Raw genomic sequence first — 108965 nt, forward strand, 5'->3', positions numbered from 1 at the left:
CAGTCATCGACAATCACCACCTCAACATCACCGAACGACTGATCCAGCACCGACTGCACCGCAGCAGGCAACCGCTCGGCATCGTTGTAGACGATGACAACTACAGATATCTCAGTCACAGAACACCATCTCTGAAGTAAACAGATCCCCGGGGCCGCGTGGACGCCTCACCGAAGGGGCGGACGCGAGGGCCGTGCCGAAAGGGCGCCGCGCACGGACGCGAGCGGCCCGTGCGCAGGTCGACCGCCGCGTCGGGCGCACCCGGTCAAAAGGTCACAAGGTCAGAACAGCTGGTTACGGGTGGACCAGCCCCCTCCGGACGGTACGGAGCCGCCGGGTGGGACGGCACCCCGGGCACACGCCCGCCCGCGCGGCACCGCGGCGCTCCGCAGCGGCCCGCCGGGCGCCGCGTGGCGGTCGGCGTGAGACGTGCGTGACGACGTGCGCGAGGCGTTCGCAACCCGGTTCCCCCCTGTGAAGAGCGCCACCCGCCCCGCATGTCCGGAAGACGGACGGCATCAGCCGCTTTCCGGGACGATACCGCCAGTCGGCCGATTGCCGGGTATGAGGTGAATACCTGTGACGGAACGATCGGATAACAGGACCGTCCGTCACCGCACGGCCACGCAGTGCGTACACATGGCCAGGTGGCGGATATCGGCCAGAAGATCATCGATCATCCGACTGTCCGCCAAAATGATCTTCTTCGGTCATGTCCGGACCCGGACGGGTGGTTACGGACTGCCCGTGTCCGCACTTACACTATTCCTTCTCGCACCTCGCCTGACCTGCGAAAACAATGCAACCAAGCGACGACGGCGAGCCGGTTCCGGAGCGTGAGGGGGAAGCCCTGTGTTCTACCAGGTTCTCAAGTATGTGTTTCTGGGGCCGTTGCTGAGACTGCTCTTCCGGCCGCATGTGGAAGGGCTGGACAATGTGCCGCCGGCCGGGGCGGCCATCATCGCGGGAAATCATTTGTCGTTCTCGGACCACTTCGTGATGCCGGTGATCGTGCCGCGCCGGGTCACTTTTCTGGCGAAGGCCGAGTATTTCACCGGCCCTGGGCTGCGGGGCCGGTTGACGGCCGCGTTCTTCCGGGGCATCGGGCAGATTCCGGTGGACCGCTCCGGCGGAAAGGCGGCGCAGGCCGCCTTGAAATCCGGGCTGGCGGTGCTGCGAAAAGGCAGGGTGCTGGGAATCTACCCGGAGGGGACGCGGTCGCACGACGGCCGACTGTACAAGGGCCGCACGGGCGTGGCGGCAATGGCGATCAGGGCCCAGGTGCCGGTGGTGCCGTGCGCGATGATCGGCACGTTCGAGGCGCAGCCCACCGGGCGGCGGCTGCCGCGCGCGATGCGCATCACGATCCGTTTCGGCAAGCCCCTGGAATTCGGACGGTTCGCCGGGCTGGACGGCGAGCACGCCGCGCTGCGCGCCGTCACCGACGAGATCATGTACGAGATTCTGCGGCTCTCCGGGCAGGAGTACGTGGACATGTACGCGAACGAGGCGAAGGCGCAGCAGCAGGCGCCACGCGGTCTCGGCCGGCGCCTGCGCCCCGACCGGGGTGTCAGGTCTTCGGATTGAGCTTCAAACCGAAGTGGTTGAGGATGTCCGTCGCCTCGGTCCAGTACAGATAGTTGCCCGCGTTGGTCTGGTACGACCCCGACAGCGCCGAGACAATCCCGCGCGCCTGGCGGACGGAGCCTTTCGGGGTGAACACCAGGGCGCCGCTGTCTCCGTGCGCGGCGGCCCACGGTTTGCCCGGCAGCCTGGTTCCTTCGACGCCCCGGACCTTCCAGCCGGTGTCCAGCTTGTAGGTGATGTCGTCGTGAGTGACCTTGATACCGCAGACGGTTTCCCGCTTCATGAAGAACGAGGCGGCGCCGTTGTGGCAGACGAAGTCGCCGTTGTGCGAATAGGCGACGCTGGTGAGGGGCCGGTAACTGGTCGTCTCGCTCACATCGGCGTTGTTGTCGGCCCCGATGAGCAGTTCGGCGTCCCAGCCGGTCGCCATGCCGTTCACCGTACCGGTGTAGTTGCCCGTCAGCCCGTTGAGCCCGTCGTAGAACCTGCCGAACGCGGGAGCGGTGCCGGAACCGGTGTATATCTTGGTGCCGTTGGCGAAACAGTGCGCGGCCGTCACCATGACGGGTTTGTTGTCCTTCTTACGTACGGCCGGCAGGCCCGCCGAGCAGTACTGCCCGCCGTCGGTCAGCACATCCCCCGCGATGAACGGCGTACCGTCCTTCCACTTCACGTCGGCCCAGGTTTTCGCGGCGGAGGATATGCGCTGCCCCTGTTTGAAGACGAGAGGCACATCGTGCGCCGGTGCGGCACTGCGCGCGCCCGGATGCCGACGCGCCATCGCCTCCGCCTTGGCCGCCTTGGCCGCCGCATCGGGGTTGTCCACGGCTATTTCCAAGGACGACGCATCGGCCGCAACAGCCACCGTGCGGATGGTGTAGGGCAGTTCACCGGCCTTCTCCCGGGCGAACAGCCGGTCGCGCGCCTCGTGCAGCGCCCGGCGGGTGTGGCTCGCCTGCACCGCGACGAGTTTTCCGGCGTCGGCGCGGCGGTCCGCCGCCGATACGGCTGCGCGGAATGCGGCGGCCCGGGAAAGATCGGTCAGTTGGACCTGCACGGTGCCGCGAGGCGCGTCGATGCGTACTCCCGCGTAAATGTCCGCCGCCTTGCCGCCCGAACCCACACGTTCCACAGCGTCCGCCAGGGCGCGGAGCGGCGCGAGCAGTCTCTCCTGCTTCTCCGGAGCCATCGCCGCTGTCTCGGCTTCGGTGTGCTGCGTGTGCGGCTGCGGCGCGACCGGCCCGGCATGGGCACCGGGCGCCATGGCGGTGAGCAGCGCGAGTCCGGCCGCCCCCAGCACCGATGCGGTCTTCGCGGTCGTCTGCACGGGTATCTGCACTGGCCCCCCAGTTGGTTGACGTGATCTGACCGACGCACCGCGCGGCCCGGCGTCAGTGGTGTCACGGCTGGGGCCAAAATGATCGCGTGTGGCAGCGGGAGCATATAGCAGCGACGAGAACACACGTTCGGCGCCCTGGGGCCGACAACGGAAAGCCGCTGTGACGTCGACCGCCGGTCGACCTGTCGATGTGCTGTCGGCATGAACGGTGTCCAAAGCCCGGCTGTGGTGACGTCGGATACGTGCGGACCGGACCAGACGGTCTCGCCGTACGCCGTCAGCGACGGGACGCGGGGCTGTCTGCGGCTGGCTGAGGGGGCCGGCCGGTGGACGACGGTCTGGCGGGTCGGTGGCGCCGAGTCGGTCTGGACTGTCAAAGATCTTGAGACAGTCCCCTTGCCGGCGCCTGAGCCGGTGCGGCGGTTCACCTGACGGTGAGGTCGGATGGAGGCCGGTGGCTCCTTGCTGTCCGCTCCCGATCCCGGGACAGCGAGGACGACCTGGTCCGCTTCCGAGAGGGCGACGTGTCGACAGAGCAACGGCGTCCCGGCGCTGTCGGCCGACCTCCTCTCCTGGCGTTTGAGGACCGTGAGGCGCCCTTCGTCAGCTCCCGAGCTCTGAGCGAAGAGCGCACCGCCGCCTGCGCACAGGGCCTCGTCGAAGGTGGCAAGCTCTTCCTCGCGTCCGACGAAGGCACGGCCCCGCACGCCCCGGAGACGCCCTTTCAGGCGCCCGGCCTTCTGCCCCCGTCAACGCGCGTGCACAGCATCACGGATCTCCTGGGGCGTTGACGGCACTCCGGTGTGCGGGTGGTACTCAAAATGCCACCACTCGTTGTCGTAGATGCGATAGAGGCCGTAGCGGGCACCGCGCTCCTCCAGCCAGCGCGCGCCTTCGAACGGGCGCACATCCAGCGCGGTGCCCTTGACGTGCCTGGATTCCGCCGGCGGCAGCACCAGTCTCCGGGCCGCGGCAGGCGAGCCGACGCGCCGCACCTCCGCGTCGAACAACCGCTGCTGCACGAAAGGGTCGCGGTATCCCGAGGTGAGGCCGATGAGCTGCCCGTGGCGCCACAGCGCCTCAGTGCGTGCCGCGTTGAACGCCGTCCTGGCACCGTCGGTGAGCCCGCTGAGGTCCTCGGCAGGAAACCGCAACCCCAACGCCCAGCAGCAGGCCAGCTCGCGGGCGCGGCCGGGACGGCAGACGAACGCAACGGGCAGCAGGAGCACGGCGAGCACCACCGCCAGGACGGCGAACACCCGGTCCCGGGGCCCGGTGGGGATGACGTGAGGTTCGTTCATGCCCCCAGACAAGAGGGCGGTGTGTTGCCGGCGCGTATCCGCTTTTCGATACACCGGCGATATGCCCCGGCTCGTAGGATCTGTCCATGCGTGTGTTAGTCGTCGAGGACGAGCCCTACATGGCCGCGGCCATCCGCGACGGGCTGCGCCTGGAAGCCATCGCGGCCGACATCGCCGGAGACGGTGATACCGCCCTGGAACTGCTGAGCACCAACGCCTACGCCATCGCCGTCCTGGACCGGGACGTCCCCGGACCGACCGGTGACGAGATCGCCCGGCACATCGTCGCCTGCGGCGGCGGCATGCCGATCCTCATGCTGACCGCGGCCGACCGGCTGGAGGACAAGGCCAGCGGGTTCGAACTCGGCGCCGACGACTACCTCACCAAACCCTTCGACATGCGAGAACTCGTGCTGAGGCTCAGAGCACTCGACCGCCGACGCGCCCACAGCAGGCCGCCGGTGCGCGAGCTCGCGGGCCTGCGCGTGGATCCCTTCCGCCGCGAGGTCTACCGCGAGGGCCGCTACATCGCTCTGACCCGCAAGCAGTTCGCCGTGCTCGAAGTCCTCGCCGCCGCCGAAGGCGGGGTGGTCAGCGCGGAAGAGCTGCTGGAGCGGGCGTGGGACGAGAACGCCGACCCGTTCACCAACGCCGTGCGTATCACGGTCTCGGCCCTGCGCAAACGCCTCGGTGAGCCCTGGCTGATCGCCACCGTGCCCGGCGTCGGTTACCGCATCGACACCGGAGCAGACGCCGAGGGACGGGCAGCGCGGCGTGGATAGGCGTCAAGGGCTCAGCGTGCGCCTCAAGCTCACCCTCAGCTACGCCGGGTTCCTCGTGATCGCGGGCGCCCTGCTGCTCGCCGCCGTGTGGGCCTTCCTCCTGCGAGGACGCTCGACAAGCCCGAAGATCCCCGAACCGTCCGACTTCCTGCGCGTCTTCGACCCCAGCAATTTCGGTCCCGTCGTCTTCGTCCCGGCGGGCATCCTGGTGCTGGCGTTCCTGCTGGTGTTCGGTCTCGTGGGCGGGTGGATCCTGGCCGGCCGGATGCTCACCCCGCTGATCCGCATCACCGACGTCACCCGCAAGGTGGCGAACGGACCGCTCTCCCACCGGATCCGCCTGCCGGGCCGCCGAGACGAATTCCGCGAACTCGCCGACTCCTTCGACACCATGCTCGCCCAGCTCGAAGCCCACGTCGCCCAGCAGCAGCGCTTCGCGGCCAACGCCTCCCACGAACTGCGCACCCCGCTGGCGGTCACCCAGGCGCTTCTCGACGTGGCCCGCAACGACCCCGACCGCGACACCAGTGAGCTGGTCGAGCGCCTGCGCGTGGTCAACACCCGCGCCATCGACCTCACTGAAGCACTGCTGTTGCTCAGCCGCGCCAACCAGCGGTCCTTCACCAGAGAACGCGTCGATCTGTCCCTCATGGCAGAAGAAGCCACGGAAACGCTCCTGCCCCTGGCAGAACAGCACGGCGTCACCCTCGAAACCTCCGGCGGGACGAGCACCACCCTCGGCTCACCGGCCCTCCTGCTGCAACTGACCACGAACCTGGTGCACAACGCGATCGGCCACAACCTGCCGGAAGCGGGCACCGTATGGGTGACCACCAGCGCCCGCCCGGACACTGTGGCGCTCACCGTCGAGAACACCGGCGAGCAGCTCACCGCACAGTCGGTCTCGACCCTCACCGAGCCGTTCCAGCGCGGCACCGAACGCCTGCACACCGGCCACGCCGGCGTCGGCCTCGGCCTGGCCATCGTCAACAGCATCACCCAGGCCCACGACGGAACCCTCACCCTGACCCCCCGCCCCGCCGGCGGGCTCCGCGTCACGGTGCGGCTCCCCGCCGCGCCGGCGCACACACCACCAGACCGGACGGGCCCGGCCAACGCCCGCACCGCACCGGGCCACCCCGCTGCCCGCTCACGGCCGGAGCGACCACGCGGGATCCGGCGGCCGGCCGGCTCCAGGGGCGAGGCGAACGAGCGGCCCGATACGGCCGTCGACCGGCCTGCGGAGCGTTGAGCCCCCGTGCAACCGGCCGGCACGCTCCCGAACGACGCGCGTGGCCGCTTCCTGCCCCGTCACCTCGCACCCACCGAGGCCCGCCACCGGCAGGCTGCCTCAGCCCCGACGGGACATGTAGACGTCGAAGGCCTTGTACAGCAGGCGATTGAGCGGCAGATCCCATTCACCGAGATACTCCACGGCTTCGCCACCGGTACCGACCTTGAACTGGATCAGGCCCAGGTGCGGGTCGTTCTCGTCCACCGTGTCGGTGATACCGCGCAGGTTGTAGACCGTGCACCCGGCAGCCAGCGCGTCGGTGGCCATCTTCCACTGCACGGCGTTCGACCCGCGCACCTCCCGCTTGGCCGTGGCCGAGGCGCCGTAGCTGTACCAGGCGTGTTCTCCGACCCGGATCCAGATGGTGGCGGCCACGAGATCACCCTCGTGATGGGCCAGGTAGAGCCGGATCCGGTCCTTGTCCTCGGCCAGCAGCGCCTCGAACATGACCGGGAAGTAACCGAACGGCCGCGGGATGAAGTGATCACGCTTAGCGGTTTCGAGGTAGACCCGGTAGAAGTCGGGCAGGTCCCCGACACCGCCCTGGGTCACCACGACGCCCGCCTTGTCGGCCTTCTTGATGTTGCGCCGCCACATCTGGTTCATCCCCTGGAGCAGTTGCTGCTCGTCCTTGCCGACCAACAGCACCTGGAAGACCCGGCGCGGCTGCCCGGCGGAGAACCCGTCGTCCTCCTTCGGCGGGCGCCAGCCCAGCCGCCGTAGCTGGACGCGCGCCCGGACAGCAATGTCGTTGACCGTGTCCGGCGGCACCTCGCTGAGCCTGGTGGCCCCCGGGTCGGCCATCGCGGCCTTGACCGTCGCCGCGCTCCAGGTGCGGGCCGCCACCGTCGTCCCGATGCGGATGGCGAAGGCACCGGAGCGCTTGAGGTGCTCCACCAACGGGCCGAGCCAGCCGGCCAGATCATCCGAGGCCCAGTCGATCACCGGCCCCTCGGGCAGGTACGCCAGCGACGCCTTGGCCCCGGGTAGCCGCCGATACAGCACCAGGCCCGCGCCGACCAGCCGACCGCGGTCGTCGAACCAGCCCAGAGACTCCGATACCCACTCGCTCTTCACCGACGCCCAGGCCGGGGTCTGCAGGAAACTCACCGCAGGTTGCGACGCGTTGAACGCGGCATGATCGTCCGTCGTGATGGTCCGTACCCGAAAAGCCACAACCGCTCCTACCTGTCGTCCATGAGCCGGTCCGCCGACCCGTCGGGAGGCCCGCAGGCGAGCGCGGCGGCGACCTCGTCCAGGCGCGCCCCGCGGGAGGCCTTGACGAGCACGACGTCGCCGACCGTGAGCCGGCCGCGCAGCCACTGGACGGCCGCGGCGTTGTCGGCCAGCGCCACCGCCCGCGGCCCGGCACCGTCGGCGAGCGACCGGGCGCCGACCGCGAGCACCACGTCGGCCCGGGCAGCGGCGTACGCCCCGACGGCGCGGTGCTCGGCCTCACTGCCGTCGCCAAGTTCGAGCATCTGGCCGAGGACGGCGATGCGGCGTTTGCCCTCGATGGCCGCCAGCGCGTCCAGGGCGGCTCGGGCCGAGTCGGGATCGGCGTTGAAGGAATCGTCGAGCAGCGTCGCGCCGCCGGCGAGGTCACGCAGCTCCAAGCGCCACTTCGACAGCGAGACGGTGGGCAGCGCCGCCGCGGCAGCATCGAGACGGACGCCGGCCGCCAGCCCCGCCGCCGCGGCAGCCGAGGCGTTGAGCGCCTGGTGAGCGCCAACGAGCGGCAGCGCGACCGTGGCCCGGGCGGCGGCGGTCCGCAGGGTGAAGGACGGCCGGGCGAGCCGGTCCAGCACCACGTCGAGGATGCGGACGTCGGCGTGTTCGGCCCGGCCGAAGGTCAGCACCGCTCGGTCGGTGAGCGAGCGCATCGCGGCCACCCGCGGATCGTCGGCGCCCAGAACCGCGGTGCCGCCGGGCGCCAGACCCTGCACCAGCTCCCCCTTGGCCCGGGCGATCGCCGCGCGCGACTTGAGATGGCAGAGGTGGGCCTGGCCGACGTTGAGGACGACCCCGACATCGGGCGCGACCAGGCTGGTGAGCTCGGCGATGTCGCCGATGCGGCGCACTCCCATCTCCAGGACGAGGAAGCGGGTGGCCTCGGTGCATCGGAGCATGGTCAGCGGCACGCCGAGCTCGTTGTTGAGCGAGCCGGTCGTCGCGATCGTCGGCGCGGCGCTCGACAGCACGGCCGCCAGCAGGTCCTTGGTGCTGGTCTTGCCGCGGGACCCGGTCACCGCGAGGACGGTCAGCCCCTCGCGCAGCCGTGCCACGACGTGGGCGGCGAGCGCCTGCAACGCGGCCTCGGCGTCCTCGACGACGACGGTCGGCAGCGCCGTGGGCCGGGAGCCGAGCACGGCCACCGCGCCGGCCCGGCCGGCCTGGACGGCGAAGTCGTGGCCGTCGACGTGCTCGCCGGTGAAGGCCACGAAGAGACCACCCGGCTCGGCCCGCCGGCCGTCGAGCACGGCCGGCGCGCTCACCGTCACGGCGCCGTCGCCCTCGACCCGCCCGCCGACCACTGCGGCGAGCTCGCCGAGGCTGAGGGGGATCACGCCTCGACCGCGCAAGGAGCGGCGCTGCGCAGCAGTGACCGGCCCGTCGTGGTGAGGGCGGGCGCAGGCGGGCTGACAAGGCAGAGGACGGCACAGGCCGGTTCGCTGAAACTCATGTCCTTCAGTCAAGTAAGCGCGGTGTTGCCGGCGCGTATGCAGTTTTCGATACGCCGACGATATGGTGCCCGCCACCACCCCGCGCGAGCGTGGCGGCGGTCGGTCGGCCGCGTCGGCTTCGTCCGTGGGACCGGCCGGAGGACCCGACAGGTTGAGCCCCCGGTTCGCCCGCGGCGTCGCCGGCCCGCCCGAGCGCCGCTTCGGGGCGGCCGGAGCTGCGAAGGCGACACGGCACCGGGTAGCGTAGGCGCCCCGGCAGCATCCCCTCGGGCCGGGACCCGCCCGTGACGATCAAGGCGGACATCGCCCTGCGCGGCAGCGGCCGGCACCATATCGTCGGCGTATCGAAAAACGCATACGCGTCGGCAACACCATGCCCTCTTGACTGACGGGCATGAATTCCAGCGGACCCACACGAGCGGCGGCGTGCCGCACCCGAGCGCCGGTGCCACCCTCACGGGCTGATTCGACCACGGGAATCACGGTCTACGGGTGCGAGCCGGACGAGGCCCGTCTCTTCCGGGAAATGGCGCCTCGCCTGGGTGTGGTGCCGACCATCACGAAGGCAGCGGTCTGCGAAGCCAACAGCGTTCTGGCCGCCGGGAACCGGTGCGTCAGCATCGGCCACAAGACGCGCGTCACCCGTGCCACCCTCAAGGCGCTGGGCCGCGCCGGGGTGGAGTATCTCTCCACACGAAGCGTCGGCCGCGACCACATCGACGTGAGCTACGCGCAGAGCATCGGTATCTCCGTCGGAAACGTGGCGTATTCGCCCGACAGCGTTGCCGACTACACGCTGATGCTGATGCTGATGGCCGTGCGTCACGCGAAGGCCACTCTCCGCCGTGCCGATGCCCATGACTACCGGCTGAGTGAGACACGCGGCAAAGAGCTGCGCGATCTGACGGTCGGAGTGGTCGGCACGGGGCGTATCGGCTCAGCGGTCATCGATCGGTTGCAGGGCTTCGGCTGTCGCGTGCTGGCCTGCGACAACCGCCCCGGGACCGGCGCCGATCACGTGCCGCTCGACGAGCTGCTCCGGCACAGCGACATCGTCACGCTCCACACCCCGCTCACCGCGGAAACACACCATCTCCTCGATCGCCGGCGTATCGGGCAGATGAAACCTGGCGCGTTCGTCGTCAACACCGGACGCGGGCCACTCATCGACACTGAAGCCCTTCTTCCGGCGTTGGAGAGCGGCCGTTTGGGCGGCGCGGCGCTGGACGTCCTCGACGGCGAGGAAGGCATCTTCTACACCGACTGCCGGAACAAGCCCCTCGACCACCACTCGCTGTTGCGACTGCAAGAGCTGCCGAATGTGTTCATCAGCCCGCACACGGCCTACTACACCGACCACGCGCTGCGGGACACCGTCACCCACAGCCTCGTCAACTGCCTCGACTTCGAAAGCGGGAAAACATGGACCGGTTGAAGGTCGGCGTCATCTTCGGGGGCTCTTCCGAAGAACACCCCGTCTCCGTCAAGTCCGCCCAGGAGGTCGCGAAGAACCTCAACACCGATACCTACGAACCGTACTGGATCGGCATTACGCAGTCCGGCGTCTGGAAGCTCTGTGACGCCCCCGGCGCAGACTGGGAGAACGACAGCGCCCGTCCGGTCGTACTGTCACCCGACCGAAGCGTCCATGGACTGCTCGTCCTGGAACGGGAACGCTTCGAAGTGGTCCGCCTGGATGTCGTGCTGCCCGTGGTGCACGGCACATTCGGCGAAGACGGTGTGCTCCAGGGCCTGCTGGAACTTTCCGGCATCCCCTATGCCGGCTGCGACGTTCAGAGCTCTGCCCTCTGCATGGACAAATCCTTGACCTACACCGTCGCCAGGAGCGCGGGTGTCGCCACGCCCGATTTCCGGGTGGTCGCGGACAACGAGAAGGTCGACGCCGACCGGCTTCCTTACCCTGTCTTCGTGAAGCCGGCCCGTTCGGGCTCGTCCTTCGGAGTCAGCAAAGTCGCGGGGAAAGAGGCCTTGCCCGGCGCACTGGACGCGGCACGACAGTACGACGCGAAGATCCTGATCGAGGAGGCCGTGGCCGGCAGCGAGGTCGGCTGCGCCCTCCTGGGCGACCCCGCCGATCCGATCGCGGGCGAGGTGGACCGTGTAGCCCTCTCACACGGATTCTTCAGAATCCACCAGGAGGACGCGCCCGAGACCGGCTCGGAGAACTCGGCGTTCATCGTCCCCGCCGACATCCCCGAAGCTTCGCGCCGGCTCGTCCAGGAGACCGCCAAGACCATCTACCGCGCACTGGGCTGCCAGGGCCTTGCCCGCGTGGACCTGTTCCTCAAGGAGGACGGCCAGGTGGTGCTCAACGAAGTCAACACCCTGCCCGGCATGACCTCCTACAGCCGCTATCCCCGGATGATGGCCGCCGCGGGACTGCCGCTCTCCGACGTGATCGACCGACTCGTGTCCGTGACGCTGCGCCAGGAAAAGCGGTGAACGGCGACTTCGTGCACCTCGACGAGCTGGTCCCCGGCATCCGTTGGGACGCCAAGTACGCCACCGGGGACAACTTCACCGGAGCGCCGGTCGACGGATACCTGGTCAACCGGATCGTCGGCACCAGAGCTATGTGCACGGCCCTGGGACGAGCGCACGAAGAAGCCGCGTCTCTCGGCTTCGGCCTGCTGGTCTGGGACGGATACCGTCCGCAACGCGCCGTCGACTGCTTCAAACGCTGGGCAGAACAGCCGGAGGACGGCCGAACCAAGCAGCGCCACTATCCCAATATCGACAGGTCCGAGCTTTTCGACAAGGGATACGTGGCCGCCAAGTCCCACCACAGTCGCGGCAGTACCGTCGACTTGACGCTCTACGCCCTCGGCACCGGAGAAAAGGTCCGCATGGGCGGCGACCACGACCTCATGGATCCGGTCTCCCATCATGGAGCAAGCGGAATAACACCCACCGAAGCGGAAAACCGCGAGCGCCTCTGCTCCCTCATGGAGAACTGCGGATTTGTCCCCTACGCCTGCGAGTGGTGGCACTACACGCTGAAGAGCGAGCCTTATGCAGATGTCTATTTCGACTTTCCCCTCACATGACGGAAGGCTCCCGTACGTCTCCCAGTGGGGCAGCCTGGACCGCAACGACGAGGTCGTCATGCGGCGTGCCGCTCCCTCGGGCCTCGACGTCTTCCTGCGGCGCACCGATCCGACGCACCTGCACGACTGGGCCTCCGACGGCTACCACTCGCGCGAGGAGTACCTGTTCTGGTCCCGCAAAGTCTGCGGCCTGGCCTGCTTGCAGTCCCTGCTTCATGGCTGGACGGACATCCGCCTGTCGATGCGTGAACTCGTCGCGCTGGCCCTCGACCGGGGCTGCTACGTGGTGGAGCCCCGGGGCAAGGTCCGAGGACTGATCTACCGGCCCTTCATGGCCTGGGTCGGCGCACAATTCGGATTCACCTGCCAACTGGTCGAGAACACACCGATTCACGCCTCCGCCCCAGCGGTGCGCCCCGGGCAAGTCCTGATCGCGTCGGTCTCTCCTGAGATCCGTGATCCGGGAACCTGTGCACCGAGCCGGGGAGGGCACTTGGTGCTGATCCATGCGGCCCAGGGCGGGATGGTGCGGTTCCACGATCCGTCGGGCTACTCCCACAACGCAGACTCCGCAGCGCTGCCCATGCGCGTCTTCGAGCGGTTCCATGCGGGACGGGGGATCCTGGTCAGCGCGACAGCGCTGACTTCCCCGGCCGCCTGTGCCGGTCAGCGGACCCAGCCCGTATAACTCTGCCGGCCCCCGTGCCGCTGGTGGCCGGACGGGCGGTTTCGCTCGCCGGGTTCCAGTGCCGAGGCGACGGCCCGTACGAGCCAGGCGTTGACCGACAGTCCCTCCTGGCCCGCCGCGTCCTCGACCCGGGCCTTGAGGTGGGCGGGCAGCCGGAAGTTGATCCGCGCCGTGCCGCCGTCACCCCCGTCGAGGGAGGCGGGGGCTGGGGCAGGGGCGGCCGGCGCGGAGGTCCAGGCGCCGCCCGGTGTGCTCCCGGGCTCGTCCTGCTCGTACGGCTGCGGGGCCGGCGGCGCCGTCACCACGAACTCGGGATCGAGTCCGCGCAGCCGTACGTCGACGGACCCCGGCGCCAGGTCCCGGGTGACCTCCCCCATCGCGGCGGACAGCGCGTTCAGCAGGGTGAGGCGGGCGGCCGACTCCAGCGGCGCGGTGAGCCGCTCGGCGAGGGCACGCGCTTCGTCTCCCCCCGCGTCCGCGGCCACCGCGAGCTCGTGCCGGAGGTTGTCGACGTAGGGCGTGAGGTCCATAACGCCATGGTGGCACACGTGTGGCACCACTTTTCCCCGGGCGGCACCACATTCCCCCTGACCAGTGTCGGCGGGGCCGGTTACGCCGTGCCCGGCTCCGGGGCCGCGTGCGGTGCGCACGTCACGTCCCTGAAGTCGGTCTTCCCGGTCAGGAAGTAGGTGTCGACCCGGTTGTTGATGCAGGGGTTGACCAGACCGGCGACACGCCGTGGGAGCCGGCCCCCTGCTCGGTGATCAGACGCGAGCCCTGAGACGCCGGTGCAGCTCGACGGCACCGCCGTACGGAGTCGCCGCGTCCCGGGTGCTCTGCACGATCAGGACGCTGGGCAGGCCCTTGCCGGTCCGCGCCTCGACCGGGGTCCGCTGCTGCTCCGGCCAGGTCGCGCAGGGCAGGTTCGTCCAGGCGTTGGCCCAGGTCATGAAGGGGGCCTTCGCATGGGTGCGGGTGCTGTCCCGGTCCCACTCGCGCCAGTCGGCGGGCCACGTAGCGTCGCTGCACTCCACGGCCGTGCAGACCGCGTTGCTGTTCTCGGAGGCGGCGTTGCCCGCCTTGTCGTCCAGGTCCGGGCCCGCGTTCTGGATCAGCGGCTTCGCGTCACCCGAGAGGTACGCGCTCCACACCTGGGCGGTCGAGGCCCACGCGGAGTCGTAGTAGGGCGTGTTCTGGAAGAAGCCGGTCAGCTCGGCCGGACCGACGACGCCACCGATCGGGGCCTTCTTGGCGGTGGCGCGCAGCTCCTCCCACTTCACCTGGACCTCGGCCTCGGTGGTGCCGATGTGGTAGACGGCGTCGTGCCGGGCGACCCACTTCTTCCAGTCGCTCCAGCGCGTCTCGAAGGCGAGGTCCTGGTCGAGGTTGGCCTGGTACCGGACCTTCTCGCGCGACGGGTCGACGAGCATCCGGCGGACATGGTCCGGGAAGGGCGTGGCGTACACGGCGCCGAGGTAGGTGCCGTAGAAGACGCCCAGGTAGGTGAGCTTCTTCTCGCCGGGAGCGGCCCGGATGACGTCCAGGTCCCGGGCCGTGTTCGGCGTCGTCAGGTGCGGCAGCAGAGCGCCGCCGCGCTCCTCGCAGCCCTGCGCGTACTCCTTGGCCAGTCTGCGCCGGGCGCGCTTGTCGGCCTCGCTGTCCGGCACCGGGTCGGCCTTGGGTGCCTTGACGAACTCCTGCGGGTCGGCGCAGGAGACGGGGGGCGGAGTGGCCGACGCCGCGCGGGTCGAAACCGACGAAGTCGTACGCCTTCGCGGTCTTCGCCCACACCGCGTTCTTGCCGGTGGCACGGGTCGGGAACGTCATGCCCGAGCCGCCGGGGCCGCCGGGGTTGTAGAGGAGGGAGCCCTGCCGCTCGCTCTTGCCGCCGGTGTTGCCGATCCGGTCCACGGCAATCTTGATGGTGCGGCCGTCGGGCTTGGCGTAGTCGACCGGGACGGTCACGTAGCCGCACTGGACGGGAACCTTCAGGTCCCAGTCGGCGGGACAGGCCTGCCAGTCGATGCCCCGCTCGGCCGCGCGGGCGGCGGCCGACACGCCGCGGCCCTCGGCCGAACCACGGTGGAGCTGCTGGCCCGCACCGGCGGGCGTGGCGGATATCGCTCCGGCCATGAGCGTGCCGGCCGCCAGGGTGCCGGCGGCGCCGAGCGCTGCTGTTCGTCTCATGTGGGGTCCCCCTGTACAAAGCGCCGCGCGAGGCGGCGGTGATCACAGAGCTGCACGGGGTTCCTGTCTCCTGCCCCCCTCTGTGAACAGGGCTCACCTCCATCTCTTTACCAAACCGCAGGATTCGCTCGGCGATCTGTGGTATCGACGGGCGCACCATGGCTTACGACCCGGTTTGTGGCCGGATGTACGGCTTGACATACGGCTCGGCCCGGGAGGCCGCCCGGCTCGGGCGGCGCGTCGGCGAAGGGATGATGCGGTGCACGTCTGGTACGTGTCGTACGGCTCCAACATGCACGGCGCACGGCTGCGCCACTATCTGACGGGCGGGCGCCCGCCGGGCGGCCTGCGGACGTGTCCGGGATGCCGTGACCCCAGGCCGCCCGCCCGTTCCGTGCCGGTCGTGCTGCCGGGGACCATGTACTTCGCGCTGGAGTCGCTGAACTGGACGGGCGGCGTGGCGTTCTACGACCCGGAAGGGCCCGGCGAGGTGTGGGCCCGCGCCCACCTGGTGACGCGGGGCCAGTTCTCCGACATCGCCGCACAGGAGATGCACCGTGACCCGGCGGCGGACCTGGATCTGACCGAAGTGCTGGACCGGGGGCGGGCGCAGTTCGGCCCCGGCCGCTACGAGACGCTGGTGCATCCCGGCACGCTGGACGGGCTGCCGCTGCTCACCTTCACGGCGCCGTGGGGCGCGGGCGAGATCCCGCGTACGCAGCCGACCGACGCCTACCTGGCGCACCTGTCGTCAGGGCTGCGGGAGGCGGGCGGGTGGGACGACGAGCAGATCACGGAGTACCTGGACCGGTGCCGGCTGGGCCTGACCGTGCACCCCGGGACGGGCAGGCGGCGCGGGCGTTCCGGGCGCGGCACGGGGCCGGCCTGCCGGGCCCTGGAGGTGGACCGCCGGGTGCCGGAGCCGGAGGCCGGCGGCGCGCGGACACGCTGGGTTCACGGCTCGTAACACATTTCGCCCCGTCCGTCAGCAGTCCTTACGGTTTCTGAACACACCCAGCCGCACTAACCGGACATTCGCTCGACGGCCGAAAAAATGGTCGCCGAGTGAACGTTTGGTGAGGATGTAGCAGGTCACCTCAGGGCAGGGTGGACCGGAGAGAACGGACGGTTTACGACAAAACATTCGTACAGCGTCCGGAATGCGGATCAAGCTGTCCGGAAAACCTACGGTCGTTTTGACCCGCCCCCTCTTCATCACCAAATGTCAGCCATGTGACCACCTCACGAGCCTCCGGCAGCCGCGCCGGTGACGGGCTCCTCCGCCATCGCGACTTCCGGCTGCTGCTCGCCGGGGCCGCGGCCAGCCAGGCAGGCACCCAAGTGGCCCTCGTGGCCCTGCCCCTGGTGGCCGTCGTCGGGCTGCACGCCTCGGCTTTCGAAGTGGGCCTGCTCACCGCGGCCGAGACCGCCGCGTTCCTGCTCATCGGGCTGCCGGCGGGCGCCTGGGTGGACCGGGTCCGGCGGCTGCCGCTGCTGATCCGTACGGATGTGGTGCGCGCGGTGGCGATGGGCAGTGTGCCGCTCGCCGCGGCGTGCCACGCTCTGACGATGGCCCAGCTGTACGTGGTGGCCTTCGTCACCGGCGTCGCCACCGTGTTCTTCGACGTCGCCCACCAGAGCTACCTGCCGAGGGTACTGCCGGGCCCCCGGCTGGTGGCGGGCAACGGGGCGCTGGAGACCGCGCGTTCGGCGGCGCAGGTGGCCGGGCCCGGACTGGGCGGCGGCATCGTCCAACTGCTCGGACCGCCGGTGGCCGTACTGGCCAACGCGGCCGGATACCTCGCGTCCGCCCTGTTCCTGCGCGGCATCCGCGTCCGGGAGCCGGAGCCCGAGGTCACGCCGGGGGTGTCGCTGTCGGCGCAGGTCAAGGAGGGCCTGGCCTTCGTACTGCGGCACCCTGTACTGCGCATGATCGCGCTGACGACCGGGGTGGCGAACTTCTTCTCGGCGATGCTCGTCGCCGTACAGACCGTGTTCCTGACCCGCGAACTGGGCCTGCCGCCCGGCGTGCTCGGGCTGATGCTGTCCGCCTCCGCCGTCGGCGGCCTGAGCGGGGCCCTGTGCGCCGGAACGGTGGCCCGGCGGCTGGGGCAGGCCCGCATCATCTGGCTCGCGCCCCTGGTCACCGGACCGTTCGCCCTGCTGTGGCCGCTGTCCGGGCACGGGGCCGCCGCCGGCTGGTTCGCGCTCGGCTCGGGCGCCGTCTTCTTCGGCGCGGTCGTCTACAACGTGGCCCAGGTGAGCTTCCGGCAACTGCTCTGTCCCGACGCGCTGCTGGGCCGGATGAACGCCACGCTGCGGTTCATGGTCTGGGGGACCATGCCGCTCGGCGCGCTGGCCGGCGGTTCCATCGCCGGAGCGGCCGGTCCACTGGCCGCCGTATGGGTGTGCGCGGTCGGGTTCCTGCTCGTACCGATCCCCCTGCTGCTGTCCCCGCTGCGCAAGCTGCGGGACCTGCCGGCCGCCGGAGAGGCGCACGGCGAGGCGGCGCACGGAGCGGGAACCGGGGCGGCTTCCGAGGCAGTTGATGCGCCCGGAGCGGCCGGCTGACCCACCCGCCGACGTGGGTCAGCCGGCCGGTGGGCCGGTGCCTGCGATCCGGCCGCCGTGTTGCCGCGTGGTTCCCGCGTGCACGGCTGCGGCCGCACGCCTCACGCCACCCATCCGCCTCGTACGTCGCGACCGGCTCATATGCCTCGTACGCGGCCGCTACGTCTCGTACGTCTTACACGTCTCGTACGTCCTGCACGTCTCGTACGCAACGCCCCGTCCGCGGCGGCGCGAAGGAGGTCATCGTGGACCCCAGCACGACAGTCGGTCTCAGCACCGGCCAACCGGCCGGCACCGGCATCCGTACCCGCTTCACCACCGGCACCGGTGCCCACCGGGCCACCGTCAACATCACGGAGCAGTACCTCGCCCGCTACGAGAAGGCCGCCGCCGGGGTGAGCGACCCGGCGGCGCTGCTGCCCGTCACCGGTGCGCAGCGGCGGTTCCTGCTCGCCCGGCGGCTGGCGCCCGGTGGCCGGCCCGACGTGGTACCGCTGTTCTTCGCCTTCCCGCGCGGCACGATCGACCTGGAGCGGCTGCGTGCGGCCGCCGGCTACCTGGCCGCGGCGCACCCCGCGCTGCGTACCCGGCCCGACGTCCTGCGCGGGGCGCCCGTCCAGCGGCTCGGTGCGCCCGAGGCGCAGGTGAACAGGGTGACTCCGCGCCCCGGGGAAAGCGCGGCGGGGGCCCTGCGCCGGACGCTGTCGGCCTGGTCGGCCGAAGGCCCGCCGCTGCGGCTGTTCCTGGCCGACGCCCACGCTGATGCCCAGGCAGACAGCGGCACCGACACCGACGGCGCCGACGGCGCCACGGGCCCCGTGGAGATTCTCGCCCTCGCCCTGGACCACGCCGTGTGCGACGAGCAGTCGCTCGGCCGGATCTCCGCCGACCTCGGCGAGGCGTACGGGCACGGGCTCGGTCCCGGCGATGTGCCGCAGGACCGAGCCACGGTGGAGGTGGCCGGGTACCGGGAGGCCGTACGCCTGCAACTCGACGCGGAACAACGGGCGTCGGGGCCGGGCGCGCTCGCGTACTGGGCCCGCAGGATCGCCCCGGCGCTCGCGGGCAGCGGCACGAGCGCGGCTCCCGGGCAGCCCACCGCCCGACAGGCGTCCGTACCGGATGCGCCGCGGCCCACCGGTGCACTCCAGGCGCGCCTGCCGGTCCGCGGCGGTGACGGGCGGGCCACGGCCTTCCCCGTGCTGCTCGGGGCGTGCGGCGGTGTCGCGCGCGCTCTGGTCGAGGCGGGCGCGCCTGGCCGTACGCCGCTGCTCGGTTACCCCTGGGGCGGCCGCCCCGCCGCAGCGCCGCCCGTCCTCGGCTGCTTCCTCAACACCGTCGTGCACCCGGCCTTCGCCTGCGGCCCGGACGACCTGACCACCACCTGGTGGGACGACCTCGACCACGCCGACGCCCCGTTCGACGAGGTGGTCCGGGCGGCCCGGACGGCCACCGTCCCCTGGACGGGGCAGTTGGACGGTCTGCTGACCTTCGAGGACCTGCACCGCCGCCCGCCGCTGGAACTGGACGGCGTCGCGGGCCGGGAGGTGCACATCGACGGGCGGCCGCTCCAGGCGCCGTTCGCGGTCTCCGTCTCGTACGGGAGCAATCTGCTCGTACGGCTGGCCTGGGACCGGGACGCCTTCCCGGACGGCCTCGTGCACGACGCCTTCGCCGCCCTGACCGCCGAGCTGTCCGGCGGACCCGCCGAGCCGTCCGGCACGGCGCGCACCACTGCCGCCACGCCGGGGGCCTGACCCGCACGCCAGGCCCCCGGCCCCCACCCAGGGCCGGCCCCGGCTCCGCGTACCGCACCACCCCACCCGCCCCCGCGTCCGACCGACAGCGGGCGCCGGGCCGTGCCCACCCTCATCCACCACCCGAAGGATGGACCATGTTCGGACTCTCACCGTCCCAGGACGTCGTCTGGCTGCACGAGCAGATGCTGCCGGGCAGCCGTGCCTACAACTTCACGGCGTCGATCGACCTCTGGGGCCGACTCGACGAGGCGGCCCTGCGCGCCGCGCTCGGCGCCGCGCTCGACCGGCACGCCGGCCTGCGCCTCGAACTCGTCGAGCGGCCGGGCGAGGTGCCCGAACAGCGGGTACGCGAACGATGTGCGCCACGGATACGCACCGTGGACCTCTCCCAGGAGGCCGACCCGGAGGCCGCGTTCCAGGAGTTGCTGCGGACCGAGGCCGAGACGCCGCTCGACACCACCGAGGCACCGCTGCTGCGCTGGTGCCTGGCCCGGCTGGGCGAGCGGCACCACCGTGTCGTGCACGTCGAACACCACTTGATCCACGACGGTCACTCCTTCGCGATCCTGCTGCACGACGTGTTCACCGTGTACCGGGGTCAGGTGCTGGGCGAGCCGGTGGAGCTGTCGGCGGCACGCTCGTACGAGGAGCACGCGCGCGCCGCGGCCGTCGCCGACCGGCAGGCGAGCCTGGCGCACTGGACGGGGGAGCTGTCGGACGCCACCTTCGACCTGCCGCTGCCCGGCCTCGCCCGGCCCGGTGCGCAGCGCCGCCACGCGGGCGGGCAACTGCGCCAGGCCATCGGTGCCGACCTGGCCGAGCGGCTGCGGGAGAGCAGCCGCGCCCAGGGGCACACGCCGTTCTCCACGCTGCTGAGCCTGTTCGCGGAGCTGTTGCGTCGGCACAGCGGACGGACCGACATCGTTGTCGGTACCGCGGTGGGCAACCGTCCGGTGGGCTTCGAGGGCACCGTCGGCATGTTCGTCAACACCATCCCGCTGCGCCTGCGGCCGGACCCGGCCGCCGCGGCGCTGGAGACCGTGGACGAGGTCACCGACACGCTGATCCGGGCCCTGCCGCACCAGGAGGTGCCGGTGCAGGAGCTGACGCGAGCGCTCGGCCGGCACACCTCCGGCGCGGACAACCCGCTGTTCAGCGTGATGTTCAGCGCGCACGACGCGGCGCTGCCGGAGATCGAGGTGCCGGAGCTGGAGGTGGCGCTGTACGAGGGCTTCAACACCGGCACCACGCGCTTCGACCTGGACCTGGTGCTGATGCCGGACGACCGGCGGACGGTCGGCCCGCGGCAGGGCGCCGCGGGGATGACGCTGGTGTGGGACTACGACCGTGACCTGTTCGGCGAGGACGTGGTCCGGCTCCTGTCGGAACGTTTCCTCGACGTACTGCGCGCCTATCTGGAGACCCCGGACGCACCGCTGGCCTCGCTGGGAGCCGCCGCGGTGACCGCGGACCGCGCCACCGGCCCGGAGGAGGCGGACGCCCTCGCGTCCCTCCCCACCGACGAGGTGCTCGACCCGGTCGCCCGCCAGGACGCCGCCCGCCCCGCCCTCGTCGGCGGCGCCCAGAGCCTGACGTACGGTCAGCTCGGCGCCCGGGTCGACGACCTGGCACGCCGGCTCCGCGCGGCCGGAGTGACAGCGGGCCGCCCGGTGGCCGCCGTCCTCCCGCGCGGTACGGACTCGGTCGTCACGCTGCTCGCCTGCCTGCGCACCGGCGCCGTGTACTGCCCCCTCTCCCCCAACGACCCGGCCACGCGCCTGACGACGCTGCTGGAGCGGCTGAACCCCGCGCTGGTGCTGGCCACCCGGGAGAGCGCGCTGTCCCTCCCGGCCGAAGGGCTGCCGGTGGCGCTGCTGGACGGCCCCGCGTTCCCGGAGGCGGCGGCCCCGGCCCAGGACCTGGGCCCGGACGCCTTCAAGGACGCCGCCTACGTGATCCACACCTCCGGCTCCACCGGCCTGCCCAAGCCGGTCGTGGTGAGCCGGGCCGCGCTGGCGCAGCACGCCCGCGCCACGGCGGACCGGTACGGCCTGACGGAACGGGACCGGGTGCTGCTCTTCGCCCAGCCCTCCTTCGACGTGGCGCTGGAAGAGGTGCTGCCGTCGCTGCTGGCCGGTGCCTGCCTGGTGCTGCCGCAACGCGAGGTGCCCACCCCGGACGAGCTGACCGCGGTCCTCGCGGCCCGTCGGGTCACCGTCGCCAACCTGCCGACCAGCTACTTCCTCGCCGTACGGCAGGAGCTGGGCGAGGCGCTGCGGGACGGCCGCTGGGCCCCGCGCACGATCGTCCTGGGCGGTGAGCGGCTGCCGGTCGGTGCGCTGCGCGAGCTGTTCGACGCCGTGGACGCCGCCGCCGGGTCGCCGTCGGTCGCCGTGCTCAACGCGTACGGCGTGACCGAGGCGGCGATCACCAGCACCGTGCACGAGGTGACCCGCGCGGACCTGCGGGACGGCGCCGAGGTGCCGCTCGGCGCGGAACTCCCGGGCACCCGGGTGCACGTGCTCGACGCCGGGCTGCGGCCGCTGCCCGCGGGCGCGGTCGGTGAACTGGCCGTCGCGGGCGCCGGGCTGGCCGACGGGTACTTCGGCAACGCGCGGGCCACCGCCGAGCGCTTCGTGACGCCTAACGCCCTGGGCGGCGAGCGGGTGTACCGCACCGGTGACCTCGGCTACCGGGACCTGACCGGGCGGCTCTGCTTCCTGGGACGCCGCGACAACCAGGTCAAGCTGCGGGGTTACCGCATCGAGCTGGAGGAGGTGGAGGCCGCCGCCTCCGCCGAGCTGGGCGGCCGGTCGTCCGCCGTCGTGCTCGACCCGGGCGGGCCCGCCGGGCCGCGGCTGATCGGCTTCCTGGAGTCCCGCGCCGGGGACGGTGCCGGCCCGGACGAGCAGGAACTGCACGCCGCGCTGTCCCGCCGGCTGCCCACCGCGCTCGTGCCGGCCCGCTGGATACGGCTGGACGCCATGCCGACGCTCCAGGGCGGCAAGCCCGACCGCGCGGCCCTGGCCCGCCGGGTGGCCGAGCTGCCGCCCGAGGAGGCGGCCGGGCACGCCGCGGCCGGGACGTCCGGCGAGCCCGCCGACCCGCAGGTGGCGCTGCTCGCCGAGGCCTGGCGCGAGGTGCTGGGCCACGACGACTTCACCCCGGCGTCGCACTTCTTCCAGATCGGCGGCCACTCCCTGCTGGCCGCGCAGCTCGCCGCCTGGCTGGAGCCCCGGCTCGGCAGCCGGCCGCCGCTGCGGCTGTTCTTCCAGAACCCGGTGCTGGCCGACCAGGCGCGTGCGGTGCGGGAGGTGGCGGCGTGAACAGCTACCCCTCGTCGGTCCTGGAGGCCGACCACCGGGAACTGACCGCCTCCTTCGAAGCGTTCATCCGCAAGGAGCTGGTGCCGCTGGCGGCGGACCTGCCGGAGGACGCCGACCTGCCCCCGGCCGAGCTGCGCGACTACGTACGCCGTCGCTCGGCGGCCCTCGGCTTCTACGCGGGTGACTATCCCGAGGAGCTGGGCGGCTCGGGTATGCCGTTCACCGCCGTGGTGCTGCTGCACCACGCGGCGGGCCGCAGCGGCTGCCCGCTGGCGCCGTACGCCCTCGCGGGTTCCGACGGTCCGAGTCCGCTGCTGCGGCACGGCACGAAGGAGCAGATCGAGCGCTATCTCAAGCCGCTGGTGCGCGGCGAGGCGGTGCGCTGTCTGGCGCTGACCGAACCGCACGCGGGCTCGGACGCGTTCCAGCTCACCACCACGGCCGTGCGGGACGAGGCGACCGGGGAGTGGGTCCTCAAGGGCCGCAAGACCTTCGTGAGCAACGCCGACCGGGCGGACTTCACCCTGGTCGTCGCCTCGGCCGGGGGTGAGCCGACGGCCTTCGTGGTGGAGGCGGGCAACCCGGGGCTGCGGATCGGGCAGCGGTACGACGGGATGTCGGGCGAGCCGCTGTACGAACTGCTGCTGGAGGACGCGCGGGTGCCGGCGGACGCGGTGATCGGCGGCCCCGACGGGGTCGGCCAGGCGCTCGGCAACGGCATGGACAGCCTGTCCCGGGGCCGCCTGGTGGTGGCCGCGATGTGCGACGGTATCGCCGAGTACGCGCTGGAGCAGGGCATCGCGTACGCCCGTGAACGGCGGGCCTTCGGCGAGCGCATCGGCGCGTACCAGCATGTGCAGGAGCACCTGGTGACCAGCCGCGCGGAGATCGAGGCGGCCAAGCTGCTGACGCTGGCCTGCGCGCGGCTGGTGGACGGCGGCACGGAGGCGCCGGAGAACGCCGCGCTGGCCAAGCTGACCTCGTCGGAGACGGCGGTGCGGGTGGTGGACCGGGCCCTTCAGGTGCACGGCGCCACGGGGTGGGTGCGCGGGCATCCGCTGGAGTTCCTGTACCGCTATGTCCGGATGATGACGATCATCGAGGGAACCTCGGAGATCCAGAAGGTGATCGTCGCCCGGTCCATGGGTCTCGGCTGAGCCGTCCGCCCTCCGGGGCCCGGGGGCCGGACCACCGCCCCCGGCCCCGCCCCTTACGAATGCGTGAACTCGCGAACCGCAGAGGAATCATGAGTATTTCAGTCCACGAGCGTCCCGGCAGCAGTGCGCAGGACGACCGGCTCAGCATCGCGTACGGCAGCACGCCGACCGCCGCGTCGGAGGCCGCCGACCGGTCCGACATCCTCGCCCGGTACGAGCACTGGGTGCGCAGCACCCCCGACGCGCCCGCCGTCGAGGACGGCGAACTGTCCTGGAGCTACGCCGAGGTGGACTCCCTGGCGCACGTCGTGGCCGAGTCGCTGCGCGGCCGGGTGTCCCCCGGTGACCTGGTCGGCGTGTGCCTCGACCGCTCCGCCGCGCTGGTCGCGGTGGCGGTCGGGCTCGCCCGGCTCGGCGCCGTCTACCTGCCGCTGGGGCCGCGCCCCGGCGAGCACCGGCTGACGGCGGTGACCGAGCGCCTGGGCGTGGCCTGCCTCGTCGGCGACCCCGCGCTGCTGCCCGCGGCGTACCGTACGGGTACCGGGACGAGCGCCGTGTCCCTGCCGCTGCCCGCCGCGGGCGCCAACGCGGCCGGCAGCGTCGTGGCCGCGTTCCGCGCCGGGCCCGCCACCGCCACCGCGCCGACCGCTCCGCCCGGTACCTTCTACGCCGTACTCACGTCGGGCTCCACCGGCACCCCCAAGGCCGTCGCGGTGGGCCGCTCGTCGCTCGGCTCGCTGCTGGACTGGTACCACGCGTACACCGGGGCCCGGCCCGGGGACCGGCACAGCCTGCTGATCGGTGTCTCCTTCGACCCGCACCTCAAGGAGCTGTGGGCGGCGCTCACTTCCGGTGGCACGCTGAGCGTGCCGCCCGAGGAGGTGCGCTGGGACCCGGACGCCCTCACCGGCTGGTGGCGGCGGGCCAAGGTGTCCGTCGCCATTCTGCCCACGCCGCTCGCCGAGACCGTCCTCGAACGGCCCTGGCCCGCCCTTCCGGACCTGCGCCACCTGGTGGTGGGCGGCGACCGGCTGCGCCGCCGTCCCGCGCCGCAGGTCACGGCCCGGGTGCACAACGCGTACGGCCCCGCCGAGGCCACCGTCGTCACCACGGTGCACCATGTCGAGGCGGACGGCGGCGACACCGCTCCCCCGCCGATCGGCACGCCCGTCGACGGCGCCGTCGTCTGCGTCACCGACGAGGCGGGCCGGGTGGTCCCGCGCGGCGAGGCCGGGGAACTGCGCGTCGGCGGCGACGTGCTGTCCCTCGGCTACCTGGACGCGGACCTGACGGCGGCCCGTTTCGTGGCTCCGCCGGACGGTGTCACCGGGACCGCAAGGGTCTACCGCACCGGCGACCGGGTACGGATGCGGCCCGACGGGGTGCTGGACTTTCTCGGGCGGCTGGACGACCAGGTCAAGGTGAGCGGCGTCCGCGTCGAACTCGCCGAGGTGGAGGCCGCGTTCGAGCACCACCCGGGCGTACGGCGGTCGGCGGTCGCCGTTCGGACCGCCGCGGGTGAAGTCACCCGGCTCGTCGCCTTCGTCCTGCCCGTCCCCGGTGAGCCGGTGCCCGCTGCGGACGAGCTGATCCGCGAAGCCCGCGGCTGGCTGCCCGAACAGGCCGTACCGGCCGTCGTACGGTTCCTCGACAGCTTCCCGCTGGACGCCAACGGCAAAGTCGACCGGGCCGCGCTCCTGGCGGCCGAAGAGGCGGCGGCCGGCGGCGCCACGGCCCCGGAGGGCGACGGCGCACCGCAGTCGCCGACCGAGGAACTGGTCCTGCGGCTCTGCCGCGACCTGCTCGGCAGCCGGACCCTCGGCACCGGCGACAACTTCGCCGCGGCCGGCGGCAACTCCCTGTCCACCGCCCGGCTGCTCACCGGCATCGAGGAGCACTGCGGCGTCCGGCTGCGGGCGCCCGAAGTGCTGCGGCAGCCCGACCTGCGGGCGCTGGCGGCCCTGGTGGACACCCGGCGCGCCGCCGCCGACCTGGCGGGGGTGTGAGATGACCGCCCTCACGACCGGCCTGCCCGGACGCGTCGCGCACTTCGCCCGCACCACCCCCGACGCGCTCGCCGTGACCGACGGCGAAACGTTTCTGACGTACGCGGAACTCGCCGCGGCGGCCGGCGGCTTCGCCCGGGTGCTGCGGGACCGGGGCGTGCGCCCCGGTGCCGCCGTCGGCGTCCTGCTGCCGCACTCGGTGCCCACCGTGGTCACCCAGCTCGCCGTCTGGTGGGCGGGCGGGCACTACGTACCGCTGGACGCCGACTATCCCGCGCCGCGCATCGCGACGATGCTGGAGACGGCCGGAGCGGTGCTGACGGTCGGTGACAAGGACCTGGTGGAGGCGGCGGGCATCCCCGGTGACCGGGCGCTGCCGCCACCCGCCCGCGCGGCGGAGCACACCGGGGACGGCACACCAGCGCCCGCCGAGGGGACCTACGACCCGGACGCCGTCGCCTACGTCATGTTCACCTCCGGCTCGACCGGGCAGCCCAAGGGGGTGGCCGTCACCCACCAGGGCATCGCGGGCCTGGCGCACCGGCCGGAGTACGTGACCCTCACGCCCCGCGACCGGGTGCTGTTCCACTCCCCCGTCACGTTCGACGCCGCCGCCTTCGAGGTGTGGGCCGCGCTGGCCAACGGCGCCGCGGTCGCGGTGTCCACCGCCGACCGGCTCTCGCCGACCGGGCTGGCGCGGGACGCGGAGCGCCTCGGCGCGACCGTCACCGTGCTGACCACCGCGCTCTTCCACCACCTGGCCGCCCGGCGGTCCCCGCTCTTCGGGGTGCTGCGCGGCGTGCTGGTGGGCGGCGAGGCGCTGTCCGCGCAGCACGCGCGCTCCGTGCTGCGCGCCCACCCCTGGCTGGAACTGGTCAACGGCTACGGACCGACCGAGGCGACCACCTTCGCCACCGCGCACCGTGTGACGGACGCCGACTGCGACGCCCCGCCGCCCATCGGCCGCCCGATCGCCGGGACGACCGCGTACGTCATGGACGAGCACGGTGCGCCGGTGGCGCCGGGCGTGCGCGGCGAGCTGTGGCTCGGCGGCCCCCGGCTGGCACTCGGCTACGTCGGACAGCCGGAGCGTACGGCGGAACGCTTCGTCGGCCACCCGACGGCCGGCCGGCTCTACCGCACCGGCGACGTGGTCTCGGCGCGCCCCGACGGCACGCTGGACTTCCACGGCCGGACCGACGACCAGATCAAGGTCCGCGGCTTCCGGATCGAGCCGGGCGAGATCGAGCACGCGCTGCGTGAGCACACCGAGGTCGCCGACGCGGCCGTGGTCGTCCAGCGTCCGGCCCCGGACGACGCGCGGCTGGTGGCCTTCGTCGTACAGGAGGACGGCGAGGACGGTGCGGCCGCCGGAGCGGCGGCGCTGCGCGCCCACCTGGAGGGCCGTCTGCCGTCCTACCTCGTACCCAACGCGTGGGCGTTCGTGGACGCGCTCCCGATGACCGGTGTCGGCAAGGTGGACCGGCGGGCGCTGGCCGAACAGGTGGTGGAGGGGGGCGGGGCCGGTCCGGTGGGCGGCATCGGCACCGGTGCGGTGAACGGTTCCGCGACCGGCCCGGACGGCGGCCCCCAGGCCGCTCGGGACGGCGGGCCCGAGCCCGCTCCGGACGGCGGCCCCCAGGCCGCTCGGGACAGCGGGCCCGGCCATCTCTCGCCCCTCCAGCAGGTCGTCGCCGACCTGTGGAGCCAGGCCCTGGGCCACCCGGTGGACGACCCCGAGGCGGACTTCATCGCGCTCGGCGGGCACTCGCTGCTGGCGCTGTGCGTCGTGGAGGACCTTCGCGAGGACCTCGGCGTGGAGATGTCGCTCGCCGACTTCTTCGCCGCCCCCACCGTCGCCGCCCAGGCGGCACACGTCGAGCGGGCCCTGCTGCATCTGCACGAGGGTCCGGGCGCGCCCGGCGACGAACCGGCCACCTCAACCGCTCTGGAGGATCTGCGATGACCACCGCTCCGGACACTGCCCGCGAGGCGGCGCTGCTGCGGATCGCCCGGCAACGGCAGGCCGCCAAGCGCGGAAGCACGCCCCGTGCGGCCGCCGTCGGCGCGAAGACCACGGAAGGTCCGGCACCGCTCTCCGCGGCTCAGCGCCGCATGTGGCTGATGGACCGTCTCGGCGGCAGCGGCGCCGCGTACCACGTACCGTTCGCGACCCGGGTGCGCGGGCCGTTCGACCCGCAGGCGCTGGGCCGGGCGCTGACCGCCCTCGTACGCCGTCATGCGGTGCTGCGTACGCGGTACGGGCAACGTGACGGCGAGCCCTACCAGGAGGCGCTGGACGCTGTGCCGGTGCCGGTCGAGGTGGTGTCCGCGGACGGTGACGTGGACGTGGCGGAACTGCTGCGGGAGGCCGCGGCACGGCCCTTCGACCTGGCGAGCGGCCCGGTGCTGCGCGCACTGGCCGTACGGCATGCCGCCGAGGACCACACCGTGCTGCTGACGCTGCATCACATCGCCGTCGACGGCGGCTCACTGGCCATCGTCGCGCGCGAGCTGGGCGCGCTGTACGGGGCGGCGCGCGACGGTGACGACGCACTGACCGGGGAGTTGCCCGGAGCGCTCGCCTCCCCTGCGCCGCAGTACGCGGACTACGCGCGCCATGAGCACGCCGCCGTGGACGCCTTGGAGAACGGTCTGGAATTCTGGCTCGGGCGCCTCGCGGGCGCCCGGCCGGTACCGCTGCCCGCCCCGGCCGCGGACTCCGGCGCCCCGGCCCGGCGCGGACAGGCCGCACTGCTCGCCGAGCCGCTGCCGCCCGCCGTCCTCGAAGGGCTGCGCGCGGTGGGCCGGGAACACCGGAGCACCCTGTTCACCGTCGTCCTGGCCGCCGCGTACGCCGCCCTGCTGGAGCGGACGGGCCGGACGGACCTGGTGCTCGGCTGCGCGGGCAGCCACCGTGACCGCGCGGAGATCCGGGAGCTGGTCGGCCTGTGCGTGAACACCCTGCCCGTCCGGGTGGACGCGCGGAGCACGGGCACCTTCGGCGCTCTGCTGGACCGGGTACGGGACGCGCTGCTGGAGGCGCAGCAGCACCGGGACGTGCCGTTCGACCTGATCGTCGAGCGGCTGGGAGCTGCGGCCCGTGGGGCGGACGGCCAACCCCTGGTGGACGTCACGGCCGACGTGCTGCGGGCGCCCGCCGCCCTGGACCTGCCCGGGCTGGTGAGCGAACCGGTCGAGGTCGATCTGGGGACGGCCAAGTTCGGTCTCGGCTTCTACGTGGAGGAGGACCGGAGCGACGGCGCGCCGCCGCGCTGCCTGGTGCAGTACGACCGGGCGCGGCTCGACGAGCGGACGGCTCGGCAGTTGCTGCGCGGCTTCGCCGACCTGCTGGCGGCGGTGGCCGCCGACCCCGGCCGTCCGCTGACCCGGCCGCAGTCCGGAACCGGCGCACCGGACGGTGCGGAGCCGGTCCACCCGGCAGAACGGTTCCTCCGCGACCGACCGGAAGTGGCGGAAGCCTTTCTGCTGGAGATCGACGGCCGGTCGCCCCTCGCGTACGTCGTGCCGAGCCGCACGGGCTCCCTCGACCCCATGGGCCTGCGGGCCGCGTTGCGTACGCGGTTGGCGACCGAGCTGGTCCCGGCCGCGGTGACGGTCCTGGACGTACTGCCGCGTACGGCCGACGGTGCCGTGGACCGCGGCCGCCTGCCGGGCGCACCGGCGACGGCCGCGCCCGCAGACACCGTGGGGGCACGCGGGCAGGCCGTACTGGACGCTTTCACCGAGCAGTTGGGCCGGCGGCCCGCACTGGACGACGACTTCTTCCTGCTCGGCGGACACTCGCTGCTGGCGGTACAACTGGCCGACCGGCTGCGCGAACGGCTGGGCCTGCCGCTGACCGGCCTGGACGTGATGGAGCACCGCAGCCCGCGCGCCATCGCCGCCCTGCTGGACGGGCGGGGCGAGGAGCGCGCGGCGGCACTGGCCGCCGTCCGGAGCGCGGCCCGGCCCGCGGGCGCGGCCCCCGGCGGCTCCCGCCCCTCTGCGGCGCGCACCGGAACGGTCCTGGTCACCGGTGCCACCGGCGGCGTGGGCGCCTTCGTCCTGCGGGAGCTGGCGGCACGCGGTCGTCCCGTGAGGGCGCTGGTACGGCCCGAATCGGCGCACCTGCTCGCGGCGGACGGCGTCGAGGTGTGCGAAGGGGACCTCGGCGACCCGGACAGCCTGCGGCCGGCGGCCGCCGGTGCGGACGCGGTGATCCATGCCGCCTGCACCTTCACCTCCCCCGAGGTGGACCTCGCGGCCATGCGCGCCGCGCTGGACGGGTGGCGGCGGGGCACCTTCGTCTTCGTCAGCAGCGTGGACGCGTACGGGCAGCCGCCGGTCACCGAGGTGACCGAGGAGACCGCGCCGGCCGGGCCGTTCACCGCGTACGGCCGGGCCAAGCTCGACTGCGAACGGATGCTGCTGGCGGCCGCCGGGAGCGGCGGGCGGGGCGCGGCCGGTGTGGTGCGGGTGCCCATCGTGTGGGGTCCGCACGCCAGGCTGCGCGACCAGTTGCGCTGGGGCGCCACCGGCCAGTTCTTCCAGGCCGCGCGGAACGGCGAGCCGATCGAGCTGCCCGCGCGGGAGCGCGGCTGGTACGGCGCGCCCTGGGTGCACGGCGCGGCGCTGGCCCGTGCGCTGGTCAGCTGCGTGGAACGGCCGACCGGCGGCGTGGTGAACGCGGTCGGCGGCCACGTCGACTGGCGTGACTTCGCCGCCGAGCTGATCCGGCTGCTCGGCAGCTCCAGCGAGATCCACGGCACCCACGCGGGTCCGGGCGCGGACACCGCGACGGAGAACGGAACCGGCGAGGCGGCCGGGCCGGACTTCCTGCTGCACCACCGCCGCCGCTACCGTCCCGCCCGAGCTTTTGCGGACGAACTGACGGAGCGTCCGGGCGAGGACTGGCGGTCGGTGCTCGCCGCGATGCTGGAGGCCTGACAGGCCGGCGGGGCTGTCGGGGCTGGTGGGCTGACGGGTTGTCGGGAGGGCGGGCTTTCCCCGCTTTTCACAGATTCCTGTCTCCCCGACGGCACCGATGCCGTGCATCGGCCGTCTTCTCGGGTGCGGCGCTGCTCTCTCCCCCAGGAGCAGCGCCGTGCCCTTCCCGGACAGCACCGTCCGCGCCCGCCCCACCTGAGGAGATACCGTCCTATGCGCGTGGCTCCGGCCCTCCCCCGTACGCTCGCCGCCCTGGCCCTGGCCGTAGCCCCGGCCCTCGGTACGGCGCTCCCCGCGACGGCCGCCACACCCGACGTCACCGACACGGTCACCTACACGGCGCAGGAACGCCGGGCGGCCCTGGCCCACTGGACCCCGGCCCGTATGAAGGAGGTCGGCAGCGCCGTCGGTCTCGGGCCGACCGGCCCACTGACCGAGAAGTGGGCCGGCGCGCCGGTGAGGACCGTCGGCCGGCTCTTCTTCGTCAACCAGAAGGGCGACGACACGTACTGCACCGCCACCGCCGTCAGGAGCGGCAACCACTCGGTGGTCATGGCCGCCGGCCACTGCGCGCGGCTGCCCGCCTCCCCCGACAACACCTACACCGACCTGGTGTTCGTCCCGGGGTACGACCAGGGAGCCCGCCCGTACGGCGTCTTCCCGGTACGTGCCTCCGTCACCCCGCACTCATGGGCACAGGACGGGGAGAACGACATCGCCGCGTTCACCGTGGACCCGGTGGGCGGACGTTCGCTCACCGACACGGTCGGCGGCCAGCCGGTGGCCTTCGGCCGTCCGGCGGGCGGCCGGATCACCGCGTTCGGCTACCCGGCCACCCGTCCGCAGCGCGGCGAGGAACTGCTGTACTGCGCGGGCCCCTCGAAGGCCGCGCCGCGACAGGAACTGAGCATCCCCTGTGACATGAGCGGCGGTGCCAGCGGCGGTCCCTGGCTCGCGGACTTCGACCCGCGCACCGGCCTGGGCACGCTCGTCTCGGTCAACAGCCACGGCGACGCGCTGGACCACAGCACCACGCTGTACGGACCCGTCCTCGGCGTCACCGCGCAGCAGGTCCACGACCGGGCCCAGCACGCCTGACACCACGACGGGCCTGCCGGGCACCTCACTCCGAAGCCGCCAGGCGGGCCGCTCCTCACGGAGCCGTACCCGCCGCGTCCAGGAGGCGCCGCACCCGCAACGCATCCGGTGCGACAGCGGTCGTCAGGGCGGCGGGCCCGGCCAGCGGGCTGCGAACGCCCTGCCCTTCCCCGGGCCCCGTGCCGAGCAGCAGCACCTCGGCCGGCCGGTCGTCGTACGCCGGGTCCACGACGAGGAGCTGGCCCGTGGCCCGGTTGCCGCCGAGGACCGCGGCGGTGTCCCAGCCCGGGGCGCCGGGCCCGTACGCCGTCTCCTGGTCGAGCAGCGTACGCCCGGCGCGGCGGACCGTGAGGCGGCTGCTCAGCCGTCCGGTCCGTTCCCCGCTGCGCCCCAGCACCTGCTCCTCCCGCAGCACGAGCCGCGCGGTCGGCGCGAGATGCACGGTCGTCGTCATCCGCAGGTCGCTGCCCTCGGCGGAGATGAGCGGTTCGGGCAGCCACTCCAGCCGGGCCCCTTCGCCGACGGTCAGCTCCACGTCGTACGTGGCGTGTCCGCCGGTACGGCCCGGCAGCGCGACGGTCGCCGCGGCCGCCGTGACGCACAGGTCGGCGCCGTCCTCGGCGGTCGCCTCGATGCGCAGCCGGTCACCGCCGAGCGGGGCGCTCATGGCGCCGACGACGCACACCCGGGCCTGCTTCCCGTGCGCGCGGACGCGGCGCAGCGCGAGCGGCCCCTCGCCGTCCAGTACGGGCAGGCGGGTCGTGCCGTCCGTGCCGGTCCGCGCGGTGACGCGGGCCGTGGCGCGCAGACCGTGCGCCGCCGGAGCGGGGTCGGGCACGCGGAGCGGCCCGGGGTCCAGGGGCCGGGTCCGCTCGGGAGGCGCGAGGGTCATGCGGGGCCCGCGGTCCAGTCGGCCAGGCGCGCGCGGACCCAGTCCGTCACCGGCTTGACGCCGTTCTCGCCCTTGAGCGAGGTGAAGGTGACGGGCAGGTCGCCGCGTTGGGCCTTGGCGTCACGGGCCATGCCCTCCAGGTCGACGCCGACGTACGGGGCGAGGTCGGTCTTGTTGATCACGAGGAGGTCGGCGGTGGTGACCCCCGGGCCGCCCTTGCGGGGGATGTCGTCGCCGCCCGCCACGTCGATGACGAAGATCTGGGCGTCCACCAGGCCCTTGGAGAAGGTGGCGGTGAGGTTGTCGCCGCCGGACTCCACCAGGATCAGGTCCAGCGGACCGACCGCGTCCTCCAGGTCCTCGACGGCTTCGAGGTTGGCGGAGATGTCGTCGCGGATGGCGGTGTGCGGGCAGGCACCGGTCTCCACGGCCGTGATGCGCTCGGCCGGCAGCACCGCCTCGCGCAGCAGGAACTCGGCGTCCTCGCGGGTGTAGATGTCGTTGGTCACCACCGCCAGGGACAGCTCGTCGCGCAGCGCGCGGCACAGCGCGGCGACGGTGGCGGTCTTGCCGGTGCCCACCGGACCGCCCAGTCCGATCCGCAGCGCACGCCGGGTGCCGTCGGGACGCTCGGGGGACGCGGCGCTGTAGCTGTGCCGGTGCGGGAAGCGTTCGTCGAGGTCGTGGTCGAGATGCATGTCGGCTCCGTGAATCGTTTCGGTACGGGTTGAGCGGGACGAGTGGCGGGAGGACGAGCGGTGGGGCGACGGGGGCGGGCGTTACGAGGGACGGGGTTACGTGGTGCGGGAGTTACGAGGGGCAGGGTTACGAGGCGAAGAGCCGTACCGGCCACGCCGCGTGCTGCTCGGCGGTGATGTCGAGCAGCGGCGCGGACGCCGCCGGGAGTACACCGGTGCCGTCCAGGGGCACCCGGCGTGCTGCTTCGACGGCCCGTTCGGCGACCTGGTCGAGCGGCGCCGCCAGCCGGGCCAGGACCGCCGTCGCGTCGAACGGGTCCAGACTCAGCAGCCGTACGGCGGCGGTGGCCGGGCCGCTGACGTTCTCGTAGGCGGCGGCACCGGCCGCGTCCAGCGGGTCCAGCCCGGCCGACCGGGCCGCCAGCCCCAGCACCACGGGCTGGTGCGCGCCGCGCGGCCGGGCGGCCGCCAGCGCGTCCAGCTCGGCCGAGGGCCAGGTGGCCCGGGCCGCCCGCATCATCTGCCGCCCGAGCCGGCGCGCCGTGTTCCGCAACGCCGGTACGGGCGTGCGGGCGTCGGCCGCCTCGTCCAGCGCGAGCGGGTCGCACCCGGCCGCCGCGGCGGCGGCCAGCGCGGCCGCGACCAGCCCCGCGGTGTGCAGCCGGCCGCGGCAGAACGCCTCCAGACCCGCCGCGTCCCGGATGCGCCCCGCCTCGACGGCCGCCTCGGCACCGCCGGAGTGCGCGTGCCCGCCGGCCGGGAACCGGCCGTCCGCCAGGACCAGCAGCGCCGCCCTGCTCATCGCCGTACCTCCTGCTCCGGCCGTTCGCTCATGCCCGGCCCGCTCAGAAGAGGAAGTAACGCTGGGCCATGGGCAGTTCGGCGGCCGGAGCGGGCTCGACCACGTCGCCGTCGATGGTGACCGTGAAGGTGTCGGGATCGACGTGGACGCGGGGCAGCGCGTCGTTGTTGCGCATGTCCGCCTTGGTCACGCCGCGGGTGCTGCGGATGGCCCGGAAGGTCTTCGTCAGCCCGAGCCGTTCCGGCAGCCCGTCCGCGACGGCCTGCTCGGACACGAAGTTGACGGAGTTGCTGCCCGGTGCCCTGCCGATGGCCCCGAACATCGGGCGGGGCAGCACCGGCTGCGGGGTGGGGATGGAGGCGTTGGCGTCGCCCATCTGCGCGTACGCGATCTGGCCGCCCTTGAGGACGAGCTGCGGCTTGACGCCGAAGAACGCCGGGTCCCACAGCACCAGGTCGGCCAGCTTGCCCTCCTCGACCGAGCCGACCTCGTGGTCGATGCCCTGGGCGACGGCCGGGTTGATGGTGTACTTGGCGACGTAACGGCGGGCCCGGGCGTTGTCCGCGAGCAGGTCGCCGGGCAGGGCGCCGCGCCGCTTCTTCATCACGTGCGCGGTCTGCCAGGTCCGCAGGACGACCTCGCCGATGCGGCCCATCGCCTGGGCGTCGGACGACATGATCGAGATGGCGCCGAGGTCGTGCAGGATGTCCTCGGCCGCGATGGTGGAGGGCCGGATACGGGACTCGGCGAACGCCAGGTCCTCGGGCACGGCCGGGTTGAGGTGGTGGCAGACCATCAGCATGTCGAGGTGTTCCTCGACGGTGTTGACGGTGTGCGGCCGCGTCGGGTTGGTGGAGGCGGGCAGTACGTTCGGCTCGGAGACCATGGCGATCATGTCGGGCGCGTGCCCGCCGCCGGCCCCCTCCACGTGGTACGCGTGGATGCCGCGGCCCCCGATGGCGGCCAGGGTGTCCTGGAGGAAGCCGGCCTCGTTCAGGGTGTCGGTGTGGATGGCCAGTTGCGCGCCGCTCTCCTCGCAGACGCGCAGACAGGCGTCGAGCACGGCGGGGGTGGCGCCCCAGTCCTCGTGGATCTTGAAGCCGAGGACGCCCGCGCGCAGTTGGTCGCGCATCGAGGCGGCGGACATGGTGTTGCCCTTGCCCAGCAGCCCCACGTTGACGGGCAGCCCGTCCATCGACTCGAACATCCGGGCCACGTGCCAGGCACCCGGCGTGACGGTGGTGGCCTTGCTGCCCTCGGCCGGGCCCGTCCCGCCGCCGACCAGGGTGGTCACGCCGGAGGCGAGGGCCTCGTCCACCTGCTGGGGGCAGATGAAGTGCACATGGGTGTCGATGGCACCGGCGGTGAGGATCTTGCCGTTGCCCGCGATGACCTCGGTCTCCGGGCCGATCACCAGATCGGGGTGGACGCCGTCCATGGTGTCGGGGTTGCCGGCCTTGCCCAGCGCGGTGATCCGGCCGTCCCGTATACCGACGTCCGTCTTGACCACGCCCCAGTGGTCCAGGACGACCGCGCCGGTGATCACGGTGTCGGGCGCGCCCTCGGCGCGGGTGGCGCGGGACTGGCCCATCGATTCGCGGATCACCTTGCCGCCGCCGAAGACCGCCTCGTCACCGGCCCGGCCGGGGCCGCCCGCCCGGTCCTCGGTGATCTCTACGAGGAGGTCGGTGTCGGCCAGCCGCACCCGGTCGCCCACGGTCGGGCCGTACAGGTCGGTGTAGGCGGGGCGGGTCAGGTCAGCCATCGAGCGAGCCTCCGGTCTCGCCGCGCAGGCCCGCGACGATCCGCTTGCCCCCGACGGGGACGAGTTCGACCTCGGTGGGGATGCCGGGCTCGAAGCGCACGGCGGAGCCGGCGGGAACGTTCAGCCGCTTGCCGTGCGCGGCCGCACGGTCGAAGTCGAGGCCCGGGTTGGCCTCGGCGAAGTGATAGTGGGAGCCGACCTGGACGGGGCGGTCGGCGGCGTTCAGGACGGTCAGCCGGGTGACGGGGAGCCCGGGGTTCAGGCGTACCGGGTCGTCGGCGTGCAGGATCTGGCCGGGAATCATGGTCGTTGCCCCCGTGCTCAGTTGATGGGCTCGTGGACGGTGACCAGCTTGGTGCCGTCGGGGAAGGTGGCCTCGACCTGTACGTCGTGGATCATCTCCGGGACGCCCTCCATGACCTCTTCCCTGGTGAGCACCTTGCGCCCGGTCGACATCAGCTCGGCGACCGTACGGCCGTCCCGCGCGCCTTCGAGGATGTGGACGGTCAGCAGCGCGACGGCCTCCGGGTGGTTGAGCCGTACCCCGCGGGAGCGCCGTTTCTCGGCCACGTCGGCCGCCACGTGGATCATCAGGCGTTCCTGCTCGTGCGGGGTCAGTTGCATACCTTCACCTCACCGTCTTCGAGCTGGGCGCATCCGCCCAGGTCACGGGTGGCGATACACCCGCAAAAGCAGATGTATCACACAGTAATTAAAGGCGGAGCAAACTGCTCTCCAGCTCCGCTCCATCAATGACCCGTCGGCCGCAGGTTAGTTCGGCGCCGTTTCACCGGCGTTAACGCGGCGGGTCGGCCGCGGAACTTCAACAGATGGACCCCGCGGGCACCGCAGGGCGGGCCCGCCCGTACCGCACGATCCTCATGTTCATGTCAAAAAAGAAGGGCCGCCGCCCCCGGCCGGCCGCCCCCGTCCACCCGGCAGCGGGCAACAGCGGCCGACCCGCGCAGAGCTGTCAGCGCCGCACGGTCAGCGCTCCGTGGCGCCTGGGCCGCCGCGCTCGCCCACCATGCCGTGCCCGCCGGCCGCCCCGTGCTCGCCCGCCGTACCACGGTGTTCCGCCGCGATGCCGAAGCGGCCCCACTCACCGGACGGGGCCGGGAACGGCCGTACCGAGGAGACCGTACTGATCACCTGCTCCTCCGCCGCGGCCTCCTCCGCCTCCCGGCACGCGTCGAGGCGCTCCAGGTCGGCGGCGGACACCAGCCCCACCAGCGGCTTGCCGTGGCGCGTGACGACCACCCGCTCGCCGCCGTAGACGACGCGGTTGATCAGGTCCGCCAACTCCGCCCGGGCCTGCGTCACCGGAATCTCATAAGCCATGGTCCTAGCTTAGGTCGCGTCCACGACATCCCGGCCAGGGCCGCGACCGGCCGGACGCGATGGGCGCCCCTGGCGCACGGGGCCGACGCCCCTGCGCCCGACGGCCCGGCGCAGACCCGCCCCCACGCACAGCGATGGCCCGGCAGCACGCCGGGCCATCGCTGCACTCCGGGACGCTCAGGTGGTGGTGTGGTCGGTGGGTTCGCGGCTGCCGCACTTGGCCAGGCCGCGACTGATCATGTATCCGATGGTCAGCAGCGTGACATAGAGCCACGCCTGATCGGCGGGGAAGACATCCACGCCGGTGTCGCCGCCGCCGACGACGGCGGAGGCGACCAGGACCGCCACGACGGCGGCGACGTAGACGAAGAACTCGGTGCTCTTGAACGCGGGCTTGGTCTCCGCGCTCGTGTGCCGCTCGGCGCCGGCCGCCCGGGAGCGGCCGGATTCCGGATATCCGGCGGATGAAGCGGTAGCCATCGCGTCCTCCTGGACTCGATTCGGCCCGAGGAGCTCGGGTCCGCCCGGCGGGTACCCGGGCGCTCCGGGGCGGAACGGCGCTTTCCGTACGGGCGGATTCCGCAAGGGCCCCTTTGGCCAGGGACCCGCGCGCCAGGTGTCGCCTCGTGCTGCCCGATGGGGCTGCGGCAGCGGACGCGTGGGGCGGCGGAGGAGGTCCGGCACACCGCACGCCGGGCCGATACCGGAGCGCCCGGGGAACTTCGGCCGGAACGCTGCACCGGCGGCGCGCCCCCGGGCGCGCCCCGGAGACGCGGCCTTACGTCCTGTCACCTTGCGGGTCCGCGGGGGTATCTGACGCCTCATGGGGTTTTCGCTCTCAGCGAGCGACCCGATCCGTACCCACCGAAGGCATTGCTTTCACCCGGCGGAACGTGCTCCCATCTAGCCCTACGTACGTCCTGTACATTTTTTACAGACGCTCAGGGAAGAGGAGCTCCCCATGAACGGCCCCCAGGCCCGATACGTCCTCCCGGAGTTCACCGAACGCACCTCCTACGGGGCCCGGACCATGGACCCGTACTCCAAGCTGCTCGGCGAGCGGATCGTCTTCCTGGGCACCCCGGTCGACGACGCCGCGGCCAACGACGTGATCGCCCAGCTCATGCACCTGGATCACGATGCGCCCGACCGGGACATCTCGCTCTACATCAACTCCCCCGGCGGCTCGTTCACCGCGATGTCCGCGATCTACGACACGATGCAGTTCGTCGGCTGCGACGTCGAGACGGTCTGCCTGGGCCAGGCCGCCTCCGTCGCCGCGGTCCTGCTGGCGGCCGGCGCGCCCGGCAAGCGCCTCGCCCTGCCGGGCGCCCGTGTCCTCGTCCACCAGCCCTCGTTCGACGAGCCGGTGCAGGGGCAGGCCGACGACCTCCGCATCCAGGCGGACGAACTGCTGCGCACCCGGGCGCTGCTGGAGGAACTGCTCGTACGGCACACCGGCCAGTCCCCCGAGCGGATCACCGAAGACCTCGAACGCGAGAAGGTCTTCAGCGCCGAGGCCGCCATGGAGTACGGCCTCATCGACGGGCTGACCCGCAGCCGCAAGCAGCACCCCGCGACACCGGGCGCGAGGTGAGCCCGGTATGTGGCCACCCGAACTGCCGCCGCTGCCCGCGCTGACGCGCGCCGAGGGCGAGGTCGTCGACAGTTACCTGGCGGTCCTGGACCTGCTGGGCCGCATCAACCCCGCCCGCGGCACGGACACGTACGGCAGCCTCCGTGCCGCACAGGCCCTGGTCGGCAAGACCACCGCACTGCGGGACGCGTTGGCGCTGATGCACGACCGGGGCGAGAGCGAACTGCACGCGGGAACCCTGGCGCAGGCCCTGCGCGTACTGGACGGCGAGCGCCGCGCGCGGCTGATCTCCGTACCTCCGCCGCGAAGTTGACGCGCCGTGCCCCCGCCCGGGCGGGGGCACGAGTGCTCTCCCCTCGCACCTCCGGCGCACCAGCACCCCCACCCGCCCCGCGCGACACGCGCCGGGCAAGGGTGACAGGGCGGCCAGGAGGTGCCGGAGCACCGCAAGGGCCCACCCGTTCGGCGACACGAAGCCCGATCGGGCTCGCCCGAACGGCGTAGCCACGGGGCCGCGTGCTGCGCCACACGGCTTGCGCGGCGTACGTACGTGTCGCCCGGAACGTGACGTTCCGGGGCTGGTACGCGGGTCCTCACCCGTCGCGGGCCTCCCACGGAACGACGCCCGTCCACCCGAATGGCGCAGGCGTGACCAACGTCACATACAGCCGTTTCTGCTCGGAATCCGGGCGTGAGGTGCGCAACGATCGCTTCGACGACAAGCCCCCGCCACAGCGGTGGGGCGGTCCGGGCGGACGCCCAATCCTGCCGCCGTACCGGATGTCTGGTCGATGCGCCTGGACCGGCAGGAGCGGAGGACCCGAGCACGACGGGACCGCCGGCCACCACGGCCGGACGGCCCCTTGGGGTGAAGTCGTCGACACGACCGGGCATCTTCGCCTGCCCGAACCCGACAGGCACTCCTTCGCAGGCGGCTGACGAAGGGTTGCGCATGACTGCGCGTACCACCGCTTCCCCTCTGCTGGCGCGGGCCGGAGTGATCTCCTTCATCGCCCTCGCCACGGTCGGCGGGACACTGGTCGTACCAGGAGCCACCGAGGACGCGGCCGCCGCGTCCACCTCGGCCTCGGCACTGCGGATCGCCGCTTCCAAGAAGGGGGCGCCCTACAAGTTCGGAGCCAGCGGTCCACACCGTTTCGACTGCTCAGGGCTGACGCTGTACTCGTTCAAGCGGGCCGGGAAGCGGCTGCCGCGCACCGCGGCGGCCCAGTACAACCGCACCCGGCACCTGTCGGCGTCCTCGCGCCGCGCCGGTGACCTGGTCTTCTTCCACTCCCGCCGGGGCATCTACCACGTGGGCATCTACGCGGGGAAGGGCAAGATCTGGCACGCGCCCAAGCCCGGCACCGTGGTGCGGCTGGAACGCATCTGGTCACGCAGCGTCTCGTACGGGCGGGTGCGCTGACCGCGCGCGAGGGGCCCCCGTGCGGCCACGAGCCCCGCACCGTCCGCGCGCGGGCGCGAACGCGGGCGCGAACTCGCGCACACGCGTGCGCCTTCGAGGAGTGATCAACGCGTCGGCGGATACCCGCACGCAATGGCCCCCCTCACCGACGACCACCGCGACGAACTGCCAGGCCACCCCGAACTGCCGGGAACGAGCGAAACGTCCGAGCCGCCCCGGCCGCGCGGTTCCGCCCGGTACACCGGGTACGCGGACCGCAACGAGACGCCTCTGGAACGCTACGACCGCAACTTCGGCGAACTGCTCCAGGAGCTGCGCGTCCTGCAGACCGGTGTGCAGATCCTGTTCGCCTTCCTGCTCACCCTGGCGTTCACCCCGCGATTTGTGTCCCTGGACACCACGCAACGCGGCTTCTACGTGGGCACGTTACTGCTGGCGGTACTGGCGACGCTGCTGCTCACCGCGCCCGCCGCGGTGCACCGGGTGCTGTTCCGGCGGCGCGCGAAGGGGCTGATCGTGGAGGTCTCCGCGCGGCTGACGGCAGCCGGGATGGCGGTCCTCGCACTGGCGCTGGCCGGTGCCGTGCTCCTCGTCGTCGACGTCGTACTGGGGCGCGGGGCGGGGGTGGTGGCGGGTTCGGTGACGCTGGTGACGTGCGGCGGCCTGTGGGCACTGCTGCCCCGCGTACTGGGTCACCGGAACGGGCACCTCAAGCCGCCGGATCGCGACGCGTCCTCCTGAACACCGGGAGGCCCGGGGGTGGCCTCCCGGTGCGGCGCTCCGGGGGCGGCGCCGTCGGGATCTTTTGTGACCTGGTCGTCCTTGCTTTGACGACGGAGAACCGATGGAGTCTCCTCAGCACGTGAGGAGACCCATGCACAGGCACCTGCCCCAGCACACGCACACCAGGACCGACTCGTGAACCTGCGCGGACTTCTGCGCCGCCGCTCCCCCGCCACCCCCTGCCCGGCCTGCGGCAGCACGGACGTGCTGTGGGAGGACGAGGGTGTCTACGGCGCCGGCGAACTGCTGTGGTGGTGCGCCGCCTGCCTGCATCAGTGGCACCCCGGCGACCTCGGCGCCGGGGCGGGCGGGGGTTCGGTGGCTACCCCTGGCCCGGCCGCCCCCATGGGCACGATCATCCCCGCGGGACCGCAGGCCCCCGCGACCGCAGGCCCGGCATCCCCCGCCAACGGCGCAGTATCGGTACCTCCCCCGACCCCCGCAGCACCGGCACCTCCCACGCCTCCCGCAGCATCCCTGCCCCCGGCCGTCCCGCCGCCGCCGCTCCAGCCGCCACCGAACGCCCCTGGCCCGGCCACCGTCGCCGAACGCGTGATGCACGCCGCGGGGCTGACCCCGCTGGGCCCCTGTCCCGGCGCCTACGAGCCGTGGCCGTGCCACTGTGCCCGCTGCGGCCGTACGACCAGCCCCACCTACCGGCAGGTGCGGGACGAGGGCGTGGGCTGCGCCTGCAGTACGGGCCGCCGCCGCAGACCGCGCTTCCTCACCAAGCCCTGACGAACCCGACGCCGACCGATTCCTTCTTCAGGGCAGGAACGGCTTCCACGGCAACGTGAGCCAAACGGTCTTCCCCCCGGCCGCGGTGGGTTCGACCGTCACCTGCCCACCGGACTCGGCGGCGAGGAAGCGGACGATCACCATGCCCCGGCCGTTGTCCTGCTGCACGGCGGCCGGCAGCCGTTTCGGCCAGCGCGGATGATCGTCGGTGACGCCGATCCACAGCCGCTCGTCGCGGTCCAGCCGGACGTCGACGGTGAAGGCCGGTGACTGCCCGAACGTGTGCTGCACGGCGTTGGTGGCGAGTTCGGAGACGATCAGCCGTACGGTGTCGGCCGGCTCCGTCCCGTCCGGCAGGCCCCATTCGGCCAGGACGTCCATGACGTACCTGCGGGCCTCCGCCACCGACACCGGTGCGCTGGGCAGAGTGAGTGAGGATTCCTGGTGGTCTGCCATCGCGACGCCGTCCCTTTCCCACCGAGGCTCGACTCCGGCCCGCCGCCGGAGGAAGCCGCCATCGCGTGCGGCCTCCCGGGCCCTTTCCGGTCCCTTCGGCTCCGGCCTCGGACTGCTGCTCTGCGCCAGCCTGCCACTCTTGCTGCGACGGTGACGCGTCATCCACCAAGAAGTGCATATATCTGTCGCCCGAAGCGGTGAACTCTGCTACGCGAGACCGTATTTGCGCGGCACACTGTCGGATCGGAACCGGCCATCTGGGAGCGGGCGCATCCGCGGCGCACCCGGGGAGAAGTACGGAGGGAGCGGTATGCGGTACGGGCCCGCGGTGCGCCGCCGCAAGCTGGGCGCGGAATTGCGGCGTCAGCGGACACTGGCCGGATTCACCAGCGGCGAGGCGGCGCGGCTGGTCGGCTGGCACCAGTCCAAGGTCAGCCGCATCGAGACCGGGCGCAGCGGTGCCCGGCCGGCCGACGTCGAACTGCTGCTGGACGCGTACGGCGTGCGGGACACCGAGCTGCGCGCGCTGCTGGCGGCGCTGTGCGGGAACGGCGGACAGGACGGCGACGGCGACAGCGGGCGGCACGGCTGGTGGCACACCTATCGCGACCTGCTGCCGCCGGAGTACCGGGACTTCATCAGTCTGGAGTACGGGGCGTCCCGGGCGCGCACGCTGGAGACGACGGTGGTGCCGGGCCTGCTGCAGACGCCGGATTATGCGCGGGCGGTGACCCGCGCCACGCTGTCGGACCTGCCGGCGCAGCAGGTCGAGGAGCTGGTGGAGGTGCGCGTCGCCCGCCAGGAGGTGCTGCGCGGTGAGCGGCCGCTGGAGTTGTGCGCGGTGCTGGACGAGGCGGTACTGCGCCGGGAGGTCGGCCCGCCCGGGGTGATGGCCGCGCAGCTCCGGCACATTCTGGACGTGGGGCAATTGCCGCATGTGCGACTCCAGGTACTGCCCTTCGCATCCGGTGTGCACATCGGCATCACCGGCCCTTTCGTTATCTTCTCATTTCCGCTCACTTCTGACTTAGATGTGGTTGTTCTCGACCATTTGACGAGTAGCCTCTACTTGGAGCAGAAAGCAGACCTCAGGGCGTACAGCGATGCGTTCGACATGCTGCGGGGGCGCGCCCTCTCGTGCGACAAGTCAGCGCAATTCATCGCCCGGATCGCCGAGACCTCATGGGCCGGCTCCGGCGTCTGAGGAGGCACCATGTCACTTCCACCCGGGCACGACCCGGTCCGCACCGTGCCGCGCGGCGCGCTATGGCGACGCAGCAGCCACAGCACCGCGATGAACAACTGCGTCGAAACGGCACGCGTCGGCTCCGGCCTGCTCGCCGTACGCGACTCCAAGAACACCGCGGGCCCGGCGCTGCTGTTCACCACGGCGGCCTGGAGGTCCTTCGTCGACGGACTGGCCGACAGCGGCTTCGCCAAGGTCGGACGAGCCGGACCCGAATGACCCGCCCCAGCCGGTGACCGACCCTAGCCGGTGGCCGGCGCCGTCCGTACGACGGTCCGGACCGCTTCCCTCGCCTGCCGGGGGGACAGGTCGGCGCGGGCGGTCAGGCGCAGCCGGGAGATGCCGTCGGGTACGGACGGCGGCCGGAAGCAGCCGACCACGAGGCCCGCGTCCCGGCAGTCGGCGGCCCACCGGACGGCCAGTTCCGGCGAGGGCGCCCGTACGGACACCACCGCGGCGTCCGGGCGGACGACCGTCAGCCCCGCGGCGCTGAGCCGCTGGTGCAGTTCCGCCGCCACCGCGCGGACCTGGGTGGCGCGTTCCGGCTCGCGCCGCAGCAGGCGCAGCGCCGTCCGGGCGCCGCCGGCCGCCGCCGGGGCGAGGCCGGTGTCGAAGATGAACGTCCGTGCGGTGTTGACCAGGTGCTCGATCACCCGGGCCGGGCCGAGGACCACACCTCCCTGGCTGCCGAGCGACTTCGACAGGGTGGCGGTGGCGACCACGTCCGGGTCCCCGGCCAGCCCGGCCGCGTGCACCGCGCCGCGCCCTCCGTCGCCGAGGACGCCCAGCCCGTGCGCGTCGTCGACGAGCAGGGCCGCGCCGTGCGCACGGCAGGCGTCGGCGAGGGACCGCAGGGGCGCGGCGTCACCGTCCACGGAGAAGACGGAGTCGGTGACGGCGAGCGCCGGGCCGGCGTGCCCGTCCAGGGACTTGCGTACCGCGTCCGGTTCGGAGTGCGGGACCACGACGGTCCTGGCCCTGGCGAGCCGGCAGCCGTCGATGAGCGACGCGTGGTTGCCCGCGTCCGAGACGATCAGGCCGCCCGGGCCGCCGAGCGCGGTGACGGCGGCGAGGTTGGCCGCGTAGCCGGAGGACAGCACCAGGGCGGCCTCGAAGCCGCAGAACTCGGCGAGTTCGGCCTCCAGCCGGGCGTGCAGCTCGGTGCTGCCGGACACCAGCCGGGAACCGGTGGCGCCGGCGCCCCAGCGGTGCGCGGCCTGCGCGGCACCGCGGGTGACCTCGGGGTGCCGGGCCAGGCCGAGGTAGTCGTTGCTCGCCAGGTCCAGCAGCGGCGACTCGACGGGCCGGGGCCGCAGCGTACGGACGAGTCCCGCCCGGCGGCGCTGTTCGCGGGCCGCATCGATCCAGCCGAAAGCGGCGGTGCGCGCGTCGGCGCCCGGCCCGGAGCCGCGCCCCGGTGCGGGTGTCCCGGCGGGCCCGTCGTGGGGCGGCGCCGGCACGTCGCGGAGCAGGGGCGGCGCGGGGTCGTCCTGATGCATCAGCTTCCTTGGTGTTTGTGGGCTGTCGATAGACGTTAGCGGTCGTTACACCGTCCTACGGTGTGGCCATGCACACACCCCGGATCGGCGCCCTTGTTGGGTTCCTCCATGGTCGCGGGCCGTGGGCGTACGCCAGGATCGTCGCCATGGATCTGCTGACAACGCTGGTGGACAAGGGGCTGCGGCGCGAAACGCCGACCCGCGAAGAGGCGCTCGCCGTGCTGGCGACGTCCGACGACGACCTGCTCGACGTGGTGGCCGCGGCCGGAAAGGTACGCCGCCGGTGGTTCGGGCGGCGGGTGAAGCTGAACTATCTGGTCAACCTGAAGTCGGGGCTGTGCCCCGAGGACTGCTCGTACTGTTCCCAGCGGCTCGGTTCCAAGGCCGAGATCCTCAAGTACACCTGGCTCAAGCCGGAACAGGCGTCCGAGGCGGCCGCGGCCGGGGTGGCCGGCGGCGCCAAGCGGGTCTGCATCGTGGCCAGCGGCCGCGGGCCGACGGACCGGGACGTGGACCGGGTGTCGCAGACCATCGCCGCCATCAAGAAGCAGAACGAGGGCGTCGAGGTGTGCGCGTGCCTCGGCCTGCTCTCGGACGGCCAGGCGGCCCGGCTGCGGGCCGCGGGCGCGGACGCCTACAACCACAACCTCAACACCTCCGAGGCCACCTACGGGGACATCACCACCACCCACACCTACGCCGACCGGGTCGAAACGGTCCAACAGGCACAGGCGGCGGGGCTGTCCGCCTGCTCCGGTCTGATCGCGGGCATGGGCGAGAGCGACGCGGACCTGGTCGACGTGGTCTTCGCGCTGCGCGCGCTGGACCCCGACTCGGTGCCGGTGAACTTCCTGATCCCCTTCGAGGGCACCCCACTGGCCAAGGAGTGGAACCTCACGCCCCAGCGCGCGCTGCGCATCCTGGCGATGGTCCGCTTCGTCTGCCCGGACGTGGAGGTACGGCTGGCCGGCGGGCGCGAGGTGCACCTGCGGTCGATGCAGCCGCTGGCGCTGCACCTGGCCAACTCCATCTTCCTCGGTGACTATCTGACCAGCGAGGGCCAGGCGGGCAAGGACGACCTGGCGATGATCGCCGACGCGGGCTTCGAGGTGGAGGGTACGGACACCACCACGCTGCCGGAGCACCGCGCGGGGGCGCTCACGGGCGGCGGTTGCGGCGGCCACGGAGGGGGCGGCTGCGGGCCGTGCGGGGACGGCGACGCGGCGGCGGAACCGGCCGAGCGGGCCGGTGCGGACGCCGGGACCGCCCCGTCGCAGCCCGAAGAGGCGCGGGCCGAAGGGGCACAGGCCGTAGAGGCACGGACCGAGGAGGCACCGGCCGGCGTCCCCTCCGCCGCTCCCGCCACGGCTGCCGCCCCGGCCGGTGAGGCCCGTACGGACCTGGTCTCCGTACGCCGTCGCGGCGCGGGTACGGAGCTGCCGCCGAATGCCTGAGGCCGCGCAGCTCTCCGTCCCCGAACTGCTGGCCCTCGACCGGCAGCACGTCTGGCACCCGTACGGCCCGATGCCCGGCCGGGACGATCCGCTGGTCGTCGCGTCGGCATCCGGCGTACGACTGCGGCTGGCCGAACCGGTCGAAGGCCGGACCGAATTGGTCGACGGAATGTCGTCCTGGTGGTCGGCGGTGCACGGTTATCACCACCCCGTGCTCAACGAGGCCGCCCGCGGCCAGTTGGACCGGATGAGCCATGTGATGTTCGGCGGGCTCACCCACGAGCCGGCCGTCCGGCTCGCCGCCCGGCTGGCGGAGATCACCCCGGACGGCCTGGAGCACGTCTTCCTCGCCGACTCCGGCTCGGTGTCGGTCGAGGTCGCCGTGAAGATGTGCCTCCAGTACTGGCGCTCGGTCGGAAAACCGCGCAAACAGCGGCTGATGACCTGGCGCGGCGGCTACCACGGCGACACCTGGCAGCCGATGTCGGTGTGCGACCCGGACGGCGGGATGCACGAGCTCTGGCAGGGTGCCCTGCCCCGGCAGTTGTTCGCGGACGCGCCGCCTCCGGGGTTCGACGCCCCGCCGGACCCCGCGTACGAGACGCACCTGCGCGAGCTGGTCGCACGGCACGCCGGCGAACTGGCGGCGGTCGTCGTGGAGCCGGTGGTCCAGGGAGCGGGCGGCATGGTCTTCCACTCCCCCGGCTACCTGCGGGTGCTCCGCGAGGCGTGCGACGAGCACGGCGTCCTGCTGGTCTTCGACGAGATCGCCACCGGCTTCGGCCGTACGGGATCACTGTTCGCCGCCGGGCACGCGGGCGTCACACCGGATGTGATGTGCGTCGGCAAGGCCCTGACCGGCGGGTACATGACCATGGCGGCGACCTTGTGCACGCCGGCCGTGGCGGACGGGATCTCCCGGGGCGAGGTGCCGGTGCTCGCGCACGGGCCGACCTTCATGGGCAATCCGCTGGCCGCCGCTGTCGCCAACGCCTCGCTGGACCTGCTGCTGTCCCAGGACTGGGCACAGGAGGTCAAGCGGATCGAGGCCGGACTGCGGGACGGCCTCGCCGACGCCACCGCCGTCGAAGGGGTGCGGGACGTACGGGTCCTGGGCGCGATCGGTGTCCTTCAGCTCGACCGTGAGGTGGACATGGCGGCCGCCACACGCGCGGCCGTACGGGAGGGCGTGTGGCTGCGCCCGTTCCGCGACCTCGTGTACGCGATGCCGCCGTACATCACCGGGGACGAGGACGTGGCACGGATCTGCGCCGCGATGCGCGCGGTGGCGCGCGAAGGCTGAGCGGCCCCGGCTCGGCCCCGTATCCCTCAGGCCCCGGGGGGCTCCGTACGCGGAGCCCCCCGGGATGGCAACCATGCTCTACGACAGGAGAACCCGACGTGTCGGTGCTGTTCGTGACCGGAACGTGCACAGAGATCGGCAAGACCGTGACCACGGCGGCCCTCGCCGCGACGGCGCTCGCCCAGGGCCGGAGCGTCGCGGTGCTCAAACCGGCGCAGACCGGAGTCAGCACCAACGAACCGGGCGACGCGGCGGAAGTCACCCGGCTCGCGGGCCCCCGGGTCACCACCGCCGAACTGGCGCGCTACCCCGAGCCGCTGGCTCCCGAGACCGCCGCGCGCCGCGCCGGCCTGCCGCCCGTACGGCCCGAGGAGATCGCGGAGAAGGCGGCCGAGTTGGCGGCCTCGCACGACCTCGTCCTGGTCGAGGGCGCGGGCGGCCTGCTCGTACGGTTCGACGAGCGGGGCGCGACGCTCGCCGACGCGGCGCGCCTGGCCGGAGCGCCCGTACTGGTGGTGGCCCAGGCGGGCCTGGGGGCGCTCAACGCGGTGGCGCTCACCGCGCTGGCCCTGCGCACCCACGGGATCGACTCCCCCGGGGTGGTGGTGGGCAGTTGGCCCTCGGCTCCCGGACTCGCCGCCCGCTGCAACCTCGACGACTTCCCTCGGGCGGCCGGCGCGCCGCTGCTGGGCCGCGTGCCGGAGGGCGCCGGGAGCCTGCCGCCGGAGCGGTTCCGCGCGCAGGCTCCGGGCTGGCTGGCTCCCGCCCTGGGCGGCACCGCCGCGCTTTGACAGTGGTGTCCCGGCGCGGCACGGCGGACACTCGAACCGGCGGACGTCGTACGGCGAAGGGATCCAGCCATGTCACAGCGCACGAGGGTCGAGCGGGGAGTCGTGCACCATCCGGTCTTCGCCCGGTGGTACGCGCGGATCGCGGACCACCGCACGGGGCTCACGGGCCTGCGGCGCGACATGCTGGCCGGACTCTCGGGCCGGGTGATCGAGATCGGTGCCGGTACCGGCGCGAACTTCGCCCACTATCCCCGGACCGTCGCGGAGGTCGTGGCCGTCGAGCCCGAACGCACCCTGCGGCAGCGGGCCTTGACCGAGGCGGCCCGGGCCGGCATCCCGGTGGACGTCGTGCCCGCCACGGCGGAGGCCCTGCCGGTCAAGAGCGAAGCCTTCGACGCCGCGGTGCTGTCGCTGGTCCTCTGCTCGGTCCGTGACGTGCAGCGCTCCCTGTCGGAACTGCGGCGGGTGCTGCGGCCGGGCGGCGAACTGCGGTTCTTCGAACACGGACGCTCCCTGCGCCACGGCCCCGCCACCGTGCAGCGCGCCCTGGACCGTACGGTCTGGCCCCTGCTGATGGGCAACTGCCACCTGGCCCGCGACCCGCTGGCCGAACTGCGCGCCGCCGGCTTCACCGTCAGCACCTACCGCCGCAGCCGCATCCTGGGCCCCGGTCCCGCGCTGCCGTGGACGGTGCTGGGCGTGGCACGACCGGCCGAGGAGGGCCCACAGGATGAGGACGGCGGCTGACGACCAGACCTGAGGCTGACGCGCCGGGCCGGTGCCGGTCCCTAACGTCTGGCACATGATCAGACATTTCCGGGCGGCCGGAGTCGCCGCCGTGTCCCTGTTAATCGCCCTCCCCCTGCTCCCCCAGCCGCTCGCCGCGGCAGCGGACACGTCCCGGGCCGCGTCCCCGTCCGCCACGGGCAGCAGGGACGCCAGGGACGTCACGGCCCCGAAGGCCGCCACCCGGCCGCGCCTGCCCGCCCCCACCGGGCCGTACGCGGTCGGCCGCGCCACACTGCCGCTCACCGACCACAGCCGCCGCGACCCCTGGGTCCCCACCGCGACGTCCCGCGAACTGATGGTCGGCCTCCACTACCCGGCGCGCCGCGGCACGGGCACGTCCGCGCGGTACGCCACCGTCGAGGAGAGCCGGCACCTGATCAAGGCCCAGGGCTGGGAGAACGCGCTCACTCCCGAAGCCTTGAGCGCCACGGCCGTACACAGCCGCACGGACGCCCGCCCCGTGTCCGGCACGTACCCGCTGCTGATCGTCTCGCCCGGCTTCTCCGCGCCCGGTTACTCCCTCACCGGCCTCGCCGAGGATCTGGCCTCCCGGGGCTACGTCGTCGCGACGGTCGACCACGCCTACGAGAGCACCGGCACGGCCTTCCCCGGCGGCCGGACACTGACCTGCGCCGCCTGTGAGCAGGTGTACGGCACCGAGGACGGTTTCCGGCGGGCAGCGGCAGGCCGGGGCCAGGACGTCTCGTTCGTGCTGGACCGGCTCACCGGGCACGCTTCCGCCTGGCGCTACTCCCGCCTGATCGACACACGGCACATCGGCATGGCCGGACACTCGCTCGGCGGCGCGAGCGCCGTCTCCGCCATGGCGCGCGACAGCCGCATACGGGCCGGCGTCAACATGGACGGGGCGTTCCAGGACCCGGTACCCGCCGACGGCCTCGGTCCCCGCCCCTTCCTGATGCTCGGTGCCGACAACGAGGTGCACCGGCCGGGCGGCCGGGACCGTACCTGGGACCAGGCCTGGAGCCGTCTGGACGGATGGAAGCGCTGGCTGACCGTGGCCGGTGCCGACCATCTCACCTTCAGTGACGCCCCCGTCATCACCGACGCGCTCACCCCGCCCACCACGGACACCACCGACATGACCGACACCACGGCTCCCACAGCCTCCACGCCCCAACAGCCCCCGCTGTCCGGACAGCGCTCGGTCGCCCTCACCCGCACCTACGTGGCGGCGTTCTTCGACCGGCATCTGCGGCACATACCGCAGCGCCTCCTCCAAGGCCCCACGACGGACAACCCGGAGGTGAAGTTCCACCGTCCGGCACCGTCCACCCCGCCCGCCCGCTGACCGTCGACCCGTCCGCCGGTTCCCGGCCCGGGCAGCGGCGTCCGGAAGCGGCCCCACGGGGGATGCCAGGACGAGGCAAGCTGTCCTACTGTCGTGGGCCATGGGGGAGTTGCCGCCCCGTACGGCACGGGGCCGACGGCGGGAGGCTGACGTGTTCACACCGGTCCCGGGTACGGCGGAGGGTGCCGCGGGCGGCGGCGAGGCGGCCGCGCGGGCGGTGTCGCTGGTCAAGACGTACGGGACGGGCGAGGCCCAGGTCGTGGCGCTGGACGGCGTCGACGTGTCGATCGGGCGGGGGCGGTTCACGGCGGTGATGGGGCCCTCCGGCTCGGGGAAGTCCACCCTGATGCACTGCCTGGCAGGGCTGGACACGGTGTCCTCGGGCCGGGTGTGGCTGGGCGGCCGGGAGATCACCGGCCTGGACGACCGGCAGTTGACGCGGCTGCGCAGGGACCATGTCGGCTTCGTGTTCCAGTCGTTCAACCTGCTGCCCACCCTGACGGCCGAGGAGAACATCACCCTGCCGATGGACATCGCGGGCCGCAAGCCGGACCGGGAGTGGCTGCGCGAGGTGATCAGCACCCTCCGGCTCGGTGACCGCCTGCGGCACCGGCCCTCCCAGCTCTCCGGCGGGCAGCAGCAGCGGGTGGCGTGCGCCCGGGCCCTGGCCGCCCGCCCCGCGCTGATCTTCGCGGACGAGCCGACCGGCAACCTGGACTCCCGCTCGGGGCGGGAGGTGCTCCAGACCCTGCGGGAGGCGGTGGACGACCTCGGGCAGACGGTCGTGCTGGTGACCCACGACCCGAACGCGGCGGCCCACGCCGACCTCGCGCTCTACCTGGCGGACGGCCGGATCGTGGACGAGATGGCGCAACCCACCGCGGAGTCCGTGCTGGCGCGGATGCAGGTCTTCGCGGCGGGCCCGGGTCCGGCCCCCGGCCCCGGCCCCGGCTCCGGCTCCGGCCCGCTCCCGAACGGCTGACCCGCCGTGTTGCGGGCCACGCTGCGGAGCTTCTTCGCGCACAAGGGCCGGCTGCTGCTCTCCGCCCTCGCCGTGGTGCTCTCGGTGGCGTTCGTGGTGGGCAGCCTGATCTTCTCGGACACCACCGGGGCCACCTTCGACCGGCTCTTCGCCTCGACCGCCTCGGACGTCCAGATCACGCCGCGGCAGGACTTCGACGCACCGGGCGGCATCGGTTCGGCCGCGACCCCGACCGTGCCGGCCGCCCTGCGGAACCGGGTCGCCGGGGTGCGGGGAGTGGCGGACGCACAGCTCGACGTACAGGTGGACCGGGTCACCGTCACCGACGCCCGCAGCACACCGGTGGGGCCGACCCGGAACGCGCCGTCCACCGCCACCAACTGGGCCCCGGGCGAGCACAGTCCGGTACGGGTGGCCGAGGGCCGCCCGCCGCGCGGCCCGGGCGAAGCGATGGTCGACCAGGACACCGCGGACCGGGCAGGCGTACGGATCGGTGACACGCTGCACGTCATCGCCCCGCCGGGCACCTTCCCCGTACGGGTCGTCGGCATCGCCGCCTTCACCACCACCAACCCGGGCTCCTCCCTGGTCTTCCTGGAGACCCGGACGGCCCAGCGCGGCCTGCTGGGCAGCACGCACCAGGCGACCGGAGTGTCCGTGGACGCCGCGCCCGGTGTGCCGGACCGCGTGCTCGAACGGCGGATCGGCGCCGCGCTGGGGGCCGAGGCCGCCGCGTACGACATCCGGACGCGGGCCGAGCAGAAGAAGACGCAGGCCGAGCAGTTGGGCGACTTCCTCAGCGTGCTGAAGTACATGATGGTGAGCTTCGCGGGGGTCGCCGTCCTGGTCGGCGTCTTCCTGATCGTCAACACCTTCTCGATGCTGATCGCGCAGCGCACCCGGGAGCTGGGCCTGCTGCGGGCGCTCGGCGCCGACCGCCGCCAAGTGCGCCGCTCGGTGCTGCTGGAGGCGTTGCTGCTGGGTGTCACCGGTGCCACGGCCGGGCTCGCGGCGGGCGTCGGTCTGGCGGTCCTGCTGGTCGTCGCGATGGGCTGGTTCGGGCTGCGGCTGGACGCCGCCGACCTGGTGCTGGACTGGCCGACGGTGGTCGTCGCGTACGCCGTCGGGGTGGGCGTGACCTTCGTCGCGGCGCTGCTCCCCGCGCTGCGGGCGGGCCGGATCTCCCCGATGGCCGCCCTCGCCGACCTGGAACTCTCCGGCTCCGGACGGCCGTTGCGCCTGCGCGCAGCCGCCGGGTCGCTGGTGGGCGCGGCGGGGCTGGCCGCGCTGGCGGGCTGTGTGCTGAGTGACCGTACGGCGGTGGCCGGGTCGCTGCTGGCGCTCGGGGTCCTGCTGACGCTGGTGGCCGGGGTGATCGCGGGGCCGTTGCTGGTGCGTCCGGTGATCCGCCTGCTCGGGCGGGGCCTGGAGCCGGCGTTCGGCGCGGTGGGGCGGATGAGCCGCCGCAACGCGCTGCGCAATCCCCGCCGTACGGGGGCGACGGCGGCGGCCCTGATGGTGGGGCTGGCGCTGGTGGCCGGGCTGTCGGTCGCCGGGGCGTCGGCGGCCGCTTCGATCGCCCGGCAGATCGACCGGACGCTGGGCGCCGACTTCGTCGTGCAGAACGCGTCGTTCGCGCCGTTCTCCGACGAGGTCACCGACCGGGTGCGCGCGGCCCCGGGAGCCGGCACGGTCGTACGCCAGCGGATCGTCCCCCTGAAGCTGCGGCTGCCGGGCGGCCGGTCGGTCACGACGGTGGCCGGGGCCTTCGACCGGAACTTCGACGCCGTGGCGAAGGTGACGTACACGGTGGGCAACACCGCGGCGGCGCTGGCGCCCGGACGGGTCGGCATCCAGGCGGATTTCGCGCTGGAACACGGCCTGCGGGTGGGCAGCCGGCTGGACGCGGTGCTGCCGTCCGGGAAGTCCGCCCGGTTCACGGTCGGTGCGCTGACCGAGAACTCCGGTTCCGCGCCCGGCATCCGGGGCGGTGTCTTCATGGGGACGGCCACCCTGGAGAAGTACGAGCCGGGCGGGCAGAATTCCGTCCTGTACGTGAACGCCGCGGGCGGCACCGACCCGACGCGGCTGCGGGCTGCCCTGGAGCGGACGCTCAAACCGTTCCCGCAGGTCCAGGTGCACGACCGAGCCGACTACAAGGAGCTGGTCAGTGGTCAGATCCAGGGACTGCTCAACCTGCTGTACGGGCTGCTGGGGCTGGCCGTCGTGATCGCGGTGCTGGGCGTCGTCAACACGCTGGCGCTGGCTGTCGTGGAGCGCACCCGTGAGATCGGGCTGCTGCGCGCCGTCGGCCTGTCCCGGAAGCAGTTGCGCCGGATGATCCGGCTGGAGTCGGTGGTGATCGCCCTGTTCGGCGCGGTCCTCGGGCTCGGCCTCGGGCTGGTCTGGGGTGTCGCCACGCAGCGGGTGCTGGCGCTGGAGGGGCTGACGGCGTTCGCGGTGCCGTGGTCCACGGTGGCCGCAGTGGTGGTCGGGTCCGTCCTGGTCGGGCTGCTGGCCGCCCTGCTGCCCGCGCTCCGCGCGTCCCGGCTCGACGTACTGGCCGCCATCGCCCATGAGTGACCGGCCGCGCCCGCACTCCGTCCGGCTCCGTCCCGCTCCCCACATCCCGCATCCCGCATCCCGAGGGGGCCCCGTGCCACGCCCGTTCCGCTTCGGCGTCAACATGCTCACCATCGAGTCGGGGCCCGCCTGGCGGCAGAAGTGCCGCCGGGCCGAGAACCTCGGCTACGACGTGCTGCTCGTACCGGACCACCTGGACCGGCCCGCGCCCTTTCCCGCACTGGTCGCCGCCGCCGAGGCCACCGAGCGCCCTCGCCTGGGCACCTTCGTCCTCAACGCGGGCTTCTGGAACCCGGCCCTGCTCGCCCGCGAGGTGGCCACCACCGATCTGCTCACCGACGGCCGACTCGAACTGGGCCTGGGAACCGGCTACGTACGTGCCGAGCACGACCAGGCGGGCCTGCCCTGGGGCACCCCCGGCGAGCGGGTGGACCACCTCGTCCGTACGGTCGAGGAGTTGGACCGGCTGCTGGGCGACCCCGAGCACGCGCCGAAGACGGCCCAGCGGCCCCGGCCACCCCTGCTGATCGGTGGCAACGGCCCGCGCGTGCTGCGCCTCGCCGCCCGGCACGCCGACATCGCGGCCTTCACCGGCGGCCGGGCCGCACCCGGCAAACCGGAGGGCACCCTCGAACTCCTGACGCCGGACGGGCTCGACGCCGCGCTCACCGTGTACCACCAGGCCGCCGCGGACCGTCCGGCACCGGCCGAACTGAACATCCTGGTCCAGCGGGTCACGGTCACCGGCGACCGGCGCGCCTCCGCACGCGAGATCGCCGCGCACGGCATCGGTGTGGACGAGGAACAGGCGCTGCGGATCCCGACGTTCCTGTTCGGCACGGCCGCGCAGATGGCCGAACAGCTCCGCGAGCACCGTGAGCGCTACGGCTTCTCGTACATCACCGTGCTGGATCCCTCCATGGAGGCGTTCGCGCCGGTCATCGAGGAACTGAAGGGCAGTCAGCGCGGCCGGTGAGAGCCGTCGGTACGGCCGCGGCCCGCCGTACGGACCGGGACGCGCGGCCTCCGGTCCGTACGGGTACGGCGTCTCGGAGTCCGGAAGCCGATGGCGGCGTCCCGCTGTTCCGTGCTTGGCTCACGCACATGATCGATCTACAGCTCCGGACGGCCGTACCCGAGGACGCGGAGGCCGTGCTCGCCTTCTGGCGCGAGGCCGCGGAGGGCACCTCCGTCACGGACGACGTGGACGGGGTGACCCGGCTGATCGGGCGGGACCCGCAGGCCCTGATCCTCGCGGAGTCCGGCGGCACCCTGGTGGGCTCCGTCATCGCCGGGTACGACGGCTGGCGGTGTTCGCTGTACCGGCTCGCGGTGCTGCCCCCGTACCGTCGGCAGGGGGTCGCGACGGCGTTGCTCGAAGCGGCCGAGCGGCGTTTCCTGGCGGTGCGGGGCAGGCGCGGGGACGCCATGGTCCTGGAATCGAACGAGCGGGCCCAGCGAGCGTGGTCGGCCGCCGGCTACCGGCGCGAGGACCACTGGCGACGCTGGGTGAAGCCGCTGGCACGGCCCTGATCCGCCCCGTCACCCCCGGCTCCGCCCCCTCCGCGCCGGAGTCCGCCACCTGTTTTGCGCATCCTTTACCATGGATGCTTCCCGTTTCCCGATGAAAGGAGTGAGCGTCCAGCCATGGGCGAGCCTCCCAGTTGTCATTCCGTCCGCGTCCGAGGCGCGAACCTCCCGGTCCTGTTCGATCATGGGACGGAGGTGACCCGATGACCGAGCTGCTCCTCCTGGCCGTGGCCCTGCTCCTGACCCTGGCCTGCGGCGTCTTCGTCGCGGCCGAGTTCTCGCTGACGACCGTCGAGCGCAGCGACCTCGAACGCGCCGCGGAGCGCGGCGAACGCGGCGCGGACAGCGCGCTCGCGGCCGTCCGCAGCCTGACGTTCCAGCTGTCCGGCGCCCAGCTCGGCATCACCGTGACCGGTCTGGTCATCGGCATGCTCGCCAAACCGTCGATCGCCGCCCTGCTGGCCGGCCCGCTCGACGCCCTCGGTCTGCCGCCCGCCGCCGGTGACTCCGTGGCCCTGGTCCTCGGTACGGCCGTCTCCACGGTCCTCCTGATGGTCATCGGCGAGCTGGTGCCCAAGAACTGGGCCATCTCCAGCCCGCTGCCCGTCGCCCGCCGGGTCGCCACCGCCCAGCGCGGCTTCAGCGCCGCCTTCAAGCCGCTCATCGGGCACCTGAACAACACCGCGAACCGGATGATCCGCCGGATGGGCATGGAGCCCGCCGAGGAACTGGCCTCCGCCCGCGGCCCGCAGGAACTGGTCGCGCTGGCCAGGCACTCCGCCAGGGAAGGCGCCCTGGAGCCGGACACCGCCGAGCTGTTCGTCCGCACCCTCGCCCTGGCCGACCTGACCGCGGAGAACGTGATGACACCGCGCGTGCAGGTCACCGCCCTGGACGTGCAGTCCACGGCCGAGGACGTGGCCGTCGCGACGCGCGCCACCGGCCTGTCCCGCTTCCCCGTCTACCGCGGCAGCCTGGACACCGTGGTGGGCGTCGCGCACATCAAGGACGTGCTGGCCCTGCCCGCCGAGCGGCGCTTCCGCCACCCGGTCGCCGAGCTGCTGCGCGAGCCGCTGCTCGTACCGGAGACGCTGACCGTCGACCGGCTCCTGGACCGGCTGTCCGGCCGGCAGACGATGGCCGTGGTCATCGACGAGTACGGCGGTACGGCGGGCGTCGTCACCCTGGAAGACATCGTCGAGGAGGTCGTCGGCGAGGTACGCGACGAGCACGACCCGATGGAGACACCGGACCTGGCCCCGGCGGGTGAGGACGCGGACGGCCGGGCCCGCTACGAGGCGGACGGCGCGGTCCGCACCGACCAGCTTGAGCAGATCGGCCTGAAGCTGCCGGAGGGCCCGTACGAGACCCTGGCCGGCCTGATCGCCACCGAGCTGGGCCGGATCCCGGCCGCCGGGGACAGCCTGGAGGCCGCGGGCTGGCGGATGGACGTCCTGGACGCCTCCGGCCACCGCGCGGCGCTGGTACTGCTGCACGCGCCACTGCCGGACAGCGATGACGACGAGAACGGGGAGGAGACCCGATGACCGCGCTCCAGTTGTTCATCGGCCTGCTCACGCTGGTCGTCAACGCGTTCTTCGTGGGCGCCGAATTCGCGATGATCTCGGTGCGCCGCAGCCAGATCGAGCCGTACGCCGAGGACGGCGACCGCCGGGCGGACCGGGTCCTGTGGGGGCTCCAGCACGTCTCCGGCGTGATGGCGGCCGCGCAACTGGGCATCACCCTGTGCACCCTGGTGCTCGGTGCCGTCGCCGAGCCCGCCATCGCCCACCTCCTGGAACCGGTCTTCGACGCGGTCGGCATGCCGGACGCCCTGGTCCACCCCGTCTCCTTCGTGCTCGCGCTGGCCGTGGCGACGTATCTGCACATGCTCTTCGGCGAGATGGTGCCGAAGAACGTGGCACTGGCCGAGCCGGTGCGTACCGCGCTGCTGCTGGGGCCGCCGCTGGTCGCGCTGACCCGCGCGCTGCGGCCGGTGATCTTCGCGATCAACACGTTCGCCAACACGCTGCTGCGCCTGCTGCGGGTGGAGGCGAAGGGCGAGGTGGCCGCGACGTTCTCGGACGACCAGCTCGCGAAGATGGTCGAGGACTCGCAGGCCGCCGGGCTGCTGGACGACCGGGCGAAGGAGCGCCTGCGGGACGCCCTGGAGCTGGGCCGCCGTCCGGTCGCCGACGTGGTGGTGCCGGTGGAGAAGGTCGTCACGGCCCGGCTGGGCATCACGCCGGAAGGCGTGGAGGAGCTGACCGCGACGTCCGGTTTCTCGCGCTTCCCGGTCGTCGACAGCACCCGGCGCATCCTGGGCTACCTGCACGTCAAGGACGCGCTGGACGCCTCGCCGCGGGACCTGCCGTTCCCGCTCTCCGCGCTGCGGCCGATCGCCCGGGTACGGGCCGGGACGCCCCTGGACGACGTACTGTCGGCGATGCGCGCCTCCCGTACGCATCTGGCGGCGGTCATCGGCACCGACGGCCGCCTGGCGGGCCTGGTCACGATGGAGGACGTGCTGCGCGAGCTGGTGCTCCAGCAGCAGCCCCAGAAGACCGCACCGGCCGCGGGGGCGTCCCGGAGGTAGGATTCCTCCGCCATGGAGATCAATGCCACCTACACCAGTTTCGTCGCGGTGGGCGACAGCTTCACCGAGGGCATGTCCGACGCCCTGCCGGACGGCTCGTACCGGGGCTGGGCGGATCTGCTGGCCGCCCGGCTCGCGGCCCGTACCCCCGGCTTCCGCTACGCCAACCTCGCGGTGCGCGGCAAGCTGATGGGGCAGATCCTCGACGAGCAGACCGGTCCGGCGGCCGCGACCGGCGCCGACCTGGTCACACTGGTGGGCGGGCTGAACGACGTACTGCGGCCCAAGTGCGACGTGGACCGGGTCTGCGGCCTCCTGGAGGAGGCCGCGGGACGGCTGGCCAAGGACTGCGGACAGCTCGTCCTGATGCGCAGCCCCGGCCGGCAGGGGCCGGTCCTGGAGCGGTTCCGGCCCCGGATGGAACAGCTCTTCGCCCACATCGACGCGCTGGCCGTGCAGCACGGCGCGATCGTGGTGGACCTCTTCTCCTCCCGGGCGCTGGCCGACCCCCGGATGTGGGCCGAGGACCGGCTCCATCTGAACGCGGCGGGGCACGAGCGGGTGGCCGAGGCCGTCTGGCAGGCGCTCGGCCTCCCCGCCGAGTCCGACTGGGACGCGCCGCTGCCCGCCTTTGTCCCGCCGGGGTGGACGGCCCGGCGCACCTCGGACGTGCGCTTCGCGCGGCAGCATCTGGTGCCGTGGATCGGCCGGCGCCTGACCGGCCGGTCCAGCGGGGACGGCCGCGCGCCGAAGCGTCCCGACCTGCTGCCGTACGAGGACGTGCGGCAGCGGGAGGACTGAGCCGCCGCGTCAGGAGTCCGGCCCGAGCGCCCTCACTCCCCCGCGCGGGCCGTCGTCCGTGCGTAGTGCTCGGCGATCTCGTCGCTGGTCGTCAGCCACACGCCGGGGTGGTTCGCGATGTGTTCGAGCGCCTGGTCCAGGTACTTGTGCCGGAACGGCTGGTTGATCACGAAGGGGTGCAGGACCAGGGACATGACCCGGCCGCTCGTCGCGGAGTCGGCGTACAACTGGTCGAGCTGGTCCTTGACGATCCGGACGAAGTCCGGCCCGCTGAGGCTCTTGCCGACGAACAGGCTGATGTCGTTGACCTCGATGGAGTACGGCACGCTCAGCATGCCCGGTACGTTCAGCCGGTACGGCTGGTCGTCGTTGGCCCAGTCGAGCACGTAGTCCAGGCCGAGTTCGGCGAGCAGTCCCGGTGTACGGAAGGTCTCGGTGAGCGCCGGGCCGAGCCAGCCGCGGGGGCGCCGGCCGGTGGCCTTCTCGATGGTGTGCACGACCTCCGTCAGGTAGGCGCGCTCGTCCTCGACGCTCATGTCGGCCTGGAAGGTGGAGTTGTCCCGGCCGTGTGCGATCCACGTCCAGCCGCGCGCCCGGCCCGCCTCGACGATCTGCGGGTAATGGCGGGTGACGTCGGAGTTGAGCATCACACTGGCGCGCAGGCCGTACCGGTCGAGGCTCTCGATCAGCCGCCAGATGCCCACCCGGGGGCCGTAGTCGCGCCAGCCGTAGTTGAGCGGGTCGGGCGCCAGGGCCGCGGTACCCGGGAAGATGCTGGTGGAGGGGCGATCGATCCGGTAGTGCTCGACGTTCAGCCCCACGTAGAAGGCGACGCGGGCGCCGCCCGGCCAGTGGATCGGCTCCCGCTCGACGATCGGGCTGTAGTCGAAGAGTTCGTTGTCCATCGTCCCCCGCCTCGGGCTGGTCCGGTGTCCGCGCGGGGCGTCCGTACGGGGCACCCGCGCTCGATGTTCACGCTATCGCGAACATGATCCGGCCGCGCCGTGACCCCCGTCACACCCACGCCTCCGGCGGCGGCTCCGGTCGCCCGGCGAACCTCCCCTTCCCCCGCACTCACGACGGGTGGCAGGCACCCCCCGCACGCACCGCCGCGGTGGCGGTGGCGATAAGGCCGTCGAGCCGCTCCCGGGATCGCACCAGGCCACCGATCTGCCGGTCGATGCGGTCCCGCTCGCCGGAGAACCAGGTGAGCAGTTCCGGGGTGGCGACGCCGCTCTCGCACGCCAGCAGCGTCCGGATCGACTTGCTGGGCAGCCCGGCGGCGTAGAGCTGACGGATCAGTTGGACGCGGTCCACCGCGGAATCCTGGTAGAGCCGCTGACCACTGGGGCTGCGCTCCGAGGCGAGCAGTTGCTGCTCCTCGTAGTAGCGCAGAGCGCGCACGCTCACGCCCGTCTTCGTGGCGAGTTCACCGATCCGCATCGTGTCCCCCAGGTGTTCCGGCTCACACAGCTTGCCTCTGACGTCAACGTCAGCTCTTAACGTGGCGAACGCACGCCCCATTCCCCCTGTGAGAGCAAAGGACACCCCTGTGACCAGCTTCTTCGACAGTTTCCCGCTCGGCGCCCTCCGGCTGCCCAACCGTCTGGTGATGGCCCCGATGACGCGGGCCCGCGCCTCCGCCGACGGCATACCGAACAGCACGGCGGCGGCCTATTACGCACAGCGGGCGACCGCCGGACTGATCGTCAGCGAAGGTGTGCAGCCCAGCGCGCAGGGTCAGTCCAACCCGTACACCCCCGGCCTCCACAACGACGCACAGGTCGCCGCCTGGCAGCCCGTGACCCAGGCGGTGCACGCCAACGGCGGCCGGATCTTCGCGCAGCTCATGCACGGCGGCCGGGTCGGGCACCCGGAGGTCGTCGGGCACCACCCCGTGGCACCGTCCGCGGTCGCCCTGAAGGCCGAGCTGTTCACCGGCCCCAAGGGGCGGCTGCCCGCCCCCGTCCCCCGCGCGTTGTCGACGGCCGAGGTCCAGGGCGAGGTACGGGTCTTCGCCGACGCGGCGCGGCGAGCGGTCGACGCCGGCTTCGACGGTGTCGAGCTGCACGGCGCGAACGGCTATCTCATCCAGCAGTTCCTCTCCTCGAACGCGAACCGGCGCACCGACGCCTACGGCGGTTCCGTCACCGGCCGCATCCGTTTCGCCGTCGAGGCCGCGGAGGCCGCCGCCGACGCCATCGGCGCCGACCGCGTCGGTATCCGCCTCTCCCCCGGCGGCACCGTCTGGGACATGACCGAGGACGACGTTCCGCGACTGTACGGCGCCCTGTTCGACGCCCTCGCCCCGCTCGGCCTCGCTTACGTACATCTCCTGGCCACGGCGGAGGAAGAGCTGCTCGTCGCGCTGCGCAAGGCGTGGCCGAACGCGTTCATCCTCAACCCCGGCGGTCAGATCGGTCCGCGGCCGGGCGACCAGGAGAGCGGCGAACACTGGCTCGGCCTCGGAGCGGACCTGATCAGCTACGGCCGTCCCTATCTCGCCAACCCCGACCTGGTGGAACGCTTCCGTGCCGGACTGCCGTTGCGCGACACCGACCCGGACACCTGGTACACGGGTGGCGACACCGGGTACCTCGACTTCCCGAGCCACCAGTACTGACCCACGGACGGCGCAACCGGCTCACGCGGCCCCGGACTTCAGGCCCGGGGCCGCTGACCGGTACGACGCCCGGCCCTCCACGGGGGCGCACATCGTCACTCCTGCGCCCCTTTTGCCAACCACCGGATGTTTACGCCTCGCGGACGCAAGGGCGCCCCCATTCACGCCGTACCGGCGGCACACTTCCACCTGTTTCGCTTATTGCCGCACACGGCCCCCCTTGTTCACCAACGGCCGTTCGCCTCACTCTTGTTCACCTCCGGAGGAAATGTGGCCGTACCGGACCGCGTCCCCGACCGTGTCCCCGGGTCCGCAGTCGAAGACAGCGCTCCCGCCCCGTCCGCGGACGGCGTGCTCACCAGCCTCAGCACCCGGGCCGCGCGCCAACTGGCGACCACCACCAAGACCCGGCCCCAGATGCAGGCCATCACCTCCCGATGGCTGCTGAAGATGCTGCCGTGGGTGGACGTCAAAGGCGGCACCTACCGGGTCAACCGGCGCCTGCGACTCCGTACCGGCCGTGGCCGCGTCCAGTTCGAGCACAACGGCGCGGACGACATCAAGGTGATCCCGCAGACCCTCACCGAGCTGCCCGTCCTGCGCGGCTACTCCGATGCCGAGGTGCTCAAGGAACTCGCCGGACGCTTCCGGGTCCAGGAGGTCCGGCCCGGTCAGGTCCTCTGCGAGGCGGGGCAGCCCGCCGCCGAGACGTACCTCGTCGTCCACGGGCGGTTCGCCCGCTACGCGCCCGGCAAGTACGACGAGGAGGAGGTCGTCGGTGTCGTCACGGACGGCGACCAGATCGGGGACGAGGCGATCGGCCGCCCCGACCCGCGGTGGCCGACATCGGTGCGGGCCGAGACCGCGGGCGTCCTACTGGCACTGCCCGGGGACACGATCCGGGAGGTCACCGACCGCGCGCCCTCCCTGGCCGCGCACCTGGCCGCGTACGCGGAGCGGCAGCGGCGGCCGATGAACCGCCGGGGCGAGGCGGACGTACCGGTGCAGGCGGGACATGTCGGCGAACCGACGCTGCCCGGCGGATTCGTCGACTACGACCTCACCCCGCGGGAGTACGAACTCTCGCTGACCCAGAGCGTGCTGCGCGTGCACTCCCGGGTCGCCGATCTCTACAACGGGCCGATGGACCAGACGCAGCAGCAACTCCGGCTCACCGTGGAGGAGATCCGCGAGCGCCAGGAGTGGGAGCTGGTGAACAACCGGGAGTTCGGGCTGCTGCACAACACCGACCACGGACAGCGCATCAGTACCCACACCGGCCCGCCCACCCCCGACGACATGGACGAGCTGCTGTCCATGCGCCGTAAGACGCGGCTGTTCCTGGCCCACCCGAAGGCGATCGCCGCCTTCTTCCGGCAGTGCAACAAACGCGGGCTGGTACCGGGCTCGGCAGACGTCGACGGACATCAGGTCCCGGCCTGGCGCGGGGTCCCGATCTTCCCGTGCGGCAAGATCCCCGTCAGCGACACGCACACCAGCAGCATCATCGCGCTGCGGACCGGCGAGGACGACCAGGGTGTCGTCGGCCTGTACCGGACCGGTCTTCCCGAGGAGCACCAGCCCGGCCTGAACGTCCGCTTCATGGGCATCGACCAGGCCGCCGTCACCAACTACCTCGTCACCGCCTACTACTCGCTGGCCGTCCTCGTGCCGGACGCGGCCGGTGTCCTGGAGAACGTCCAGCTCGGCCGGACCGCCGACTGACCAGTGGAGTACGGACCATGAGCACATCCAGTACGGCCACCACCACCGCCGCGTTCCGGATGCCCGGCCCGCCGAGCCTCGCCCGTACCCGGCCGGCCCGGCGCGGCGGCGCCGTCCCCGGGCTGAGGTACCGGCCGGCCGCCCCGGCCGACCCGGAGAAGGCCGCGGAGATCGACCGCAGACTGGAGGACTGGGCCCGCGGGCTGGACCTGTTCCCCGCGCAGTGGTCCGGCGACTTCACCGGCTTCCAGTTCGGCCGGGCCGTCGTCCTGCAGCACCCCGCGGCAGCCGACCTCGAACGCCTCACCGCCGCGGGCAAACTGCTGCTGGCCGAGAACATCGTCGACACCTGCTACTGCGAGGAGGACGAGGGCAAGGGTGGCGCACGCCGCGGTCTGGGCGGCCGGCTGATCATCGCCCAGTCGGCCCTGGACCCGTTCCACGGAACTCCGGAGACGGAGGAGGAGTGGCGCCAGGGCGTGCAGGCCGACGGGCCCCTGCGCTCGTACTACTGGGCCCTGAAGGACTACGCGGCGCTGGCGACCCCCAGCCAGGCCGACCGGTTCGTCCAGGACATGGCCCGGCTGCACCTCGGCTATCTCGCCGAGGCGTCCTGGGCGGAGGCACGGCACATGCCGCGTGTCTGGGAGTACCTGGTCATGCGGCAGTTCAACAACTTCCGCCCCTGCCTGTCGATCGTCGACGCCGTGGACGGCTACGAGCTGCCCGAGGCCGTGTACGCCCGTCCGGAGATCCAGCGGATCACCGCCCTGGCCTGCAACGCCACCACCATCGTCAACGACCTGTACTCCTTCACCAAGGAGCTGGCGAGCGATCCGGACCACCTGAACCTGCCCCAGGTGGTGGCCGCCAACGACCGGCGCGGCCTGAAGGCCGCCTATCTGAAGAGCGTCGACATCCACAACCAGATCATGGAGGCGTACGAGACGGAGGCGGCCGAGCTGGCCGGGACCTCCCCCCTCGTGGAGCGCTACACCCGGAGCCTGTCCGACTGGGTGTCCGGCAACCACGCATGGCACGCCACCAACAGCGACCGCTACCACCTGCCCAACTACTGGTAGGCCGATCCAGTGCACCACGGCAAGGAGTCTCCGTTGACCACTGCGCACGTCCCCACCGCACGCCCGCTCATGCCGACCCAGACCACGTACCAGGCCCGCGTCGCGGACTACTGGAACACCGAGGAGAACCCGGTCAACCTGGAGCTCGGCAAGATCGACGACCTGTACCACCACCACTACGGCATCGGGGAGGCCGACCGGTCCGTACTGGACGAGCCGGACCCCGTCCGGCGCCGCGAACGCCTCACCGGCGAACTGCACCGCCTCGAACACGCCCAGGCCGAGCTGCTCGCCTCCCACCTCGGCGCCCTGACACCCGGCGACCGCGTCTTCGACGCCGGGTGCGGACGCGGCGGCGGCAGCGTGGTCGCGCACCTGCGCCACGGCTGCCGCGCCGACGGGGCCACCATCTCCGCCAAGCAGGCCGACTTCGCCAACGAGCAGGCCCGCAGGCGCGGCATCGACGACAAGGTGCGCTACCACCACCGCAACATGCTCGACACCGGCTTCACCACCGGCGCGTACGCCGCGTCCTGGAACAACGAGTCGACCATGTACGTCGAGCTGGACCTGCTGTTCGCCGAGCACGCGCGGCTGCTGCGGCGCGGCGGGCGCTATGTGGTGATCACCGGCTGTTACAACGACGCCTACGGGCGCGCCTCCCGCGAGGTGTCCCTCATCAACGCCCACTACATCTGCGACATCCATCCGCGGTCGGCGTATTTCCGCGCGATGGCCCGCCACCGGCTGGTCCCCGTGCACGTCGAGGACCTCACCGAGGCCACGCTGCCGTACTGGGAACTGCGCAGCCAGGCCGACCACCTGGTCACGGGCATTGAGGAAACCTTTCTGACCGCGTACCGCAACGGCAGCTTCCAGTACCTGCTGATCGCCGCCGACCGGATCTGAGGAGCGCCCCGGAGCCCGCCGACCCGGCCTTGAGCCGCCCGGCGGGACCGCCGCGTCTCCCGGGACCGGACCGCGGGGGACCTCTGGCTGCCCCCGGTTCCCGCCCTCCCACCCATTCGATCAAGAAAAAGAGCGGTTTTCCCAGGTCAGAGGGTTGGCATTCGGGGCTGTCGGGTGACCAGTAGACTCTCGTCACTGTTCTACGTGCTTCACCAACTGCCCTGGTCAGGTGCCGTATGAGGCATCTCCAGAGAGATCATCTCTCACAATTTCTCACACACCGGCTTTTGGATCTCCGCCGTGGAAGGTGTCCCACGCCGCCGCAGCGGCCCGCATGTCCTCGGGCGCCACGTGCACGTACTTACGCTTGGTGAAGTTCGCGTTCGTGTGCCCCGCCCACGCGGCCAGCACGATGTCCGGCACGCCGTTCACCGCGAGGTAGGTCAGGCACGAGTGCCGGGCGTCGTACAGCCGCACGCGGCGCAGCCCCAGCTCCTCCATGAGCCGGTAGGCGTGCTCCCGCAGATGCCGCGTGTTCAGTGCCAGCCCGAGTTCATCGACCACGACGTACCCGGTGTCGGTGTACCCCGAGCCCGCGGCCAGCTTCTCCCGCGCCTGCTGGGCGCGGAACCTCTTCAGCGCCTCCCACGGCCACTTCGGCAGCGGCAGCGCACGCTCGCCGGACACCGTCTTACGAGTTGGTGCGTGATAGCGGGTGGGCATGCTCTGGTCGTGAGGGGCATGGTCGATCGGGCGGTCCTGGCGCATCCGGTGTTCATGGGCATCTCGGCGGGGCATCTGGCGCGTTTGGTTGAGGAACTGGCCCAGCCGTGGACGGCGTCGGCTGAGGGACGACGGTTCCAGGCACGGGGTGGGTCGAGGAAGCGTGCACCGGGGGCTGGTGCCCGGTATCGGATGGTGTTCGTGGACCGGCTGGTGGTCACGTTGATTCATCTGCGGCACGATTTGCCACACGCGGTCTTGGGTGTCCTGTCCGGCGTCGACCGCTCGACTGTCACGCGCGCCGTCGGTGAGGTCCGTCGGCTGCTGGCCGAGCGGGGGTGCGCGATTCCCGAGCGTCCGGGTCTGCGGCTTCGGACGCTGGAGGACGTCTTCGCCTGCGCGCAGGCCGAGGGTGTCGAACTCAGGCTGGACGCCACCGAGGTGCAGGTCCGCCGGCCCGCTGCCGGCCGCGGGGGCAGGCGAGCGTTCGTGTCGGGCAAGAAGAAACAGAACACGATGAAGGCCACGGTCATCGCCGACGGCAAAGGCCGCACCCTGTGGACCGACACGCTGCGGCCGGGACGGATGCACGACGCTACCGCCGCTCGCGCGGCGGGTGCCACCGGCTGCTTCGACCATTTCGATCAGGTGGAAGTCCTCCTCGATGACGGCTACCTGGGCCTGGGCCGCGACCATCCCGGTCAGGCCGTGACACCACCGAGAAAGCCCCGTCCCGGAGCCCTTCCAGGGCGGTTCGAACAGTGGGAACTTGACGGGCACGGCCACTCCAGCGACCGCATCACCGTCGAGCATTCCCTGGCCGACCACAAACGCTGGAAACAACTGATGCGCTGGACCCACCGCCGCGATCGGCTGCCCGACACCTACCGCGCCATCGCCGGCCTCGTATCCGACCGCAGCGTCCCCCTCTGATACCAGCGACCGCGCGGCCCGGCACGTCCCACCCGCTATCACGCACCAACTCGTTAATGCGCTGCGTACAAGCGTTACCCACGAGCGTCATGAGTGCCGACAGTCTGAGAGAAGCAAGCAGGCGTTCCGAAGACGGCGATGCTCAGCGGAACACAGCCTGGGATGCCATGGTCGCCCAGTTTGGAGATATTTGTGCCGCCTGCGACGAGATCTACATCTTCGGATCAAGGCCCGTGGCCGAGGCTGCTATTGATCTCCGACGAGCTTGCGAGACGCTTGTGAAAACCGCCTTGAAGGCCGGAAGGCTTCGACTCAACGAAGAAGAACTCACGCAGGCCCGAGACGACCGCGAAAGGGCTCGGGAAACCCAGGCTGCTAAGTTCGGCGCCTTCCTCCGGGCCTGTCACTTCGAACTCGTCGGCGAGACGATAGACCCCTCCAGGTGATCGCCAGGCAGCCCCTCTGCAGCCTCGACATACGTGTAGCGGCAAGCTGTCATGCGGGCCCTCTCCAGAGCGGTGAAGCGCGCGTTGCTCGGGCAGACATCCCGGGCTCCAACCTGCTGCTCCCAGAGCCGGCACGCGCCCGTCACGAACGCCTCGACGGCACGCGGGTCCGCGCCCGTCCAGCTCGGGAACTGACCCGTCCACTCCAGCGCCTCGCTCGCCGTGATCAGCGGGGGGAGCGGGTCGTCCGTGTCGAGGAGGAGTCGCAGGGCGGTGAGATCGTCAGGATTCACGGTTTATGAACTGCTGGGTGACCTGCGGGTTACGACCTGAGCCGCTTCTCGTTTAGCTGGTACGTACGCAACAGGTAACGCTAGGGTGGTGTCACATCCCAACCTGGAGGACGGCATGAGTGACCAGCCGTGGACCATCGAAAGCATCCGCGACGCCCTCGCCGACCCTGACCTCGTACAGCGCTTCCTGAGCGAGATAAACCGGGCGCCGGCGCACCAGCTCCTCACCGTCTTTGCCAAGTGGGAGCGCATTGCCAAGGACACCCTCGCCGCCCTCGAACAAGCCGACGAGGTCATCGCCCACGAGGCCCGAGGAGAAGAGCCGCCCGGGCAGTGGGTGGACGGCACCGAGCGCCTGCAGCAGATCTCTTCCAGGATTCGGGCCCAAGGCGCCGCCTGACCTGCCACCCTGTACCGGGTGTACAAGCTGCGCTACGAAGAGTCCGTCCAAGCGGTCTGGGACTCCCTCCCCGACGAGGCCCGGAACGAGCTCGACCACGCCGTACTCAAGATCTGCGAGAACCCCTACGAAGGCACCCGGGAGATCCCCGGCAGCGGAGGCGTCAAGCGAAGCCGCACCCTTCGCCACACCCGCGTGATCTTCGTGGTCTTCGAAGCACCTATCGGGCGCGTCCGCATCCTGCGCATCGAATCCCTCAACAGCTGAACACGGCGGAGCCCCCGCCCAGTTTCCGGGCGGGGCTCGTTGCTGTGCGCTCAGCCGGTGTCCGGCAAGCCTTCCTCTCTGGTGGACAGGGGCGGGCTCTCAGCCTGCCGCAGCGCCTTGCGGGCGTTCTCCTGCCGCAGCGCCGTCAGCCATGGCCATAGGTCCGGCAGCTGCTGCTCGGGGCACGCGAGCGCGTGCTCGATCCGGCACCGCTGGGTCGGCTCGGGCGGGCAAACCCCATACACGGTGACCCGGCCGTCCGACAGTTCGATCCAGCGGCGCTCCGCCGGCACCTTATGTGCAGGGACCCGCATCCGCGGCTCCAGCAGAACCGGGTCATGATCGAGCGTTGCCACCTGCTCTTGCGGCAGGCCGCAGTACGGGCACGTCAGCAAGCCGCTGCCCAAGTTCCGCGAAGGCTTCCTCGAATCCCCCATAGCGTGAGCGTGCGGTTTCCGCGGGCATCGCGCACGCCGCCATCAAGACGGGGCCCCCGAGCCCCCGGCCGCCGCCCGGCACCGCGCGAGGCGCGATCCGGGCGCACCAGCCCCATGCGACCCCGTGGAGGCGGCGAACGGGCGCTCTAGACAACGATGCCCCCGGCAGGACGGCCCGGCCGGGGGCATGTCGTGCGGTCAATGCGCCAGCGCCTCGTCGAGGTACTCCTGCACGGGTCCGTACACGCCATAGGGCACGTACTGGGGAATCTCCGCGTGCGTGATCCATGCGATCTCGGCCAGCTCTTCGGCGTCCGCCACGTGCGCCTCGCCGGAGACGATCGAGCAGGCCGTGTACGACATCAGCCGTCCGGTCTTCGGGGGGGACGCGCTCACCGAGCAGCTTCACCGCCTCGACGGCCAGCCCCGTCTCCTCCAACGTCTCCCGCACGGGCGGCCTGCTCAGCCGACTCGCCCGACTCGATGGCGCCCGCGGGGAACTGCCAGGACAGCTCGCCCTCGGGCACCCGGCGACGGATCAGCAACACCCGGCCACCGTGGACGATAACCGCGGCAGCAACGGCGTCCTAGCCGGTCACGCGGCCCGCTCCAGGACGCCGAAACGGCCGTTACTCGGCCGGGCGTCCCGGGCTCCAACCTGCCGCTCCCAGAGTCGGCAGGTGCCCGTCACGAACGCCTCGACGGCGCGCGGGTACGCGCTCGTCCAGCTCGGGAACTGCGCCGCCCACTCCAGCGCCCGACTCGGCGGGCAGTCGGCCTCCATGAGCCGCACGGTCGTGTACGCCACGTCCACCCACGCCGGGCCAGTTGCGGACATCGCCCAGTCCACGATCCACGCCCGGTCGTCGCCGACGAGCAGGTTGTGCGGGTTGGTGTCGGTGTGCAGCAGGGTGTCGCCACGCAGCAGGTGGAGCTGCTCGCGGGGCAGCACCTCGGCGAATCGGTCGGCGAACGACGGCACACTCGTGGGCGCCCGGACGGCCTGAGCCGTCTGCAGCACGTCGGCCACCAGCTTCAGGTCCGCCGAGCCGGCCGACAGGTTCGCGTGTCGGCCGTCGACGTACTCGAAGCCGAGCAGGTCCCAGCCGCCGGCCCGGACCTGCCACAGCATCCGCGGCCCCACCTCGCGTGTCGCCGCGTTCACTGCGGCCTCCATCGCCTGCGCGGCCCGAGCCCGCGCGTCACCGACTGGCGCGCCCTTCACGAACACGGGGTCTGAGGCCGTCGTCAGCACCGCCGCCATGCTGCACGTCAAACCGTCCGCGACCGGCCGAGCGTCGGCCACCGGACCGGTGTGCTCCTCTATGACTGCGCGAGTCTCCGACGGCAGATCTTCCCAAGCAGTACGTGACACCTGACCCCCTCGCGACGAGAAGAGGGGCCGCAGGCGCGACCCCTCACCAGCACAACGAGCAACCTAGCGCTTCGTCTCCCCGCACTTCCGGCACCGCTGCTCACCGCTCCACGGCACGAATTCGTGATCACAATCCGCCATGGTCAGCCCCTTCCGTCCCCTTCGACTGTGCTCCTGCGTGGCCGGATTGGCGACGGCGCACACCCCGCGCAGGGGAACGTCAGGCAGTGCCGCCCGACCAGGCCGCGCTCGCATCCCGGGAGATGCCCGGCTAGCACACTGATCCACTTCACCGCTGGAGTTCGGCAGGAGATCGTCTGAGCGTTGTGACGCGGGGCTAGCTTCCTCCCCATCTACCCGGTCAGGAAGGACTGCGAATGCCCAGCCAGAAACAAGCGTCACGTGACGTAATGGCCCGCGGCGATCACGTCAGGGGCATTCCGGCAACCAGCCCCGGCCGCCTGCCAAAGCCCCCGCCGACGGCCGACCACGAGATGCGCTTTCCGCCGGTGCCCAACGCCATCGACTACCTGCGGTCGGTCTCGAACGACCTGCGCTGCGGCCCACCGAGTCCGCGAAAGCTGAAATACGTGGTACTGCATCTGCACGCCGCCGCCGAGGTCCTGCTCAAGGCCCGCCTCACCCGAGTGCACTGGACCCAGGCCTTCCGGGACCCCGGCGCCGCCAGCCGCCCACGCTATGAGTCCGGCAACTTCGAGAGCTGCACCCTCACCGCAACCCTCGAGCGCCTGAAGAAGATCGCCGACGTCACCGTCGACGCCCGAGCGGCCAAGAGCCTGACCATCCTCGCCGCCTGGCGCAACAAACTGCTGCACCACGGCCTGATTAAGATCTCGACCCACGAGATCGAGAGCCGCGTCGGCCAGGTGCTCGACTTCCTCGTCGACTTCATCCGCGCCGAGCTCCTTCCCGCTGTCCCCGAGCGCGAGGTGGACTTCGCCAACTGCAAGCTGCGGCTGACCTCGTATATGGCCCTGCAGGTGCCCGTCTGCCGCGCCACCCGCCTCGCCCGTCTGCACGGCGAACTGTCCCTCGTTATGGACCGCACCCTCGCCTGCCCCGTCTGCGGCGAGTGGGCCCTGGTCGTCGGCGACGGCGACCGCCCTCTGGCCTGCCGTTTCTGTCATGCCTGGTGGTCCCGTCCGACGACCGCCCTCGTCTCCTGGATGAAGACCAACTGGGGCAACGCCGATCGGCGGCCCTTGATCACCTGTCCGCAGTGCGGCACCGACGATGCGCTGCTGGAGGTCGGGGTGCTGCTGGCCGATGCGCCCAGCTTGTCCCGGTCGCTGTGCGGAAGCTGCGGCGTCACCCGCGCTCGCACCGTTTGTGACGGATGCGGCACCTGGTATACGTCCGCAGAAGCCCGTCTCGCCCTGTTCGGGGACCAGTGTGTGGCCTGCCGCCCCGCTGATCACGCCCGATCCTGACGGTCGCAAGCGGCGGCACCATTCGGGAGCCCCGTGCACACGAACGCCCTTACCAGAGGACGGCGGGGGCGTAGCCGTTTTCGCATCAGCGCCAGATACCGACCCCACTGCGCCAAGGCGACGAGCGTGTCCGAGACGAAAAGGGCGGCCCCGCGAGAGGCCCCGGTAGGCGACTCGGACAAGGGCCCCGCCCTGCGTTCAAACGGGCATGTGCTGGGGGCGGGCGATGATGACCAGTCCGTAATGCGTTGCCCCTGGTACCTGACCTCCCAGTACCTCTCGGCATATTTCTAGAGCGGTCCGCTGCCTGCCCCCCTCCGGCAGCGGACCGTGCGAATGCTTCACAGCCGCCATGTCCACCAGACGCTGCGCGATCGAACGAGAATTTCGATATCCGCGCCGGACTCTGACCGCCGAGCATCGCCTTCTCATCAGAGAGGAACCCCCAGTGCCCTCCACTAGTGCGGAGGACGCATCGCGCGCGGCGTCCCCAGAGCTACGATTCGGACCCTCATCGACACAGACAGTGACGCCGCTCCGCTTCCGCGCGGCGAGCAGCCGGTCCGTCTCACATTCGTCTCACATACGCGGCGCTAAGCCGTCCCTGACCAAGCTCTGACCTGGCTTGCAGGCGCCCCACCTGAGCGCCATGGAGACCACAGACGACAGGTAAGCTCTCGTCACGTGACTGCCAAGCCCCGCATTCCGAATGTCCTGGCCGGCCGCTACGCCTCCGCGGAGCTCGCCGTCCTGTGGTCCCCCGAGTACAAGGTCAAGCTGGAGCGCAAGCTGTGGCTCGCGGTGCTCCGTGCGCAGAAGGACCTCGGGGTCGAGGTGCCGGAGCAGGCGCTCGCCGACTACGAGCGGGTGCTGGACGACGTCGACCTGGCCTCGATCGCCGAGCGGGAGAAGGTCACCCGGCACGACGTGAAGGCCCGCATCGAGGAGTTCAACGCCCTCGCCGGGCACGAGCAGGTCCACAAGGGCATGACCTCCCGTGATCTGACCGAGAACGTCGAGCAGCTGCAGGTCCGGCTGTCGCTGGAGCTGATGCGCGACCGTACGGTCGCCGTCCTGGCGCGGCTGGGCCGGCTCGCCGGTGAGCACGCCGAGCTGGTCATGGCGGGGCGTTCGCACAACGTCGCGGCGCAGGCCACCACGCTGGGCAAGCGCTTCGCGACCGCCGCCGACGAGCTGCTGGTGGCCTACGGGCGGCTGACCGACCTGCTGGCCCGCTACCCGCTGCGCGGCATCAAGGGCCCCGTCGGCACCGCGCAGGACATGCTGGACCTGCTGGGCGGCGACGCCGCGAAGCTGGCCGAGCTGGAGCAGCGGATCGCCGGGCACCTCGGCTTCGGCCAGGCGTTCACCTCCGTCGGGCAGGTCTACCCGCGCTCGCTGGACTACGACGTGGTCACCGCGCTGGTGCAGCTCGCCGCGGCGCCGTCCTCGATCGCCAAGACGATCCGGCTGATGGCCGGCCACGAACTGGTGACCGAGGGCTTCAAGCCCGGCCAGGTGGGCTCGTCCGCGATGCCGCACAAGATGAACACCCGCTCCTGCGAGCGCGTCAACGGTCTGATGGTCATCCTGCGGGGCTACGCCTCGATGGCCGGCGAGCTGTCCGGCGACCAGTGGAACGAGGGCGACGTTTCCTGCTCGGTGGTGCGCCGGGTCGCGCTGCCGGACTCCTTCTTCGCCCTGGACGGTCTGCTGGAGACGTTCCTGACCGTGCTGGACGAGTTCGGCGCCTTCCCCGCCGTCGTCGCGCGGGAGCTGGACCGCTATCTGCCCTTCCTCGCCACGACCAAGGTGCTCATGGGTGCCGTACGGGCCGGGGTGGGCCGTGAGGTGGCGCACGAGGCGATCAAGGAGAACGCGGTCGCCGCGGCGCTCGCCATGCGCGAGCAGGGCGCGGAGCGCAACGAACTGCTCGACAAGCTGGCGGCGGACGAGCGGATTCCGCTGGACCGTGCGCAGTTGGACGCGCTGATGGCCGACAAGCTGTCCTTCACCGGCGCCGCCGCCGACCAGGTGGCCGCCGTCGTGTCGCGGATCGAGGAGATCACCAAGCAGCACCCCGAGGCCGCGGCGTACGCGCCGGGCTCGATCCTGTGAGGCCCCGCTGAGATGGGATTCACTCCCGAGGAACTGCAGGCCGCGCGCGGCCGCCTCGTCCCCGACGTGGCGGCGCCCGGCCTGCGGGTGCTTTTCTGCGGTATCAATCCCGGGCTGATGTCGGCCGCCGCCGGGCACCACTTCGCCCGGCCCGGCAACCGCTTCTGGCCCGTCCTGCACGCGTCCGGGTTCACCCCCCGGCTTCTGAAGCCCGCCGAGCAGGAGGAGATGCTGGCGTACGGCATCGGCATCACCAATGTCGTGGAGCGGGCGAGCGCACGGGCCGACGAGCTGACCGCCGAGGAGTTCCGCGAGGGCGGGCGGCAGCTCACCGAGAAGGTGCGGCGGCTGCGCCCGGCATGGCTCGCGGTGGCCGGGGTGACGGCCTATCGGGTGGCTTTCGACGACAAGCACGCCAAGGTCGGTCCGCAGGAGCGGACGATCGGCGAAACCCGCGTCTGGGTGCTGCCCAACCCCAGTGGGCTCAATGCGCACTATCCGCCGGCCGCGCTGGCGGAGGAGTACGGGCGGCTGCGCGCGGTGGCCTTCGCCGACGAGGCCGAGGAAGGTGACGCGCGGGACGTGTGAGTCGCGCGTTACGGGTAAGGCGTGCGTTATGTGTAGGGCGCACGGGATGGTGGGGCCGTGCCGAGCGTTTAGCCCGTTCGGGAGCGTTGCGCCGGGTGGATACGGCCAGTGAGCCGACAGTCCGCCCGGCGTTCCGTTAGCCCCATTCGTGTCGCTCCTATGCTGGTTATGCCGATTTCGACCTTTACGTTGATACTCGGAGTTACCGATGTGCCGCTCAGCCCCTAGCGACAGGACGAGATGACTACCGGTCAGCCTCAGCCGCCGCGCGTCCGGCGGAACAAGCGGTCGGACGGAGGAAGGAACTCCGACACCGACCGGCTGCTGCGCACCCTGCTGCGCCGCCGCAAACACCAGCTCAGTGTCGAGGAAGTCACCGTCACCGACAGACCGCAGGTACGCCGCGCGGTCACGGCGGCCGCCCTCGGCAACATGATGGAGTGGTTCGACTTCGGGGTCTACGCCTACCTGGCGGCCACGATGGGCAAGGTCTTCTTCCCGTCCAGCTCCCCCGGCGCCCAGCTGGTCTCCACCTTCGCCACCTTCGCCGCCGCCTTCCTCGTGCGGCCGCTCGGCGGTCTGGTCTTCGGACCGCTGGGCGACCGCATCGGACGGCAGCGGGTGCTGGCCGCCACCATGATCATGATGGCGATCAGCACCTTCGCGGTCGGCTTCCTGCCCGGTTACGACTCCATCGGCTTCGCGGCGCCTCTGCTGCTGCTCCTGTGCCGACTGGTGCAGGGCTTCTCGACCGGTGGTGAGTACGCCGGTGCCACGACCTACATCGCCGAATACGCCCCGGACAAGCGCCGCGGTTTCCTCGGCAGCTGGCTCGACTTCGGCACCTTCGTCGGCTACGCCCTCGGCTCCGGCCTGGTCACCGTGCTCACCGCCGTACTGGGCACGGACGGCCTGGAGAGCTGGGGCTGGCGCATTCCCTTCATGGTGGCCGGGCCGCTCGGCCTGATCGGTCTCTACATGCGCATGAAGCTGGAGGAGACCCCGGCCTTCAAGCAGGAGGCGGAAGCCGCGCGGCAGGAGGCCGAGAACGCGAGCTCCGGCGACACGCCCGTCGAGGAGGCCCGGCAGTCCGGCAAGGGCCGGCTGAAGGAGATCTTCACCGGGCACTGGGAAGCCGTGCTGATCTGCATGGGTCTGGTGCTGCTGTACAACGTCACCAACTACATGGTGACGTCCTACCTCCCCACCTTCATGACCGAGACGCTCGGCGAGGACGCCACGACCGCCCAGTTGATGGTCCTGGGCACGATGGTCGTCGTCGCCCTGACGATCACGACCGTGGGCCGCACCTCGGACCGGTGGGGCCGTCGCCCGGTGTTCATGGCTGCCAGCATCGCGCTCGTCGCGCTGGCCTATCCGGCGTTCCTGCTGATCCGCGCAGGCGGCATCCTGTTGCCGGCCTTCGGGTGTCTCATTCTGGGTCTGCTGCTGGTGTGCTTCGCGGGCACCTCCGCCTCGACGCTGCCGGCGCTCTTCCCCACCCATCTGCGCTACGGAGCGCTGTCCATCGCGTTCAACATCTCCGTCTCGCTCTTCGGCGGCACCACTCCGCTGGTCGCCTCCGCGCTGGTGGCGTCCACGGGCAGTCACATGATTCCCGCGTACTACCTGATGATCGCGGGTGTCATCGGCTTCATCGCCGCCTTCTTCCTGCACGAGACGGCGGGCAAGCCGCTGCGGGGCTCCGGCCCGATGGTCGAGACCCCGGAACAGGCCCGCGAGCTGGTGGCGCACAGCCGGACCGAGGCGGGACGCCAGGCCCGGGACATCTGGATCCGGCTGCGCCACCCCTGGGCGCACCACCGCGACGAGCAGGGCGACCAGAACAAGTAGGACGAGCCGGGCGGACAGCCCGGAACCTGATGCGGGGGCGGCCGCGCCGGTACGGTCGGCGCGCGGCCCCCGCACCCCACGGCCCCGGAACGGGTGGTGGTGGCGGTGCCGCCGGTCCGCACCGGGCCGGCGGCACCGGTGCCGCCACCCGTTCCCCGTGCTCAGCGCACCGCATCCGCCCGGCCGACCGCCGCCAGCAACTGGAAGACCGGCATCCCGGGCCCGCCCTCCCCCAGGCCGACCGCGATCCACCGCCCTCCGGCACACCAGGTGTGCACCCGCGGGACCTGGCCGCACAGGACGTCGAGCGGCGGCCGGACCGGCATCCCCATGGCCACCCGCTCCAGATGGCCCGCGAGGTCGAGCACCTCGGGCTCGCCCCACCGTAAGCAGAGAGCCGATATGAGTCCCTCCAGGTCGGCGCGGTACTCCTGCGCGGTCTCCTCGACGTCCGCCGGGTCGGCGTCCCAGAGCTGCTCGTCGCCGCGGAGCTGCGCGACGTGGAACCCCGGGCCGCTCTGGACCATGGCGGAGCGGACCGGCTCGTCGGGGAAGTCGCGGCCGCGGAGGAGGTCGATGGCGGTGAGATGCTGTGCGGTGGTGGTCGTGTGCGTCATGCCGTCAGTAAACCGCCAGGGTCTGACAATTGGCTCCGCGTCAGGCTCGCGGGGGTCCTCGGCGGGCCTCGGCGGCTCTGGCCGGGCTCCGGAGATCGACGAAACGGGCACCGCGAGTTCGGCGAACGGGACATCGGCGACCGGCACAGAGGACACCGGCGGCAAGCGGCACGAGTACCGGCCCACAGCCGCCGTACCGCTGACCGTACAGCCCGCCGGGTGGCCCCGGCACGGTGCCCGGGACTCGCCGCACACCGGCTGACCGGCTACGATCCGCCACACACGCAATGCGAGGGAGACGGACGTTGGGGCGGCTAACCGGCGGGGACCCCTCCCTGCTGCGACGGATCAATTCCGCGGTGGTGCTGCACGCGCTGCGCGCCGCCGACTCCCCGACGCTCACCCACCTCGTGGAAGTGACCGGCCTGTCCCGGCCCACCGTCGAGGGCGTGGTCGAGGGCCTGATCGAGGCCGGCCTGGTGGCCGAGGCGCCTGCCGACGAGAGCACCGCCCGCCGCCAGGGCCGCCCGGCCCGCCGCTTCCGCTTCCGTACGGAGGCCGGGCATCTGCTCGGCATCGAGATCGGCCCGCACCGGGTGGCCGCCCTGCTGTCGGACCTCGGCGGACGGGTGCTCGGCTCCGCGCAGCGGGCGGTCGAGGAGTCGGCGTTCGCCGACGACCGGCTGGAGAAGGTACGGGCCGCGGTGGCCGAGCTGCTGCGGCGGGCGGGCGTGGCCCGCAGTTCGCTGCGGGCGGTCGGGGTGGGCAGCCCCGGCATCGTGGAGGCGGACGGCACCGTACGTCTGGGCACGGCGCTCCCGGGCTGGACCGGCCTGCCGCTCGGCGACCGGCTGCGCCGCTCCTTCCGGTGCCCCGTCCTGGTGGAGAACGACGCGAACGCCGCCGCCGTGGCCGAGCACTGGAAGGGCGCGGCCGCCGCTTCGGACGACGTCGTGTTCGTCCTCGCGGGGCTGAGCCCGGGGGCGGGCGCGCTGATCGGCGGGCGGCTGCACCGCGGCTTCGGCGGTGCCGCCGGGGAGATCGGCGCGCTGCACCTGCTGGGGCGCGAGGCCACCCCGGAGAAGCTGCTCTCCACGACCGGGCAGCCGCTGCACCCGTTGGACGAGGCGCAGGTGGCGCGGGTGTTCGCCCTCGCGCGCGACGGTGACGCGCGGGCCCGGGACGCGATGGACCGTTTCCTCCGGCGGCTGGTGCACGACGTCGCGGCGCTGGTGCTCGCCCTCGATCCGGAACTGGTGGTCGTCGGCGGCTGGGCCGCCGGCCTGGACGACGTACTGGAACCGCTCCGCGCCGAGCTGGCCCGCTACTGCCTGCGGCCGCCCCGGGTGGCCCTGTCCGTGCTCGGTGAGGCGGCGGTGGCCACGGGCGCGCTGCGGCTCGCGCTGGACCACGTGGAGGGCGAACTGTTCGCGGTGGACGCAACGGTCACGGCACGGCGTTGAGAGGCGCGGGCGAGGCGGACGGGTGAGCCAGACGGGCGGGGCCCTGCCCCCGCCGGAGCACCATCAGCGAATACCGCTTCCGTGTTCGGCAGACCCGGCGTCACCGACGACAGCGACAACCGCCGCGTCCGCGCCCTCCTCACATACTCGGACAGGCCCTGACCCGCACCCCGGCAGTCCCTGACGAAATCCCGGCATGCCTTGACCGATGCTCGAAACGGAAGGCTCCGGCCCGGTCCCCGGCGTGACGCGGCGGCGTTGTCAGACCCCCCGGCTAGTGTGCTGACAGTTACCTCGGAGACCGGCCGAGCAGGCGTCACAGGGCCGGTCACGGGGCCGTACCGAGGAGAGCGCGATGAGCGAGGGGCAGGAGTCGGGCGCATATCCGTCGTCCGCCGGATATGCGCGGGTCAACGGCCTGGATCTCTACTACGAGGTCCATGGCACAGGACAGCCGCTGGTCCTGCTGCACGGCGGACTGCTCACCATCGACCTGACCTTCGGCGGCATACTCCCCGCGCTCGCCGCGACGCGGCAGGTCGTCGCCGTCGAGCTGCAAGGGCACGGGCACACCGGCGACATCGACCGGGATCCGACTCTCGCGTACCTGGCCGACGACGTGGTGGGACTGCTGGACCACCTCGGGATCGGCCGGGCGGACTTCTTCGGGTTCAGCCTCGGCGGCCTGACCGCGCTTCAGCTGGCACTCACCCGGCCCACGCGGGTGAACCGGCTGGTGCTCGCCTCCACCCACTACCGGCCCGACGGCTACCACCCGGAGATCCTCGACCCGCGGGCGCAGCCGGGCTCCCGGCGGATGCCCACCGAGAGCGACTTCCAGGAGATGTACGAGGCCTACGCGAAGGTCGCCCCCGACCCCGGCCGCTTCGAGGCGTTCGCCGAGAAGCTGCAACCGACGGTGCACGCCTTCGAGGGGTGGCCCGCCCGGACGCTGGCCGGCCTGGAAGCGCCCGTCCTCCTGCTGGTCGGGGACACCGACTTCGTCCGGCTGGAACACGCCGTCGAGATGCACGAGCTGATCCCCGGCGCACAGCTCGGAGTGCTCCCGGGGACGACCCACAGCAACCTGCCGCGGCGCGCCGACCTCGTCGTGCCGATGGTGCGGGCCTTCCTGACGCCGCAGGCCGACGCGTCGCCGACCGGCACGACGGAGGGAGCCCGGTGACCGATGAGCCCCTGCGCCGCTCCCGCTCCCCCGCTTCCCCCTCAGCCTCGTCCGGTGTCGATCACGCAGAAGCGGTTGCCTTCGGGGTCCGCCAGGACGACGAAGTCGGCGTCGTCCGGGTAGCGGTCCCAGTCGACCCGCCGGGCGCCCAGGGACACCAGACGCTCGACCTCGGCGGCCTGGGCGGCGGCGTCACCGGCGTACAGGTCCAGGTGGACCCGTGGATGCTCCTGCGCGGGTGTCTCGCTCCGGCCGATCGACACCTGGACACCGGTTCCTTCCGCCGGCTTCAGCACCACCCAGTCGTCTTCCGCCTCCTCGCGTGGCGCATACCCCAAGGCGTCCGCCCAGAAGGCGGCAGCACGCCGCACGTCCGAAGCACCCAGCACGACCGACCCGATCTTCAGCATGGACCGATTGTCGCGCAGCGGCGCTCCGGCGGCATGGACGCCGTGCGTCCTGACGCCGTGCGTCCTGACGCCGTGCGTCCTGACGCCGCCGTGCGTCCTAGCTCGCGAGGACGGTGACGCCCGCGTCGGTCACGTTGTCGCCGAAGGTGAGCCGGCAGGTGTCGGCGCGGTAGGTGGACAGGGCCACGGCCGCGGTGCGGCCGCCGGCGAAGTAGCGGGTGGTGACGACGAGGACGGGGGCGCCGGGCAACCGGTCCAGTTCCTTGGCGTCGTCCGCGCGGGCCGAGCCGAGTTCCACGGCCCGGTCCTGGCCCTCCAGTTCGAGCTGCTGGAGCTCGCGCAGGACGGTGCGGGCCCGCGCCGGAGCGTCCACGGCGGCGCCGGTGGCCGTTTCGGCTTCCGGTACGGAACGGGCGGGCACGTAGAGCTGCTCGGCGGCGACCGGCTGGCCGTGCGTGACGCGGCTGCGGTGGACGACGTGCACCTGCTCGCCGGGCGCCAGTTCAAGCTGGCGGGCCACGGCCGCGGGCACGTTCTGCGACTCGACGGCGTCGACGGGCTGCCAGTCGTCACCGGGCGCGCCCGGCCAGGTGTGGCGCGCGGGGTCGACGGCCACGCCCACCCGGGGCGGCGCGACGGTCGTGCCCACTCCGCGACGGCGCTGCAGCCGGCCTTCCAGTTCCAACTGTTCCAGTGCCTGCCGCAGTGTGGCGCGCGCGACGCCGAACCGTGCCGCCAGCTCGCGCTCGTTGGGCAGGATCTCACCGACCGAGAACTCCGAGTCCAGCGCCTCGCTGAGCACGGTCTTGAGGTGCCAGTACTTCGGCTCCGGCGCCGTTTCGAGCTGCGTGGTCCCCACCCTGTCCTCCGCCATGGCCGTCGTCCCGGCGGAGGTGGTCCCCGCCGGAGTGCGGGCCCGTGCCGAGCCCGTACGTGCGCCCGGATGTGAGCGCTTCTTTATTAAAGGTTGTTGCAGTATCCCTGTGACGATATGGCCGCCCCCACCCTTGGTCAAGACCAATCGACCGATCCGTTCACGGCCGGTGACCGGTGACCGCGATCGGTTAGCCTGCCGATCATGCTCGCGCTGCTGCACACCTCCTCCGTTCACGTCCCGGTCTTCGACGCGCTGCGCGACGAGAACTCCCCCGGTACGCCCCTCCGGCACCTCGTCCACCCGGATCTGCTGGACCGGGCCCGCGCGGGAGGGCCGGAGGCGGTCGGTACGGCGGTACGGGACGTGCTCGCGGCGGCCACCGGGGAAGGGGCCGCGGCGATCCTGTGCACGTGCTCGACCATCGGCGCGGTCGCCGAGGAGGCCGCGGCGGCCGTCGGTGTGCCCGTCCTGCGCGTGGACCGGCCGATGGCCGCCGCGGCCGTCGCGGCCGGAACGCGCGTCACCGTGCTCGCCACGGTGGAGAGCACCCTGCGGCCGACGGCGGACCTGATCGCCGAGGAGGCCGTACGCGCCGGCCGGGAGGTCACCGTCGTCACCCGGGTCGTGCCGGGCGCCTGGGACCTCTTCGAGGCGGGCGACCAGGAGGGGTACGACGATGCCGTCGCCACGGCCGTCCGTGCCGCGCGGCGCGAGGCGTTCCCGGGCGGCGGCGAGGCGCGTGCCGACGCGATCGTCCTCGCTCAGGCGTCGATGGCCCCGGCGGCGGAGCGGGCGGACGGGACGGCGATGGTCGATGTCGCGCTGGACGAGACCGCGCGGGACGGGGCTGCGGTGGACGAGGCCGTGGTGGACGACACCCCGGCGGGCGGTACCGGGACGGACGGTTCCCGGTCCACGTACGGAGTCGTCCTGTCGAGTCCGCGCCTCGGCCTGCGGGCAGCCGTACGGGAACTGACGGGCGGAAACTGACGGGAAGTGGGCAAGCTCCCCGGGCGGGGCCGGGCCGGATGCCGGGCAGCCGGGACGCTCACCCCGACCCGGCAAGCGACCCCAACTTGTCCGGGTTACGGACGATGTACACGGTCTGAATCCGACCGTCCACCACATCCACCTGGAAGACCGCATCGGGCTTGCCCCCGGAGAGCACCAGCAGCGCGACTCCACCATTCAGCTCCCGGAAGACGAACTCGGCCGACGGGATGCCGGCCCGGGCCGCGCCGAGCAGGAAGCGGCCGACCTTGTCGGCGGTCTCGATGACCCGCAGCGGCGCCTTGGCCTTGCCGCCGCTGTCGCCGACCAGCCGTACGTCCTCGGCCAGCAGACTCAGCAGCCCTTGCAGGTCGTCGCCCGCCGCTGCGGCGAGGAAGCGCTCGGTCAGGTCACGCTGGCGGACCGGGTCGACCTCGAAGCGCGGGCGGCGTTCCTCGACGTGCCGCCGGGCGCGGCCCGCGAGTTGGCGTACCGCCGCCTCACCGCGTTCCAGGACGGTGGCGATCTCCGCGTACGGGTAGCCGAACGCCTCGCGCAGCACGAACACCGCGCGCTCCAGCGGTGACAGCGACTCCAGCACCACCAGGACGGCGAAGGTGACGGACTCGGCGAGGACGGCGCGCTCGGCGGTGTCGGTGGCCGTGTCGCCGAAGTCGGTGGCCAGCGGCTCGGGCAGCCAGGGGCCCACGTACGCCTCGCGGCGCGCCTGGACCTGCCGCAGCCGGTCGATGGCCAGCCGGGTCGTGACGCGCACCAGGTAGGCACGCGGCTCTCGGACCTGTTGCCGGTCGGCGGACGACCAGCGCAGCCACGCCTCCTGCACCACGTCCTCGGCGTCGGCCACCCGGCCGAGCATCCGGTAGGCCACGCCCAGCAGTACGGGGCGGTGTTCCTGGAAGACGTCGGTCGCGGGGTCGGTTCGCACGCCTTCATCCCAGCGGGCCGGCCCGCCGTTGTCCAGCGGGCCTGCCGGGCGTCGTCCAGCGAGGACGTCCGTGACGTGGCCGGTTCGGGTGCGGTGTGCGGCACCGGACGGAAGAACCGGGCCCGGAGTGTCCGCCGTGGCGCCCGTCCCGCCGTACTCTGCAAGCCTCCTGGAGTTCACCGTCCGTTCGGCGGCGGGGCACCGGGTGCCGGTACGAACGGGAACGTCACCAAGATCGGTCGTATTACGGGAGGTTTCACATGGCGCAAGGACCCGGCAGAGCCGTCAACCGGCGGTCGGTGCTGCACGGTGCGGCGCTCGGCACCGCGGCACTCGCCCTTCCCGCCGCCGCGCACGCCGCGGGCGCGGGCGGTTCCGGAGCGGGCGCCGGGCCCCGTACGGGAGGGGCGCCGGCGCAGGCGCGTGCCGGGCGGCCGAGTGCTCCGTGGGGTGTGCAGGCCGGGGATGTGACAGCCTCTTCCGGGCTGGTGTGGGTACGCTCCGACCGGCCGGCCCGGATGCTCGTGCAGACGGCGGCGACCGAGTCGTTCCGCAACGCCCGTACCTGGCACGGCCCGGTGCTCGGCCCCGGTACGGACTTCACCGGCACCACCGCGCTGCACGGCCTGCCGTCCGGCGAGCAGATCCACTACCGGGTGCTGCTGGCCGACCCGTACGACTACCGGCGTACGGGCGAGCCGGTCACCGGCACGTTCCGTACCGCCTCCGACCGGCGTCGCGACGGGGTGCGTTTCACCTGGTCGGGCGATCTCGCCGGGCAGGGCTGGGGCATCAACCCGGAGCTGGGCGGCTACCGGATCTACGAGGAGATGCGCCGCCGCGATCCGGACTTCTTCCTGTGCAGCGGTGACAACATCTACGCCGACAGTCCGATCGAGGCCAGTGTGCGACTGCCCGATGGCAGGATCTGGCGCAATGTGACCACCGAGGAGAAATCGAAGGTCGCCGAGACGCTGGCGGAGTACCGCGGCGCCTTCCGCTACAACCTGCTGGACGCGCATCTGCGCCGCTTCAACGCACAGGTCCCCACCATCATCCAGTGGGACGACCACGAGGTGCGCAACAACTGGTACCCGGGCCAGATCCTGGACGACGCCCGGTACACGGAGAAGGACGTGGACGTGCTCGCGGCCCGGTCGCTGCGGGCGTTCCGGGAGTACTTCCCCATCCGTACGCTCCGGTCGGACCGGGGCGGGCGGGTCTACCGGGTGATCAACCACGGTCCGCTGCTGGACGTGTTCGTGCTGGACATGCGCACGTACCGGAACGCCAACTCCCCGAACCGGCAGACCGACGACCGGCAGGGCATCCTGGGCGCCGAGCAGCTGGCCTGGCTCAAGCGGGCGCTGTCGCGGTCCCGTGCCGTGTGGAAGGTGATCGCCTCCGACCTGCCGCTGGGACTCGTGGTGGCGGACGGCAGGACGGACTTCGAGGCAGTGGCGCAGGGCGACCCGGGCGCGCCGCTGGGCCGGGAGCTGCAGATCGCCGAGCTGCTGCGGCACATCAAGCACCACCGCGTCACCGGCACGGTGTGGCTGACCACCGACGTGCATTACACCTCCGCCCAGCACTACGACCCGTCGCGCGCCGCCTTCAAGGACTTCGCGCCGTTCTGGGAGTTCGTCTCGGGCCCGTTGAACGCGGGTGGCTTCCCGGCCGTGCCGCTGGACGGCACGTTCGGCCCCGCCCAGCCCTTCGTCAAGGCACCGCGGCGGGCGAACGTCTCCCCCGCCGAGAGTCCGCAGTACTTCGGCGAGGTGGACATCGACGGGGGCAGCGGCGAGCTGACCGTGCGGCTGCGCCAGGACAGCGGTCAGGTCCTGTTCAGCCGGTCGCTGCAACCGGGACGGGTGGGGCAGCCCGGACGGTAGGACGCTCCGGGCAGGCAGGAAGCGCCGGGCGGGTGGAAGGCGCCGTGCCGGGCAGCGCCGCGCCGGACGAGGTGGCCGGCGCGAACCGCGACCCGCCGCCTTTGCCGCGATTGCGTCCTTTACCCATCGGTCACAGAGCGTTCGCGATCAGGCAACACCCGTCGGCAACGCTGGTCTGCATGACTGACGCGACATCTGCCAAGAGCGCCCGCCGCCACCACTGGCGGCGGGACCTGGTCGAGCTGGCGGCCCTGTTCACCGCGGTGTCGGTGGCGGACGCCGTCGCCAACACCATCGTGCACGGCCCGTCGGGGCCGGTGCTGCTGTGCTGCTCGGCGGTCGTCCTGATCGCCACGGCCGGGTTCCACACCTGGTGGTCACGGCGCCACGAGCACGCTCCGCCGCCGACCGATACGGGCGCCGCAGCGCCCACCGCTCCGGCCGTTCCCGAAGGGGAGCCGCGGGAGACGGCGCTGTGGCGGATGCGTACAACCGTGCGGGACCGGCCGGGCAGCCTCGCCGCACTGTGCACGGCCCTGGCCCGGCACCGGGTGGACATCCTCAGCCTGCAGACACATCCGCTGTCGGACGGGACGGTGGACGAGTTCCTGCTGCGCGCCCCCGTACCACTGCCCGCCGCCGAACTGACCCGGACGGTCGCCGCGGCGGGCGGCTCCCGCACCTGGCTGGAGCGCGCGGACGCCCACGACCTGGTGGACGCCCCCACCCGGATGCTGGGGCTGGCCACCCGTACGGCACTGGACTCCGCCGAACTGCCGCTCGCGCTGCGCCAGTTGCTGGGCCGCTGCACCATCCGTTCGGTGCCCGCGGCAGCCCTGAAAGGGCGCCCGCCCGCCGGACAGGTGCCGGACGAGGGGATTCTCGAAGAGCACCGCATGCAGTTCCGTGACCCGTCCGGGGGAACTGTCACCATCGAACGCCCGCAGTTGCCCTTCACGCCCACCGAGTTCGCCCGGGTACGGGCGCTCGTCGAGCTGGACGCGCGGCTCGGGCAGCGGGTGCCGCCGCGCCGCGACGTGCTGACCTTGCCCGAGGGCAACGCCATCACGGTCCGCCGCGCCGACCCCTCGGACCTGGCCGCGGCCCGTGAGATGCACGACCGCTGCTCGGCCCGGACGCTGGCGATGCGCTACCACGGCCCGGTCGCCGACGCCGAGCGCTATCTGGACCACCTGCTCAGCCCCCGCTTCGGCCGCACCCTCGCGGTCGAGACGGCGTCCGGGCGGCTGGTGGCCCTCGGCCACCTGCTGTGGGACGGCGAGGAGACGGAGGTCGCACTGCTGGTGGAGGACGCGTGGCAGCGGCGCGGCATCGGCTCGGCTCTGCTGCGCCGGCTGGTCGGCATGGCGGCCGACGCCGGCTGCGCGAGCGTGTACGTGATCACGCAGGCGTCGAACACCGGCATGGTGGCGGCGATGCGGGGCCTGGGGCTGCCGCTGGACTACCAGGTCGAGGAAGGGACGCTGGTGATCAGCGCCCGCCCGCAGGGACTGCCTGCCCGGCGGGAGCCCGTACGGCCGGACGCGGCGGCCCGCGTCGTGCCGGGGCCCGGGCCGCAGGTGCCGTGACGGCGTGACCGCGCAGCGCCGGGGTGCGCGAAGGAATGTGGGGCCGGCCGGTACGCGAGCGCTCGTACCAGCCGGCCCCGGCGGTACGGAGACCGGTGCGGATCGGTGCCGTACCTCAGTGGCTCTGGGCCGTTCTGCCGGTGCTGTACTGCTCAGCCCGTCCCGCGGTCCTCAGCGGCTCGCCGAGGACCCGGCGTGCTGTCGCTCAGACCTGCTCCCACAGCGAGGGTGTGTTCGCGGGCTCCCAGCCGGGCTGCGCCTGGTGGCCCTGGAGGCAGCGGTAGGTGGTGCCGTCGTACGTGACCTGGGTGCCCGCCTCGTAGACGGTGCCGGAGGCCCAGGTGGTCTCACCCGGCTGGCCGGGGCCGGGGTTCTCGGAGCCACTCGTGGTGGTCTTCAGCGTGAGGCCGTAGCCCTGGAGCAGCGGGTTGATGGGCTGGTAGAAGGTGGTGCCGCCGGAGCGGCAGTTGCCGGACCCGCCGGAGGTGACGCCCTGCGCCTGGCTGCCGGAGATGAAGGAGCCGCCGGAGTCGCCCGGTTCGGCGCAGACCGAGGTCCTGGTCACGCCGCTGACGGTGCCCTGCGGGTAGGTGACGCTGGTGTTGTGCTGCTGGATCGTGCCGCAGTGCCAGCCGGTGGTGGAGCCGGAGCGGCAGATCGAGGCGCCGACCGCCGCCTGGGTGGAGCCGGCGACCCGTACGTTCTGGCCGCCCTGTCCCTTGACGTACGGCGTCGAGGTCCAGTTGCTGTTGGTGGCGACCCAGGCGGTGTCCCGGCCCGGGAAGGTGGACGCCTGGAAGCTGCCCTGGGCGGCCTGGTTGTATCCGGTGGTGGAGGTCCCGGCGCGGCCGCAGTGGCCGGCGGTGGCGAAGCCCTGCTGGGTGCCGCGGGTGATCGCGAAGCCGACGGAGCAGCGTCCGCCGCCCATGTAGTACGCGTCGCCGCCGCGGATGTCATAGAGGGCGCGCGGGCGTTCGGCGGTCGCGCCGACGCTGACGAGGCCGCGGTCGGCGCCACTGGCCGCGACGAACGACCGGGCGGCGGCCGGGTCGGCGGCGCGCAGTTGCACGGTGTTCGTCCGGACGTCGACGGCCCACGAGGACGCTTCGGGAGCGGCCCGGCGCGCCGACGCGCGGTCCAGTTCGTCCTTGGCGACTTCGAGTTGGGCGAGGGTGTGCGGTACGTGGACGGCGCGCGCACCCGCTGCCCGTACGGCGGCCAGGCGTGCGGCGTCGGTGGTGGCCACGGTGAGGGTGGCGGACTCGGTGCCGCTGACCCAGGCGCCGGCGAAGGAAGCGCCCAGCGCGTGGTGCAGGCGTCCGGCGACCGCGCCGGCTTCCGCCTCGTTGGCCAGGCGGCGTTCGGCCTGTGCCCGGTCGAGGCCGAGGTCGCGCTTCATCGCCTGGAACACGGCGTCGGACGTGGCGCCGACGGACAGGGTCTCGGCGGCCGAGCGGTGGGGGGCCTGCGGGGACGTCGAGTCCGCCCGTACGGTCTGGGCCGTCGCGGAGCCGGGCAGCGCGGTCAGCACGAGCGCGCCGACGGCGGCTATGACGGCACACGCGCTGGTTCGGGCGTGTCTGTGGCGCATGGGGGAGGTCTCCTCGGTCTCGGGGGGGGGTGGAGGTGCCGAAAACGTAGGTGCCGTGTGCCGGCCCGGAGAAGATGTCAGTTGTCCTTCTGCCAGGTGTTATGGATGGCGGGCGGGGCTCATGGGTAGTCGGTGGCCCGCGGCGGGCGTTCCGCGCCCCGCGGTGGGCCGGGGTCGGCCGCGTCCCGGTGATCGGCCGGTTCGCCGTGGTCGGCGAGCCACTGCGTGTAGCTGTCGCTGCGCGCGGCGGCGTCGGCGTGGGCGGCGCGCGCCTGGGCGACGACTTCGGCGGCGGAGTCGGCGGCGGCGGTGGCCGGGTGCCAGCCCACGAGGTGGCGCCAGGTCAGCGGCGTACCTGCCAGCGGTCTGGTCACCATGCCGGGGGTGGGGGGCAGCGTCGCGCGGCACAGGCCGGCGGCCCGGCCGACCTGGACGAGGTGGATGCAGGACGCGGTGTCGGTCTCGTAGACGCGGGTGGGGGTGAAGCCGGCGCGGGCGCAGGCGAGGGTGAAACAGTCCGCGAAGCAGCCGTCGCCCGGTACGTCCGCCCAGGCTTCCGCCGCCAGTTCCGCCAGGGCGATCTCCCGCCGGCCTGCCAGCGGGTGGCCCTCGGCGAGCATGACGAAGACCGGGTCCACCGCGACCTCCCGCCAGCGGAGCCGTTCGGGCTCGGGGGCCGGGCTCTCCCCGCACGCCCCGATCAGGGCGAAGTCCAGCCGTCCGGCGGTGACGGACGCGGCGATCTCGCGTTCGGACCAGGTGGTGAACGTGGTCACCGGTACGCCCGGACGGACCGTCGCGAGCCGGTCCACCAGGCCGCCGAGCAACGGGCCGTGGGTGCCGCCGAGCCGGAGGCCCGCCACGGCGCCGTCCGCGCTGGTGAACCGTACGGCCTCCTGCTGGAGCTCGCTGATCGCGGGCAGCACCACGCGGGCGCGTTCGAGCACGAACTCGCCCAAGGCGGTGGCCCGCACGCCGAAGCGCCCGCGCTCGAAGAGCCGGCCGCCCAGGGTGCGCTCGATGCGTTTGAGCTGGGCGCTCAGGGCGGGCTGGGCGAGGCCGAGCCGGGCGGCGGCCTTGGTCAGGCTGCCCGCGTCGGCAATAGTCCGGATCGTCTTTAAATGCCGCAATTCCAGGTCCATTCTGTGAGCTTGGTGCTCCGCTCCGGGCGGGAGCAAGACTCCGGTCCGGACCAATGACGGCCGCGTCAGCAGGCGCGGCGGCCGGTGCCGCGGCCCTCCGCTCCCGTTCGCCCTGCGCGGACGCGCCGCCCCGACAGGAACGTACGGCGTGCTGGTGATGACGTACCGGGGGCATCCGTACGAGGATGGGGCGCATGTCCCACACCACTGCTTCCGACCACGCGCCCCTGCCCCGCCAGGTCGCCGACGCCTACGTCGACGCCCTGGTCGACCTGGACCCCATCACCGGTACCTTCCTCGGCGTCCCGGAGAGTTCGAGCCGGCTGCCCGACTTCTCGCCCACCGGCCAGGAAGCCGTGGCCCAACTGGCCCGTACGACGCTGGACCGGCTCGCCGAGGCCGAGCGGCGGCCGGGCGGGGACAGCGAGATCGAACGACGCTGCGCCCGGCTGCTGCGGGAGCGGCTGACCGCGGAACTGGCGGTGCACGAGTCGGGCGAAGGGCTGCGCACGGTGAGCAACCTGCACACGCCGCTGCACTCCGCACGCGAAGTCCTGACGATCACGCCGGTCGAGACGGACGACGACTGGGCGGCGCTCGCCCAGCGGCTGCGGGCGATGCCCGCCGCGCTGGAGGGCTACCGCGCCTCGCTGGAGGCCGGCCTGCAGCGGAACCTCCCCGCCGGGCCGCGGCAAGTGGAGACCGTCATCGGCCAGTTGGACACGTGGATCGGTACGAACCGCAGCTGGTTCGCCGACCTGACCGAACCGGGCCCCGCGGCGCTGCGCGGCGAGCTGGACGCGGCGGCGGCGCTGGCGACCGGCGCGCTGGTGGAGCTGCGCGACTGGCTCCGCGACCGTTACGCACCTGCGGTCGCGGGCGCTCCGGACGTGGTGGGCCGCGAGCGCTACGCCCTCCTCGCCCGCTTCTTCAACGGCGCCGACCTGGACCTGGACGAGGCTTACACGTACGGCTGGTCGGAGTTCCACCGGCTGCACGCCGAGATGGTCAAGGAGGCCGAGAAGGTCCTGCCCGGCGCGAAGACCCCGTGGGAGGCGCTGTCCTGGCTGGACGAGAACGGTGAGGCCGTGGTGGGCGTCGAGGAGACCCGCCAGTGGCTCCAGGCGCTGATGGACCAGGCCATCGAGGCGCTGGACGGCACCCACTTCGACCTGGCGGAGCGGGTCAAGCACGTCGAGTCGCGGATCGCGCCGCCCGGCGGCGCCGCGGCCCCGTACTACACCGGTCCGTCACTGGACTTCTCCCGCCCCGGCCGCACCTGGCTGCCGACGATGGGCCAGACCCGCTTCCCGGCGTACGACCTGGTCTCGACCTGGTATCACGAAGGCGTGCCGGGCCATCACCTCCAACTGGCGCAGTGGGCGCACGTCGCCGAGGACCTCTCGCGCTACCAGACGACGGTGGGCATGGTCAGTGCCAACGCCGAGGGCTGGGCGCTGTACGCCGAGCGGCTGATGGACGAGCTGGGCTTCCTGACCAGCGCCGAACGCCGGCTCGGCTACCTGGACGCGCAGATGATGCGGGCGGTCCGCGTCATCATCGACATCGGTATGCACCTGGAGCTGGTCATTCCGGCGGACTCGCCGTTCCACCCGGGTGAGCGCTGGACGCCGGAGCTGGCCCACCGGTTCCTCGCCCGGCACTGCAGCCGTCCCGCGGACTTCGTCGAGAGCGAGATCATCCGTTACCAGGGCATGCCGGGCCAGGCCATCGGCTACAAGCTGGGCGAGCGTACGTGGCTCGCGGGGCGCGAGGCGGCGCGGCAGCGGCACGGCGCGGACTTCGACCTCAAGGCGTGGCACATGGCGGCGCTGTCGCAGGGTTCGCTGGGTCTGGACGATCTGCTGGCCGAGCTGTCGCGGATCTGAGGGGCCCGCCTTCGCGGGGGCCGCGGCTCACCGCTGCCCCCGCACTCGTCCGTACCGCGTTCCGCCGGCCCGGTTCATTCGCCGGCGGTAGGGACTTTGTCGGCGGTATGGATCTCGTACCGCCAGAAAGCGCGGTGCCGCCAGAATTCCACGGCCGACAGGGTGTTCACGGAATGCCGGCGCAGCCGCGCGGCCTGGAATCCCGCACCGGGCAGCGCTCCGAGCACGGCGAAGCACCGGAGCATCGGCCACATGCTGCGGGAGATGTCCTCCACACCGCGCACCGAGAATCCGGCTTCGGCGGTCAGGTGTTCCAGTGTGCCGTAGGTGAAGCGCTGGAACGACGGCATCGCGGCCCAGTCGTTGAGCTGCCGGAACACCTCGGCCGCCGGCGCCGGCATCCGGTCGGCGGCCTCCCGGGCGTACTCGAACATGACGAGCCGGCCGCCGGGTTTGAGCACCCGGTGGAACTGCGCCAGCACCGCCTCGGCGTCCGCCGCGTGCACCAGGGTCTCCATGGTGTAGACGGCGTCGAAGCTCTCGTCGGGGAAGTCCAGGGCCGCGTAGTCGCTGTGCGAGAAGGTGAGCAGGTGGTCGAGGCCGCGGCGGCGGGCCCGGCGCCGGGCCTGGACGACATGGGCGTCGAGCAGGTCCACGCCGTGGATCCGCAGCCCGAATCGGCCCGCCAGCCGGCCGGCCACGTCGCCCACGCCGCATCCGGCGTCGAGGACGCGCGCGCCCGCCGGCTGCGCGAGTGTCGCACCCATTCGGTCTTCCATACGGCGCAGCGCTTTCGACCAGGCCCACGGGGAATCCGTCTCGCGGTAGAAGCCGAAATGCTTGGTGCCGTTCAGAAAGAGACGGTATCCCAGCCGAGATCCCGGCTGACGGTAATATCGGATGACTTCGCGTACGTTGCTCGCATTGCTCACCTTCAGCACCATGCCAGCCCGGTCGCGACCGGTACATCGCTTCGGCGCCGGAACCCCCCTTCTGGGGTAGCGGAGGTGATGGTCACCGGCAAAAGCCTTGATCCGCCGGGGATTCCACTGCTAGACACCTCCCATGACCGGCTATTCCCCTGACGCCACCGACTGGCGCATCCTCGACGTCCTGCAGCGCAACGGCCGCGCGGGCTACGCCGAACTGGCCCGCGCCGTCAACATGTCCGCGAGCGCGGTGACCGAGCGGGTACGGCGGCTGGAGGAGGCCGGGGTGATATCCGGGTACGCCGCGGTGGTCGACCCGGCGGGCGTCGGGCTGTCGGTACTGGCCTTCGTCCGGCTGCGCTACCCGAACGGCAGCGACGCGCCCTTCCACGGCCTGCTGGAGAGCACGCCCGAGATTCTGGAGGCGCACCACGTCACGGGCGACGACTGCTTCGTCCTGAAGGTCGCCGCCCGTTCGATGAAACACCTGGAGGAGGTGTCGGGCCGGATCGGGGCGCTGGGCGCGGTGACGACCAGCGTCGTGTACTCCTCGCCGCTCCCCCGGCGCCCGGTCAGCGCCTGAGGGGGCGTGCGCCACCGTCCGGTCAGTCCGGCACCCGGTGGCGTATGGTTGAGCCCGCGCGGTCCTTGACGACCTCCAGTTGGGCCGGGATGCGCTGCCGGAGATCGGCGACATGGCTGACGATGCCGACGCTGCGGTCCCGTTCGCGCAGCGAGTCCAGGACGTCCAGCACCTCGTCCAGGGTCTGCTCGTCCAGGCTGCCGAACCCCTCGTCGATGAAGAGGGTGTCGAGGCGGGTGCCGCCCGCCTCGTCGGTGACGACATCGGCGAGCCCGAGTGCCAGGGCCAGCGACGCGAAGAACGTCTCGCCGCCGGAGAGGCTGGCGGTGTCCCGTTCGTGACCGGTCCAGGCGTCGATGACGTGCAGTCCCAGACCGGAGCGGCGCGCGCCGCCGGCCCGTTCGTCGGAGTGCACGAGTGTGTAGCGGCCGGAGGACATGCGGTGCAGGCGCGCGCTGGCGGCGGCCGCGACCTGTTCGAGGCGGGCGGCCAGTACGTAGGACTCCAGGCGCATCCGCCGTTCGTTCTCCGCCGACGTACCGGCGGCGAGGGCGGCGAGGCGGGCGATGCGCTCGTACTCGGTACGCAAGGGGGCCAGCCGGAGGGCGTCGGAGTGGGCCCGTGCGCCGAGGCGGTCGAGTTCGGCACAGCGTTCCTCCGCGGCGGCACAGACCGTACTGGCCGTACGCAGTCTGCGGCCGGCGTGTTCCAGTTCGGCGTGCGCCCGGCCCGGGTCCGCGGGCGGAAGGCCCGCCGCGGCGACCGCCTCGGGGTCGGCCAACTCGGCTTCCACGGCGGCCGTCTCGGCTTGGTGGCGATCGAGGCGCTGTTGCAGGGCGTTCCAGTCGGTGTCGCTCAGCAGCGCGGCCGACGCGTCCTGCGGGGTGTCGAATCCGGCACGGTAGGCGGCGTCGGACAGCCGGGCGCCGGTCTCCTTGAGGCGCTCGGCGCACGCCTCGGCCGTACGGGCCGCGGCTGCGGCCTCGGCCAGCAGCGCGACCTGCCGCTCCAGGCGGCGGGCCCGCTCGGCGACGCTGGCGAAACCGCCGCGCGCCTCTTCCAGCACGCTGTCGAGCGAGGCGAGTTCACGGTCGAGGGCTTCGCGGTGGGAGGTACGCGCGGCAGCGCGGCGCTCGGCCTCCTGCTGCTCGGTACGGCGACGCTCGTACTCCCGGTCGGCGAGCGCGGACGCTTCCCGGGCGGCATGCAGATCGGCTCCCGCGGCCCGCTCGCGCGCATAGGTCGCGCGCAACTCTTCTTCGGCGCGCGCGAGTTCGTCGACCGGAGCGTCCCCGGCGGTCGCCGCGGCGGCGGCCCGTTCCTCCTTCAGGGACTGCTGGGCGCGCTCGGCGTCCTGCCGCGCGGACTCGGCCTGCCGGTAGGCGCCCAGGGCCGCTTCCTCGGCCGTACGGTCCACGTGCCCGGCTCCGGTACGGGCCGGGGCAGGGTGCTCGGTGGCGCCGCACACGGCGCAGGCGGCGCCGTCCTCCAGCCCGGCGGCGAGTTCGGCCGCGATGCCGCGCAGGCGGCGGTCCTTGAGGTCGAGCCAGTGTTCGTGGGCCGCCGCCGCACGCTCCCGGGCGCGCAGTACGTCCTCGTCCGCGGCCCGCAGGCTGTCCGTGAGGTGGTCGCGCCGCCGCGCGGCTGCCAGCCGCTGGCGGGCCGGGTCGAGCTGCGCGTGCAGTTGTTCGGCGCGGGCCGCGGCTTCCTGGGCGGCCTCGATGCGCCGCTGGTTCTCCTGGTGCGCCGGCTCCCGGGCCGCGAGCCACGCGGCGGCGTCCACCAGCGTCTGCTCGTCGGCCCGCGCCTCCCGCTCGATCCCGGCCCGTTCCGCGGCGATCTCGGCGGCGCGGCTCTCGGCCCGGCGGGCCGCCGTCAGCGACCCGAGGTCCTGCCGCAGCTCGCGTTCCAGGGCGGCGAGCCGTTCGGCGTCCGCGTCGGCCAGGTCGGGCGGCAGTTGGGAGCGTCCGCGCCGCTCTTCGGCCTGCGCCGTCCCGTGCTCGCGCCAGGCCGCGTCGTGCAGCGCCAGGGCGGGGGCGACCTCGGAGGCCGCGCGGGCCCGCGCCAGCCGGTCCCGGGCCCGGTCCCGCTCACCGGACTGCGCGGCCAGCTCCGCCGCGCGCCGCTGGGCCTCGGCGTACCGGCGCTGGAGGCGGTCCCGCTCACGCTCCTCGTCCGCCCGCGCGCGGGCGGCGGCCTCCGCCGCCTCGGCGGAGCGTACGGCGAGCCGGGCGATGTCGTACCGCTCGCGCGCGTTGGCCCGCGCGACGGCCGCCCGTACCAGTACGGCTTCGGCGAAGCCCGGCTCGCCGGGGCTGGGCGCCTCGGCGGCCTGAGCGGTGGCGGTCCTACCGGAGTCCGGCCGCCCGTACTGTTCCGGTACGAGCACGGTGGCAGTCGCCGTATCCCGGGACGAGGCGGCCGTACCGGCAGCGCGCGCTGCCCGGCCCGTACCCCTGCCCGTGCCGCCACGGCGGCCCGGCGCCGGCTGCGCCGTTTCCGGTGCGCGTCCCGGCGCGGGGACCGAGGGATCGACGAGGTCGGCCGGCTCACCCGCCGCCTGGTCCATCCGGTGGACGAGCGCCAGCAGCCGGTCGTCCCCGGCGGCCACCTGGTCGGCTGCGGCCTTGCGGCGGGTGGCCAGCTGCTCTTCGAGGGCGGCGAACCGGCGGGTGTCGAAGAGCCGCCCCAACAGCCGGGCGCGGGCCTCGGCATCGGCGCGCAGGAAGCGCGCGAAGTCCCCCTGGGGCAGCAGGGCGACCTGGCAGAACTGCTCCTTGTTCATGCCGAGCAGCTGGCCGATCTCCTCGCCGATCTCCTGGTGGGACCGGCTCAGCGCCTTCCAGCGCCCGCCGTGGCCGGTGTCTGTGCCCGTCCCGCCGGTGCCGGAGGGGCTGCCCGCCCCGCCGCCGGTGTCTTCGGCCGTCCCGCCGGTGCCCGCGTCCGCGGCTGCCCCGTCGGCGCCGGCGTCCGATCCGCCGTCGCGGTCGCCGGTCACGTACTCGCGCAGCCGGCTCTGCGCCTTCTCGCGGGTCGTGCCGGTCCCGCGCTTCTTCGGGCGGGGCTGCTCCGGCAGCCGGGTGATCTCCAGCCGCCGTCCGCCGACGGTCAGTTCGAGGACCACCTCGGTCGGCGTCGACGGGTCGGCGAGGTCGCTGCGCAGCGCCTGGCCGTTCTGCCGCGTCCCCGGCACGGTCCCGTACAGGGCGAAGCAGACGGCGTCCAGAATGGAGGTCTTGCCCGCGCCGGTCGGCCCGTGGAGCAGGAAGAGACCGGCCCGCGCGAGCCGGTCGAAGTCGATGGTCTGGGTCCGCCCGAACGGCCCGAAGGCCGTGACCGACAGCCGGTGCAGCCTCACCCCGCCACCTCCCGCAGCACGTCGTCGGTGCGTACCTCGTCGAGAGCGGAGCGCAGTACGTCCCGCTCCTCGTCGTCCACGCCGCGCCCCGGCCGTACGTGGGCGACGAAGTCCTCGGCGATCTCCTGGTCGCTGCGGCCGCGCAGCCGCTGCGCGTACGAGGCGAGGGTGCGGGCGACCCCCTCGTCCGGCTCGAAGGCGAGGCTGAGGATGTGCGGGAAGCGGGCGGCGAGCCGGGCCATCGGTTCGTGCGGGCGGGCGGAGTCGGTCAGCGTCGCCTCCACCCACGCCTCCGCGTGGACCTCGTGCGCCGGGTCGGCCAGCAGGTCGTCCAGCTTGCCGCGGAGGCGGGCCAGCGGGCGGGGCACCGGGCAGTCCAGGCGCTCGGCGGTCACCGCGCCCGCGGCGTCCAGGTCGACCAGCCACATGGACTTGCGGTGCCGTTCCTCGGAGAAGGAGTAGGCGAGCGGGGAGCCGGAGTAGCGGACCCGGTCGGTGATCGTCTGGCAGCCGTGCAGATGCCCGAGAGCGGCGTAGTCGACGCCCTCGAAGACGGCGGCGGGCACCGACTCCACACCACCGACCGTGATGTCCCGCTCACTGTCGCTGGGCGCGCCGCCGGTGACGAAGGCGTGCGCGAGCACCACCGACCGGGTGCCGGCGGGGCGGGCCGCCAGGTCGTCGCGCACCCGGTCCATGGCGGCGCCCAGTACGTGTGCATGGTCGGCCCGCGCGGCGCCGAACTCGTCCTTGACCAGGGCCGGTTCCAGGTACGGCAGTCCGTACAGGGCGACCTCGCCGTACGCGTCGCGCAGCACGACCGGGGTGGCGCAGGCCGCCGGATCGGTCCGCAGGTGGATACCGGCCCGGTCCATCAGCCCGGAGCCGACACCCAGGCGGCGGGCGGAGTCGTGGTTGCCGGAGATCATGACGGTGGGCACGCCCAGGCCGGCGAGCCGGTGCAGGGCGTCGTCGAAGAGTTCCACGGCGGCCAGCGGCGGTACGGCGCGGTCGTAGACATCGCCCGCGACGAGGACCGCGTCGACCCGCCGGGTACGGACCGTCTCGACGAGATGATCGAGGAAGGCGCGCTGCGCGGTGAGCAGGTTCACTCGGTGGAACGAGCGGCCGAGGTGCCAGTCGGAGGTGTGCAGAAATCTCACAGCAGCGCTCCGGCCTGCATCGTTGTCCTTCCTCGGGCACCGGCTCGGCACCGGGTCGGTACGAGCCTGCATAGCAGCACGACCGACTCTAGTCTCTGCGGGCCCCTTGTCCCTCACTGGCCTCTGCGGGGGGGGGGCCGGGGCGGCGGGCTCGGTGGGGGGAACGTCGGCGGGCTCGTCAGCGGGGATCGTCGCCGGGCACGGCATCGCGCCGGCGCCGGGAACCGGAGGACGAAGCCCCGCGCTGACCCGTTCATGTCAGCCGCGCTCTCGCACCGGGCAGGGCAGGGGCAGGCAGTAACGCGCCAGGACGTCCGTGCGCCACCGTCCGCTGTTCCATTTCGGGCACGGGAGCAGGTTCGGCCTCTTCCATACGTCCGGGAGTCCACTGGCGCCGCACCGCTTCAGGGTTCTGCGCCGCCTCCGAGTGCTCCGGGCGCTGTGCGCGGCCTACCTGGTCACCGGGCGCTGCGAGGAGTCCCGCGAGTTCTCCGGCCTGCTGCGGGAGAGCGCGGAGCAGCGCGGGGAACCGGTGACGCTGCTGGGCGCCGCGTACGGGGAGGGCATCGTGCCGCACGTACGCGGCCTGCTGTCGGAAGGGACCCGTCCGGCGGGGGAACACGGCCTGCGGGACTGGAGGCGATGCTCGGCCCGCTCCACGAGCTTCTGCACTGAACCCGGGGCTCGTCCGGTGGCCACGCCGGGCAGCCGTGTCGGGCATCCGTGCCCGGCGGCTGAGTCCGGGAGCCCGCCGGAGCGCCTCCGGACGTGCCGAAGGCGCCGGTCCACCCACCGGCGCCTTCGGGGTACATCAGCGGGCCGTCAGGACTTCGCCGTTTGCTGCCCCTGCTTCGCCGCCTTGTCCGTGATGTCGACCGTGTCCTTCGCCGGGGGCGCGGTCACGTTCACGTCCGTACCGAAGTCGCTGAATTTCAGCGTGGTGCTGACACTGGTCCGCGCGCCACTGCTGCCCTGCGTGCCGCCCCGCGGCTTGACCTCGACCTTCTCCTGGCGGACCCGGCCCTGCGCGTCCAGCCAGATGTCGAGCGGCAGCCGGTCGCCGAGCTGCGCCCTGAGCTGCTTCGCCTGCTGGGCGTTGCCCTTGGCCAGCTCCGCCACGTCGACGGACACCTTGTAGTGCGTCGTGGCCGTACCGTCGACGGTCTCGGTGCCGACCTTCGTGACGTCCTTGTCACTGATGCCCTTGGTGTAGTTGAAGGAGGACGTCGGGTCCGCGTACTGCGAGCTGCCGCCGGACTGCTGCGTCAGCTTCTTCAGATCCACCTTCAGCCACGACTTGCCCTGCGGCAGCTGCTGCCGCTGAGCGGCGGGCGGCTGCTGGTAGAGGACGCCGTCCACCGTCCGCTGACGGATCTGCTGATCTCCGGTCCGCAGCACCATTTCGCTGCTGCCGTTGCCCAGGTCCACGACCCCGGACCCGCGGACCTCCGCGTTGTTGCCGCCACTCCGGGCCCGCGTGAGGAGCGTCATCCTGGCTGTCTTGGCGGCGGTGGTCTTCTGGTGCGCGGCCCGTACCGCCTGCGGCCCGTCCGCCGCCCCGCCCTGCGAGGCCGACGCTCCGCCCTGCTTCCCGGGGGCCTTGTCCGATGCCTGGTCGTTCCCTCCGCCGCAGCCGGTGACGAAGGTCAGGGACAGCGCCCCGGTTGCCGCCACCGCTAAGAGACGCGGACGTTTGCTCACTGTTCTCACTGAGACCTCCTGGTAGCAAACCCGTACAGGCCGACGTGCCGTTGCGGGTGCCCCGTGGTGCACGGATGAATCGCGGCGTTTTGCGGACCGCCGGATACCGGTTGCCGGCCATCCCCTCCTGTCGCGCCCCTCCGGTCGCGCCGAATGAGACGGCAGCGGCGAATCAAACGTTCCTTCCTGGCCCCTCACCGTCCGGAATCGAGCCAGCTCCGCATATGGCCTGAACAGCGTCGAACAAGCCTTCCGCAATTGACGCCACCACATGCCGCGGGCAGCCTTGCGCTCACCGCCACAGCGACGAGATGAGGACGCGAGTGACCGCCAACGGAAATGGCAAGTCCGCCGACGAACCGTATGTCATCACCGGCCGGGGGCAGGACGCCGCTCCCAAGAACGCCTTCTCCTTGTTCGCCGACGTCAACTACAACGTGGGAGGACCCCGCACCAAAATTCTCGTCATCCCGGCCAACGGCACGGCGAACAACTTCAGCGATTACGGGTTCGACCAGAGCGACGACGGAGTGAGCAGCGTCGTCAACAACACCGACCGGGACAACATCCTCTTCACCCGGACCAACCAGGGGGGCTCGCAGTTACCCGTCCCCGCCAACTCCTCGATCACCGACCTGACGCGGATTCCGCTGTCCGGAAGCCCCACCAGCACCTGGAACGATCAGGCCCAGTCCGCCCTGGCCTTCAACAAGCCGGTGCCGCTGCCGGTGTTCACCGCGCCGAAGCCCAGCGCGCAGTCCCAGGAGCGCCGCCAGGCGATCCAGGGCAACGCGGCCCCCGACGTCCAGCAGGTACTGCTCTACGAAGGGACCACGCTGCTGGGCACCTGCCCGGTCAAGGACAGCACGTGGGAGTACACCCCGGACACCGACTGGCCGCTCGGCCAGCACGACCTCGCCGCCATCGCGGTGCGCGACGACGTCCTGTCCGGCAAGGCACCACTGCGGTTCTACGTCGTCCTGCCGACTCCCGTCGTGGACATCCGGTCCCCCAAGGAAGGCGTCGAGGTGGACAGCGGCGCCACCGTCGACGGTGTCGCGTTCAACGCCGACACGGTGACGCTCACCGAGGGCGCCACCCAGCTCGGCACCGCCAAGGTGACCAGCAACCTGTGGAGTTTCGCCCGCGAGGGCGGCTGGTCGCTCGGACAGCACAGCGTGACGGCGAAGGCCGTACGCGGCAGCCAGGAATCCGCGCCGGAGACCGTGAATTTCACGGCGGCCAACAAAAACCTCACGGTGGAAAGCACCTTCAACTCTTCCTGGCAGGACTGGCAGACCCACAAGTACATCCACTCCTACGACGTCACCCTGTATGCCGGGGACACCGATGTGAAACACTGGCACGTCGGCTTCGGCCAGCTCCCGGACGGCTCGGTGCTGGCCCCGGAATTCGAAGCGAGTTTCTGGGGAATGGTCATCAGTGACGGCTCCGACGGAAACGTCGTCCTCGGTTCGCCTCCCGAGGGCGTCCACATCGTCCCGGCCAAGGGTCATCTGACCCTTCGCGTCCTGGTGCTCATCCCGACGCAGGACGAGGCGTACAAGAAGCTCTACGGCCTGTTCGCCAAGTCGCTGACCGAATAGCGGCCACCGCGTAGGCACAGCACGACAGGCACAGCGGGAACGGCAAGCACGGCAGGAACGTCAGGAACGGATGTCGCGGGGGCCCGGACGCGCGCGGCCCGGGGCCCCGCGATCACACACCTCGCGTACTTCGCGTACCTCGCGCCCCCGGCCGGCCGCGCCCGCCCCCGGGCCGTATCCGCTCCCGCCCGCGAGGCTCATCCCTTCTTCCCCGCGGCGCGGCTCCCGGACTCGGGTACGGCGCTCGCGTACTGGGCGGCCTGGATCTCGTAGAGAGAGCGGTAGTGGCCGCCGTCGAGGTCCATCAGCTGGGCATGGGTGCCCTGCTCGATGAGGCGGCCCTCGTCGAGCACGTAGATGAGGTCGGCGGTCGCGGTGGCGGCGAGCCGGTGGGTGATCAGCAGGACGGTGGTGCCGTCGTCGGTGAGGGCGCGCAGGGCCTGGAACGCCTCGACCTCGGCTCTGGGGTCGAGCGCGGACGTCGGCTCGTCCACGACCAGCAGCGGGGCTTCACGGTAGTGGGCACGCGCGGTGCCGATGCGCTGCCACTGCCCGCCGGAGAGCTGGGTGCCGCGCTCGAAGCCCTTGACGACCAGGCTGTCCCAGCCGTGCGGCAGGGAGGTGACGACGTCGGTCGCGTCCGCGCCGTCGGCCGCCCGCTCGACGCGCCACTGTTCGAGCCGCTGGTCGCTGCGCCCGATGTGGATGTTGGCGCGGGCGGTCATCGGCCAGTGCGGGAAGTCCTGGGCCAGCAGCGCCACCTGACCGAAGACCGCCGCACGATCGGCGTCGCGGGTGTCGGTGCCGTTCCAGAGCAGACGTCCGTCGCTGGGCAGGTACAGGCCCGCCACCAGTTTCGCCAGGGTGGACTTGCCCGAACCGTTCGCCCCGACCAGCGCCACGACCGTGCCGTGGGGAATCGTCAGGTCCACCTTGTCCAGGGCGGGTGAGGTGGCGCCGGGGTAGGTGAACGACACGTTCTCCAGGCGGACTTCCTCCAGCGGCCCGGTCAGCGGAACGCCCCCGCCGGGAATGGCGTGCCGCTTGGCGGTGCGGCACGCGTCCTCCCAGTCCTTGAGGTACATGGCCTCCTCGTAGAGGCGGTTGAACTGCATGACCAGGGACATCAGGCCGGCGCTGGACGTCCGTACGGCGATCACGGCGGTACCGGCCACGGCCAGCGGCATGCCGCCGCCGGTCAGCAGCAGCCACAGCACGCCGTAGGCGCCCAGGGACGCCAGGCCCGAGGCCGCCGAGGCGACGGTCTGGGTGCCGGCCTCGGCACGGGCCAGCCGCTGCTGCTCACGCTCCACCGTCCTCGACATGTCCGCGTACGCGTCCACCAGCAGCCGCCCCGCGCCGTGCACCCGGATCTCCGCGGCGCACGCCTGGTCGGTGAGCTTCTGGGTGATGACGGAGATGGCGCGGCGGTGCTCGATCCAGGTGTGCCGGGACTCGTACTGGCGGCGGGCCGAGAGCACGGCCCCCCACCCCTTCGGGGCGGCCACCAGGAACAGCATCAGGACGAGCAGCGGGTGCAGCATGAGCAGCACACCGGCCGCGGCGAGCAGGCCGGTCAGCGCGTTGAGGACCAGGATCGAGGAACCGAGCATCATCCGGATGGAGTCGGTGCCGAACCGGCCCGCGTCGAGCGTGCGGTGGACCTGCTGGTCCTCCAGGGCGGCGAGTTCGACGTGGATCACGCCGTGGTAGAAGCGGGCCGTGCAGACGCGCTCGATCTTGGGCTCCAGTTGCCCGGACGCCGCCGTGGACACCGCCGCCAGGAGCGTCGAGAGCACCGCGACGGCAGCCACCGCCACCAGGGCCGGCAGCGCCTGGCGCAGCCGCTCGGGCGTGGGCCCGGCCGCGAACAGCGCCACGAGCGCCTGGTTGGTGGCCACCAAGGTGAAGGCCCGCAGGACACCTTGGCCGACCTCGGCGCCGAGCAGCACTGTCAGCGCGACGCGGTCCTCACGCCAGGCCGCCTTGGCGACGGCGCTCATCATGGCGGGGAACTGGCGGGCCATCGACCACAGCCCCATCCGCAGGATCGGCATCTCGTGCCGCGTGAACGACAGGTCGTAGCGCAGCGCACCGCCGAACAGCACCCGCTCGCTCTCGGAGACGGGCAGCCGGGTCCGGGGCCGGACGCCGCGGCCTTTCACCGTGTCTCCGGCCACGCGGCATACGCGGTGCGGCTGCGGGGGACGCGGGCGGTACGGGTACGCGGGCGGGCCTGCGCGGGGCGGGCCGGGGCTCCGGCTGGTCCGGTCGTCACCGTCACGGTGTCCCTCATGGCTTCTCCTCCGGCTTGTGTCGTCGTGCCTCGTGCTATGCCCCGTCCTGACCGCCCCGGCACGCCCGGTGCCCGATCCGGTCGGACCCCGTGGTCACCCCCGCCGCACGGGCCGCTACCGCCGCCCCCGTCCCGCCGGGTAATACGATTTCCAGCCACGACCGTTCTTCACCGTCGTCCAACGGGGGATCTCTTCACGTGTTCGGAATCGTCAGGCCCTGCACCCACCGCCTGTCCAACGGGCTCAAGGCCGAGTGGACGGCCCATCTGTGCGGGCTGTGCCTCGCCCTGCGTGGTGACCACGGGCAGTTCGCCCGGGTGGTGACCAATTACGATGGCTTGATCGTGTCCGTCCTGACGGACGCCCAGTCCGGCCGGGCGGCGGCGCAGCGCCGTACCGCCGGGCCCTGCCCCCTGCGCGGCATGCGGACCGCCTCGGTGGCGACGGGCGAGGGCGCGGGGCTGGCCGCGTCGGTCTCGCTGGTGCTCGCCTCGGCGAAGATACGCGACCACGTCGCCGACCGGAACGGACTGCTGCGCCGCCGCCCGGTGGCCGCCGCGGCACGCAAGGTCGCCGCAGGCTGGGACCGGGCGGGAGCCCGTACCGGCGCGACCCTCGGCTTCGACACGTCCGTCCTCGTCGACGCCGTCGACCGGCAGGTGGGCATCGAGCAACTGGCGGACCCCGGCACCCCGTTGACGGTCATCACCGAACCCACCGAGACGGCGACCGCCGCCGCCTTCGCCCACACGGCGGTCCTCGCGGGCCGCCCCGGAAACGCCGCACCGCTGGCCGAGGCCGGCCGGCTCTTCGGCCGGCTGGCCCACCTCCTCGACGCCGTGGAGGACCGTACCGCGGACGCCGCCGAGGGCGCCTGGAACCCGCTGACCGCCACCGGCGCCTCTCCCGCGCAGGCCCGCCGGCTGTGCGACGACGCGCTGCACGGTATCCGTCTCGCGCTGCGCGACGTGGAATTCACCGACTCGGCACTGGCGCACGCCCTGCTCGTGCACGAGCTGCGGCGGTCCGTCGACCGCGCCTTCGGTACGGCGTCGTGCTCGCACCAGGGGTACGGGGCCGGCCCGTACGACAGCGGGACCGGCAAGCCGTACGGGCAGCCGCAGACTCAGCCGTACCCCGCCGCGCCTTCGTACGCGCCGCCCAGCGGCCCGTACGCCCACGGCCCGCAGCACCTGAACGGGCCGCAGAACCCGTACGCGGGCGGGCCGGTGCCGCCGGGTGGTCAGGGTGGTTACGGGGGTCATGGGGGCCACGGGAGTGACGGCGGGCAGGGCGGACACGGCGCCCCCCACCCGCCGAAAAAGCCCCGCGGCCTCCTGACCGGCTGCGCGGTCGCCATCGGGCTCTGCTGCACCTGCCAGCTCTGCTGCGCCGAGGAGTACGAGGGGCCGTGGTCGCGCAAGAAGCGCGAGGGCTGCTGCCGGGACTGCGACTGCTGTGACAGCTGCGAATGCTGCAACTGCTGCCCGGACTCCTGCTGTTGCGACGGCTGTTGCTGCGACTGCTGACCCCGCACGACGCCTCACCCTTCTCCGCTGCCCCCGTCACGTCGACACGCCCACGTAACGACGTGACGGGTGCGGCGCGTCGTACCGCTACGGATACCGCTTCCGACACCGACACGGGCCGACAGGGCAGGCCGACCCGCACCCACCGGCCACGATCACGCCCCCGGGCCACCGATCCGGACACTCACCCGTAAAAGCCTCGACACACCCGCCTCCCTGGTCCTTTCCTTGCGCCAACGGCTCATCCACCCAGTACTGGAGGCTGCATCCGTGACGCGCGTAAGCCGATCCGCCCCCGACGGCCAGGCCCCGCCCGGCCCCCGGGCCGACCACGACTTCCTGCGCAAGCTGGGCTACACCCCCGTACTGAAACGGCGGATGGGCCCGTTCGCGAACTTCGCCATCTCCTTCTCCGTGATCTCCGTCCTCTCCGGCTGTCTGACGCTGTACGGATTCGGACTGGTCACCGGCGGGCCCGCGGTCATGATGTGGGGCTGGATCGTCGTGGGCGTCATGGTCATGTTCGTCGGCGCCGCGCTGGCCGAGGTCACCAGCGCCTACCCGACGTCCGGCGCGCTGCACTTCATGGCCGACCGGCTCGGCGGCAAGCGCTGGGGCTGGTACACCGGCTGGCTGAACCTCCTCGGCCTGCTCGGCGCGATCGCCGGTATCGACTACGGCTGCGCCCTGTTCGCGGGCGCGTTCGCCGGGCTCCAGTGGGGCTTCGAGCCCACTCCCGGCTCACTCATGGTCATCTACGTCTGCGTCCTGGCGCTGCACGCGGCACTGAACCTCTTCGGCGTACGCCTGGTCAGCATCCTCAACACCGTCTCCGTGTGGTGGCATCTGGCCGGGGTCGCGCTCATCGTCGGCGTCCTGTGGCTGGTGCCCGCCCACCACCAGTCCCCCTCCTTCGTCTTCGCCACCTTCGTCAACGACACCGGCTGGAACAGCACGCTGTACGTGGCGCTGATCGGCCTGCTGCTGGCCCAGTACACCTTCAGCGGCTACGACGCGTCGGCACACCTGAGCGAGGAGACCACCGGAGCGCAGGTGAACGCGGCCCGCGGGATCGTACGGGCCATCCGCTGGTCCTGGGTCGCCGGCTTCGTCCTGCTGGCCGGGCTGACCTTCGCCATCCAGGACTACACCGGCGTACAGAACACCCCGACCGGTGTGCCGCCCGCGCAGATCTTCCTCGACGCGCTCGGCGTCAGCGGGGCGAAGGCGCTGCTGCTGGTGGTGATCGTCGCGCAGCTGTTCTGCGGCAACGCGGAAGTGGCGGCCACCTCCCGGATGGTGTTCGCGTTCTCGCGCGACGGCGCGCTGCCCGGTTCCGCCTGGTGGCGGCACGTCTCCCCGCGCACCGGCACACCGACCCGGGCCGTCCTGCTCTCCGTGGCCGTCGCCGCCGTCCTCGCCCTCCCCTCCCTCTACTCCTCGGCGGCCTACGCGGCCGTCACCTCCATCAACATCATCGGCATCACCCCGGCCTACGCGATCCCCGTCTACCTGCGCCTCCGCCACCGCCGCACCTTCCGGCCCGGCCCGTGGAACCTGGGCCGCCGGGGCGTCCCGGTCGGCCGGGTCGCCGTCCTCTGGGTGGCCTTCGTCACCGTCCTGTTCTGCCTCCCCCAGAGCCATCCCGTCTCCCTCGCCACCTTCAACTACGCCCCCGTGGCCCTGTTCCTCGTCCTCACCCTGGCCACCGTCTGGTGGGCCGTCGCGGGCCGCCGTACCTACCACCTCCCCGACCCCGGCACCGGTACCGCCCCCGACCCCGATCCGGCCCCCGGCTCCCCGACGCAGCACACACCGGACGGAGCCACCGAATAACCGGCCAACCCCTGCCCCCACCCCTGGTAAAGGTCCCCGGCGCCGGGTAGTCAGCAGGTCATGGCCAACGCATACGACGAGACCAGCCGGATGACGAAACCCCTGCCGCCGCTGCGGACGGTACCGCTCGACGGGAGAGGGCCGGAGGACGTGGTGGTGGACTCGGCCGGGCGGGTGCTCACCGGCCTGGAGGACGGCAGGGTGCTGCGCCTGGACCCCTTCCCGAAGGGCTCCGGCAGCGAGCCGACCGGTACGCCGCCCCGCGCCCCCGCCGGCCCACCCCGCGCCGAAGTCATCGCCCGTACCGGCGGCCGCCCGTTGGGGCTGGAACCGCTGCCCGACGGCGGAGTCCTGGTGTGCGACGCGCGCCGGGGGCTGCTGCGCGTCAACCCGTCCGACGGGACGGTACGGACCCTCGCCGACACCGTCGACGGCGCCCCGCTGCGCTTCTGCAGCAACGCCGCGGCAGCCTCCGACGGCACCGTCTACTTCAGCGTCTCCAGCCGCCGCTACCCCCTGGAGGACTGGCTCGGCGACATCCTGGAGCACACCGGCACCGGACACCTGGTCCGGTTGCGCCCCGGCGGTGAGCCCGAAGTCGTACTGGACGGCCTCCAGTTCGCCAACGGCGTCGCCCTGGCGCCGGACGAGTCCTACGTCACCGTGGCGGAGACCGGCTCACGCCGACTGACCAGGCTGTGGCTGACCGGACCACAGGCAGGGCAGCACGACATACTCGCCGCGGACCTGCCGGGCTACCCCGACAACATGTCCCGCGCGTCCGGCGGCCTGTTCTGGGTGGCCCTGGCAGGCCCACGCTCCACCCGCCTGGACCGCCTGCACCGCACGAAACCAGCACTGCGCCACGCCGCATGGAGCGTGGCCCGGCGTGTCCGCCCCCGGCCCGGCCCCCTCACAGGCGTCCTGGCCGTCGACACCTCCGGCCGCATCATCCACGACCTGCGGCGCCGCAGCCCGGACTACCGCATGGTGACCAGCGTCTGCGAACACGACGGTCACCTGATCCTGGGAAGCATCCACGAACACGCGCTGGCCGTCTGCGAACTCCCCTCCGCCACACGGGATTGAACCCCGCCCGCACGGGAACCCGGGCCATCCAGGTTCCCACGTGCGGACTCGGACAACAGGGGGCCACACCAGCCGCCCTGCCACGGCCCGCCGCCCCAGGCGCCGGGCCGTCCGGCGTGCCGTCATCACGTACGGGCACTGTCCCGGTACGCGACTCCGTGGAACCTGCGACGGCAGAAGACAACCTCCTGACGATCTCCACGAGGGAAGGCAGCCATGGAGTGGTGGGAAAAAGCAGCGTGCCTGGACGAGGACCCGGAACTCTTCTTCCCCGTAGGGGTGACGGGCCCCGCCGCCCAGCAGCAGGCGGACGCCAAGTCGGTGTGCCGCCGATGCCCGGTGGCCGGCGAATGCCTGGAATGGGCCCTCCAGACAGGCCAGAACTACGGCATCTGGGGCGGCACGGACGAGGAGGAACGCCGCAAGCACTCCGGCCTGCGCAAACACCGGGCAGCCTGAGGGGCGACGCAGCTGTGGGACTTCTCTGGGACTTTTCGCACCGGCCGGGACCAGCCGGCTCTCCCCCGAGCCAAGGCCGGCCTCGGTGCGCCCCAATCCGATCTGTGCGAAGACCGCGTCGATGGCGGCGGTACCCCGTGCGCCGGCGCGGGGCAGGAAGCGGGAACACGTCCGCAGCGTGAAGCCGGAGTCCAAGTGCCCCAGCCACCGTGCCAGGGAGACGACGGACTCGCCGGCCGCCAGTTCCTCGGAGGCGTAGAAGTGGCGCAAGGCATGGAAGCCGTGCTCCCTGGACGGCTCTCTTGCAGTGGAGCGATCGCACCTGCTCTGGCCAAGGCTGTCGTCCACACGTAGGCTGTTTCGTTTGGATCATCTGATCGTTGGTCCGGGTGTGCCGTTGACTGACGCGCAGTGGACGCGGATCGAGCCATTGCTCCCGGACCGACCCCCGAGGCGGGGTGGCCGGTGGCGTGACCACCGTGAGGTGATCGACGCCATCGCCTTCAAGTTCCGGACCGGAGCCCAGTGGGTCCACCTGCCGGACAAGTACGGCAACTGACGCGGGATCTGCAACCGGCTGCGAATGTGGGCGGTCGACGACACCTGGGAGCGGGTGTTCACCGCGGTGGTGGCTCAGCCGACGCCGAGACGAAGACCTCGACTGGGCTGTCTCGGCGGACTCCACCATCGTGCGCGCTCACCAGCACGCGGCCGGGGCTCGCGATAGGGGCCCCGGCCGGCGAACTGGACGATCACGCCATCGGCCGGTCCCGCGGCGGACTGACGACGAAGATCCACCTGGTGGCCGACGGCCACTGCCGGCCTCTGGTGTTCGTCCTGACCGCAGAACAGGCCGCTGACGCGCCTGCCTTCGAGCAGGACATGGCCCGCCTGCGGGCACCCCGGCAGCGTAGTCGGCCTCGCACCACCCCGGACGCCGTTCTGGCGGACAAGACATCCCACGCGGATAAGCGTCAAGCCGCCGCTGCTTGGACCTCCGCTGGGGCTTGTGGGAAAGCGATCGTTTCGTTGTAGGTGTGACCGGTCTGGAGGCAGTGGAACAGCATGCTCATGAAGCGGTTGAAGAGGTTGCGCTGTGCTGCGACGTGGTGGTCGCCGGCTGCTCGTCGGCGGTCGTAGTGGGCTCTTGCGCCGGTTGACCTGGTGAGAGAGTTGAAGGCCCAGACGTAGCCGACAGCGGCCAGTCTCTGGTTCTTGACCTTCCGGCTCATGACCTTGCAGCTCTTGCCGCTGGCTCTGGTGACCGGGGCGCTTCCCGCGTAGGCCTTGAGGGACCCGGCGGTGGCGAAGCGGGTCCGGTCGTCGCCGATCTCCGCCAGGACCCGGGCGCCGGTCAGTGCGGCGAGGCCCGGAAAGCTGCGGATGACCGGCGCGTCCGGATGCTCCTCGAAGGCC

94 protein-coding genes, 2 pseudogenes and 1 riboswitch are annotated in these 108965 nt (G+C 72.3%); of the genes and pseudogenes, 60 read left to right on the forward strand and 36 right to left on the reverse strand.

Annotation, left to right across the window (positions count from 1 at the left end):
• A partial coding sequence (locus AB0A97_RS36295) for a glycosyltransferase (protein ID WP_361158823.1) occupies positions 1-119 on the reverse strand: 119 nt, incomplete at its 3' end.
• A 733-nt stretch (positions 120-852) separates the two neighbouring features.
• Between AB0A97_RS36295 and AB0A97_RS36300 the strand changes: the two genes are divergently transcribed.
• Complete coding sequence (locus AB0A97_RS36300) at positions 853-1587, forward strand: lysophospholipid acyltransferase family protein (RefSeq protein WP_361158584.1); 735 nt, start codon at positions 853-855, stop codon at positions 1585-1587.
• Here the strand turns inward: AB0A97_RS36300 and AB0A97_RS36305 are convergent.
• Positions 1571-3049 (reverse strand): peptidase, encoded by a 1479-nt coding sequence (locus AB0A97_RS36305; RefSeq protein WP_361158587.1) that lies wholly within the window; start codon positions 3047-3049, stop codon positions 1571-1573. The two genes, AB0A97_RS36300 and AB0A97_RS36305, sit on opposite strands and share 17 nt — an antisense overlap.
• A gap of 626 nt (positions 3050-3675) precedes the next feature.
• Positions 3676-4227 carry a D,D-peptidase/D,D-carboxypeptidase VanY-N gene (gene vanY-N / locus AB0A97_RS36310; protein ID WP_361158590.1) on the reverse strand — a complete coding sequence of 184 codons (552 nt, stop codon included), beginning with the start codon at positions 4225-4227 and terminating at the stop codon, positions 3676-3678.
• Between the two features lie 86 nt (positions 4228-4313).
• On the opposite strand from vanY-N, the gene AB0A97_RS36315 reads away from it, so the two are divergent.
• Entirely contained in the window at positions 4314-5009 is a 696-nt protein-coding gene (locus tag AB0A97_RS36315) for a response regulator transcription factor (protein WP_361158593.1), read from the forward strand.
• Positions 5002-6261: a HAMP domain-containing sensor histidine kinase gene (locus AB0A97_RS36320; RefSeq protein ID WP_361158596.1), complete on the forward strand. Its 1260-nt coding sequence runs from the start codon at positions 5002-5004 to the stop codon at positions 6259-6261. Before AB0A97_RS36315 ends, AB0A97_RS36320 begins: the two co-directional genes overlap by 8 nt.
• Positions 6262-6360: 99 nt before the next feature.
• On the opposite strand, the gene AB0A97_RS36325 is transcribed toward AB0A97_RS36320, so the two are convergent.
• Together AB0A97_RS36325 and murF are read right to left on the reverse strand one after the other, a co-directional pair.
• Positions 6361-7479: a peptidoglycan bridge formation glycyltransferase FemA/FemB family protein gene (locus AB0A97_RS36325; RefSeq protein WP_361158599.1), complete on the reverse strand. Its 1119-nt coding sequence runs from the start codon at positions 7477-7479 to the stop codon at positions 6361-6363.
• An 8-nt stretch (positions 7480-7487) separates the two neighbouring features.
• On the reverse strand, positions 7488-8870 hold the full coding sequence (gene murF / locus AB0A97_RS36330; RefSeq protein WP_361158602.1) for a UDP-N-acetylmuramoyl-tripeptide--D-alanyl-D-alanine ligase: 1383 nt from the start codon (positions 8868-8870) through the stop codon (positions 7488-7490).
• 511 nt (positions 8871-9381) lie between these two features.
• Here murF and AB0A97_RS36335 point away from each other — a divergent pair.
• Genes AB0A97_RS36335 through AB0A97_RS36350 form a run of 4 tightly spaced genes read left to right on the forward strand, consistent with a single transcriptional unit; the run spans position 9382 to position 12743 of the window.
• The gene (locus AB0A97_RS36335; protein WP_361158605.1) at positions 9382-10422 is read left to right on the forward strand and encodes a D-isomer specific 2-hydroxyacid dehydrogenase family protein; all 1041 of its coding nucleotides are present in this window, start codon (positions 9382-9384) and stop codon (positions 10420-10422) included.
• Positions 10410-11450 carry a D-alanine--(R)-lactate ligase gene (gene vanA / locus AB0A97_RS36340; RefSeq protein WP_361158608.1) on the forward strand — a complete coding sequence of 347 codons (1041 nt, stop codon included), beginning with the start codon at positions 10410-10412 and terminating at the stop codon, positions 11448-11450. Before AB0A97_RS36335 ends, vanA begins: the two co-directional genes overlap by 13 nt.
• The gene (gene vanX / locus AB0A97_RS36345) at positions 11447-12055 is read left to right on the forward strand and encodes a D-Ala-D-Ala dipeptidase VanX (RefSeq protein WP_361158611.1); all 609 of its coding nucleotides are present in this window, start codon (positions 11447-11449) and stop codon (positions 12053-12055) included. The genes vanA and vanX overlap by 4 nt, the downstream gene beginning before the upstream one ends.
• Entirely contained in the window at positions 12027-12743 is a 717-nt protein-coding gene (locus AB0A97_RS36350) for a hypothetical protein (RefSeq protein WP_361158614.1), read from the forward strand. Before vanX ends, AB0A97_RS36350 begins: the two co-directional genes overlap by 29 nt.
• Here the strand turns inward: AB0A97_RS36350 and AB0A97_RS36355 are convergent.
• Positions 12722-13273 (reverse strand): hypothetical protein, encoded by a 552-nt coding sequence (locus AB0A97_RS36355; RefSeq protein WP_361158617.1) that lies wholly within the window; start codon positions 13271-13273, stop codon positions 12722-12724. The two genes, AB0A97_RS36350 and AB0A97_RS36355, sit on opposite strands and share 22 nt — an antisense overlap.
• Before the next feature lie 80 nt (positions 13274-13353).
• Positions 13354-14930, reverse strand: a pseudogene (locus AB0A97_RS36360) (alpha/beta hydrolase).
• A 259-nt stretch (positions 14931-15189) separates the two neighbouring features.
• Here AB0A97_RS36360 and AB0A97_RS36365 point away from each other — a divergent pair.
• The 9 genes from AB0A97_RS36365 to AB0A97_RS36405 all read left to right on the forward strand — a co-directional run bounded on the left by AB0A97_RS36365 (position 15190) and on the right by AB0A97_RS36405 (position 31798).
• On the forward strand, positions 15190-15897 hold the full coding sequence (locus tag AB0A97_RS36365) for a histone deacetylase (RefSeq protein ID WP_361158620.1): 708 nt from the start codon (positions 15190-15192) through the stop codon (positions 15895-15897).
• Positions 15898-16163: 266 nt separating this feature from the next.
• Positions 16164-17501: an MFS transporter gene (locus AB0A97_RS36370; protein ID WP_361158622.1), complete on the forward strand. Its 1338-nt coding sequence runs from the start codon at positions 16164-16166 to the stop codon at positions 17499-17501.
• Between the two features lie 245 nt (positions 17502-17746).
• A complete protein-coding gene (locus tag AB0A97_RS36375; protein ID WP_361158623.1) occupies positions 17747-19258 on the forward strand; it encodes a non-ribosomal peptide synthetase in 1512 nt (503 codons plus the stop codon).
• A 137-nt stretch (positions 19259-19395) separates the two neighbouring features.
• Positions 19396-22587, forward strand: a complete 3192-nt coding sequence (locus tag AB0A97_RS36380; protein ID WP_361158624.1) for an amino acid adenylation domain-containing protein — start codon at positions 19396-19398, stop codon at positions 22585-22587.
• On the forward strand, positions 22584-23744 hold the full coding sequence (locus AB0A97_RS36385; RefSeq protein WP_361158625.1) for an acyl-CoA dehydrogenase family protein: 1161 nt from the start codon (positions 22584-22586) through the stop codon (positions 23742-23744). The genes AB0A97_RS36380 and AB0A97_RS36385 overlap by 4 nt, the downstream gene beginning before the upstream one ends.
• Before the next feature lie 89 nt (positions 23745-23833).
• Positions 23834-25750 carry a non-ribosomal peptide synthetase gene (locus AB0A97_RS36390; RefSeq protein WP_361158627.1) on the forward strand — a complete coding sequence of 639 codons (1917 nt, stop codon included), beginning with the start codon at positions 23834-23836 and terminating at the stop codon, positions 25748-25750.
• A gap of 1 nt (position 25751) precedes the next feature.
• A complete protein-coding gene (locus tag AB0A97_RS36395; protein WP_361158630.1) occupies positions 25752-27716 on the forward strand; it encodes a non-ribosomal peptide synthetase in 1965 nt (654 codons plus the stop codon).
• Complete coding sequence (locus AB0A97_RS36400; RefSeq protein ID WP_361158633.1) at positions 27713-30700, forward strand: condensation domain-containing protein; 2988 nt, start codon at positions 27713-27715, stop codon at positions 30698-30700. Before AB0A97_RS36395 ends, AB0A97_RS36400 begins: the two co-directional genes overlap by 4 nt.
• 213 nt (positions 30701-30913) lie before the next feature.
• The gene (locus AB0A97_RS36405; RefSeq protein WP_361158636.1) at positions 30914-31798 is read left to right on the forward strand and encodes a peptidase; all 885 of its coding nucleotides are present in this window, start codon (positions 30914-30916) and stop codon (positions 31796-31798) included.
• Between the two features lie 55 nt (positions 31799-31853).
• On the opposite strand, the gene AB0A97_RS36410 is transcribed toward AB0A97_RS36405, so the two are convergent.
• The 8 genes from AB0A97_RS36410 to AB0A97_RS36445 form a co-directional block, all read right to left on the reverse strand.
• Positions 31854-32690, reverse strand: a complete 837-nt coding sequence (locus tag AB0A97_RS36410) for an urease accessory protein UreD (protein WP_361158639.1) — start codon at positions 32688-32690, stop codon at positions 31854-31856.
• Positions 32687-33388 carry an urease accessory protein UreG gene (ureG, locus tag AB0A97_RS36415; protein ID WP_361158642.1) on the reverse strand — a complete coding sequence of 234 codons (702 nt, stop codon included), beginning with the start codon at positions 33386-33388 and terminating at the stop codon, positions 32687-32689. The genes AB0A97_RS36410 and ureG overlap by 4 nt, the downstream gene beginning before the upstream one ends.
• A gap of 127 nt (positions 33389-33515) precedes the next feature.
• Positions 33516-34190 (reverse strand): urease accessory UreF family protein, encoded by a 675-nt coding sequence (locus AB0A97_RS36420; RefSeq protein WP_361158645.1) that lies wholly within the window; start codon positions 34188-34190, stop codon positions 33516-33518.
• 43 nt (positions 34191-34233) lie between these two features.
• Entirely contained in the window at positions 34234-35955 is a 1722-nt protein-coding gene (locus AB0A97_RS36425) for an urease subunit alpha (RefSeq protein WP_361158648.1), read from the reverse strand.
• Positions 35948-36259, reverse strand: a complete 312-nt coding sequence (locus AB0A97_RS36430) for an urease subunit beta (RefSeq protein ID WP_361158651.1) — start codon at positions 36257-36259, stop codon at positions 35948-35950. The genes AB0A97_RS36425 and AB0A97_RS36430 overlap by 8 nt, the downstream gene beginning before the upstream one ends.
• A 17-nt stretch (positions 36260-36276) precedes the next feature.
• Positions 36277-36579 carry an urease subunit gamma gene (locus tag AB0A97_RS36435; RefSeq protein WP_030017664.1) on the reverse strand — a complete coding sequence of 101 codons (303 nt, stop codon included), beginning with the start codon at positions 36577-36579 and terminating at the stop codon, positions 36277-36279.
• A gap of 363 nt (positions 36580-36942) precedes the next feature.
• Complete coding sequence (locus AB0A97_RS36440) at positions 36943-37296, reverse strand: type II toxin-antitoxin system Phd/YefM family antitoxin (protein WP_361158654.1); 354 nt, start codon at positions 37294-37296, stop codon at positions 36943-36945.
• Positions 37297-37473: 177 nt separating this feature from the next.
• Positions 37474-37776 carry a hypothetical protein gene (locus tag AB0A97_RS36445; protein ID WP_361158657.1) on the reverse strand — a complete coding sequence of 101 codons (303 nt, stop codon included), beginning with the start codon at positions 37774-37776 and terminating at the stop codon, positions 37474-37476.
• 481 nt (positions 37777-38257) lie between these two features.
• Between AB0A97_RS36445 and AB0A97_RS36450 the strand changes: the two genes are divergently transcribed.
• The 5 genes from AB0A97_RS36450 to AB0A97_RS36470 all read left to right on the forward strand — a co-directional run bounded on the left by AB0A97_RS36450 (position 38258) and on the right by AB0A97_RS36470 (position 41840).
• Positions 38258-38893 carry an ATP-dependent Clp protease proteolytic subunit gene (locus AB0A97_RS36450; protein ID WP_361158660.1) on the forward strand — a complete coding sequence of 212 codons (636 nt, stop codon included), beginning with the start codon at positions 38258-38260 and terminating at the stop codon, positions 38891-38893.
• Between the two features lie 7 nt (positions 38894-38900).
• Positions 38901-39206, forward strand: coding sequence for a hypothetical protein (locus AB0A97_RS36455; RefSeq protein ID WP_361158663.1), 306 nt, complete (start codon positions 38901-38903; stop codon positions 39204-39206).
• Between the two features lie 471 nt (positions 39207-39677).
• Positions 39678-39842: riboswitch (cyclic di-AMP (ydaO/yuaA leader) on the forward strand.
• A 3-nt stretch (positions 39843-39845) separates the two neighbouring features.
• Positions 39846-40319: a C40 family peptidase gene (locus AB0A97_RS36460; protein ID WP_361158665.1), complete on the forward strand. Its 474-nt coding sequence runs from the start codon at positions 39846-39848 to the stop codon at positions 40317-40319.
• A 132-nt stretch (positions 40320-40451) separates the two neighbouring features.
• The gene (locus AB0A97_RS36465; protein ID WP_361158668.1) at positions 40452-41060 is read left to right on the forward strand and encodes a DUF6328 family protein; all 609 of its coding nucleotides are present in this window, start codon (positions 40452-40454) and stop codon (positions 41058-41060) included.
• 177 nt (positions 41061-41237) lie between these two features.
• Positions 41238-41840 carry a hypothetical protein gene (locus AB0A97_RS36470; RefSeq protein ID WP_361158670.1) on the forward strand — a complete coding sequence of 201 codons (603 nt, stop codon included), beginning with the start codon at positions 41238-41240 and terminating at the stop codon, positions 41838-41840.
• Between the two features lie 27 nt (positions 41841-41867).
• Here the strand turns inward: AB0A97_RS36470 and AB0A97_RS36475 are convergent, their stop codons facing one another.
• Positions 41868-42296, reverse strand: a complete 429-nt coding sequence (locus tag AB0A97_RS36475; RefSeq protein ID WP_361158674.1) for an ATP-binding protein — start codon at positions 42294-42296, stop codon at positions 41868-41870.
• 310 nt (positions 42297-42606) lie between these two features.
• On the opposite strand from AB0A97_RS36475, the gene AB0A97_RS36480 reads away from it, so the two are divergent.
• Positions 42607-43500 (forward strand): helix-turn-helix transcriptional regulator, encoded by an 894-nt coding sequence (locus AB0A97_RS36480; protein WP_361158677.1) that lies wholly within the window; start codon positions 42607-42609, stop codon positions 43498-43500.
• A 9-nt stretch (positions 43501-43509) separates the two neighbouring features.
• A complete protein-coding gene (locus AB0A97_RS36485; protein WP_361158680.1) occupies positions 43510-43761 on the forward strand; it encodes a DUF397 domain-containing protein in 252 nt (83 codons plus the stop codon).
• Positions 43762-43784: 23 nt separating this feature from the next.
• Here the strand turns inward: AB0A97_RS36485 and AB0A97_RS36490 are convergent, their stop codons facing one another.
• Positions 43785-45041, reverse strand: a complete 1257-nt coding sequence (locus AB0A97_RS36490) for an 8-amino-7-oxononanoate synthase (RefSeq protein ID WP_361158683.1) — start codon at positions 45039-45041, stop codon at positions 43785-43787.
• A 146-nt stretch (positions 45042-45187) separates the two neighbouring features.
• Here AB0A97_RS36490 and bioB point away from each other — a divergent pair, with 146 nt between their 5' ends.
• From bioB to AB0A97_RS36550, 12 genes are all read left to right on the forward strand, one after another.
• Positions 45188-46495, forward strand: coding sequence for a biotin synthase BioB (bioB, locus tag AB0A97_RS36495; RefSeq protein WP_361158687.1), 1308 nt, complete (start codon positions 45188-45190; stop codon positions 46493-46495).
• Positions 46488-47798 carry an adenosylmethionine--8-amino-7-oxononanoate transaminase gene (locus AB0A97_RS36500; RefSeq protein WP_361158690.1) on the forward strand — a complete coding sequence of 437 codons (1311 nt, stop codon included), beginning with the start codon at positions 46488-46490 and terminating at the stop codon, positions 47796-47798. The genes bioB and AB0A97_RS36500 overlap by 8 nt, the downstream gene beginning before the upstream one ends.
• 98 nt (positions 47799-47896) lie before the next feature.
• Positions 47897-48589 carry a dethiobiotin synthase gene (bioD, locus tag AB0A97_RS36505; RefSeq protein ID WP_361158693.1) on the forward strand — a complete coding sequence of 231 codons (693 nt, stop codon included), beginning with the start codon at positions 47897-47899 and terminating at the stop codon, positions 48587-48589.
• A 69-nt stretch (positions 48590-48658) separates the two neighbouring features.
• A complete protein-coding gene (locus AB0A97_RS36510) occupies positions 48659-49336 on the forward strand; it encodes a class I SAM-dependent methyltransferase (protein ID WP_361158696.1) in 678 nt (225 codons plus the stop codon).
• 55 nt (positions 49337-49391) lie between these two features.
• A complete protein-coding gene (locus AB0A97_RS36515) occupies positions 49392-50690 on the forward strand; it encodes an alpha/beta hydrolase (protein ID WP_361158699.1) in 1299 nt (432 codons plus the stop codon).
• A 151-nt stretch (positions 50691-50841) separates the two neighbouring features.
• Positions 50842-51672, forward strand: a complete 831-nt coding sequence (locus AB0A97_RS36520) for an ABC transporter ATP-binding protein (RefSeq protein WP_361158702.1) — start codon at positions 50842-50844, stop codon at positions 51670-51672.
• A gap of 6 nt (positions 51673-51678) precedes the next feature.
• Positions 51679-54255 (forward strand): FtsX-like permease family protein, encoded by a 2577-nt coding sequence (locus AB0A97_RS36525; RefSeq protein WP_361158704.1) that lies wholly within the window; start codon positions 51679-51681, stop codon positions 54253-54255.
• Positions 54256-54328: 73 nt separating this feature from the next.
• Positions 54329-55231, forward strand: coding sequence for an LLM class F420-dependent oxidoreductase (locus AB0A97_RS36530; RefSeq protein WP_361158707.1), 903 nt, complete (start codon positions 54329-54331; stop codon positions 55229-55231).
• Between the two features lie 128 nt (positions 55232-55359).
• A complete protein-coding gene (locus tag AB0A97_RS36535; protein WP_361158709.1) occupies positions 55360-55788 on the forward strand; it encodes a GNAT family N-acetyltransferase in 429 nt (142 codons plus the stop codon).
• Between the two features lie 200 nt (positions 55789-55988).
• Positions 55989-57332, forward strand: coding sequence for a hemolysin family protein (locus AB0A97_RS36540; protein ID WP_361158712.1), 1344 nt, complete (start codon positions 55989-55991; stop codon positions 57330-57332).
• A complete protein-coding gene (locus AB0A97_RS36545) occupies positions 57329-58381 on the forward strand; it encodes a hemolysin family protein (protein WP_361158714.1) in 1053 nt (350 codons plus the stop codon). The genes AB0A97_RS36540 and AB0A97_RS36545 overlap by 4 nt, the downstream gene beginning before the upstream one ends.
• Positions 58382-58393: 12 nt before the next feature.
• Entirely contained in the window at positions 58394-59182 is a 789-nt protein-coding gene (locus AB0A97_RS36550; protein ID WP_361158716.1) for an SGNH/GDSL hydrolase family protein, read from the forward strand.
• 32 nt (positions 59183-59214) lie between these two features.
• Here the strand turns inward: AB0A97_RS36550 and AB0A97_RS36555 are convergent, their stop codons facing one another.
• Together AB0A97_RS36555 and AB0A97_RS36560 are read right to left on the reverse strand one after the other, a co-directional pair.
• Positions 59215-60087, reverse strand: a complete 873-nt coding sequence (locus tag AB0A97_RS36555; RefSeq protein ID WP_361158719.1) for a polysaccharide deacetylase family protein — start codon at positions 60085-60087, stop codon at positions 59215-59217.
• A 169-nt stretch (positions 60088-60256) separates the two neighbouring features.
• Positions 60257-60625: a MerR family transcriptional regulator gene (locus AB0A97_RS36560; protein WP_361158722.1), complete on the reverse strand. Its 369-nt coding sequence runs from the start codon at positions 60623-60625 to the stop codon at positions 60257-60259.
• Between the two features lie 109 nt (positions 60626-60734).
• Here AB0A97_RS36560 and AB0A97_RS36565 point away from each other — a divergent pair, with 109 nt between their 5' ends.
• The 4 genes from AB0A97_RS36565 (at position 60735) to AB0A97_RS36580 (ending at position 65521) form a co-directional block, all read left to right on the forward strand.
• Positions 60735-61805, forward strand: coding sequence for an alkene reductase (locus AB0A97_RS36565; RefSeq protein WP_361158725.1), 1071 nt, complete (start codon positions 60735-60737; stop codon positions 61803-61805).
• Positions 61806-62075: 270 nt separating this feature from the next.
• Complete coding sequence (locus AB0A97_RS36570; protein ID WP_361158728.1) at positions 62076-63530, forward strand: family 2B encapsulin nanocompartment shell protein; 1455 nt, start codon at positions 62076-62078, stop codon at positions 63528-63530.
• A gap of 17 nt (positions 63531-63547) precedes the next feature.
• Positions 63548-64612, forward strand: a complete 1065-nt coding sequence (locus AB0A97_RS36575; protein ID WP_361158731.1) for a family 2 encapsulin nanocompartment cargo protein terpene cyclase — start codon at positions 63548-63550, stop codon at positions 64610-64612.
• Positions 64613-64681: 69 nt separating this feature from the next.
• Complete coding sequence (locus AB0A97_RS36580) at positions 64682-65521, forward strand: geranyl diphosphate 2-C-methyltransferase (protein WP_361158826.1); 840 nt, start codon at positions 64682-64684, stop codon at positions 65519-65521.
• Positions 65522-65794: 273 nt separating this feature from the next.
• Here AB0A97_RS36580 and AB0A97_RS36585 read toward each other — a convergent pair whose 3' ends face one another.
• Positions 65795-66244: a tyrosine-type recombinase/integrase gene (locus AB0A97_RS36585; protein WP_361158734.1), complete on the reverse strand. Its 450-nt coding sequence runs from the start codon at positions 66242-66244 to the stop codon at positions 65795-65797.
• Positions 66245-66262: 18 nt separating this feature from the next.
• Between AB0A97_RS36585 and AB0A97_RS36590 the strand changes: the two genes are divergently transcribed.
• From AB0A97_RS36590 to AB0A97_RS36605, 4 genes are all read left to right on the forward strand, one after another.
• Positions 66263-67177 (forward strand): transposase family protein, encoded by a 915-nt coding sequence (locus AB0A97_RS36590; RefSeq protein ID WP_361158829.1) that lies wholly within the window; start codon positions 66263-66265, stop codon positions 67175-67177.
• A gap of 89 nt (positions 67178-67266) precedes the next feature.
• Positions 67267-67623 (forward strand): hypothetical protein, encoded by a 357-nt coding sequence (locus AB0A97_RS36595; protein WP_361158736.1) that lies wholly within the window; start codon positions 67267-67269, stop codon positions 67621-67623.
• A 381-nt stretch (positions 67624-68004) separates the two neighbouring features.
• Positions 68005-68316 (forward strand): hypothetical protein, encoded by a 312-nt coding sequence (locus AB0A97_RS36600; RefSeq protein ID WP_361158739.1) that lies wholly within the window; start codon positions 68005-68007, stop codon positions 68314-68316.
• 18 nt (positions 68317-68334) lie between these two features.
• Positions 68335-68583 (forward strand): hypothetical protein, encoded by a 249-nt coding sequence (locus AB0A97_RS36605; protein WP_361158741.1) that lies wholly within the window; start codon positions 68335-68337, stop codon positions 68581-68583.
• A gap of 50 nt (positions 68584-68633) precedes the next feature.
• On the opposite strand, the gene AB0A97_RS36610 is transcribed toward AB0A97_RS36605, so the two are convergent.
• The 3 genes and pseudogenes from AB0A97_RS36610 to AB0A97_RS36620 form a co-directional block, all read right to left on the reverse strand.
• Entirely contained in the window at positions 68634-68990 is a 357-nt protein-coding gene (locus AB0A97_RS36610; protein WP_361158744.1) for a DUF6083 domain-containing protein, read from the reverse strand.
• Positions 68991-69218: 228 nt separating this feature from the next.
• Positions 69219-69562, reverse strand: a pseudogene (locus AB0A97_RS36615) (NUDIX hydrolase).
• A gap of 53 nt (positions 69563-69615) precedes the next feature.
• Positions 69616-70185, reverse strand: coding sequence for a phosphotransferase (locus AB0A97_RS36620; protein WP_361158748.1), 570 nt, complete (start codon positions 70183-70185; stop codon positions 69616-69618).
• A gap of 587 nt (positions 70186-70772) precedes the next feature.
• Here AB0A97_RS36620 and AB0A97_RS36625 point away from each other — a divergent pair.
• The 4 genes from AB0A97_RS36625 to proP all read left to right on the forward strand — a co-directional run bounded on the left by AB0A97_RS36625 (position 70773) and on the right by proP (position 76406).
• Complete coding sequence (locus AB0A97_RS36625) at positions 70773-71846, forward strand: hypothetical protein (RefSeq protein ID WP_361158750.1); 1074 nt, start codon at positions 70773-70775, stop codon at positions 71844-71846.
• 684 nt (positions 71847-72530) lie between these two features.
• A complete protein-coding gene (gene purB / locus AB0A97_RS36630; protein WP_361158752.1) occupies positions 72531-73964 on the forward strand; it encodes an adenylosuccinate lyase in 1434 nt (477 codons plus the stop codon).
• A 12-nt stretch (positions 73965-73976) separates the two neighbouring features.
• The gene (mug, locus tag AB0A97_RS36635; protein WP_361158755.1) at positions 73977-74552 is read left to right on the forward strand and encodes a G/U mismatch-specific DNA glycosylase; all 576 of its coding nucleotides are present in this window, start codon (positions 73977-73979) and stop codon (positions 74550-74552) included.
• A gap of 321 nt (positions 74553-74873) precedes the next feature.
• Positions 74874-76406 (forward strand): glycine betaine/L-proline transporter ProP, encoded by a 1533-nt coding sequence (proP, locus tag AB0A97_RS36640; protein WP_361158832.1) that lies wholly within the window; start codon positions 74874-74876, stop codon positions 76404-76406.
• Between the two features lie 161 nt (positions 76407-76567).
• Here proP and AB0A97_RS36645 read toward each other — a convergent pair whose 3' ends face one another.
• Complete coding sequence (locus AB0A97_RS36645) at positions 76568-77023, reverse strand: hypothetical protein (RefSeq protein WP_361158757.1); 456 nt, start codon at positions 77021-77023, stop codon at positions 76568-76570.
• Positions 77024-77328: 305 nt separating this feature from the next.
• On the opposite strand from AB0A97_RS36645, the gene AB0A97_RS36650 reads away from it, so the two are divergent.
• A complete protein-coding gene (locus AB0A97_RS36650) occupies positions 77329-78486 on the forward strand; it encodes an ROK family transcriptional regulator (RefSeq protein ID WP_361158760.1) in 1158 nt (385 codons plus the stop codon).
• Positions 78487-78841: 355 nt separating this feature from the next.
• Positions 78842-79672 carry an alpha/beta hydrolase gene (locus AB0A97_RS36655; protein WP_361158762.1) on the forward strand — a complete coding sequence of 277 codons (831 nt, stop codon included), beginning with the start codon at positions 78842-78844 and terminating at the stop codon, positions 79670-79672.
• A 41-nt stretch (positions 79673-79713) separates the two neighbouring features.
• Here AB0A97_RS36655 and AB0A97_RS36660 read toward each other — a convergent pair whose 3' ends face one another.
• Positions 79714-80082, reverse strand: a complete 369-nt coding sequence (locus AB0A97_RS36660; RefSeq protein WP_361158765.1) for a VOC family protein — start codon at positions 80080-80082, stop codon at positions 79714-79716.
• A gap of 97 nt (positions 80083-80179) precedes the next feature.
• Positions 80180-80941, reverse strand: a complete 762-nt coding sequence (locus tag AB0A97_RS36665; RefSeq protein ID WP_361158767.1) for a GntR family transcriptional regulator — start codon at positions 80939-80941, stop codon at positions 80180-80182.
• Positions 80942-81160: 219 nt separating this feature from the next.
• On the opposite strand from AB0A97_RS36665, the gene AB0A97_RS36670 reads away from it, so the two are divergent.
• Positions 81161-81949 (forward strand): aspartate/glutamate racemase family protein, encoded by a 789-nt coding sequence (locus AB0A97_RS36670; RefSeq protein WP_361158769.1) that lies wholly within the window; start codon positions 81161-81163, stop codon positions 81947-81949.
• 58 nt (positions 81950-82007) lie between these two features.
• Here AB0A97_RS36670 and AB0A97_RS36675 read toward each other — a convergent pair whose 3' ends face one another.
• Positions 82008-82895 carry an RNA polymerase sigma-70 factor gene (locus tag AB0A97_RS36675; protein ID WP_361158772.1) on the reverse strand — a complete coding sequence of 296 codons (888 nt, stop codon included), beginning with the start codon at positions 82893-82895 and terminating at the stop codon, positions 82008-82010.
• Between the two features lie 260 nt (positions 82896-83155).
• Here AB0A97_RS36675 and AB0A97_RS36680 point away from each other — a divergent pair, with 260 nt between their 5' ends.
• Positions 83156-84787 (forward strand): alkaline phosphatase D family protein, encoded by a 1632-nt coding sequence (locus AB0A97_RS36680; RefSeq protein ID WP_361158775.1) that lies wholly within the window; start codon positions 83156-83158, stop codon positions 84785-84787.
• Positions 84788-84966: 179 nt separating this feature from the next.
• A complete protein-coding gene (locus AB0A97_RS36685) occupies positions 84967-86376 on the forward strand; it encodes a GNAT family N-acetyltransferase (RefSeq protein WP_361158777.1) in 1410 nt (469 codons plus the stop codon).
• Between the two features lie 205 nt (positions 86377-86581).
• Here the strand turns inward: AB0A97_RS36685 and AB0A97_RS36690 are convergent, their stop codons facing one another.
• Positions 86582-87967, reverse strand: coding sequence for a carbohydrate-binding protein (locus AB0A97_RS36690; RefSeq protein WP_361158779.1), 1386 nt, complete (start codon positions 87965-87967; stop codon positions 86582-86584).
• A 119-nt stretch (positions 87968-88086) separates the two neighbouring features.
• Positions 88087-89109 (reverse strand): LysR family transcriptional regulator, encoded by a 1023-nt coding sequence (locus tag AB0A97_RS36695; RefSeq protein ID WP_361158782.1) that lies wholly within the window; start codon positions 89107-89109, stop codon positions 88087-88089.
• A gap of 194 nt (positions 89110-89303) precedes the next feature.
• Here AB0A97_RS36695 and AB0A97_RS36700 point away from each other — a divergent pair, with 194 nt between their 5' ends.
• Positions 89304-90998 carry a DUF885 domain-containing protein gene (locus AB0A97_RS36700; protein ID WP_361158785.1) on the forward strand — a complete coding sequence of 565 codons (1695 nt, stop codon included), beginning with the start codon at positions 89304-89306 and terminating at the stop codon, positions 90996-90998.
• Between the two features lie 74 nt (positions 90999-91072).
• Here AB0A97_RS36700 and AB0A97_RS36705 read toward each other — a convergent pair whose 3' ends face one another.
• Complete coding sequence (locus AB0A97_RS36705; protein WP_361158787.1) at positions 91073-91942, reverse strand: methyltransferase domain-containing protein; 870 nt, start codon at positions 91940-91942, stop codon at positions 91073-91075.
• Positions 91943-92063: 121 nt separating this feature from the next.
• Here AB0A97_RS36705 and AB0A97_RS36710 point away from each other — a divergent pair, with 121 nt between their 5' ends.
• Positions 92064-92510, forward strand: a complete 447-nt coding sequence (locus tag AB0A97_RS36710) for an Lrp/AsnC family transcriptional regulator (protein WP_361158790.1) — start codon at positions 92064-92066, stop codon at positions 92508-92510.
• A gap of 22 nt (positions 92511-92532) precedes the next feature.
• Here AB0A97_RS36710 and AB0A97_RS36715 read toward each other — a convergent pair whose 3' ends face one another.
• The 3 genes from AB0A97_RS36715 to AB0A97_RS36725 all read right to left on the reverse strand — a co-directional run bounded on the left by AB0A97_RS36715 (position 92533) and on the right by AB0A97_RS36725 (position 98732).
• Positions 92533-95868: an SMC family ATPase gene (locus AB0A97_RS36715; protein WP_361158794.1), complete on the reverse strand. Its 3336-nt coding sequence runs from the start codon at positions 95866-95868 to the stop codon at positions 92533-92535.
• Positions 95865-97031, reverse strand: coding sequence for an exonuclease SbcCD subunit D (locus tag AB0A97_RS36720; protein WP_361158797.1), 1167 nt, complete (start codon positions 97029-97031; stop codon positions 95865-95867). Before AB0A97_RS36720 ends, AB0A97_RS36715 begins: the two co-directional genes overlap by 4 nt.
• An 822-nt stretch (positions 97032-97853) precedes the next feature.
• Positions 97854-98732, reverse strand: a complete 879-nt coding sequence (locus AB0A97_RS36725) for an LppX_LprAFG lipoprotein (RefSeq protein ID WP_361158800.1) — start codon at positions 98730-98732, stop codon at positions 97854-97856.
• A gap of 311 nt (positions 98733-99043) precedes the next feature.
• On the opposite strand from AB0A97_RS36725, the gene AB0A97_RS36730 reads away from it, so the two are divergent.
• Positions 99044-100339, forward strand: a complete 1296-nt coding sequence (locus tag AB0A97_RS36730) for a hypothetical protein (protein WP_361158803.1) — start codon at positions 99044-99046, stop codon at positions 100337-100339.
• Between the two features lie 197 nt (positions 100340-100536).
• Here AB0A97_RS36730 and AB0A97_RS36735 read toward each other — a convergent pair whose 3' ends face one another.
• Positions 100537-102504, reverse strand: coding sequence for an ABC transporter ATP-binding protein (locus tag AB0A97_RS36735; RefSeq protein WP_361158805.1), 1968 nt, complete (start codon positions 102502-102504; stop codon positions 100537-100539).
• The gene (locus AB0A97_RS36740; protein WP_361158808.1) at positions 102501-102635 is read right to left on the reverse strand and encodes a hypothetical protein; all 135 of its coding nucleotides are present in this window, start codon (positions 102633-102635) and stop codon (positions 102501-102503) included. Before AB0A97_RS36740 ends, AB0A97_RS36735 begins: the two co-directional genes overlap by 4 nt.
• A 198-nt stretch (positions 102636-102833) precedes the next feature.
• On the opposite strand from AB0A97_RS36740, the gene AB0A97_RS36745 reads away from it, so the two are divergent.
• From AB0A97_RS36745 to AB0A97_RS36765, 5 genes are all read left to right on the forward strand, one after another.
• Entirely contained in the window at positions 102834-104165 is a 1332-nt protein-coding gene (locus AB0A97_RS36745) for a DUF5685 family protein (RefSeq protein WP_361158810.1), read from the forward strand.
• A gap of 339 nt (positions 104166-104504) precedes the next feature.
• Positions 104505-106001: an amino acid permease gene (locus tag AB0A97_RS36750; RefSeq protein ID WP_361158834.1), complete on the forward strand. Its 1497-nt coding sequence runs from the start codon at positions 104505-104507 to the stop codon at positions 105999-106001.
• A 90-nt stretch (positions 106002-106091) separates the two neighbouring features.
• Complete coding sequence (locus tag AB0A97_RS36755; RefSeq protein WP_361158837.1) at positions 106092-107090, forward strand: SMP-30/gluconolactonase/LRE family protein; 999 nt, start codon at positions 106092-106094, stop codon at positions 107088-107090.
• A gap of 216 nt (positions 107091-107306) precedes the next feature.
• On the forward strand, positions 107307-107549 hold the full coding sequence (locus tag AB0A97_RS36760) for a WhiB family transcriptional regulator (RefSeq protein ID WP_361158813.1): 243 nt from the start codon (positions 107307-107309) through the stop codon (positions 107547-107549).
• A 364-nt stretch (positions 107550-107913) separates the two neighbouring features.
• Positions 107914-108108, forward strand: a complete 195-nt coding sequence (locus AB0A97_RS36765; RefSeq protein ID WP_361158817.1) for a transposase — start codon at positions 107914-107916, stop codon at positions 108106-108108.
• A 415-nt stretch (positions 108109-108523) separates the two neighbouring features.
• On the opposite strand, the gene AB0A97_RS36770 is transcribed toward AB0A97_RS36765, so the two are convergent.
• On the reverse strand, positions 108524-108965 hold a 442-nt coding region (locus tag AB0A97_RS36770), incomplete at its 5' end, for a transposase (RefSeq protein WP_361158820.1).

The sequence above is a fragment of the Streptomyces sp. NPDC045470 genome, assembly GCF_040646595.1.
Lineage (GTDB): Bacteria > Actinomycetota > Actinomycetes > Streptomycetales > Streptomycetaceae > Streptomyces.

What these genes read in the sequence shown, in the direction of transcription:
- AB0A97_RS36315 (WP_361158593.1), top strand. Translation starts at nt 4,314, where the DNA reads ATGCGTGTGTTAGTCGTCGAGGACGAGCCCTACATGGCCGCGGCCATC.
- AB0A97_RS36435 (WP_030017664.1), bottom strand. Translation starts at nt 36,579, where the DNA reads ATGCAACTGACCCCGCACGAGCAGGAACGCCTGATGATCCACGTGGCG.
- AB0A97_RS36670 (WP_361158769.1), top strand. Translation starts at nt 81,161, where the DNA reads ATGCTCGCGCTGCTGCACACCTCCTCCGTTCACGTCCCGGTCTTCGAC.
- AB0A97_RS36355 (WP_361158617.1), bottom strand. Translation starts at nt 13,273, where the DNA reads ATGGACCTCACGCCCTACGTCGACAACCTCCGGCACGAGCTCGCGGTG.
- AB0A97_RS36545 (WP_361158714.1), top strand. Translation starts at nt 57,329, where the DNA reads ATGACCGCGCTCCAGTTGTTCATCGGCCTGCTCACGCTGGTCGTCAAC.
- AB0A97_RS36455 (WP_361158663.1), top strand. Translation starts at nt 38,901, where the DNA reads ATGTGGCCACCCGAACTGCCGCCGCTGCCCGCGCTGACGCGCGCCGAG.
- AB0A97_RS36540 (WP_361158712.1), top strand. Translation starts at nt 55,989, where the DNA reads ATGACCGAGCTGCTCCTCCTGGCCGTGGCCCTGCTCCTGACCCTGGCC.
- AB0A97_RS36700 (WP_361158785.1), top strand. Translation starts at nt 89,304, where the DNA reads ATGTCCCACACCACTGCTTCCGACCACGCGCCCCTGCCCCGCCAGGTC.
- AB0A97_RS36755 (WP_361158837.1), top strand. Translation starts at nt 106,092, where the DNA reads ATGACGAAACCCCTGCCGCCGCTGCGGACGGTACCGCTCGACGGGAGA.
- AB0A97_RS36510 (WP_361158696.1), top strand. Translation starts at nt 48,659, where the DNA reads ATGTCACAGCGCACGAGGGTCGAGCGGGGAGTCGTGCACCATCCGGTC.
- AB0A97_RS36705 (WP_361158787.1), bottom strand. Translation starts at nt 91,942, where the DNA reads ATGGTGCTGAAGGTGAGCAATGCGAGCAACGTACGCGAAGTCATCCGA.
- AB0A97_RS36490 (WP_361158683.1), bottom strand. Translation starts at nt 45,041, where the DNA reads ATGCATCAGGACGACCCCGCGCCGCCCCTGCTCCGCGACGTGCCGGCG.
- AB0A97_RS36660 (WP_361158765.1), bottom strand. Translation starts at nt 80,082, where the DNA reads ATGCTGAAGATCGGGTCGGTCGTGCTGGGTGCTTCGGACGTGCGGCGT.
- AB0A97_RS36450 (WP_361158660.1), top strand. Translation starts at nt 38,258, where the DNA reads ATGAACGGCCCCCAGGCCCGATACGTCCTCCCGGAGTTCACCGAACGC.
- AB0A97_RS36395 (WP_361158630.1), top strand. Translation starts at nt 25,752, where the DNA reads ATGACCGCCCTCACGACCGGCCTGCCCGGACGCGTCGCGCACTTCGCC.
- AB0A97_RS36655 (WP_361158762.1), top strand. Translation starts at nt 78,842, where the DNA reads ATGAGCGAGGGGCAGGAGTCGGGCGCATATCCGTCGTCCGCCGGATAT.
- AB0A97_RS36400 (WP_361158633.1), top strand. Translation starts at nt 27,713, where the DNA reads ATGACCACCGCTCCGGACACTGCCCGCGAGGCGGCGCTGCTGCGGATC.
- mug (WP_361158755.1), top strand. Translation starts at nt 73,977, where the DNA reads ATGGGATTCACTCCCGAGGAACTGCAGGCCGCGCGCGGCCGCCTCGTC.
- AB0A97_RS36550 (WP_361158716.1), top strand. Translation starts at nt 58,394, where the DNA reads ATGGAGATCAATGCCACCTACACCAGTTTCGTCGCGGTGGGCGACAGC.
- AB0A97_RS36410 (WP_361158639.1), bottom strand. Translation starts at nt 32,690, where the DNA reads ATGACCCTCGCGCCTCCCGAGCGGACCCGGCCCCTGGACCCCGGGCCG.
- AB0A97_RS36695 (WP_361158782.1), bottom strand. Translation starts at nt 89,109, where the DNA reads ATGGACCTGGAATTGCGGCATTTAAAGACGATCCGGACTATTGCCGAC.
- ureG (WP_361158642.1), bottom strand. Translation starts at nt 33,388, where the DNA reads ATGCATCTCGACCACGACCTCGACGAACGCTTCCCGCACCGGCACAGC.
- AB0A97_RS36645 (WP_361158757.1), bottom strand. Translation starts at nt 77,023, where the DNA reads ATGACGCACACGACCACCACCGCACAGCATCTCACCGCCATCGACCTC.
- AB0A97_RS36680 (WP_361158775.1), top strand. Translation starts at nt 83,156, where the DNA reads ATGGCGCAAGGACCCGGCAGAGCCGTCAACCGGCGGTCGGTGCTGCAC.
- AB0A97_RS36685 (WP_361158777.1), top strand. Translation starts at nt 84,967, where the DNA reads ATGACTGACGCGACATCTGCCAAGAGCGCCCGCCGCCACCACTGGCGG.
- AB0A97_RS36350 (WP_361158614.1), top strand. Translation starts at nt 12,027, where the DNA reads ATGTCTATTTCGACTTTCCCCTCACATGACGGAAGGCTCCCGTACGTC.
- AB0A97_RS36405 (WP_361158636.1), top strand. Translation starts at nt 30,914, where the DNA reads ATGCGCGTGGCTCCGGCCCTCCCCCGTACGCTCGCCGCCCTGGCCCTG.
- AB0A97_RS36625 (WP_361158750.1), top strand. Translation starts at nt 70,773, where the DNA reads ATGCCCAGCCAGAAACAAGCGTCACGTGACGTAATGGCCCGCGGCGAT.
- AB0A97_RS36420 (WP_361158645.1), bottom strand. Translation starts at nt 34,190, where the DNA reads ATGAGCAGGGCGGCGCTGCTGGTCCTGGCGGACGGCCGGTTCCCGGCC.
- AB0A97_RS36460 (WP_361158665.1), top strand. Translation starts at nt 39,846, where the DNA reads ATGACTGCGCGTACCACCGCTTCCCCTCTGCTGGCGCGGGCCGGAGTG.
- AB0A97_RS36555 (WP_361158719.1), bottom strand. Translation starts at nt 60,087, where the DNA reads ATGGACAACGAACTCTTCGACTACAGCCCGATCGTCGAGCGGGAGCCG.
- AB0A97_RS36445 (WP_361158657.1), bottom strand. Translation starts at nt 37,776, where the DNA reads ATGGCTACCGCTTCATCCGCCGGATATCCGGAATCCGGCCGCTCCCGG.
- AB0A97_RS36485 (WP_361158680.1), top strand. Translation starts at nt 43,510, where the DNA reads ATGTCACTTCCACCCGGGCACGACCCGGTCCGCACCGTGCCGCGCGGC.
- AB0A97_RS36430 (WP_361158651.1), bottom strand. Translation starts at nt 36,259, where the DNA reads ATGATTCCCGGCCAGATCCTGCACGCCGACGACCCGGTACGCCTGAAC.
- AB0A97_RS36535 (WP_361158709.1), top strand. Translation starts at nt 55,360, where the DNA reads ATGATCGATCTACAGCTCCGGACGGCCGTACCCGAGGACGCGGAGGCC.
- AB0A97_RS36425 (WP_361158648.1), bottom strand. Translation starts at nt 35,955, where the DNA reads ATGGCTGACCTGACCCGCCCCGCCTACACCGACCTGTACGGCCCGACC.
- AB0A97_RS36740 (WP_361158808.1), bottom strand. Translation starts at nt 102,635, where the DNA reads ATGAGGGACACCGTGACGGTGACGACCGGACCAGCCGGAGCCCCGGCC.
- AB0A97_RS36690 (WP_361158779.1), bottom strand. Translation starts at nt 87,967, where the DNA reads ATGCGCCACAGACACGCCCGAACCAGCGCGTGTGCCGTCATAGCCGCC.
- AB0A97_RS36595 (WP_361158736.1), top strand. Translation starts at nt 67,267, where the DNA reads ATGAGTGCCGACAGTCTGAGAGAAGCAAGCAGGCGTTCCGAAGACGGC.
- AB0A97_RS36440 (WP_361158654.1), bottom strand. Translation starts at nt 37,296, where the DNA reads ATGGCTTATGAGATTCCGGTGACGCAGGCCCGGGCGGAGTTGGCGGAC.
- AB0A97_RS36465 (WP_361158668.1), top strand. Translation starts at nt 40,452, where the DNA reads ATGGCCCCCCTCACCGACGACCACCGCGACGAACTGCCAGGCCACCCC.
- AB0A97_RS36710 (WP_361158790.1), top strand. Translation starts at nt 92,064, where the DNA reads ATGACCGGCTATTCCCCTGACGCCACCGACTGGCGCATCCTCGACGTC.
- AB0A97_RS36730 (WP_361158803.1), top strand. Translation starts at nt 99,044, where the DNA reads ATGAGGACGCGAGTGACCGCCAACGGAAATGGCAAGTCCGCCGACGAA.
- AB0A97_RS36580 (WP_361158826.1), top strand. Translation starts at nt 64,682, where the DNA reads ATGCCGACCCAGACCACGTACCAGGCCCGCGTCGCGGACTACTGGAAC.
- AB0A97_RS36590 (WP_361158829.1), top strand. Translation starts at nt 66,263, where the DNA reads ATGGTCGATCGGGCGGTCCTGGCGCATCCGGTGTTCATGGGCATCTCG.
- AB0A97_RS36515 (WP_361158699.1), top strand. Translation starts at nt 49,392, where the DNA reads ATGATCAGACATTTCCGGGCGGCCGGAGTCGCCGCCGTGTCCCTGTTA.
- AB0A97_RS36560 (WP_361158722.1), bottom strand. Translation starts at nt 60,625, where the DNA reads ATGCGGATCGGTGAACTCGCCACGAAGACGGGCGTGAGCGTGCGCGCT.
- AB0A97_RS36480 (WP_361158677.1), top strand. Translation starts at nt 42,607, where the DNA reads ATGCGGTACGGGCCCGCGGTGCGCCGCCGCAAGCTGGGCGCGGAATTG.
- AB0A97_RS36475 (WP_361158674.1), bottom strand. Translation starts at nt 42,296, where the DNA reads ATGGCAGACCACCAGGAATCCTCACTCACTCTGCCCAGCGCACCGGTG.
- AB0A97_RS36335 (WP_361158605.1), top strand. Translation starts at nt 9,382, where the DNA reads ATGAATTCCAGCGGACCCACACGAGCGGCGGCGTGCCGCACCCGAGCG.
- vanY-N (WP_361158590.1), bottom strand. Translation starts at nt 4,227, where the DNA reads ATGAACGAACCTCACGTCATCCCCACCGGGCCCCGGGACCGGGTGTTC.
- vanA (WP_361158608.1), top strand. Translation starts at nt 10,410, where the DNA reads ATGGACCGGTTGAAGGTCGGCGTCATCTTCGGGGGCTCTTCCGAAGAA.
- AB0A97_RS36575 (WP_361158731.1), top strand. Translation starts at nt 63,548, where the DNA reads ATGAGCACATCCAGTACGGCCACCACCACCGCCGCGTTCCGGATGCCC.
- AB0A97_RS36380 (WP_361158624.1), top strand. Translation starts at nt 19,396, where the DNA reads ATGTTCGGACTCTCACCGTCCCAGGACGTCGTCTGGCTGCACGAGCAG.
- AB0A97_RS36585 (WP_361158734.1), bottom strand. Translation starts at nt 66,244, where the DNA reads ATGCCCACCCGCTATCACGCACCAACTCGTAAGACGGTGTCCGGCGAG.
- AB0A97_RS36760 (WP_361158813.1), top strand. Translation starts at nt 107,307, where the DNA reads ATGGAGTGGTGGGAAAAAGCAGCGTGCCTGGACGAGGACCCGGAACTC.
- bioB (WP_361158687.1), top strand. Translation starts at nt 45,188, where the DNA reads ATGGATCTGCTGACAACGCTGGTGGACAAGGGGCTGCGGCGCGAAACG.
- AB0A97_RS36500 (WP_361158690.1), top strand. Translation starts at nt 46,488, where the DNA reads ATGCCTGAGGCCGCGCAGCTCTCCGTCCCCGAACTGCTGGCCCTCGAC.
- AB0A97_RS36390 (WP_361158627.1), top strand. Translation starts at nt 23,834, where the DNA reads ATGAGTATTTCAGTCCACGAGCGTCCCGGCAGCAGTGCGCAGGACGAC.